Origin of the sequence: Nonomuraea sp. NBC_00507, assembly GCF_036013525.1 — a bacterium.
Classification (GTDB): Bacteria; Actinomycetota; Actinomycetes; order Streptosporangiales; family Streptosporangiaceae; genus Nonomuraea.
Map to the genome: position 1 here is coordinate 1,736,964 of NZ_CP107853.1, position 109,817 is coordinate 1,846,780.

The window sequence follows — 109,817 nt, forward strand, 5'->3', positions numbered from 1 at the left end:
CCCCCACGAACGATCCCACGAGTCCGACGATGTTGAGCGAACGTTGCGGCGTGGTCGCGGAGAGGTATTGAGAGTAGAGACCCACGCCGAAGCCGAATGTGCCGAACCAGGCCGAGATGGCGTGCGCGGAGGTCCAGAACGTCGAGACGAACGCTACGACGCCGCACACGAATGTGACGACGGCCAGAACGTTCTCGACGGGGTGTGAACGTCCGTCCGTGTTGAGCGTGAGCCTGAACCGCTCCCTCTCGGAGGGTTGAAGCACATGTGGCACAGCCACCACCCCCTTAGGTTTCCTAGAGGCCTTCCCACGTACTCGCGGCTGGTAACCTGGGCAAGCTGCGTTGTGATGGGTGACCCGTCGCCCCGAGGCACCGAAGTGGGTGCCCCGGTCCAAACGTCAGCGTCCTCCTGTCACGGCAGAGCGTCGTGACCGCAACAGTCCAGAGGAGGTTGGAGTCCGCATGCGTCGTTACGAAGTAATGGTCATCCTGGACCCTTCGCTCGATGAGCGCACCGTCGCGCCGTCCCTCGACCAGTTCCTCACCGTGGTCCGCAATGACGGCGGCACCGTGGAGAAGGTTGACGTCTGGGGCCGTCGCCGGCTCGCCTACGACATCAACAAGAAGTCCGAGGGCATCTACGCCGTCATCGACCTTTCGGCGGAGCCCGCGACGGTCAAGGAGCTCGACCGCCAGATGAACCTCAACGAGGGCATCCTGCGGACCAAGGTCCTGCGTCCGGACGTGCACTAACCCCGGCTTTTTGTCGGGGAACACCCGTAGTCTGAGCCGTAACCCAAGCGAAGGCGTGCAGGAAGGCGAGCGCTAGCCATGGCAGCAGGCGACACCGTAATCACCATCGTCGGCAACCTCGTCGACGACCCGGAGCTGCGCTTTACCCCGACGGGGCAAGCGGTGGCTCGATTCCGCATCGCATCCACTCCGCGGTTCATGGATCGCCAGACCAACGAGTGGAAGGATGGCGAGAGCCTCTTTCTGACCTGCAACGTGTGGCGGCAGGCGGCGGAGAACGCCGCCGAGAGCCTCCAGCGCGGCATGCGGGTCATCGTGCAGGGGCGGCTCAAGCAGCGGTCTTACGAGACCAAGGAAGGCGAGAAGCGCACGGTCTATGAGGTCGAGGTCGACGAGGTCGGCCCGTCCTTGCGCAACGCCACCGCCAAGGTCAACCGCACCTCCCGTCAGGGCGGTGGCGGCGGCTTCGGCGGCGGCCCGGCCGACGACCCGTGGGCCTCCGCGACCCCCGCCCCGCCCCAGGGGGGCGGCGGCTACCAGGGTGGTGGCGGCGGCAACTACGGCGGCGGTGGCCAGCAGGCCGGCGGCGGCGGCTTCGGCGGCAGCGGCGGCGGCGGCGGCGGCGGCAACGACTTCAGCGACGAGCCTCCCTTCTAGTCCACATCCACAAGTCCGAGTCCATTCCCGCCCCAAAGGCGGGGCTCTGAAAGGAGCACCACGATGGCTAAGCCGGCACTGCGCAAGCCCAAGAAGAAGGTTTGCCTGTTCTGCCACGACAAGATCTCCTACGTCGACTACAAGGACACGGCGCTGCTGCGGAAGTTCATCTCCGACCGCGGCAAGATCCGTGCGCGCCGGGTGACGGGCAACTGCACCCAGCACCAGCGTGACGTGGCGACCGCGATCAAGAACGCCCGTGAGGTGGCCCTGCTGCCCTACACGAGCACCGCGCGCTAAGGAGGACTTGTCGATATGAAGCTCATCCTCACCAACGAGGTCTCCGGCCTCGGCGCCCCTGGCGACGTCGTCGAGGTCAAGGACGGCTACGGCCGTAACTACCTCATTCCGCGTGGCTTCGCCATGCGCTGGACCCGCGGGGCCGAGAAGCAGATCGAGACCCTCAAGAAGGCTCGTGACGCCCGCGAGATCCGCGACCTGGGCACCGCCAAGGAGGTCGCCGGTCAGCTCGGCGCCCTGCGGGTGCGCCTGACCACCCGCGCGGGTGAGTCCGGCCGCCTGTTCGGCTCGATCACGACGGGCGACATCGCCGACGCGGTCAAGGCCGCAGGCGGGCCCCAGCTCGACCGCCGCCGCATCGAGATCCCCAACCCGATCAAGAGCGTCGGCGCCCACCGCGTCACCGTCAAGCTCCACCCCGAGGTTTCCGCCTCTGTGGATGTTGAGGTCGTCGCGGGCTGACCCGCTGTGTGATCAGGGCCCCCTCCGTCAGGAGCGGGGCCCTTTTCATGTGCGGCCGTGGTCTGTTGTGCCCCCGTGACCTGTTGCGCCCCCGTGGTCTGTAGCGCCCCCGTGGTCTGTTGCGGCGCCGTGGTCGCCCGCCCTTTTCTTTGTTACGCGGTGCCGTGGCTCGCCACTCGCCGGACTTCGGCTGATGGCCCTCCAGGGAACGGCCTCTGACCCTTCACCGGCTGAGCGCCGTTACGCGAGCCCAGTCTGGGCCGATTGCCGTGGCAGATGCAGCATAGAATGCCTTAGTTCTTAGCACGTTTCCCCCTGGAGGCAAGGCCATGGCCCGTTCCTTCATGCTGCTTGCGTTGGCCGTGGCGGTCGTCGGTTGTGCACCTGTGGACAACACGGCGAGCACGACGTCAGCCAGTCCGGCGACGTCCACTGCCTGCACCAAGGAGCAGCTCGCACTCATCAATCCCGGAAAGCTGACGATCGGGACGGACAAACCGGCGTTCGAGCCGTGGTTCAAGGACGACGACCCGAGCAACGGGCAGGGCTTCGAGGGTGCTGTGGCCTTTGCCGTGGCGGGGGAGCTCGGCTTCGATCGGAGCGAGGTGCAGTGGAGCACCGTCAAGTTCGATTCCGCGTTCGCGCCCGGTGAGAAGCAGTTCGACTTCGACATCAACCAGGTGTCGATCACTCCTGAGCGGGCTCAGGCAGTCGACTTCAGCAAGGGCTACTACACGGTCAAGCAGGCTGTCGTGGCCATCGAGGGCGGTAAGTACGCCGGGGCCAAGAGCCTGGCCGAGCTGAAGGACGCGAAGATCGGCGTGCAGGTGGGCACGACCTCGCTGTCCGCCGTCAAGGAGATCATCCAGCCCGCGGACGACCCCAACGTGTACAACGAGCAGATCGACGCCGTGAACGCGCTGAAGAACAAGCAAGTGGACGCCCTGGTCGTGGACCTGCCGACGGCGTTCTACGTGACGGCCGCGCAGGTGGAAAACTCCAAGATCGTGGGCCAGTTCAGCTCAACGGGCGGCACGCCCGAGGAGTTCGGGCTGGTCATGGAGAAGGGCAGCGCACTCAAGCCGTGCGTGGACAAGGCCGTGGACGCGCTGAAGTCCAAGGGTGAGCTGGCCAAGATCGAACAGCAGTGGCTCGGCTCGGCCGTGGGCGCTCCCGAGCTGAAATGAGCGATTTGGTCAAATCCGAGCGGCAGCTCCAGCGTGAGCAAGTACGCAGGTCGTACGCCCGCCGCTCGACCTCCATCGCGACGGCCTCGACGCTCGTGTTCATCGTCCTGGTCGTGTGGGCGGTCACGAGCTCGCCGGGCTGGCCGCGGGTGCGGGAGACGTTCTTCAACGCCGAGCGGTTCGTTTCGGCGTGGCCGGACGTGCTGAGCGGGTTCCTGCTCAACGTCAAGATCTTCCTGATCGCCGAGGTGCTGATCCTGGTGGTCGGGCTGCTGGTGGCGCTGGCCAGAGGGATCAAGACGCCCGCGTTCTTCCCCGTCAGAGCGCTGGCCACGCTCTACACCGACGTCTTCCGCGGCGTGCCGACCATCCTGGTGATCTACCTGATCGGGTTCGGGCTGCCGGCGCTCCGGCTGCAAGGCATTCCGTCCGATTTGGCGACGCTGGGCATCATCGCGCTGACATTGTCGTACGGCGCGTACGTGGCCGAGGTGTTCCGCTCCGGCATCGAGTCCATCCACCCGAGCCAGGTCGCGGCGGCCCGCTCGCTCGGGCTGAGCCATGCGAAGACCATGCGGTTCGTGGTGTTGCCGCAGGCCACCCGCAGGGTCGTGCCGCCGCTGCTGAACGACTTCGTCTCGCTGCAGAAGGACACGGCGCTGGTGGCCACCATCGGCCCGCTGGAGGCGCTCAGGCAGGCGCAGATCCACGCCGCCAGCACGTTCAACTACACGCCTTATCTGGCGGCGGCGCTGCTGTTCATCTTGCTCACCATCCCCATGGCCAGGCTCACCGACCACCTGGCCGCCCGCACCCGCAGGAGGCGGGGCGCATGAGTCTTCTGACGATCGACGGGGTGTGGAAGAACTTCCACGGCCACCACGTGCTGCGTGGTATCGACCTCGAGGTGCATCCGCACGAGGTCGTGAGCCTGATCGGGGCCTCCGGCTCGGGCAAGTCCACATTGCTGCGCTGCGTCAACCTGCTGGAGACGGTGGACGACGGCATGATCTTCCTGGATGGTGAGGAGATCACCGACCCCCGGGTGAACGTCGACGACGTGCGTAAGCGGCTCGGCATCGTGTTCCAGGCGTTCAACCTGTTCCCGCACATGACCGTGCTGGACAACATCACGCTCGCGCCCCGCCAGGTGCACCGCGTGGCCAAGGAGCAGGCCGAGGAGCAGGCGCACGAGCTGCTGGCCAGGTTCGGGCTGGCGGACAAGGCGCGGGCGTACCCCGACCGGTTGTCGGGCGGGCAGCAGCAGCGGGTGGCCATCATCCGGGCGCTGGCCACGCAGCCCAAGCTGATGTTGCTCGACGAGGTGACCTCGGCACTCGACCCCGAGCTGGTGGTCGAGGTGCTGGGGATCATCAGGGAGCTCAAGGAGTCGGGCATGACGATGATCCTGACGACGCACGAGATGGGTTTCTGCCGCGAGATCTCGGACACGGTGTGCTTTCTCGACGGTGGCGTGCTGCTGGAGAAGGGGCCCGCGGACAAGATCTTCACGGACCCGGAGAACGCCAGGACCAGGGAGTTCCTGCGGAGCGTGCTGGAGACCAGGCGGTTCTAGCGGCGATGGCGGCCGCGTATCGGCTCGACCGGGTGGGCCAGGAGGCTGTGCCGGCGGCCGTACACGAGGTAGACCAGCAGGCCGAAGGCCATCCACAGGACGAAGTACGCCCAGGTCAGCACCCGCAGGTTCACCATGAGCCAGAGCGTGGCCACCAGGGACAGCGCCGGCACCAGCGGCGAGAACGGCACCCGGAACCCCCGCTCCAGATGCGGCATGCGACGCCGCATCACGATCACCCCGGCGGCCACGAACGCGAACGCGAACAGGGTCCCGATCACCACGAGCTCCTGCAGCGTGAGCACCGGCACGAACTCGGCCAGCACGATCGCGATCAGCCCGATCACCAGCGTCACCCGCGACGGCGTGTGGTAGCGGCGGCTGACCATGGCCAGGCCCCGGGGGATCAGCCCGTCGCGGGCCATGGAGAACAAGACCCGCGTCTGCCCCACGATCAGTACGATGATCACCGTCGTCAGGCCGAGCACCGCGCCCACGTCGATGACGTGCGCCATCCAGCCCACGCCGGCCGCGCGGAACGCGCTGGCCAGCGGCGCCTCCACCGAGATCTTCGTGTACGAGACCATGCCCATCATGACCAGCGCCACCGCGATGTAGATGACGGTGGCGATCACCAGGCTGCGGATCATGCCTCTGGGCACCGCGCGCGGCGCGTTGACGGTCTCCTCGGCGGCGGTGGCCACGACGTCGAAGCCGATGTATGCGAACGCGATGGCCGAGGCCGCCGAGAAGATCCCGAGCCAGCCGAAGGCGCTGCTCTCGCCGACAAGGACCTCCAGCACGGTGGCCGGCGCGGTCGTCAACGTCTTGGGCGGCACGTAGAACTCGCCGAAGTTGGCGGCGTCGAGGTGCGGCAGGCCCACGACGATGACCGCGCCGATGGCCAGGAGCTTGGCCGACACCATGACCCACAGCGCGCGCAACCCGACCCGGGCGCTCAGCGCCACGATGCCGGTGAGCAGTACCAGGATCACGAGCACGAGGATGTCGGCGACGAGGTCGGGATCCGGCACGCGGACGCCGAGGTTGGCGATCGCGCCGACCGTGATCAGGCCCCATGCTCTGGCCACGACGGCGACGGCGAACTGCAGCTCCAGGATCAGCGCCCAGCCGATGATCCAGGCCCAGACCTCGCCGAAGATGACGTAGGTGAAGGTGTAGGCGCTGCCCGAGGTCGGCATCGTGGACGACAGCTCGGCGTAGCACAGGCAGGCCAGCAGGCAGGCGATCCCCGCGATCATGAAGGAGAGGATCACGCCGGGGCCGGCCGTGGTGGCCGCCTGCTGGCCGGCGATGGAGAAGATGCCCGCGCCGATCATCACACCGAGCCCGAGCACCACCAGGTCCGCCGGGCGGTAGAGCTCGGCCAGGCTGTGCCGGGCGCCGGTGCGTAAGCCGGTCGCTTCGGAAGGCGGCAGTCGTCGCAGAATCGTGGACAAGGAACACCCCGCTCAGGGACATCGCCCACAATGTCTCACCACTTGGACAACAGCAAGCACGAGACGATTACGCCCCGGTTACTAGCAGGCCGTACGGCGCCTACGCCCCGGTTACCAGCCAGGCGTCATCGGCGGCGCGGCGTACGAGGGTGATCAGCCGCGCGATCATCCACACCCCCAGCGCGCACCACAGGACGACGACGCCCAGGCCGGAGGCGAGGAAGGCGGCCGGCAGGTACGCCAGCGTCGTCCACACCCCTGCCCAGGCCAGGTAACGCTGGTCGCCGGCGCCGATCAGCACGCCGTCGAGCACGAATACGACCCCGCACACCGGCTGGAACAGCGCCACCGGCCACAACAGGGCCAGCAGCAGCTCGGCGACCCGCGGCTCGGCGTCGAACAACCCCGGCAACACCGGCCCGGCGGCGAGCACGAGCAGGCCGAACACGATCCCCGACCAGACGCCCCACTGCACCATGCGCTTGGTCGCGGCCCTGGTGGCGGCGACGTCTCCCGCCCCGAGCGCACGTCCTGTGATGGCCTGGCCGGCGATGGCGATGGCGTCCAGCGCAAAGGCGAGCAACGTCCACACCTGGGTGGCGAGGGCGTACGCGGCCAGTTCGGCCTCGCCCATCCTCGTGGCGATCATCGTGCCGACGGTCACCACAATCCGCAGGCAGAGGGTGCGGACGAACAATGCGAACCCCGCCGTACCTGCCTGCTTGAGCCCGGCCAGGCCGGGCGTGAGGGGCGTGCCGAGCCGCAGCGCCCCCTTGACCACCACGACCAGGTAGACGGCCCCACCGAGCGTCTGCGCCAGCACGGTGCCCCACGCCGACCCGGCGATACCCCACCCCAGCCCCAGCACGAACCAGGCGTTGAGCGCCGCGTTGAGCGCGAATGAGCCGATGGCCACGACCAGCGGCGTGACCGTGTCCTGCAGTCCGCGCAGCACGCCCGTGCCCGCCAGCACGACCAGCATGCCGGGCGCGCCCAGCAAACTGATGCGCAGGTACGTCACGGCCTGCGCGCTCTGCCCCGCGCTCGCCCCGAACAACTCCACGACCGCGGGGGCGAGCGGCCAGAACACCGCGATCAGCGCGACCCCGATGCCCAGCGCCAGCCAGATGCCGTCCACACCGCTGCGCATCGCCCGCGTATGCTCCCCCGCGCCGGTCTGCCGGGCCACGGCAGCCGTCGTGCCGTAGGCGAGGAAGACGCACAGGTTCATCAGCGCTGCCAGGACCGTGCCCGCCACACCCAGAGCGCCTACCGCCGTGGTGCCGAGCGCGTGCCCGACGATGGCGTAGTCGGCGAGAAGGAAAAGCGGCTCGGCCACCAGCGCGCCGAACGCCGGTACGGCCAGCCGCAGAATCTCCCGGTCTCTGGGTGTAATGAGCATTTGCCTATTATGACCCTTACGAGCCGTGTCGGCGAAACTTTCTTTTCTCCACAGCCGGTGGACACTGTTCTCCCAGCTCAGCGGCACTTTGGTGAATATCGGAAAGAGTTATCCCCAGCCCCGTCCACAGGCCGTTCACACCCTGGGGCCGGTAGTGCACAGCTTGACCACAGGGTTGTCCACAGGCCACGTTGCCGACGGACCCCGACTCCGCGAAACTGTCACACCGGTCGACTACAAGTGGGGGTGGTGCGACCGCCTGCAAGGTTGTTCGAGGGGGCGCGGTGAGCATTGACGAAGAGACCGACGCGGGTCCGGGTTTCGAGCGCACGCCGCCGCACAACATCGAGGCGGAGCAGTCGGTGCTGGGCGGCATGCTGCTGTCGAAGGACGCGATCGCCGACGTCGTGGAGATCATCCGGGCCGACGACTTCTACCGTCCCGCCCATCAGATGATCTATGACGTCGTCACCGACCTCTACGGCAGGGGCGAGCCCGCCGACGCTGTCACCGTCTTCGACGAGCTGCAAAAGCGCGGCGAGATGGCCCGAGTGGGCGGCGCCGCCTACCTCCACACGCTCACGGCCGTCGTCCCCACCGCCGCCAACGCCGGCTACTACGCGAAGATCGTCCGCGAGCAGGCCATCCTCCGCCGCCTCATCGAGGCCGGCACCCGCATCGTCTCCTACGGCTACGGCGGCCAGAACGAAGAGGTCGACGACCTCGTGGACCGCGCCCAGGCGGAGATCTACAAGGTCACCGAGCGCCGCACCTCCGAGGACTACGCGCCCCTGGCCGACATCATGCCGGGCGCCCTGGACGAGCTGGAGGCCATCGGCAGCCGGGGCGGCCAGATGGTCGGCGTGCCAACCGGCTTCCAGGACCTCGACCAGCTCACCAACGGCCTCCACCCAGGCCAGATGATCGTCGTGGCCGCCCGGCCGGCCATCGGAAAGGCGCTGGCGCTTGACACACCGCTGCCCACGCCGACCGGTTGGACCACGATGGGGGAGGTTCAGGCCGGTGACCAGCTGATCGGTGCCGACGGACGGCCGACCCGGGTGGTCGCCGCAACGGAGGTCATGCACGACCGACCCTGCTATGAGGTGGAGTTCAGCGATGGCACGATGATCGTCGCCGACGCCCAGCACCAGTGGCGTACCACCACGCGCGCAGCCAGGAAAGCAGGTGGAAAACGGCCCTCGTATCACTGGCCAGCAGAGGCGATCGAGAGAGTCAGAGACGCCTACGAGGCCGCGCTGGCGGAGCCTGACCGGCTGGTCACACGCAGGGAGGCGATCGAGGCCGTTGGGGAGGAATTCCGCCATGTCCTTCAGGCCCTCCAGAAGGAAGTGGGCACCATCGGCAAGGTCCTCGCCGATGTCGGTGGCCGGAGCCGCACCTATTCATGGCACACCCCGGCGTACCGGGCGGTAGAACTCTATGGCGCTTTGCACGCGCGGGTCACCACGCCAAAGAACGCCACGACCACATCCGTGCATCGGAGCATGGTCACTACCGAAGAGATCGCCGCCAGCCTGCGCACAGCTGACGGACGGCCGAACCACGCCGTGGCGGTGGCCGCTCCATTCGTCCTCGACGAGCAGGATCTACCGTTTTCGCCATACACCCTAGGGGTATGGTTGGGCGACGGCCACACAGGAAGCGGGCGTTTCAGCTCCGCAGACCCCGAGATCGTCGCCAACGTTGAGGCCGAGGGGTTGTTCGTGCGGCGAGTGGGATCTTCACTCACCCACCAGATGACTCTGCCTGAGCCGACAGCGGTGTCTCCCTTGATGTGTCCCGACTGCGGAGCCCCCGCAGGAGCTCGCGTGCGTTGTGAGGCGTGCCATCGGGAGCATGGCACCGTCAAAGGCATGCTGCGTACGCTCGCCGTGCTCGACGACAAGCACATCCCCGCGAGTTATCTGCGCGCCTCAGAGCGGCAGCGGCGCGACCTGCTCGCAGGCCTCCTCGACACCGACGGATATGTCAACCGCCACGGGCAGGTGCAGTTCGCGGTGACGAACCGGCGGCTCGCGCATGACGTCCATGAGCTCATCCTGAGCCTCGGTTACAAGGCGACCATGCGCACTAAGCCGGTCAAAGGCAGGACGAAGGAGTCTTCGACCTGCTACATGATCAACTTCACGCCGTCCGAACCGGTGTTCCGGCTGTCCCGTAAGGCGGAACGCCAGGTTAAAACTGCGAGTCCGGTCACACGCGTCCGCTACATCGTCGATGTGCGTCCTATACCGTCTCGGCCCGTCCGGTGCGTGGAAGTGGACAATGCTCACCATATGTATCTGGCGGGCAGGACGTGTGTCCCCACGCACAACAGCACTCTAGGTCTGGATTTCGCCCGTTCTGCGGCGATCAAGCATGGGATGACCACGGTCATCTTCTCGCTGGAGATGTCCCGCAATGAGATCACCATGCGCTTGTTGTCCGCCGAGGCCCGGGTCGCGCTGCATGCCATGCGGTCGGGGATGATGGGCGACGACGACTGGACGCGCCTGGCCCGGCGGATGAGCGAGGTGGCCGAGGCGCCGCTGTTCATCGACGACTCGCCCAACATGTCGATGATGGAGATCAGGGCCAAGTGCCGGCGGCTCAAGCAGCGCAACGACCTCAAATTTGTCGTCATCGACTATCTCCAGCTGATGAGCTCGCCGAAGAAGACCGAGAGCCGCCAGAACGAGGTCTCCGAGATCTCTCGTGCGATCAAGCTGCTGGCCAAGGAGCTCGAGGTCCCCGTCATCGCGATCTCCCAGCTCAACCGTGGCCCCGAGCAGCGAACGGACAAGCGCCCCCAAGTGAGCGATCTTCGTGAATCTGGATCTATTGAGCAGGACGCGGACATGGTCATCCTGCTGCATCGCGAGGACGCGTACGAGCGGGAGTCGCCGCGGGCCGGCGAGGCGGACCTGATCGTTGCCAAGCACCGTAACGGACCCACGGCCACGGTGACGGTGGCCTTCCAGGGCCACTACAGCCGCTTCGTGGACATGGCCCAGCACTGAGGGAGCGCAATAGCGGCATGAAGCAGTCCAACGGCCGAAACGGCTTCTGGATTCGCTGCCATCAAGCCGCCTCGTCCGTGGAATCGGGAGTGGGAGCCAGTCGCACGCTGCGGGACTGGGCCTTCTCGTCGGGGAAGACCCACTTCCGGAGCGCCCAGAAGCGGAAGACCATGGCGATCAGCGTGCCGATGACCTGCGCGCTCATGAAGTCGGCGATCTCCTGGGTCACCAGGCTCACATCCGGGGTCTCCAGGCGAAATACGTACCGGGAGATCCATAGCGGCGCGGAGCTGAGCACTAGACCGACGCCACTGACCAGGAAGAACAGCGCCGCCTCGTGACGGCGCTCGCGGCCGCCCCTGGTCCGGAACGACCATTCGCGGTTCAACACGTAGGACACGATCGTCGCCACGAGCACCGCGATGATCTTCGCGGTCACCGGCTTCGGTTCCAAAATGGTCAGCTTCAGCCCGTAGAACACCGTGTTGTCCACTAAGAACGCTGTTCCACCCACCACCGCGAACTTCAGCAGTTCACGGTGCCTGAGCGCAAGTGTGTGCAGCGGTTCCGGCAATCTTGCGAGTACGGCGTTTGCTATTCGGAGCACCCCCGATCTTCTCACCGGTCGAACACCCTGGTAGCAAGATTTGCGGACACGGCTTGTCCGGCTTCGCCATCATCAACCGCGCTCAACCCTTGGCGCCTACCGAGTTCGCGCTCCATGACGCTCACCAGCTCAGCACCTTCGGACGTCCAGCCGGAACCGGCAGCCGGTCCCGCAGCATCCGCACGCCCAGCGGGACCAGGGCCACGCAGAGCAGGCCGGTGACCAGTACGTCGGGGATGGAGGCGCCCTTCAGCACGCCCATCCAGGTGCCTCCTGCCAGCAGCAGCATCACGGCGCGGGCGGTGCCGAAGAGGCCAGAGCGCCAGGCGGCGATGGCCAAGAGGAGCGAGCCCGCGTATTGACCTACCGAGGCCCATGACTTCACCCGCCACGGGCCGTAGGAAATGTCCACATACTCCTTCATGATCGCGTTCGTCGCCTGGTCCAGTCCGATGACCTCGGTGAGCTGGAAGGCGGTCTGGTCGGCGCCGGCGGAATACAGGCGCGAGAAGAGCCCGGCGACCAGCAGGGTGGCGCCCCAGAAGGCGAGGCTGCCACCAATGCGCTGAGCCAGGGCGACGAAAGCGGGGAAGAGCAGCAGCGCCCCCAGTGCGAAGACCGCGTAGGAGAGGGTGAGCAGGGCGGGGTCCGAGGTGTAGGCGAGGAGCTGGCCGTAGGCGGCGAACGGCTGAGCCTCGGCCCACGCCTGCTGCTGTGGGGTGAGGGCGGTGATCGTGCTCAGGTAGCGCAGCAGGTATCCGGCGCACAGGACGACCGGGCCCAGGACGAGCGTCGCGCCGCCGATCCATCGTCCGGGAAAGTAGGTATGCACGGCGGCGAGCCTGTCAGGGGCGAGCCGGATGGATCATCCTCCGATCGTCAACCGGCACCCCCTACGAACGTCACCTCTTGAGCACCTCGGTCAGCCGACCAGCCAAGCCACGCCATCAACTGGACGACCAGCCGACGCCCTGTTCAGAGGACCGGCCTATGCCACAAGGCGCCGGACCCTACAGGTGTCACGTTTGCCGGGTCGGCTACGTCAAGGACGTAGGAGAGCCCTGACGAAGGATGTGACCGTGGACACTGACGACTTTCTGGCCGGCCAGTTCGAGGAATACCGCCCGCATCTCAAGGCGGTGGCGTACCGGATGCTGGGTTCGCTGGCCGAGGCCGAGGACGCCGTGCAGGAGGCGTGGCTGAAGCTGAGCCGTACGGACAGCGGCGCGATCGGCAATCTGGGCGGCTGGCTCACCACGGTCGTCGGCCGGGTGTGCCTGGACATGCTCCGTGCCCGTACGGCACGGCGCGAGGCGCCCTTCGAGCAGCACTTGCCGGACCCGGTCGTCAGCCGCGAGGACGGCGGCGACCCCGAGCAGCAGGTGTTGATCGCCGACGCCGTCGGGTTGGCGCTGCTGGTGGTGCTGGAGTCGCTCAGCCCGGCCGAGCGGCTGGCGTTCGTGTTGCACGACATGTTCGCGGTGCCGTTCGAGCAGATCGCCGCGATCGTGGACCGCTCGCCGGACGCGGCGAAAAAGCTGGCCAGCCGCGCACGCCAGCGCGTACGCGGCACGGTCCCGCCGCCGGAGCCCGACCTGGGCCGCCAGCGGCAGGTCGTCGACGCCTTCCTGACCGCCGCGCGCGATGGCGACTTCCAGGCGCTGCTCGAGATCCTCGACCCCGACGTCGTGATGCGCGTTGACGCCGAAGGCGGGCTGTGGACGATCCGCGGCGCCGAGGCCGTGGCCGGACAGGCAGTCAACTTCCAGCGCTACACGACCGCACGTCGCGTGGAGCCGGTGCTGGTGAACGGCGCCGTGGGGCTCGTCAGCCTGGAGAACGGACAGCCGAAGGGCGTCCTGAGCTTCACCATCAGCAACGGCAGAATCGTCGCCTTCGACATCCTGTCCGACCCGGACCGCCTCGAAAGGCTCGACCTGGTCTTCGGAACGATGTGACAAACCAGACAAGGTCCTGCGGAATTGGCGTGATCACTCCGGTGCTTTAGCGGATGACTGAAGCGAAGGGGAGCACGCCATGACCATCCTTGTCGCCTACGACGGCTCGGCCGACGCGCGGACCGCGATCGAGTTCGCCGCCAAACATCTCTCGGCCGAGCCGACCGTCGTTCTCACGGTGTGGGAACCGCTGCTCGTGCAGCTGCGCAGATATCCACTGGCAGCGGCCGCGCTCGACCCGGGCACCGGGGACGAGGCGCAGGCCCAGGCCGAGCAGCACGCGAAGGACGGCGCCGAGCTGGCGATCGCGTCGGGGCTCGCCGACGTGACCTACCGGGCGGTCGCCGACAATGAGTCGATCTGGAAGACGATTGTGGACGTCGCCGACGAGCTCGACGCCTCGCTGATCGTGACGGGCTCGCGTGGCCTGGCCGGGGTCAGGTCGGTGCTGCTCGGCAGCGTCTCCAACCACGTGCTGCATCACGCGCACCGGCCCACCTTGATCGTCCCGCCGGCCAAGACTCCCCGCTAGGCCCGCCCGATCAAGGCTCGACGGGTCATTGTGCGGCCGCGGCGGCCGGCTCGACCGAGCAGCACGCCTGGGGCGGGCACAGCTTGGTGTCGATGCGCCGCGCGCCCGGCCCCTCGTCGCCCAGCCGGTCGTGCGGGTTGGCCACGGGGCATCGGTCGAGGGAGAGGCAGCCGCATCCGATGCACTCTGTCAGGTCGTCTCGCAGCCGCTGCAACTGCAGGATCCGATCGTCCAGCTCGCTCCGCCACGCGGCCGACAGCCTCGCCCAGTCGTCACGTGTGGGCGTGCGCTCGTCCGGCAGCTCGGCCAGCGCGTCCTTGATGGTCTTGAGCGGGATCCCGATGCGCTGCGCCAGCCTGATGAACGCGACTCTGCGCAGGCTGTCGCGGCCGTAACGGCGTTGGTTGCCGGCCGTGCGGCGGCTCTTGACGAGCCCCTTGGCCTCGTAGAAGTGCAGGGCGGAGACGGCGACGCCGCTGCGCTCGGCCAGCTGGCCGACGGTCAGCTCCTTGGTGTTCCAGGCGACCTTGGTCATACCTGGAGCTTACTTGAGGATTCGTTCGAAGAACGTCTCCAGGACGACGACCGTCTGCGTCCCCGTCACGCCGTCCACCTCGAACACCCGCCGCAGCACGTCCTGTAGCTCCCGCGTGCCTGCCGTACGGACCTTGAGCAGCACCGACGCGGGCCCGGCGATGACGTGCGCCTCCTCGATCTCGCCGATCGCCGCCAGCCGGTCGGCGCTGTCGCCCATCCATGTGCTGCCCTCGACCAGCACGTACGCCGTCACGCTCCGCCCGAGTGCGGCCTGGTCGACCTCGATCGTGGTCCGCCTGATCACGCCCCGCTCGCGCAGCTTGCGCACCCGCTCGTGGGCCGCGCCGCTGGACAGCCCCACCGCCCGGCCGAGCACGGCGTACGACTGCGTCGCGTCTTCCTGGAGCAGCTCGATCAGCATCCTGTCGATATCGTCCACCACAGGATGATATCTCGTCATTTTCCCGGCAAGCCGAACGGCGTATGGTGAGAACCATGACGAAGACGATTCCCACCGAGTTCGAGGTGCTCGACGAGCGGTTCGCCGCGGTCGGCGGAGACGACGTGATCGAGGTGCTCTACACCGGCACCCGCTGGGCGGAGGGCCCGGTCTACTTCCCGGCAGGCCGGTTCCTGGTGTGGAGCGACATCCCCAACGAGCGGATGTTGCGCTGGGACGAGATGACGGGTGCGGTCGGGCCGTTCCGCCGGCCGTCCGGCTACGTCAACGGCAACACGCTCGACCGCGAGGGCCGGTTGATCTCCTGCGAGCACGGCAACCGCCGCGTGACCCGCACCGAGCATGACGGCTCGATCACGGTGATCGCCGACCGGTGGGAGGGCAAGCGGCTCAACAGCCCCAATGACGTGGTCGTCCGCTCCGACGGGTCCGTCTGGTTCACCGACCCGCCGTACGGGATCCTCAGCGACTACGAGGGCCACGCCGCGGAGCAGGAGATCGACGGCTGCCACGTCTACCGGGCCGACCCGGTGACGGGCGAGGTGCGCATCGTGGCCGACGACTTCAACCGGCCCAACGGCCTGGCGTTCTCGCGGGACGAGAGCCTGCTCTACGTGGCCGACACCAAAGAGCGGCACCTGCGCGTGTTCGATGTACGGGAGGACGGCACTCTGGCGGGCGGCAAGGTCTTCGCCGAGGGCGGCGCCGACGACATCTTCGACGGGATGCGGCTGGACGACACCGGCCGGATCTGGGCCGCGGCCGGCAAGGCGGTGCTCTGCTACGACCCGGACGGCACCCTGATCGGCCGGCTGAAACTGCCGGAGTCCACCGCCAACCTGGTGTTCGGCGGGCTCAAGCGCAACCGCATGTTCATCACCGCCTCGACCTCGCTCTACTCGCTGATGACCAACGTCACCGGCGCGCGCCCGGTCTGGGCCGGGCGCTAGCCTCACTCCCACCGGAAGAAGCGCACGGCCAGGCCCCCGAAGACCACCAGCCCGCCGACCATCACCGCCAGGTGCAGTGGCTGCGGGGCCTGGCCGGCCCAGGCGTCCTTGATCGCCTGGGTGACCGGTCCGGCCACGGAGAAGTCGCTGATCCTCCGCAGCGTGTCCGGCATGACCTCGTGCGGTATCCACACACCGCCCAGGAGCATCAGCGGCTGCATCACCACTGCGCCGATTCCGGGCGCCGTTTTCCCGTTGGGCGCCAGTGCGGCGATCACCAGCCCGATCGCCAGCAGCGCGGCGGTGCCGAGCAGGAACACCAGCACGAACCACCCCCAATGCCGCGGCAGCGCAGCGCCGAACACCAGCCGGGCCGACACGATGAGGACGGCCGTGGCGACGGTGCCCGTGCCCAGGTTGATCAGGAGCTGCACCACCAGCAGCCGTGCGGGATGCACGGGCGTCGTCGACATCCGCTTGAGCACCCCTTGCTCCCGGTACGACGTCAGCACGGCCGGCACCACGCTGCAGGCCAGCACGAGCAGCGACAGCAACGTCATCATGGCGGGCAGCAGCGCGTCCACGCCCCGTAGTCCGGACGCGCCGGTCTTGGACAGCGCCGGGATGCTGAGCCCCAGCACCACCAGCAGCATGACCGGCAGGCCGATGGTGAACAACATGGTCGGCCAGTCACGCAAGTGGAGCTTGGTCTCCACGAAGAGGATCTTCCTCATGACAACTTCCTTCCGGTGAGCGCGAGAAACGCGTCGTCGAGCGTGGCCTGTTCGGTGCGCAGATTTCCGGGAACGATCTGGTGCCGGGCGAGGGCGAGGGTGACCGCGGGCGCGAGGTCGCCCGAGCCGCTGACCGTGATCTGCTCGCCGCTCCTGCTGACCTCGCGTACCTCGGGCAGGGCCAGCAGCACGGCGTCGTCGACCGGCGCCGAGGGCCGGAACAGCACCCGCCGATCCCCGCCCACTTGCGCGATCAGCCCGGCCGGCGTGTCGGTGGCGACCACCTTGCCGGCGTCGATCAGCGCGAGCCGGTCGCAGAGCCGCTCGGCCTCCTCCATGAAGTGGGTGACCAGCACGATCGTCACCCCCGACTCGCGTATCTGCTCGACCAGCTCCCACGTGTCCCTGCGGGCCTGCGGGTCGAGCCCGGTCGTCAGCTCGTCGAGCACCGCGACGTGCGGCCTGCCGACCAGCGCCAACGCCACGGACAACCGCTGCCGCTGCCCTCCGGACAGTTTCTTGAAGGTGGTGTCGCGCTTGTCGCCGAGCCCGACCCGCTCCATCAGCTCGGTCCAGTTGGCCGGGTCGGGGTAGAAGGAGGCGTAGAGGTCCAGAGCCTCCCACACCTTGATCTTCTCCGGCAGGGCCGCGCTCTGCAGCTGCATGCCGAGCACCCGGCGCAGCTCGTCCCGGTCCCGCTGCGGGTCCAGCCCGGCCACCCGTACGGTGCCGCCGTCCGGCGCCCGCAGGCCGGCGACGCATTCCACGGTGGTGGTCTTGCCTGCGCCGTTCGGGCCGAGGACGCCGAAGATCTCGCCCTCGGCGACCTCGAACGACACGTCGTCGACCGCCAGATGGTTCGGATACTGCTTGCGCAGGTTCCTGACCTCGATGATTTTCATGGCATCGACGCTAGGAACGCGGGAGGTGTCGCGGAATCTCGTTAGCTGCCCAGCAAGGGTGTAGCTAGGTGCAGTGACCGAGGCGCCCTCGCTGTCGCAGACTGAAGGCATGCTTTTGCGGAGGTTAGGTCAGGTCACGGTGCTGCTCGCGCTGCTCGTCGTCGAGGTGCCGCTGATCCTCCTGTCCGTGGTCATGCTGGTCCTGGCGGTGGCGATGGGCATGGTCTTCCTGTTCCAGCCGCAGGTTCGGATGGTCAGGAGGCTGGCCGAGCTCAACAGGCGGCTCCTGCGCGCGTGGACGGGCATCCCGGTCGAGGCCCCGTACCTGCCCAAGCCCCCGCCTCCCGTGCCGGGACTGGACGGGATGTACCGCTCAGATCGCACCCTCTACCGGACGCCGCGCATCCCCGCCTGGAACGATCGCTGGAAGTGGATGATCACTGACCCGGCGACCTGGCGCGACGACCTCTGGCTGCTGCTGGACCCGCTGGCCAAGGCGGCGTTGCTGCCGCTGCTCGTCCTGGCCCCGGAGCTGGGCCTGCGGCTCTACGCGCTCTGGAGCAACCTGCTGCTCGGCGCGACGGCCGCGAGCCGCCTGGCCAGCCAGGTGAGCCATCTCAAGCGCACCCGCAACCTGGCGACCGACTCGCAGGCGGCCGAGATGCGCAGGATCGAACGCGACCTGCATGACGGCACGCAGGCCAGGCTGGTGGCGATCGGCATGACGCTCGGCGCCGCCGAGGAGCTGATGGACAAGGACCCGTCGGCGGCCAAGGCGCTGCTGGCCAAGGCCAGGGACGCCTCCTCCGACACGCTGACCGAGCTGCGCAGGGTCATCCGTGGCATCCACCCTCCAGTACTGGCCGAACGCGGACTGGGCGACGCCGTCCGCGCCCTGGCCATGGACAGTCCGATGCGGGTCACCGTGGACGTCGACCTGCCGCACCGGCCGGAGGCGCCGGTCGAGGCGGCGGCGTACTTCGCCGTCAGCGAGCTGCTCTCCAACGCCGCCCGGCACGGCGACGCCAAGACGGCGACCGTGGACCTCAGCTCCAACGGCCCTGACCTGCGCATCACGGTCACCGACGACGGCATGGGCGGCGCCGATCCGGCCAAGGGCAGCGGCCTGGCAGGCATCGAGCGGAGGCTGGCGGCGTTCGACGGTGTGCTCGCGCTGAACAGCCCGCCCGGCGGCCCCACCACGGTGACGATGGAGCTGCCCCGGGCGCTGCCCGAGCACTGGTCGGGCGATCTGGGCAGGCTTCCACGCCGAAAGGCGATCCTGCTCGGCTTCCTGTGGGCGACGGCCTGGTGCCCGACGTTCCCGCAGGGGTTCGTGCCGGCCATCTTCAAGATCATCGACTTTGACGAGAAGTCCTGGTTCCTGGCGCTGCACCTCCCCGAGGTCTGGCAGTGGCCGACGATCATCGGCATGATCGTGCTCGGCCTTAGCATGCACGTCATGGCCATTCGTATCCCCGCGACCCACAACAGGGAGCGCTGGATGGTGGAAGCGACCCCGACCAAGCCCTGGCGCCCATGCCTATGAACCGCGTGCTCATCGCCGAGGACCTCTACCTGCTCAGAGACGGCCTGGTGCACCTGCTGCAGGCCCACGGCTTCGACGTCGTCGCCGCGGTGGAATCCGGCCCCGAACTGCTGAAGGGCCTGCTCGAGCTGCGCCCGGACGTCTCGATCGTCGACGTGCGGCTGCCGCCCACGTTCACCGACGAGGGCCTGCAGGCGGCGCTCGAGGCCAGGAAGTCCGTGCCGGGCCTGCCGATCCTCGTGCTGTCCCAGCACGTCGAGCAGCTGTATGCCCGCGAGCTGCTGGCCGACGGCACAGGCGGGATCGGCTACCTGCTCAAGGATCGGGTCTTCAACGCCGAGCAGTTCATCGACGCGGTACGCAGGGTCGCCAAAGGCGGCACCGCCATGGACCCGGAGGTCATCGCCAAGCTGCTGGCCAGCAACGCCAGGCACGAGCCGCTGGCCGCGCTCACGCCGAGGGAGCGGGAGGTGCTCGAGGCCATGGCGGAAGGGCGCTCCAACGCGGCGATCTCCCAGCGGCTCTACCTCAGCGAGAGCGCCGTCGCCAAGCACACCGCCAACATCTTCGCCAAGCTGGGCCTCGCGCCGTCGGACGACGACAACCGGCGGGTGCTGGCCGTGCTCGCGTACCTCAACAGCCGCAGCTGACAACGTGGCCCTGAGTTGTCGGTCCTCTCGGATATTTTCATAGAGGCACGGCGCGACGAAGGGGTGTAACAGGTGAAAATCCGGGTTAACCGCGATGTACTCGCAGAGGCGGTGGCGTGGGCTGCCCGAGTCCTGCCCAGCCGCCCTGTAGTGCCCGTCCTGTCCGGGCTCCTGCTGGAGGCAGGCGAGGATCTGAGCCTGTCCGCGTTCGACTACGACGTCTCCGCCCGGGCCGTGATCAACGCCGACGTGGCCGAGGAAGGCAGCGTGCTGATCCCCGGCCGGCTCTTGGCCGAGATCAGCCGGAGCCTCCCCGCGGACGACGTGGAGATCGTCACCGAAGGCCCTGAGGCGGTGCTGACCTGTGGCAGTGCCGAGTTCGGGCTCGTCACGATGCCGGTCGAGGACTTTCCGAGCCTGCCCACGATGCCGCCGGCCATCGGCGCCGTCGGCGGCGGCGTGTTCGCCTCGGCCGTCGGCCAGGTCGCGCCCGCCGCCAGCCGCGACGACACGCTGCCGATGCTCACCGGCATCAGGGTCGACATCGACGGCGAGTCCGTGGCGATGGCGGCGACCGACCGCTACCGCATCGGGGCCCGCGACTTCACCTGGCGTCCGGCCAGTCCTGACGTGGCCGTCTCCGCGATGGTGCCGGCCCGGGTGCTGGTCGAGGTGGCCAAGTCGCTGCGCGGCGGCGAGGTATGGATCGCGATGGGCGACGGGGTGGCCGGGTTCGAGAGCGTGGGGCGCAGCACGACGGTGCGGCTGCTCGACGAGCAGTTCATCGACTACCGTGCCAGGCTGACCAACGACTGGTCGATCAGGGCCGACGTGCCGGTGACGCCGTTCGTCAACGCGATCAAGCGGGTGGCGCTGGTGGCCGAGCGCAACACCGCCATCCGGCTGTCGTTCACGCAGGGGCAGGTGCTGATCCAGGCGGGTGGCGGCGACATCGGGCGCGGCACCGAGGTGGTCGAGTGCGAGCTGCGGGGTGAGGACATCCAGATCGCCTTCCAGTCACAGTTCCTGCTGGACGGGCTGGTGGGGATCGAGAGCGACCTGGCCCGCATCAACATGGAGTCGCCGACCAGGCCCGCCCTCATCCAGGACGTTCCGGGCGACGCCGCCCCGTCCTTCCGCTACCTGGTCATGTCTCTCCGCCAGCAGTAAGGACCCTGCGGCTTCGCGATCGTGCGGGAGACGCATTCTGCCCCGGGGGCCGGCGCCTCCCTGCAAACGCCGAGCGGCCGCTTCGGCCGGGGGAGGGCGGGGCGCCGGGGCGGGGTCAGTTCCGGGGTGGCACGTCGGTGCGGTCCTTTCCGGTTTGGCGGTCGGCCACTGCCTTGAAGACCCGCTTGAAGTCCGCATACGCCTGCTCACCCACCGCCTGCGCATGCTCCGCCTCCATCGCGGCGAGGATCGCGTCCGACTTGGCCATGTGATCGCGGCCCTTCTCGGTAGGCACGATCAGCTTGGCACGGCGGTCGGCCGGGTCCGGCCGGCGTTCCACATACCCGAGCTCCACCAGCTCGTCCACCAGGGTGCCGATCACCTGCTTGTGCTGCCCGGACTGCGCCGCCAGGTCGGTGGCCCTGCTGCCTTCCTCGTCCAGGTAGGCGATCACCGCACCGTGCCGTGGCCGCACCTGCGGATGCCCCTGCTCGCTCAGCCGGGTGAACAGCTCCCGCTGCAGGCTGAAAAGGGTCCGGCTGGACAGAATGCCGAGATCGGGCTCCTCCTGCTTGCGCTGGCTCCTGCGCACCTCACAGCCTCCATTTAGTCACCAACCTTGACAGTCATTAATCATTACTATATTGTCGTGGCATGACGACAACGGTGGAACTCACCAGGTTCCGTGTCGCACCCGAGCAGGCCGACCTGCTTTTGGCGGCACGCCCGCGGATGGTCGCGGACTTCCAGGCCGATCGGGCGGGATTCCTGAGCGCCAAGCTGGTCCGCGTGTCCGACGGCGAGTGGCTGGACATCGTGGAGTGGCGCACGCCAGAGGACTTCGCCGCCTCCCGCGCCAAAGGCGCGAACCTGCCTGGCATCCAGGCCTTTTTCGATCTGATCGACGAGCTCGTGTCCATGGAAGAGGGGACAATACGATGACCATTTTGATCACCGGTGCCACCGGCACCGTTTCCAGCGCGGTGCTGCGGTCCTTGGCGGGCACGGAGGATGTGCGGGTCCTGGTGCGGGACGCGGCGAAGGCGCCGTCCGGTGTGGAGGTAGCGGTCGGCGACTTGCACAAACCTGAGACGCTCGGCCAGGCGTTCAAGGGCGTGGACACGTTGTGGTTGCTGACCGCGATGGGCCCGCAGGCTCCCCATGCCAGCATGAACGCCGTCTGGGCGGCCAGAAAGGCCGGGGTGGACCACATCGTGCGCATGTCGGCCATCGGTGCCGCCCACGACGCGCCGACCCGCAACGGCCGGCTGCACGCCCTGTCCGACGTCGAGCTCGCGGCCTCGGGTCTCGGCTGGACCGTCATCCGCCCGGCCTTCTTCATGCAGAACCTTTTCGGCTCGGTGAACGGCGACACCCTCTACGGCGCGACGGGCGAGGGCCGGGTGAGCATGATCGACGTACGCGACATCGGCGACTTCGCCGCCGCGGTCCTGCGTGATCCGGCGCCGCACAAGGGCAAGACTTACACTCTCACGGGCCCGGCCAGCATCTCACTGGGGGACGCGGCCGCCGCACTGAGCAAGGTGTACGGCACGCCGATCGACTACCAGCCGGTCACCGTGGACGACGCGGAGCGTGCGATGCGAGCGGCCGGGCTGCCGGAGTGGGATGCGGCGGTCACCAAGGAATACCTCACGGCGTACGCCCAGGGCTGGGGCGACTACACCACGCCGGCGTTCACGGACGTGACGGGCCGCCCCGGCAGGTCATTCACCGACTTCGCGAAAGATCACGCCGACCGGCTCAGGAGTCGGTGAGCGCGATGAGGATGTGCTCCATGCAGGCGTGCCCGGCCCGCTCGGCCGCCGCCGCGTCTCCGGCCGCGATGGCGCGGGCGATCGCGTCGTGCGGGATGTAGCTCTTGTTGAGGGATGTGCCCGCCGCCGTGATGCTGGCGCGCAGGGCCGCGGAGAAGTCCTCATACAGGTCGATCAGCACGAGGTTGTGCGTGGCGTGCGCGACCGCCATGTGGAAGGCCAGGTCGGCCTCGACGAAGGAGTCAGGGTCGTCCAGCTCCCACGCACGGTCGCGCTCGGCCAGCGCCGCCTCGATGTGGACGATGTCCTCGTCGGTGCGCCGGGTGGCGGCCAGGCGCGCCGACTCGACCTCGAGCGCGCGGCGTACCTCGAGGATCTCCAACTGCTCGGCCTGCTTCAGCCGCCGCAGCATGGCGCCGGACAGCTCGCTGGTCGCGCGGACGTAAGTGCCGTCCCCCTGACGGCACTCGAGCAGCCCGGCGTGCGTGAGCGCGCGTACGGCCTCACGAACGGTGTTACGACCTACTCCGAGCTGCTCGGCGAGCACGGTCTCGGTCGGGATCTTGCCGTTCATCTGCCACGACCCTGAGGTGATCTGCTCTTTGAGCTGGTCGATCACCTGGTCGACAAGCGAAGCCCGCTGCGCCGTACGCAGACTCACAGTCCGCCTCCTCCGGGGAAACCAATCATCCTATGAGTCAATGACTGGTAGACCCTAATTATTCCAGACTCAAAAGCCAAATCTGGAGCTCTCCGGAGGCTCAGCGGGAAACTATGGCGTCGACCGTGACTCCCGCCATGGCAGAGCGGACTCCGGCGGCTTCGAGGGCCTTACGATATGCCGCCGTCTGCTGCGCCACGGACCCGACCCTGCCGTAGAGGTCGCCCAGCTCGCGCCAGCAGCGAGCGACCTGCCGGTCGGTGCCGAACACCGGCCGGTCCAGCGCGCTCAGCATCCGGGAAGCCGCGGCGAGATCCGCCGTGGCGTCCTGGCCCTGGTCGAGCGCCACGGTGGCGAGCACGAGGCACGCCTCGACAGGCGTGATGCCCGCCTGGTCGGACGACGGCTCCAGCGCCGCATGAGCCAGCTCGGCGGCCCGCACGGGGTCGCCGGCCCGCAGCCTCACCCGCGCGTGCACGATGAGGCTCTCGCCGTGTTCGCGGGTGGCGCTGGGGAAGCCGGCGAAGACCTGGGAGGCGGCCGTGATGAGCGGCTCGGCCTCGTCGATCGGCGCGGTGGCCATCCTGGACCAGTGCATGGCGGCTCGGGCCAGCTGCAGCGCGAGCCGGGACGCGCGACCAGCCATGATCGCGTCGTCGGCCAGGCGCACGGCCAGCGCGGAGTCCTCGCCTGCCGCGGCTGCGGCACTCGCGTGCCACAACGTGCGGATCTCTCCGGAACGGTCCATAACTTGTGGTACGCCTGCCGTGTCCAGCACCCGCTTGACGTATGCCAGCTCGGGGGAGCCGCTCTCCCGCTCGCCGCGTGCCTCGATGAGCGCGGTGGCCAGGTCGACGGCGATCTCGCCTTCGGTGATGGACAGCCGCTCGGCCTGCTCCAGCGCGTATGTGGCCAGGTCGCGAGCGCGCAGCCGGTCGCCGGCCCGCTGGTAGCAGCGGCTCAGCGCGATGGTGAGTGGGAGGTCGGCCAGCCGCTCGGGGTGAGCCGCGGCCTCTCTGCGCAGGCGCTCGAAGGCCTCCACCGCCTGGCCGAGGCGACCCTGGGCCTCGAGGGCACGGGCCCGGCCGAAGCGGGCCTGTGCGGTCAGCATGGCGTTTTCCTCGTCGGCCGCCTTCACGATCTCCGTGAAGCGGTCCGCGGCGACGGTGGCATCGCCGTGGTGCAGCTCAAGCTCGGCATGGCGCAACCCGAGCTCGGTGTCGATGCGCTGCCGGGGCTCGATCCCGTGAAGGAGGAACTCGGTCGTGCATCCAAGCCGCTCGGCCAGCAGCCGAGCCACGACAGGAGTCGGCGTGCGCTTGCCCGACTCAATGAGCGAGACATAACTGTCAGACAGGTCGGGTCCGGCCAGCTGGGCCTGTGACATCCGCCTGTTCAGCCGCAGTCCACGGACGCGGTCACCGATGGTTCCCTGACTCGGCATCTCATCTCTCAAGGCGGGGAAGGGTCAACAACACGCAATGATTGCATGAAGTAGCCGAATCTGGTATCCCCGCGTGAAGAATTCTCCACCCGGGGATTAATCGTCGCTGTCGTCCTTGCTGGGGAAAAGCATCTGGCAGACCTCGAGGTAGAGGGTCTCCGGATACGGAATGTACTCAACCGTTGACAGAGCTTGGTCTTGTCCGGCCGATTCCAGGATGAACTCACCGTAACCGAGCATGCGCCCTAGGAGAGTTCTCTGGAAGCTCATGTCGGTGACCTTGCTCAAGGGCATCATCGCGACCTTGCGAGTAATGAGGCCTGTGGTGAGCAACATCCGTTTCGAGGTCACCACAAAGTAATCGACCGACCACTCCGCGACTTTCCATACGAAACGGATCAACAGCAGGAGCCACAACCACCACACGACGACCAGCGCCGTGCCGCCTCCTTGGTTGTCGCCGAAGAACTTGCTGAGCAGGCCGGCGACGATCAAGCCGGCGAACACCTCGGCCACCGGGCGGAGCAGGACGGCGGGATGCCGCCGCACCATGAGGTGTTGTTGTTCGGTGGGGAGAAGGTAACGACTGACCGACGCCGGGGCGGAGTCCCCGTGGGTCACAAGTCTCATGTGAGACCGTTCACGAATTGGGCCAGCGAGTCGGCCGCGTTGACCACCGTGTCGAACGCCCCCTTCACCGCGTTGGCGGCGTCAGTTGGTCGGGCCAAGAGGTAGTACGCCACAAATGCGATACCACCGTATGTAAGGACTTTTTTGACCTGCACCGTCGCCTCCGTGCCACTTACCCACTCCACCCGCCGTATACATTACCCACCCCGATGCCGGGGTAAAGGTGACTTGGCGGGTTGGTTCTGATCTTGTTAGCCACGTTCGCTCGCCACCAGGGCCAGGACGTGGAGGTGCTTGCGCGCGATGCGTTCGACAAGGCTCGGATGGGCGTAGCCGGTGACCTCCAGCGCGCCGTAGTGCGCCGCCTCGACGCAGCGCGTTACCGTGGTCGTGGAGTGAACGCCGGCGAACTCCTCGCGGAGCATCGCCTCGACCTCCGCGTACGGAGTCGGATCCGCCTCGATGTGCTCGTTCACGAGGACACCTCGGCACCGGGCATGTAGCTCATCGTGCTCCCCCACGCGCATGCGGAAGTTGCCTTCCCGTCTCTTCGTACCCACTCAACCACATTATGTAACGAAGTGACGACGGAGAGTGATGAATTAGGGATGCCTCAGACGACGCCGTAGAGGCGGTCACCCGCGTCGCCGAGTCCGGGCACGATGTAGCCGTTCTCGTTGAGCCGCTCGTCAAGGGCGGCGGTCACCACGCGGATCGGCTTGCCGGAGTTGGCGAACACCTTGTCCATGTGCGCGAGCCCCTCGGGGGCGGCCAGCAGGCAGATGGCGGTGACGTCCACGGCTCCCCGGTCGAACAGGAACTGCACGGCCGCCGCCAGCGTCCCGCCGGTGGCCAGCATGGGGTCGACCACGAAGCACTGCCGCCCGGACAGATCGTCGGGCAGGCGCGTGGCGTAGGTCTCCGCCTGCAGCGTGGACTCGTTGCGGATCATGCCGAGGAACCCCACCTCGGCCGTGGGGAGCAGCCTCGTCATGCCGTCGAGCATGCCGAGCCCGGCCCGCAGGATCGGCACGACCAGCGGGTAGGGCCTGGCCAGGTGCACGCCCTTGGCGGGCGCGACGGGCGTCTGGACGGTGATGTCGGTGACCCGCACGTCGCGGGTGGCCTCGTACGCCAGCAGCGTCACCAGCTCGTCCGCCAGCCTCCGAAAAGTGGGCGAGTCGGTGCGGACATCGCGCAGCGTGGTGAGCTTGTGCGCCACGAGCGGATGATCAACAACGAGGGTCTCCATAGAGGACAACGCTATCTTGTGGGGCAAGTGACAGCACCTCGCGGTATTGGTTTTGATCACAATTTGGTCGGAGAGGCACACGCCTAGTGGCCGGTTCTGGAACGATTGGGTCCTGGTGATATCTGTCGGGTCAGAGATCGGGTGGGCATGGCGATGACAGACGAAGACGCGCTCGACTTCGCCATCGTGGTCTATCGAGAGGATGATCGCTGGGAGGCCGAGCTGCTGCCTGTCACGCTCACGTCGGATCTGAAGGGACTGATCCACGCACTGCGGCAGCAGCCCAGCGAGAGCGGCACGATCGGGCTGGTCGCCGTGGGGGACGAGTTCTTCGTGGCGCTGCGGGTGCTGGGTGATCGGGTCAGCGTCTTCCTGTCCGACATCGCCGCCTCATGGGATTTCCCGCTGGCGCGTCAGGCGCTCGACTACCTGGACGTGCCCGTACCGGATGAGGAGGAGCTCGACGAGATCCTCCAGGACGAGGAGACCGTGCTCCCCGCCGGAGATCTGTCGATCTTCGCAGATCTCGGGTTGGACGAGATGGAGCTGGGCATCCTCTCCGGCGACATCGATCTGCTTCCCGAAGATGTGTTGTCCAGCATCGCCGCGCGGCTCGGCTTCTCTGAGCCGTTCGAGCGTGCCATCGAATCGGTCTTCGGCTGACCCCCTGGAGCGCGGACATGGCGTCCAACACCTTCTCTGCTGCCTTCGTCAGGACCTCAGACGGCTGGAGCGGTGCCGAGGTCGATCTGAGTGATGCTGAGATCGTCGACGACTTCGGCGACGCCGTCACCGAGGCGCTGGGGCTGACCGGTGACGAGCTGGCCCTGCTGTGCGTCGAGGTCGAGGACGAGTGGTTCGCCATCGCCCGCTACCTGGGCGAGGAGGAGCCGCGCGTGTTCCTGTCCGACGTGCACGCCGTGGTCTCCGACAGCCTGGGCGAGTTGTTCGCCGAGTTCGCCGGGGTGGCGCCGGACAAGGAGGGCAACGGGCTCGGCATCCGCCCGGCCGGCGACTTCGAGCTGCTCAGCGACCTGGGCGTGAGCTCGGAAGAGCTGCTGGAGCTCAGTATGGAAGAGGGCCTGTTGCCTGCCGACGTCCTGTCGGTGATCGCCGAGCGACTGTCGTTCGCCGACGAGCTCGACCGGCTGCGGTGACCCCGCCGGACCGGTGACCCACGAAGAGGCCATGCGCCTGGCCCTGGAGGAGGCCGTCGCGGCGGCCGCCAGGGAGGAGATCCCCGTGGGCGCTGTGGTGCTCGGGCCGGGCGGCGAGGTCCTGTCCGCGGCGGGCAACGACCGCGAGTCCACCGCCGACCCCACGGCCCACGCTGAGGTCCTCGCGCTCAGGCAGGCCGCCGCGGCGCGCGGCCAGTGGCGGCTGAGCGGCTGCACGCTGGTGGTCACGCTGGAGCCGTGCACGATGTGCGCCGGGGCCGCGGTGCAGGCCAGGGTCGATCGGATCGTGTACGGGGCCGTCGACGAGAAGGGCGGGGCCGTGGGCTCGCTCTGGGACGTCGTACGCGATCGCCGGCTCAACCATCGGCCCGAGGTCGTCATGGGGGTGCTGGCAGGGGAGTGCTCGGCTCTCCTAAAGCAGTTCTTTGCCACTCGGCGGATCCGGTAAGCTCGTTCGCGGTGGTGTCGCCTAGTGGCCGAGGGCGCACGCCTCGAAAGCGTGTGATGGGGCAACTCATCCGTGGGTTCAAATCCCACCACCACCGCCGCTAAGTTGGGCCTCCGACCTGCACTAACAGGTCGGAGGCCCTTCGTCTGCCAAGATCATGGGGGCATTTTGGGGGCATCGGCCCTCAGCCAAGATCACGCAGACGGGTTCCCGGTGGCGGTGGTCGCTCACCTTCCGACCCGGAAGGAACGCCAGAGAATGGCATCGATCGAACCGCGCAAGGGCGCGAAGGGGCGCGTGAGCTACCGCGTCGTCTGGTACATCGATGGCAAGCGTGAGAACGGACGCGACACCGAAACGTGCGACTCACACGCGATTGCCAAGCACTTCAAGAACCTCGTCGAGCTGGCCGGTGAGAACCGCCCGGTGGGCTACCCCAAGCGCTGTAGGGGGATCGGCATCGACCAGCGGCTTGAGCCCGAGCCCGTCCCGGCTGCTGCGGCCGGTGGCAGCAGCCCGCCGACCGCAGCCGACGTACCCACGTTGGGCGAGATCCTCGACCGGTACCTGAACCAGCCGAACCACCCGGCCGAGGAAGTGCAGCGCATCGGCTACCGGCGCCAGTTCGACCGGCACGTCCGCCTCGCCGTCGTGACGCTGGAGGACGGCACCCGCGTCGGCCCGCTCGGTGGGCTGCCCGTCACCGAGTACACCGCTGACGTCGACCAGGCATGGGTCATCTGGATGCAGGGGCGCACGCACCAGGTCAAGGGTGAGCTGGTCCCGTACTCGGCGAAGACCATCCACAACATCCACGGCGGGATCATCTCCCCGACCCTGGCCTACGCCAGCGTCAAGGGGCTCATCGACGCCAACCCCTGCGACAGCGCTCGGCTTCCGGAAAAGTCGGTGCGCACCGTGACGCGCGATGAGGTGCCGACCGCCGAGGAGATCGCGTTCTGGATCGCGCTCGCCTACCAGGTGAGCGAGTTCGCCGGCGACCTTGTCACGCTGGCCATCGCCACGGGCTTGCGCTTCGGGGAGCTGACCGCGCTGCGGCGCTGCGACGTCGACCTCAAGCGGCGCCTGCTTACCGTGGCCGGGGCGATCAAGGAGCGGCGCGAACCGCGTGAGCTGTACCGAGCCAACTACGGCAAGACCGACACGGCCTAGCGGACCATCCGTATCCCCAAGAGCGCGCTGTTCATGCTGCAGCGCCGGATGGAGAACCTACCGCCACAGGGGCTGCTGTTCACCGCGCCCAGGGGCATCCTGCACTCCAACGGCTGGTCACGCACCTGGACCAAGGTTGTCGACCTGGCGCAAGAGTCGGGCATCCTCACCGCGGCCACGCTGCACAAGATGCGCCACTTCCACGCCACCGAACTCTTGGCGGCCAACGTCTCCATGGACACCGTCAGCCGCCGCCTCGGCCACGCCTCAGTACTCGTCACCAGCGCCATCTACGGGCACCTGACGCCGAAGGCAGACCAGCGTGCGGCCAACATCCTGGACGCCGTGATGGGCGGTGGCAAGCCGAAGAAGCGGAGGAAGAAGTCCAAGAAGGAGAAGAAGGCCGTGGCCAGCCTCCTGCAGTCCATCCCGGCCTAGCGCCTGGTCGCACCGAACGCGCTCAGTCGCATGGAGTGGCAGGGCGCGTTCCGCCGGGTCAGTCTCGCCCATGCAGGCTCATCGAGGTTAAACGGGGTTAGGGACCTCTGTGCGTGTGCTGAGTCAGAGAAATCAGCGAAACCGCTGACGAGCTTCCTCGATCTCGCTGCGCCCGGCGTCTACCGTGTCGCTTGCCCCCTTAGGTCACTCCGGTGACCTTGGACAGCAGTCCCGTGGATCACCCCCTTACACGGGATTTCCCGTACATCCCATACACGCGGACACCGTAGCCGAGCACGTAAGGGGGCAGGCGATGAAGAGACAGACCATGGCTGCGACACGGATCGCCGTCGAGCAGGTGGCGGGCGCACAGAAACCGGGGGCATCGCAACGGGGGCCGTCGGCCGGGCGGTGATGGCCGTGATCACGGCTGCCATGACGGTCGTGACGACCATGGGCATGGCCGCGGTGCCAGCGGGGGCGGTGGTCCCGGGCGACAACGGCAAGATCGCTTTTTCCAGCTTCCGGGACGGCAAATTCGAGATCTATGTGATGAACGCCGACGGCAGCGGGCAGATCAACCTCACCAAGGACCCCGCAGGTGACTCTGCCCCGGCGTGGTCACCGGACGGCACCAAGATCGCCTTAACTAGCAACCGGGACGGCAAATTCGAGATCTATGTGATGAACGCCGACGGCAGCGGGCAGATCAACCTCACCAAGGACCCCGCAGGTGACTCTGCCCCGGCGTGGTCACCGGATGGCACCAAGATCGCTTTTGCCGACTTCCGCGGCGACGTCGAGATCTTCGTGATGAACGCCGACGGCAGCGGGCAGACCAATCTCACCAACAACCCCACGTCGTTCGACGGTGAACCGGCGTGGTCACCGGACGGCACCAAGATCGCCTTCACCAGCACTCGGGACGGCAGCAACGAGATCTATGTGATGAACGCCGACGGCAGCACGCAGACCCGTCTCACCAACAACCTCGCGAATAACCTCCAGCCCGGCTGGGCCATCGCCGTTACCGCCCCCACGATCAAGAGTCGCGTGACTCAGACTCACGGCCGCATTCAGAGCCGCAGGCACAGCGAGAGCCGCAGCCACAATGTGCAGCAGAGCCAGGGCCACACCCAGAGCCACGGCCAGAGGCACACCCAGAGCCACGGCCAAAGCCAGGGACAGCACCAGGGACAGCGCCAGGAGCAGAAGATCCATATCAAATGCCACGATCGCACGGGTGGCCGCTGCCGGGTCCCGATTGATTAATCGTCTTGGCGCCCCAGTGCACGCGGGCCGACGGCCGCTCGTCAGGGCCATGCGCGCGGTCGCGGGCAGGTAGGCGGCCAACCACCTCCCGCAAGCAGAGGACCCCGGTGCCCTCTCAAGCCCGCTGTGCCCGACGGAACCCCCAAACCCCGCAGATTCGCAACGGCACCTCTCCGAGGAGAGGTGCCGTTGCTATGACGCCCTACCTTCTCGCTGAATGGCCGCTTCTAAAGCCCGGCGAGCTGCTTCGACTGGTTGTAACGGGTCAGATAATCCCAGTGAGCGCCGGATCTCGGGATACTCATGCGCGGGACGCTCCCGCTACCGCAGGACCGCCAAGACCCACCTCCAGCACCTGCTCATCGCCGCGGCAATGAACCTCACCAGACTCGACGCTTGGCTCACCGGAACGCCGCTGGCCCCGACCCGCACCTCGCTTTTCGCCGCTCTGCGTCCAGCAGCATGACGAGTGGGCGTTTCGTTTTGTCTGCTCCCGGGTCAGGTGCCGCGCCAGGTGGGGTGTTCGCTGGTGAGGCGGCGGGTCATGAGGTCGATCATGGCGATGTGGACCACGGGTTCGGAGCGGTCGGGGAGTGCTTCCTACAGTTCCCCACGGAACTGGAGGCCGCACGGCAGGCGCAGGGAGGACGGTTTCACTCAGCTGGCGGGCTTGTGGACAGCGGTGGCGTCTGCGGAGCAGGAACCTGTTTGAAGGCGTTCGAGACCCCGGGCATGCTTTTCGCCCTTGCAATCACTGGACTGTAGTCCGTGTCGGGTTCCATGATGACAAGAAACGACTCGTGCATGTCCTTGGTCTCTACGTCCGTCATTTGAGGAACGGCTTTGCGGAATCTGGCGAGTGCGCCGGCCTGGTCCTCGAACGTGACGCTCTCGACACCCGGTAGTTCGTTCAGCATCCGGTCGATGTCCGCCTTTTGCTGTTCGGTGGCCGCCGTACCGCCGCCTGCCGGGGTGTCCCTGCTGCCCGTGCCGCCTCCGCACGCGGCCTCGATGTCGTCGTGCTTGCACAGAAAGACCCTGATTCCCAGCTCTTTCGTGCTCATCAGAGCGAACTGCTGCAGGCTCGACGCTCTGACGTCGTGATCCGTTGCGGCACGGTGATCCGGCGACGGGGCAGCCCTGGGCGCCAGTGCGACCGCGGCCACGATGCCGGCGAGGGCGACAGGTGCGGCCACGGCCACAAGCCGCAGCCGGAGGGAGAAGCCGCGACGGCGACGGGTGGCGAAGGCGCGCGCGAGGTCGGTTTCGCGGCGGCGCTGGTAGGCGTCGTCGGTGTTGGGGCGCAAGGAGGTGATCAGGCCGTTGAGGTCGTTCATGACTGCTCCAGGAACGTGGGCTGGGTGAGGTTGAGCGCGTAGGTGAGACGGCGTCGGGCGCGGTGCAGCCGTACGTTGAAGGTGCGAGCCGAGCAACCGGCGATCTTCGCGGCCTCGGCCGGGGTGAGCCCGTACCAGCTGGCTAGCAGCACGGCCTCGGCATCGAGCTCGGATAGCTCCGCGAGCGCTGTCAGCGCCGCCTGCCTCTCGGCCACCTGCTCGGCCACGTCGTCAGCAGGGGCAAGTTCGGCGAGCCGCGCGACCAGGTTGTGCCTGCGCGCAGTGGTGCGGCGTTGCGTCCGTACCAAGTTGCGAGCCACGCCGAGCAGCCACGGCAGCGGCGGCTCCGGTAGGCGGCCGAGTTTTCGCCACGCGATCACAAAGGTCTCGCTGGCAATGTCCTCGGCCGTCTCCTGATCGGCTCGCAGCAGCACGTAGCTGAGCACGCTGCGGTAGTGCTCCTCATACAGCGCGGTGAGTCGCGCTTGTGAATCGTCCACGCCTGGTAATGACCTCAACAGCCCCTTGATTACCTGTCCAGGGAGAAATGATCTCTAGGATCCCCTTCCACCGTTCTTGGTATGTGTGATCTCAGCGGTGAAACTGGCCAGACACACGTCCTCCGACACGTGATACGCCCCGAGATCACAGTGGTGATCCCGGGGGCTTCCGTCTTATCTACTTCGCCAACAGGGTCTCTTTCGGAAGGGCGGGGGCACTTCGTCGTGCTCTACGCCTACCTGGTGGTCGCGTGGTGTACTGCCGTGTGGCTGACGATGATTGGTCGAGGCGGCAGCGACGGCTTCGCCTTTACGATCACCTTTCCATTCAGCAGGACTTGGGCAGGATCCGCCTCGCCTTGGGTGTCTAATCCCGCATCCTGTATCGCGCGAACCGCCTTGTCGGCCGCGGTCTCGCCCTTCTCGGTGCTGGTCCCCTCGAGGAGGTAGAGGTTTACCGCGTCGTGCTGGATGTAGGCGATGGCGTCCCCAGGGAATGGGGCGTGCTGCTGGATGCTGTCGTCATTTTCGTGGACGACGAATCCCGTGCTGGTGAGAGCAGCGTTGAGTTGCAAGAGCGTATGTTCGGTACTCACTATTAGCTTTCTTTCTAGAGACACCAGTGATGCCAGATCGGCAAAGGCCAACTAGAGGGTACCGACAGATCACGATCGGGTTACATTTCGCGGCAGCCGAGCCAGCGGCCGGAGTGACCGCGAGGAAGACGAGCAGGCCGCCCACCAACACGAGTACCAGCGCGGCGGCCCCGCCGCCAGACTCGATGATGGCGAACGCCAGACCCATCGGCGCGACGGTGGTGCCGATGGTGACGAGATTCTCGCCATCGCATAGCGGCGATAGCGGCTGTTGGTACGGAGGAGCTCCACGGCCGGGGCAAGACGTTGAAACGTCATGACGTGGGGATCTCCCCTCCTCCAGGGGGCGCGCTGCTGCGCTGTGGGAGTGTGCCTGTGACCGATAGATGGCCCCTGTGAACGATAGGTGGCCCTGCTCGACGACCAAGCGATCAGATGGGTGTGCCCGCGGCACGCTCGGACGTCGGCACGGCCCGTCTTCGGCGTGTGCCGGTTGAATGCAGGCATGAACAATCCGCTTTGGGAGGCCTTGCCCGCGCAGGTGCGCTCCCAGGTCGATGATCTCGTGACGAAGGGCAACAATCTCCAGGCCGTCAAGGTGATCCGGGAAGCCCTGGAGGAGCCGCGGCCAGGGCTCTACGAGTGCATGGATCTGGTCGCCGAGCGCTTCGAAGACCTCGGGCAGCGGTTCACCCGCTCACCAACCGTCCCGTTGGATCTCGACGAACTCATGGCCAAGGTCCGGGCCCTGCCCCACGCACCCGCAGCAATTGAAGCTCTTTGGGACGGCGATAGCGAAGGATGGATGGTCTACCTTCTGGCCGTCACGATTGAGCCGAGGGCCGAGTATCAGCTCGCGATCATTCAGCATGGGACCGACCTCCGTCTATTCAACGGCGAGGTCCCTCCGTGGCCGGAGGCTCAGGAAGCCAGCACCATCGGGCGAAGGCTGGCAGAACGGTTCGGTATCCCGTTTCATTTTGCGAGCCCAGAGGAACCAGACTTCGCTCCGCGCTGGTGGGGTTCGGACTGACCAGGCAAGCTCGTCGAGCCCCAGCTCGATCTTGTGGAGTTGATCTCATTTCGGGATCGGCTATGAGGAAGCGTCGGCTGGGTTCGACGCGACATGGTGTGCTTTGTTCGTGACTTTGAGTAAACTCGGTCGGGTCCGGTCTGATCGATGTGGGCTGGAGGAACTGTTTCCCGCCTACGTAATCGACCAGGCGGTATGGGAGCGGCTTCGGTTGGGTCCGGACTGGCCGCGACGGTGGATGGGCGCGTGGCGGACGCCGAATGGCGAGGTGGGGTGCGCGGTTCGAGATCTGGGGTCGATGTCAGCGGCTGGGTGCGAGCCGGTCCGTCGCTTCTCTTGCCGGGCGCAGCAGCGGCACCGGCCGGGATTGGAGTTCCTGGTGTCCACGGGTCGTCTGCACGGGTTCGAGTCGCTGGCCCTCATGAGAGACGCCCGGCAACGTCTCCGGCGGCTGGCGAGCCCTGTCTCGATCACGCCCTGGACGGAGTGTGGGCACCTGCTGTGTCTGTTCGGCGTGGCATGCGCGCACCGGTCGCGCCCCACCTGTAAGGTGCGAACCTCCTTCCTCATAGGCCACGCGCTTTCCTTAGGAGCTGACTGTGTCAGTGCTCGTCGCTCACATCCGAGGAATCGGTTACGGAGAGCTTTGCTGTCGGGCTGGTGTGGGGGTGCCCCGTGGCGATCGGTGACTCGGACATCGCGAGCGCGCTTTCCGCATACCTTGAGCGCTACCCGGACGAGGCCGCGCTGCTGTCTGAGCCGGTGCAGCTGCTGTCTCAGGGAGGGGATTTCGCGTCGCGGCGGAACTTCCGGATGCACGCGACCGTCGGCGCGTTGCTTGTCCGCGGTGGCGTCGAGGTCCTGCTTGTCGAGCACCTCGCGTACGGGATCCCGTTGCAGCCCGGAGGTCACCTCGAACCGACCGACGTCTCCTTGATCGACGCGGCAGTGCGGGAGTTGACCGAGGAGACCGGTGTCGACCCCGGCAGGGTCGTCCCAGCGTCGCAGACCCCCGTCTACATCGAGTACGGGAGGGTGCCGGCACGACCGGCGAAGGACGAGCCGGAGCACCACCACCTCGACATCGGGTATGCGTTCGTGACAGATGCGGACGTGGGGCACATCCAGGAGTCCGAGGTGAGGGGTGCCGCCTGGTACCCGCTCGCCGAGGCCGAGCGCCTTGTTGGGCACCGCATTGCGCGTGCGGTACCGGCCCGGATTGGTTGACCGGACCCGTCGAACGCTTCCGGTCGGCAGAGGCGCCAGGTCGCGGTGTGCACCGGTCGAGGCTCCGCGGTCGCTGCTCGCTCCTTGTCGAACCGAACGCGGAAGCCTCGACGGTCGCAGCCTCAGCCGGGCATCGGCCGAGCTGTGGCGTCCACTCACTCGAAGCACGGTTTGACGGTCCGGTCCCGGCTCCGTTTGAGCTCGAAGAAGCCGTCCGTCCCGGCGACCAACACCAGGCCGTCCCAAAGTCGGCCGGCAGCTTCACCACGGGGGGCCTGCCTGATCACGGGGCCGAACAGGGCCGTACCCGCGATGCGGAGAACGGGCGTCCCGACATCCAGGCCGACCTCCGTGAACGCCTCGTCGTGCGAGTCTCTGATGAGCTGATCGAACTCCGTGCTTGTGGCGGCAGCCGCCAGCGAACCAGGCAGGCCCACCTCCGCGAGCGCTTCGGTGATAACGGTGGGATCGTTGCGACGCCCTTGGTTGTGGAGCCGGGTGCCGATCGCGGTGTACATCGGTCCGAGGACGCCGCGGCCACCGTGCTCAGCGGCTGCCGCGCAGACCCGCACCAGGCCCCATGCCTTCGTCATCAGGTCCCGGTAGTCCTCGCTGAGTCCCTTGCCCTCGCGCTGGACGAGGTTCAGGTAGGCCAGCGACATGATCCGCCAATCGGCGCGCACCGGCCGCACCTGCTCGACCTCCAGGAGCCAGCGCGAGGTGATCCACGCCCAGGGGCACAGCGGATCGAACCAGAACGGGACCTCGTCGCAGTCCGAGTGTTCCTTGATCATCAGAAGAGCACCGTCCTCTCTCAGACCGGATCTGTATGTGCCCTCTCCCGCCGGAAGGTTAGGTATCGAACAATTCTTCTTGGGCGGGCATGTTGCACTTGGCCGTGCGCCCCGCGATCTTCACCAGAGCCGCGAGATCGCTGAGCTGATCGTCCGCGGCGCTGACGAGCCGGACGAACACCTGCGCGGTGACATCGACGTCGGCATAGGCCCTGTGGCGATCCGCCGGCAGTTTGATGGCGAAATGCGCCAGCAACGTGTCGAGTTTGTGGTTCGGCAGACCTGGGGCGACGTATTTGGCCAGCGGGATGGTGTCAAGAAGGTCAATGCGGGCCAGCGCCGGGCAGTGCTCGCGCTGGTTGTGGATGATGTTGGCCTCGGTGGCGGCGTGTTGAGCCACCAGCAAGTACTGCTTGTCCGGAGCGAATCGCCGATCCAGTGCGCCCAGCGCTTCGGCCGCAGTCGGGGCCTGCCCGACCTGCTTGGGGGTTAGGCCGGTTTGAGCCGTAACGGCTGGCGTCACCGGAGCAAACGCGGGCGGTCGGATGAGAGAAGCGCTTCTGCCGACCTCCGTCCACGTGCCGTCGTCGTAGCGGAGTGCGAGAGCGGCGACCTCGATGGGCTGGGCCGGGTACCCCTTGGGAGTCGTCGCCTCGAAGTCGATGACCACGAACGTCGTGGCCAAAAAGGCGGGGTCTTCCGTCAATCCGCCCATGTATCCACCGCTCTCGCAGGTTCCGTGGCGTTGCCGCCCCACGCCCGCCACATCGAGAAGAGCATGCCCGAGTGCCAGCCGTCCTGTGCCGTCATTTACTGATGAGGCGCGCAACGGCCTGCGTGGCGGCCTTCAGGTCCGGCGCGTTCCAGAGTCGCTCGCCCGTCCAGGTCTCGCTCAGGGACCGGTACAGATCCGACATCACCGGCAGGAACTCGGGCGGGAGTGGTGCCGGCTGCGGCCACCGACCCCTGGGCACGCCCTCGGCGATCAGCCTTCTGACGGGCACCTCGAGCCCGTTGTCCACGTACCAGTTCCGCAGGACCTGCTTGCCGCAGTGCACGCCGTTGAACATCAGGCGGCTCTCGTCAGGTGTACCGGGACTGTCGGCAAGCACGATGCCCGCATCGCTCGACACCAGGAACTCGACCTTGCCGTCGGAGTGGCTCAGCCCGAGCTTGCGTGCGTGCCCGGTCAGCACCTCGTTGACCTTGACGGTGGTGTCGCGCATCGCCTGGAACTGCTCGTCGCTCAGGCCGGCGAGGCGCTGGGCCTCGGGCCCGCTCCCCATTTGGCCGCCAGGTTGTCGCAACGTATGGCCTGCCGCGGGAAGCTCAGAATGCCCGACGAACGACCTTTCATCTAGTTTCATGGCGGCCGAGCAGGTCAGGGGCGGTGGCCTAACTCGCTTCCTTGACGTGGTACCGACCCTTTCGTACGGTTCACGCACCCGAATGGAAAGCGTTTTCCCGACGGAGGTCGTCATGCAACGTCTTAGCGCCGCCACCGCCGTACTGGCTCTGGTGGTCAGCGTCCTGGTGAGCGCGGAACCGGCCCTCGCCGCCGAGTCCAGCCCCGTCGGATTCGCCAGCATGAACGGCGGTACGACCGGTGGCGCCGGTGGCTCGACCGTCACGGTCTCCACAGCCTCGGCGCTGGCCAGCGCGCTCAGCTCCGGCAGCACCCAGACGATCCGCATCTCCGGCATGATCTCCATCTCCGGGATGTACCGGGTGGCCTCCAACAAGAGCATCCTCGGCGTCGGATCCGGCTCCGGTCTCAACGGTGGCGGGCTGACCATGAACGGCGTCAGCAATATCATCATCCGCAACCTGACCATCCAGAATTCCAGCGACGACGCCATCAACGTTCAGGACGGCTCGCACCACATCTGGATCGACCACAACAACTTCACCCGCGCCTCGGACGGTCTCGTGGACATCCGCCTGGCCTCCGACTTCGTCACCGTCTCGTGGAACCGTTTCTACGGCCACGACAAGACTGCGCTCCTGGGATCGTCCGACAGCAACACCGGCGACATCGGCCACCTGCGCGTGACCTACGTCCACAACTGGTTCGACGGTACCAACCAACGCCATCCCCGGGTCCGCTTCGGCAATCCGGTGCACGTGCTCAACAACTACTACTCCAACATCGGCAGCTACGGCGTTGCCTCCACCACCAACGCCGGCGTCTACGTCGAGCGCAACTACTTCGAGAACGTCAGCCGCCCCACGTCCCTCCAAGAGGGCTCCTCGCCACAGGGCAACATCAAGCTGCTCAACAACTACCTGGTCAACTCAGGCACGCCCCAGTCGCGCAACGCGAGCAGCGTGGCCACGATCCCGTACTCCTACACCCCGGAGTGCAACTGCTCGGTGAAGTCGACGGTCACCGCGGGCGCTGGCGTGGGCAAGATCGGCCTCTGAGATCCAGTGCTGGCGGGCCTTCCGAATGGCCCGTGCGCCCGCCGGCCCTGCCGCGTCAACTGTTACAGACCTCTCCCGCGGGGGATCATGCTCCCTCGTGGGAGAGAGGGCTCGGCGCCGTCGCCGGCCTGCTGCCGGTGCCCCGTAGGGCCCGTAGGCCGAGATCGCCGAGAGCCACCCCCGGCTTGAACGTCGCCCTGATCACCACGAGCCCGCCACGATAATGGGCGGCAAGGCCCGCGCCGCTCGTCCTCAGGTCTACTGCCTGGGTGACCTGAGCGCGGGAGAGCATCTCCCGAGCCAGCTTGGCCCTCATCTCGTCATCGCGCACCAGGCTTCGGCGCTTCCGTCCTCCACCGGCCACTCTCCTGCACTGGCTGGGTTGACTGAGTGGCCGGCGGCAACAACGACGACACGGTCTGTGCTCAGTCGGCGTCCCAGAAGGCGTCCTCGTCCTGCTGAATGGCGGAGAACAGCCACACCTCAGCGATTTTGCCGTCTTCGACCCTCAGCACGTCGACACCGTCCATCGACATCTCAGCGCCGTTGCGCTTGGCGGAGAAGTGGACGGGAAACGCGGCAAGTGCGTCGTTGATCATGGGCTCGCCGGTGATGGCGATGTCGAGCGTCCCCTCGGTGGCGGCCATCTGGGCGCCGATCGCCTCGTTGACCGCGTCGCGGCCACGGTAAGTGCCGGAGAAGCGGTGATTGCCGGGCTGGTGCCACACGATGTCATCGGCGAACAGGCCCGCGACGGCGGCGAAGTCCTTGGCGGCCATCGCGTCGGCGTACTGGCGGGCGACGGTGAGCGTAATGGTGGACCCCATGGTGGATCTTCTCCCTTGTGTTTCAGGTTCGTCCTGGTGCGGCCCTATACTCACCATCGGTAACCATTTACCTCAACGTAACTAATTAGGGAATGTGGCGCATGTCACAGCATCCGGACTTTAATGTGCTCACGGCGACCTGCCCGTCGCGCACGTCGCTGGCCCGCATCGCCAACAAGTGGACGGCGATGGTGGTGATCGCGCTCAGCGCCGGCAGGATGCGCTTCGGCGACTTGCGGACCACGGTCGACGGGATCAGCGGGAAGGTCCTCACCGACACGTTGCGGGACCTGGAACGCGACGGGCTTGTCGCGCGGTACGTGTACGCCGAGATGCCGCCCAGAGTCGAGTACGAACTGACCGCGCTGGGACGCACGCTGCACGAGCCCCTGCAGGCGCTGGGCCGCTGGGCCGAGGAACACATCAAAGAGGTGCTCGCGGCCCGCGAGACCTACGACACCCGCCACTGACTCCTCGAAGCCGCGACGCTGAAGATCCTTTGTGAGCCCCATTTGGGGGAACGAGCCGTCCGGACCAGTCCGCATCCGTCCGGGAGAGTCTGGATACGTCCGCCCCTACGGGGTAGTCTGCGCATGATCACAGGCCCGAAGGGGTGGGCGGACGGGTTCAAATCCCACCACCACCGCCGCTAAGTTGGGCCTCCGACCTGCACCAACAGGTCGGAGGCCCTTCGCATAACAAGATCATGGTGGAACCGTGGTGATGGCCAGGCGCTGTAGTCGTTCTCGACCGCGGCCAGTTGTACCCGCAAGTCCTCGGCCTGCCGTGTGCAGCCGTCTCGCCCTGGGGCCACGCGTTCCAACAGTGACGTCACCATCGCCTCCTACAGGAGAAGCGGCCGTACCCGCCTGCCGCATTCACGCCATGCAGCCCAACAACTCCACACTGTAACGGCGAACCACTGACAGTCACTACCGCACTCAAGTCTGTCCGCGGCAGTCAACGTTGACGCTTATCTGAGCCGAGCTCAACCCCGCGGGAATGTCGGCCGCCTCTGGCAAGGGGGCCTGACCACCACAGTCGATCACCCTCAGCACGAGACAAGCGGGGAAACTCTCGCAGTAGCTGCCTACCGATCAGCGGCCGGCGAGGCACAGTTGCCGATGATCAGAGACAGTCCCGCCTCGAAGACAGCGTCGCCGGACAGCCCAGCGCGGCGGCCAGCGCCTGCCCGCGCCAGAGCCCGAGCGCCTGGCGGATCCCGTGGCTGTCGCCCGCGGCCAGCCGCCTGAACTCGTGGACGTCCACCTGGCCCGGCTCGGTCACCGCGGCATAGCCGCCGGGACGTGTCTGCACGATGTTCTCGGCCTGCGCCGCGCGCAGCATCCGGCGTATCGCCATCACCGACGCCTGGACCTGTGCCTTGGCCGTCTCTGGTGGGGTCGGCCCCCACATCGCCTGGATCAGCCGGTCCGTGCTCATTCCAATGGCCTGACATGTCATACTGCGCCACCAGTGAACGATCTCGACGAGGGATCGATGGGGAGCCGCGTGGAGCTACGGGACATCGAGATCTTTCTGACCCTCGCCGAGGAGCTGCACTTCGGCCGCGCGGCGGAGCGGCTGCACGTCTCCGTGGCGGCGGTCAGCAAGGCAATCAAGAAGCAGGAACGGTCCATCGGCGTCGAGCTCTTCGCCCGCGACAGCCGCAATGTACGGCTCACGCCGGTGGGTGAGCAGCTCCGCGACGACCTGCGCCAGCTGCATCAGGGGTTGACGCAGAGCCTGGAGCGGGCCCGGCTGGCGGCCCGGGGCAAGACGGGCACCCTCCGGGTGAGCCTGTTCCCGGCCAACATCCAGGAACTGCGCCGCTACTGGGAGACCTTCCGCGCCCGCCACCCGCAGTGGGAGCTGCGCCTACGGGTGTCGGCCTACCAGGATCCGTTCGCCCAGCTACGCAACGGGGAGGTCGACATCCTGATCACCTGGCTGCCCGTCGAGGAGCCCGACCTCACGGTGGGTCCGCTGCTTTTCGCCGAGCCGAGGGTGCTTGCCGTGGCCGGCGACCATGCGCTCACCCGATGGTCCTCGGTCTCCCTGGAGGCGGTCAGCGATTTCCAGCACATCACCGTCGAGTCTGCGCCCGGCTACTGGTTCGACCACTTCGTCCCGAAGCTCACCCCCAAGGGCCGGTTGATCGACCGCACCGCCAACGTGAACAACCTCGAGGAAGTCTTCATGCACACGGTCCTGGGCGAGGCCGTCACCCTCTTCCCGGTCCACGTGAGTTGGTACTTTCCTCGCCCCGACATCGCCTATCTGCCTGTCACGGACATGGAGGCGCTGCCGTACGGGCTGGTGTGGCGCAACGATGCGGAGAACGACATGATCCGCGCCTTCGCCCGCGTGGTGCGTGATCTGGGACCACTGCCCGGCTGAGACCGTCAACCATGGGTTAACGACCGTTGCGATAGTCGCCGTTGATCCACAGCACTGCCCGGCGTGATGCTTGATCCATCCAAAGAACACGCCCGTCGGGAGGTAAATCGGGATATGCCCTTCTCTGGCGCTATGGCATGAACATCGTCACTTCCGCTGTATCCCTGACCGTCGCAGACCCCGCCGCTTCCAGCCGGTTCTTCACCAGTCATCTCGGCTTCCGAGAAGTCCTGGTCGGCGAGGAGTTCATCGCGCTTGGCCGTGACGACGCGGCCGTTGACCTGGTCCTGGTGGAGCGCGACCTCGAGCGGTGGCAACCGGGACAGGGGCTGGCGGAGGTGATCGTGGTGTTCACGGTCACCGGCCTGGCCGCCGAGTACGAGCGGCTACGCAGCGAAGGCGCCACCATCACCATCCCGCTCCGGCGGGAGCCGTGGGGCGAGCTGCTGATGCAGCTCACCGACCCCAACGGCGTGAAGATCCAGCTCACCGAGTGGATTCCCCCGATCAGGGGCTGACTCCCGACCGGCCGGCCTGGCCCGTGCCGTTCGCCGTCACCGGCATCAGCGCGGCATGCGCTGCCGCGTCAGTGACCGTGTCAGCGGCCCCGTCAGCACGGCGACGGCCCGGTATCAGAGCGGTCGGCGACGGTAGATGCCGTGACCACGCCGAGTTCACCCCCCCGATCCTCGTGGGTCGCGCATCGAGCCATGAGCGCCCCGCCGGGGCGAGTCTCGCAAGATCGAACACTGTATGCAAGGAGGTTCATGATGGAAAAAAGCAACAACGGCTTCTCCGAAGCAGGGCTGCGCAGGCTGCGCGGGGTGCTGACACGGCATGTCGAGTCCGGGAAGATCCCCGGGCTGGTCGCTCTGGTCAGCCGGGGCGGACAGACACACGTCGAGGCGATCGGCACGATGCGCCATGACGGTGGCGCGCCGATGCGCCGGGACACGATCTTTCGGATGGCCTCGACATCCAAGCCGGTTTCGATGGCGGCGGCGATGGTGCTGTTGGATGAGTGCAGGCTGCGGCTGGACGACCCGGTACAGGAGTGGCTGCCCGAACTGGCCGACCGGCAGGTGCTGAAGCGGATCGACGGCCCGCTGGACGACACCGTGCCGGCACGGCGGCCGATCACCGTACGGGACCTGCTGACCTCCACGTTCGGACTCGGCATGGACATGACGGCACTGGGCACCCCGATCATGAACGCGGTCTTCGAGCAGGGGCTCACGCCCAATCTTCCGGAGCCGATGCCCGAGCCGGATGAGTGGATGCGCCGCCTGGGCGAGCTTCCGCTGATGCACCAGCCCGGAGAGCGCTGGCAGTACCACATCAGCAACGATCTCCTCGGCGTGCTGGTGGCCAGGGTCAATGGCCAGTCGTTCGAGGAGTTCCTGCGTGAGCGCATCTTCGAGCCGCTGGGCATGACCGACACCGGTTTCCACGTGCCCGCCGACCAGATCGACCGGCTGCCGACCCTGTATGCCCCCGACCCGCAGACCGGAGAGTTCCTCGTGTGGGACGAGGCCAAGGGCGGACGCTGGAGCGAGCCTCCGGCGTTCCAGGGCGGCGGTGGCGGACTGGTCTCCACCGCCGACGACTACCACGCCTACTTCCGGATGTTGCTGAATGGCGGGGTGCACGGGGGGAAGCGGATCCTGTCGCGGGCTGCGGTTGAGCTGATGACGACCAACCGGCTCACGCCCGAGCAGCAGGCCGCCCGGCACGCCATGGCCGTCGACAACGTCCATGTGTCGTTCGGTCAGGGCCAGCAGGGCGGCTGGGGCATGGGGATGGCGGTGCGCACCTACCGGGGCGACTACGCGCCTATCGGCCAGTTCGGCTGGGACGGCGGCACCGGCACCTCGACGTTCGCCGACCCGGCCAACCAGCTCACCGGAATCGTGCTCACCCAGGCCGGGTTCTCCGTGCCGAATCCGGCACATCTGATCAACGACTTCTGGACCACGCTCTACCAGGCCATCGACGACTGACACCAAGCCCCCGCCCGGCAGACCCGCCCGGCGAACCCGCCCGCGACACCCGACGGGCGGCCCTGTCTGCCTCATGCCGGACCGGCCGGGGCGTGGCCTACGCCCGCGAGACACCCGGAGCACCAGCAGCACCGCGCTCCTTCTTACGTGTCGTTCCAGCGAATTTCCTCACACCTTAGAAGGGTTCACCACCATGTCCATGACTCTGACCGATCAGGACAAGACCACCCTGCGCACCGCCGCATACGGTGCCGTCACGCTGATGTCCGCCGCCGATGCCGCCGGCAAGCCCCACAAGGCCGCCACCGAGGGCTCCATCGCCCTGTCCTCCGCGACCGGCCTGGTCGGGCACGTGCTCGCCGCAAAAAGCAGGGACATCAACCTGAACGGCAAGTCCACAGCCGCACTCGCCGACCAGGTGCTGCCGGCCCTGACCGCGGCCATGAGCCTGCTCAAGCAGCAGGACCCGGCCGAGGCCGGCAACTTCCGCCGCACCGTCATCGTCGCCATCGAAGCAGCCGCCCGCACCCACCGGGGCGAGCCCAGCCCCACCATCGCCGACATGACCCGCAAGATCACCGAAGCCCTCGACGCGGCTTGAGGACACCTCGACTCGCACAGCTACAGCTTGTTCCGCACAGCTCAATGGGGATGCACATGTCAAACGTCCAAGGGCGAGCGCTCCTCGCCACCGTCGCCCTCGCGACCGCGACCGTGGTCGCGAGTGCTCCCGCCGCATCGGCGGCGGCCAAGCCGGAGATCGAAGTCTCCGGCGGGGTTACGCAGCCGGTCTTCTCCTACAAGGACGCCATCCGCGAGCACGTCCGGGTGCAGTCGCCGCTCGACAGTGACGGTGACGGCAACAAGGACCTGGTCCGGGTGGACATCATCCGGCCGAAGGAGAGCAACGCCGGGCTCAAGGTCCCGGTGATCATGCACGAAAGCCCGTATTACGACCAACCGGGTGTCGGATTCGAGCTGGAACACAAGACCTACGACGCGGACGGGAACCTGACCAAGTTCCCACTGTTTTACGACAACTACTTCGTGCCTCGCGGGTACGCCTTCGTGTCCGTCGACATGGTCGGCACCAGGTTGTCCGGCGGCTGTCCGACCTCCGGCGGTCCGTCGGACGTGTTGGGCGGCAAGGCGGTCATCGACTGGCTGAACGGCCGGGCGACCGCCTACGACGACAAGGGCAACCCGGTCAAAGCCTCCTGGACCACCGGACGCACCGGGATGATCGGCCACTCGTACGAAGGATCCCTCGCCATCGGCGTCGCCGGCACCGGCGTGCGAGGGCTGGAGACGATCGTGCCGCTCGCGGCGCCCAGCAGCTGGTATGAGATGTGGCGCGCGAACGGCACCCTCACGGACTTCAAGGGCGGCCAGGAATGGATGGCCAAATACGTCGACGCCGATCCGGACGAGAAATGCGCGGCGGTGCACCAGCGCATGAGCGAGGGCTCGGACGACGCCACCGGCAACTACAACGCCTACTGGCACGAACGCAACTACCGGACCGGACCGATCTCGAAGGCGCGCAACGTACGCGCCAGCGTCTTCCCGGTAGTGGGCATGCACGATCGGAACGTGATGGCCGACCAGTTCTCCCAGTGGTGGGCCGGGCTGCCCCGCACCGTGCAGCGCAAGGTGTGGGTGACCCAGTACGGGCACCTCGACCCGTTCTGGGCCCGCCGCGACGTATGGGTCAACACCCTGCACCAGTGGTTCGACCACGAACTGATGGGCGTGGCCAACGACATCATGCGCCAGCCACGCGCCGACGTGCAGCTCGGCCCGGACCGCTGGATCACCCAGGCCGACTGGCCGGCACCGACACGGACGACGACCCTGCGCCCGCAGCAAGACGGCTCCCTGGGGCTGAGGCCCTCGACCGGCACCGGCAGCTACCTGGACACCGCCCAGACCGAGATCGCGATGGCCGACAACCCCGCCACCACCAACCCACACCGGATGGCATACCTGACCCCGCCGCTGAAAAACGCGACGCGACTGTCCGGAACGCCGACGGTGAGCCTGCGCCTCAAGCTCGACAAGCCGACCGCCAACCTGGGCGTCCTGCTCGTCGACCACGGCACCGACAGCCGCATCCACGGCGTCGACCCCAACGGGCAAGGCCTCAAGCTCATCGACGGCAAAGACTGCATCGGCCAGAGCACGGCCGATGACGACGGCTGCTACCTCAAAGCCGGCGACAATACGGTGACATCCGGCTTCCAGGTGGTCACCCGAGGAATCATGGACGCGCAGAACCACAAGTCACTGAGCCACCCGGCACCACTGACACCGGGCAAGCCGTACCAGATCACCTGGTCGATGCTGCCGCAGGACTACGAGTTCAAGGCAGGGCACCGGCTGGGCCTGGTGCTGACCGGAACCAACGCCGACCTCGGCAACGTCGAAACCGGCACCGAGACCAGGGTCACCGTCGACCTGGCCGGGACGTCGATTTCGCTGCCGCTGGTCACCGGTACGTCCAGCGGAAGATAGCTTGATCGATCTTCGCGAACGGTCGCGGCCGGGCGCCTTTCTTCAACTCGCACGGGTTGTTGAACGACTTTGACGATACCGATGTAGTGGGCGGAAGGACGTCCGGGTGGATGATGCGTCGCCCCGTTTCTCGCGGGGTGTCGTCAGTGGCAGGTCTTTTGATAGGCCAGTTCTGGGATGTGTTGTTGCCACTCGGCAGGGGACAGGCCGCCGTCCCGGCGACAGATCACGGCGGCGGCCGTGTCAGGATCGACGGTGATCTCACGTAAGGTCCCGTCGGCGGATGAGACGAGCAGAGCGGCCCGGTTGAATGCCACGGCCGGTACGGACTGGGTGTTGAAGCTGATCGGTGAGGCGATCCGCTGATATCCCCGCCAGTCCCATAGCTGGATGCCGTACTCGCCTTGGCCGGAGACGGTGGCGAGTAGTTCGCCCTGCGGGTAAGGGACAAGTGCGTTGATCGATGCCGTGTACGCGGTCTGCGGCGGGGCCAGGGGCCTGCGCAATCCCCTGTCCCAGAACGTCAAACGCCCGTCGAGGTCTCCGGTCGCGGCAATGTTCTCGATGAAGAGAATCTCTCCCTGGGCGCGGGCGTCGGATGAGTGCTGGAGTATTTCTCCGGTGGCCATATTGACCAGGATTCGCCCCTTGCGGGATTTGTCCACGAACAACCGGCGCCCGTCCGGCTCGAAGATCAGAACCCCTGCTCCCGCATCGGAGACGGTGCGGATCCATCTTCTGGCTCTCACGTCCCACAGCTCCAGATCGTCGAAAGCCAGGCCGTCGAGCGCCTCTTCGTTATCTGTGTTCGCGCTGAGGGGCGCGACCGCGACGGTTCTGCCGTCGGGGGAGAAGGCCACGGACAAGACTCCGACGGCTCTTTGTCTCCGGACGCGCAATGCGCCGATGCTGCGGCCGGTCGTGGCGTCCCACAAGGTCACCACGGGGGACGCGGGGTGGGTGAGCGCAAGCGTGCGGCCATCCGGGCTGAATACCGGGGAGTACGCCGTCTCCGTAGGGTCGTTGTCGGGGAGATCGTCGACGGGTAGCGGGCCGCTCACGGGTTGCCGGGCGGCGACATCCCAAATGCGCACCTCCGGCCTGCCTTTTCGGCGATGCGCCGTCACCAGGAAGCGGCCGTCAGGGCTGAACAGCCGCTTGCCGCCTCCCGGAGCGAGCGATACAGGGTGGGTGTAGGGGGAGATGTCCAGGACGTTCACCGTGCCGAACTGGCCGATCAACCGGAGAACCCGGGCATCCGGCGAGATACGGGGCTTGGCTCCCCCAACGCTGGACAGAAGCAAGTTGCTCATCAGCTCTGTGCCGTCGTCCACCCGCCACAGGGTCACCACCCCCCAACCCCGCGTCCCGGCCAGGAATCGACCGTCGAGGCTGAACTCCATACGTTCGGTAGGCGGATACAGCGGGCGTAGGACCTCCTTGCCCGAGGAGATGTCGAACAGCCGGGTACCGTCGGCGGTCGAGACGGCCAGGCGCTTCCCGTCTGGACTGAACACGCCTTCCGTGGCGGTTTCCGGCAACCAGGGGGCACGGAGCGGCTTGCGCTTCTCGAGGTCCCAGAGTTCCACCCTCCGCCCCGAACTCGCCCTGCTGCCGGGGGACACCGGGGTGGTCGTCAATTCATCGGCTTCCGCTGGGATGACCAGGGCCAGCCGGCCATCCGGGCTGATGGCACTGACCGGCTCGTCGAGCACGCGTGTCCGGTCCTCGATGCTCCAGGCTTCGTTCATCTCATCGCGTACCCCGATGAGAAAGCGCCCGTCCGGGCTGAACTCCGTAGGGTCGAGGTGGGGGAATGCCACGCCGAGGTCCGTCAGGCCTCCGGCGCCGACGGTCCACAGCCGTGCGTTGGTTCTGTCCTCCACCGCCAGGGTACGGCCGTCAGGACTCCACACCACTTCCGAGACAGGTTGCCCCGTCCATCTGGCGCTCGCGACCTCCTTCTTCGTGGCCAGGTCAAGCACGCGCAGTGCGGCCGGCTCGGCCGCCGTACGGGGTGTGTAGACGGCCAGCCTGGTGCCATCCACGCTGAGCCCATGCACCAAGTCCGTCGGGCTGTACGGGGCGGTGAAGACGTCGACCAAGGGGAACGCCATCGAGTCGATCAGCTCGCCCTTGGCCTCGGGGACCTGGGCCATCCGCCAGGCCGCAGCGCTCAATCGGCGGGCCAGCTTCGGGTCGCTCAACCGCAGGGCGGCCGCGCGCCTGGCGGCCAGCCGGGCCGTCGCCTCCTCCAGCCGATCGTTGGCCAGGCCGGCCTGCCGGATGGCGACTCCCGCCGCGACCATGGAGGCGATCAGCAAGACCACCAGGGCGGCCGAGACGGTGACCCGCCTCTGGGAGGTGCGCCGCGCCAGCGCCGCGCTTGCGTCAACGAACTTCCGTTCCGGGGGTGTGAGGTCGTCGCGGCCGCCCGGCTCGATGAACAGCTTGTCGACGACGGCCAGGCGGGTACCCCGGTAGAGGAGCTCGGCGTCCCGGCCATGCGCCTCCCATGCTTTGGCCGCCTCGGTCAACTGCCGATGTGCTCGCAGGCGATCCCGTCCTTCGTCCACCCATCCACGTAGTCGTGGCCACGACTCGATCAGGGCCTCGTGCGCAAGCTCCACGGTGTCCTGGTGCAGGGTGAGGAGCCTGGCCCCGGCCAGCTGTTCGATGACCAGCGCGGTGTCCGCCTCCCCGTACGGGTCCAGCTCCGCCCGGGCGGCGGGACGGCGCGTGTCCTGGGCCTGCTCGCCTGGATTGATCAGCCTGAGCAGTATTCGCCGGGCGATCCTCGCCTGTGCCGGCGACAGGCGGGCATAGAGCTCCTCCGCGGTATGGCTGATCGCCCCGTGGACTCTGCCCACGCTCTCGTAGGCGTCCAAGGTCAGCATCTTCCCCGTACGGCGGCGCCAGACCTCCCGCAGCGCGTGCGACATCAGCGGAAGCGCCCCGGGCTCGTCGGCGACGTCGGTGACGATCTCGGTCGTCAGCGCTCGCTCCACGGTCAAGCCCTCGGCCATGGCCGGCCGGACGATCGCGTCTTTGAGCTCTTCCTGGTTCATCGGGCCCACCAGCAGGTTGGCCTCGCGCAGGGCTCCAGTGAGCTCGCGGTGCTCGGCGCATCGCCCGTAGAAGTCGGCGCGCACCGCTATGACCACTTTCATCCGGCTTTGCGGTTGCCGCGCGTTGAGCAGCAGGTCGATGAACTGCCCCCGCTCGCGCTGGTCCCGGCAGAGCGTGAACACCTCCTCGAACTGGTCGACCACGATCAGCGTGTCGGAGTCGCCCTCGCCCGGGAGGAGCCGGTCGGCGTGCAGCATCGGGTGCTCGCCCGGTGTGAGTATCCGGCTCTGCCCGAGGGTTTCGCCCGTGGGCGTCGTCTCTCCGTGTGCGGCAGGCACGAGCCCGGCACGTAACAGGGACGACTTACCGCTGCCCGAAGGGCCGAACACCGCGGCGAAACGATGCCGTCGAAGCAACTCGTGCACTTCCTCGACGAGCCGATCCCGTCCGAAGAAACGACCGGAATCGTGCGTGTCATAGGGGGCCAAACCCAGGTACGGCCCGGCGGCACCTTCATCGTCCGCCCTCTCGCGGGCCAATTCATGAGCGACCTGCTGCCAGCGGCGCTCCCATGCGGAGACGTCTGCGCCGCATGCTTCCACGAAGGCGAGGACGACGGGCAGCGAAGCCAGGCGCTCACCCGCCGCCGCCTGCGACAGCGTGGTGACCGAATAACCCGCACGCTTGGCCATGGCCCGATAGGTGAGGCCGCCCGCTTCCTGGCGCAGCTTGCGTAACTCGGAGGCAAAGCGTTGAACCGGTCCCGCTGCCGGATCCACCGGACTTTCACGACGGCCTGCCACCGTAACGGGACTCCATTCACTGGACGACGAAGACGGTTCAGATGCGCTCGCTGATCACATCACCTGTTGACCCCCGGCTCGCCGATCGCGTGCGTTGCAGACCCGAATGCCTGCGCGCGTGAGCGACACGCACATGGCCAGTGACAAGAGCCCGCCGGAAGGTCGGTCGATGCCAGGAGCCGCTGCCACCGGCTGGGGAGGCGCGGAGCGGAACCGTTCTGCCGGGAAAAGCATTGTTTGCCTGCCGGATGAGGGGTGCCGAACAATCTTGTCGCCACGATCCTGGTGCCACAGGCCTCGGCGGGCAAGCGGTCGCGGGACCGCTTGCCGCTGAGACTGCCGGGAGCCGGCACACGGACGTGTGACCTGTCTCGGTCTGCCCACGGATCGAGATCAGCGACTGCTGATGATCGCGACCAGTCTCGTGATCTCGTCCCCCGTTGATCGACTACCTCTGAAAGGACATCCATGCGCACGAGTTCCAGGAGCGCCGCCGTGGTCGTGACCGCCCTGACCGTGCTGTCCCTGCCGCCCACCGCGTCCGCACAAACCACCGCGTCCGCACAAGCCGCCGTGGCCTCCGCCGGACCCGGCCGGGCATACGTCAACGGCGCGACCGGCATGTGTCTGGCCGTGGGCCGGGGAGAGGTGAAGGCGGCGAAACCGGTGATCCAGTGGCCCTGCACCGGGGGCAAGGAGCAGCGCTGGATCCACCGGCCCGACCGCCGGCTCGTGAACGTCAAGACCGGGCTGTGCCTGGCGATCGGGCGCGGTGAGAAGAAGAAGGGGAAGGTCGCGATCCAGTGGCCGTGCACGGACGGCGGATTGGCGCAGCAGTGGATCTACAACGATGACCATCTGGAGCGGCTCCAGAACAGGGCCACAGGCATGTGCCTCGCCATCGGGAGCGGCGAGAAGCGCAAGGGCAAGAAGGCGATCCAGTGGCCCTGCAAGTTCACCTCCGAGCAGGCATGGCTCGAGCGATGACCGTTCCCGCGCAACTACTCCGTACGGCCTGCTCAGGCGCACTTGACCGGTGACGAGCAAGGGAAGAAGTAGATGATCAACAGCTCACATGGAGAACTCGAAGCAGGCAGCCGCACAGCCTCTCAGGCTTTGGCGGACTACTTGGCGGAATGGTCGCTGCAGACCGGGATCACGGTGGAGATATGGGCTCTGCCGAAACAGCCGCTTCCCCCCGTGATTACCGAGATCGTCCATGGCACGATCCGTGATGTCCTGCAGGAGGTGGAACGGCAGGCACAGGCCGGTACCGTCTCCATCGCCCTCACCACGGTCCCCAGCGGGCTGCGCTTGACCGTCAGCTATGACGACTCCGGGACATCGGCGGACGTGTTCCAGGCCCGTCTACACGGCCGGCGAGCCGAAGTCGCGGGACTAGGAGGCCGCCTCACCGTCAATGGCGTACGGGGAGAAGGCACCACGATGAGCGCCGCCGTTCCCCTGGGAAAGGCGTCTCCACCCCTGAGCTAATTGAGGTTCGATCTTGACCTGAGGTCAGGGTGCACGCTGAACGGGTGACCAACTTCAACGCCTCCTGGACCGGCATGGTGCCGGTCGACGACACCTCGCTGGCCGTGACCGACACCGGTGGGCCAGGTCGTTGCGTGGTCTACCTCAATGGCCAGTTCGCCACTCAGTCGTCCTGGCGGCACGCCGAACTCGGCAGCGACTACCAGCACATCACCTACGAAATGCGGGTCCGCGGCCGATCAAGGCGTTCGGCCGCAGCCGCAGTCACCGATCTTGGCCGTCTGCGGCTGTGTCTGCGCGGGCTGCTGCTAGGCGGTGGTCTGCTAGGGCGCCGCGGTCTGCTCGGGTGCGGTGCTCTGCTCGGGTGCGGTGCTCGCCGGCGGGTCGGTGCCGGGATCGAGCTGCACGTCCGGCGGGTTATCGTCGGCCTCCGTCTCCAGCACATCCCGTACGGCCACGCTGCCCTGGTCGGCGGTGAGCACGACGAAGACCGCGCCGCAGCCGCCGAGCAGCAGCAGCGGCAGGCCGATGACCAGCAGCAGGATCACGCCCAGGTTGCCGCTCTTGTCGGGCGGAGGAGGCGGCGGCGGCTGGTGGCGGTAGCCGGGCTGCGTCGGTGGGCCATAGCCGTATCCGTGTCCCTGCGGTGGCTGCTGCCCAGGCGGTTGCTGCGGGTAGGACACGGCATTCTCCAAAACGATGTTGAAAGGTGCTGCTGTGACGCCCGAGTCCTCCTGATGGTTGACATAACAAAAGGGAGCCGCGAATCGCGGCTCCCTTTTTCCTTTCTCAGTTGGGCAGTTCCAGGACCCTGGCGTGCAGGATCGATCGTTGATGCAGGGCCGCGCGCAACGCGCGGTGCAGACCGTCCTCCAGATAGAGCTCGCCCTGCCACTGGACCACGTGCGGGAAAAGATCCCCGTAGAAGGTGGAGTCGGCGGCGAGCAGCGAATGCAGGTCCAGCATGGCCTTCGTGGTGATCAATGAGTCGAGCCGGACCTGCCGTGGAGGAATCTGCGCCCACTCTCGGTTCGTCAGACCGTGTTCGGGATATGGGCGTCCGTCGCCGACAAGCTTGAAGATCACCCCCCTGATTTTAGGAGAGAATCGGAATCCTTGCGCTATCCGGCCTCGTCAGGCCGGGAGCCGGCCCAGGTCCGCTTGCCCGCAGTCAGCGGGTGCGCCGGTCTTGTAGCCGCGCTGGAAGGCGGCGACGCGTTGCTCAGAGGAGCCGTGGGTGAACGATTCAGGATCGATTCTGCCGAGGGTGCGTCGCTGGATTCTGTCGTCGCCGAGCGCGGTCGCCGCATCGAGGGCCTCGGCGATTTCCGCCTGGGTGAAGGGCTTTTCGTAGAAGCCGGTGGTGACGGCGTTGCGGGCCCAGACTCCGGCGTAGCAGTCGGCCTGGAGCTCGACGGGGACCGAGCTGCCGGACTCGAGTTCGCCGAGGAGGTCCTGGACGTGGTGGCCGTACTCGTGGGCGATCACGTACGCCTGGGCGAAGGGACCGCCCTGGGCGCCGAAGTCGCTCTGGAGCTGGTCGAAGAAGCTCAGGTCGAGGTAGACGCGCTGGTCGCCGGGGCAGTAGACGGGGCCGACGGCCGAGCTGGCGGCGCCGCAGCCGGTGCGTAAGCTGCCCGAGTACAGCACGGTCTTGGACAGGCGATATTCGGAAATTTCACGCTTCCAGTAGTCCTGGATGCTGTTGACCACTCCGACGACGCGGCACCGTTCTGACTGGTCGGCGTTCTTGCCTGTCTGGCACTGGTCGGCCAGGTTCGACGGGGGCTGACGATGCCGGCGCCTCCTATGACCATGCCGCCAGGAAAGCCGCCGCCGGAGCCGCCTGTGCCGGCGTCCTCCACCTGCGAGGGATCGAGGTCGACCTGGTCCCTGAAGTCCATGACTGACGTTCCTTCCGGGGGCGCACGCAGGGGACCACTGCCCCGAAGGGCCGTCTAGATGCGCCCGGAGAAGGTGTCGCAGCGCGTGGGGTCGCCGGTCTCGTACCCGGTGCTGAACCACTTCTCGCGCTGTTGCGAGGTGCCGTGCGTGAAGGCGTCCGGGGTGACGCGACCCTGGGCACGACGCTGGATGCTGTCGTCGCCGACCGCGGCGGCCGCGCTGAGCGCCTGGTCGATGTCGCTCTGGGAGAACGGGTCCCGGTAGAAACCGGTCTTGACCGCGTTGTTCGCCCAGACGCCGGCATAGCAGTCGGCCTGCAGTTCGAGCCGTACGGACGGGCTGTCGGCGCCGGGCCTGCTGTTCCTGCTGACCTTGTTCATGGTGCCGAGGAGGTTCTGCACGTGGTGGCCGTACTCGTGGGCGACCACGTACGCCTGGGCGAACGGGCCGCCCTCGGCGCCGAAGTCGCGTTGGAGCGTGCCGAAGAAGGTCAGGTCGAGGTAGACCTTGCTATCGCCGGGACAGTAGAAAGGCCCAACGGAGGAGTCGGCCGTGCCGCAGCCGGTGTTCACCGCCTGCGAGAACAGCACCGTCTTGGCCGGTGAATACGCTCTCTGACCGCGTTCCTCGAACTCCTGCCGCCAGTACGCCTGGATGCTGTTGACCGTGCCCACGATGCGGCAGTCCTCCGACTGGTCGGCGTCGGCGCCGGTGCGGCAGCGCTCGGCCAGGTTGCCGCTCGGGGTCAGCTGGGGCGGAGCGCTGGGCAGCCGGCCGCCTCCCTGCTGACCGTCCTCGTCGCCGGTGAACGGCGAAGGGACCACCCCGAACACGAACAACGCGGCCACCCCCAGGAGCAGCATCAGGCATCCGCCGCCCCGGCCGCCGATCGGCAGCATGCAGCCGCCCGGCATGCCCCCACCCCCGCGCCGCTGCGGGCCCCCGGCCCGCACGTCCTCGACCTGCGACGGGTCGAGCTGCGCATCGTCATCGAACTGCATGTGTCCCCCCGAGGCACTTCCTCCCCTGTAACGGATCCAATACGCACGGTATGGGACAAAGGGTCGGTCCGGGGACGGCCCTGCCGCGCTTGGCCACCCAGCGCTCGGACCTGGGGCGGGATGCCGGCTACGGGGGGCGGTTCGCCGTCATTCCGTACAAGTCAGCTAATCTGCCGACATGACGGGTGCCTTGATCGGAATTGCGCTGATTTCGCTGGGAATGGTCCTCACCCCCGGCCCGAACATGATCTATCTGATCTCCCGCTCGATCGCCCAAGGCCGCAGGGCGGGCCTGATCTCCCTCACCGGCGTCTTCCTGGGCTTCACCGTCTACCTCGCCGCGACCTGCCTGGGCCTGACAGCCGTCTTCGCCTACGTGCCGGCCGCGTACACGGCGCTCAAACTGGCCGGCGCCGCCTATCTGCTCTGGCTGGCCTGGAACGCCGTCAAGCCCGGCGGCACGTCGGCCTTCCAGCCGCGCGACCTCCCCGTCGAGCGCCCGGCCAAGCTCTTCTCGATGGGCCTGCTGACCTGCCTGCTGAACCCGAAGATCGCCATCCTGTACCTGTCGCTGCTCCCGCAGTTCATCGACCCGGCCATGGGTCACGTGCTGCTGCAGAGCTTGGCGCTCGGATCGGTCCAGATTGTCGTCGCCACTACCGTCAACGGCCTGATCGCGATCTCGGCCGGCAGCCTGGCGGCATTCCTGGCCGCCCGCCCGCTCTGGGTGCGGATCCAGCGGTACGTCATGGGCACCGTGCTCGGCGGCTTTGCGATCAGCATGGCGACCGACCGCTCCAAGGCCGTGGTGAGCGCCTGAGCAGACCCCTGGCCTCCGCGGGGAAGCCAGGGTTCCGGCTCGCTCACCGGTCGAACCACATCGCCGACGAAAGACCGACTGCGGCGTCGCCTCGATGCTGTAAGGCTCGGACACGCGAGCCTCCCATTCATGGGCAGCGATTGACGCGCCGAGCATGGGCGACTATGAACCCACCGGTGGAAGGGATGGGATCGTGGTGCTACCCGCGGATGGTCATGTTCACAGCGAGTGGTCCTGGGATGCGCCGGACGGCTCAATGGAGCGGACGTGCGCGCGGGCGGTCGAGATAGGTCTCCCCGCGGTCGCGTTCACCGAGCACGTGGATTTCACGGCCTGGATGGTTCTTGACGGAGACCTCGATGACCATCAGCATCTCCAGGCGTTCCTCACGTCGGAGGGGACGGTGGCTCCGCCCAAGTTCCATCTCGACGGATACCTGGAGTGCGTGCAGCGCTGCCGCGAACAGTTCCCGAGCCTGCGCATCATCACCGGGGTCGAACTGGGCGAACCGCATTGGTACGGCGATGAGGTCGTGAGGCTGCTTGACGCCGGGCAGTTCGACCGGGTGCTCGGTTCGCTGCATTGCCTTCCGGTCGGTCAGCGGTTCTCCGAGCCACCGTACCTTTACCGGCACCGACCAGCGGCCGACGTCGTCCGGGACTACCTGGCCGAGATACCGCGTCTGATCAAGGGCTCGGACACGTTCGGCGTGCTCGCCCACATTGATTACGCGATCCGCTACTGGCCGGCGCAGGCCGGGCCGTTCGATCCGAACGCGTTCGAGGACGAGTTCCGTCACGCCTTGCGCGTGCTCGCCGACAGCGGTCGGGCCTTGGAGGTGAACACGCGCGGGCGACTCGATCCGGAGATCGTCCGCTGGTGGCGCGACGAAGGCGGAGAAGCGGTCACCTTTGGCAGCGATGCTCACAGCCCGGCTGGGCTTGCACACGATTTCGCCGTCGCGGTGGCGATGGTGGAAGCCCAAGGCTTCCGGCCTGGCCGCCATGCGTATGACGTCTGGGCACGTTCGAGCTGAAAGCCGCACGGGACGATGCCCGCTCATCCCAGAGGCGTTGCGCCGCACGTTGGGTCGTGGCAGCGGCGGCGGACGTCCTCGCAGGGGTTGGCGGAGCGATCTGCCGATCACTTCTCAAGGGGCTCTGCGCCGAGGAACCGCTGGTTCAGCATGTCCGGGGAGAAAGGGAGACCGGTGATCCCGCTTGCCAGGGCGAACGATCTCTCAATCGGGTAGTCGATTCCCGGTCCATCGATGTCGTAGTTGGGGTCCAGTCCGACGTCGCGCATCTTTTCGATGAAGCGGTCCGGATCACTGCCCGATCGCGCGTCCGGAAGCCTTGGGTCGAACCAGACGACCGGCGTTCCGTCGACAATGTAGGCGAAGGTGTCCGAGGCGTAATCGTGGCGGCAAACCGACACGACCTCGGTCCCCCGCGAGACCGGGGCGTATATCTCGGAGTCGACGGCGATCTGCCATCCCCCTGGTTCGATGACCACGGTCCAGTCGCCGACCTTGGCGGCGCCGATGTAACCGGCCGCGTCGTCTCTCATACTCTCCATCGAGCGCTCGTCCAGCTCGTCGAATGCCACCTCCTCCATCGTGTCCTCGTCCACGCCGAACCGGCGGAGGACTTCCTCTGGGGAGAGATCGCGGACGAAGGACACGCAGTAGATGTCACCGAGTGTTTCGTAGCCGGGGAAGCAGGGGAAGTCTTCGGGGATCTCCGTCATGGTCACTCCTTTGATCGCGTGAGCGGCATGATCGCAGCAGTCGCCGACAAAACGGGTTCAGAGGCTCAGCCGGTGACAGCCCTTAATGGGGCCGGAACGGGACGACCTGCAAGGCTTGATCGACTTTGTGTCGCTGCACGGTTAGAACCTCACTTGGCGACGTCGACCTGTGCGCTCACGATCATGGAATGGAGGTCGAACGCCTCCTCCGGCAACCGCACTCGCTCCGATTGGCCGGTACGGACGTTGACCAGGTAGAGCCGGCGTTCATGCTCCTGTGTCTCGAGGTGAATGAGCACCCTGTTGGCGTCGTACCAGTAGACGAAGCTTTCGATCTTCCATAGACCGTCAATGTCGAGCGTGACGCGGCTAACGATCTGGCCGATCTTCGCGTCCAAGGTGCCGACGGTTCGGGATGGCACCCCAAGCCCTTGGCCGTCCAATGCCACTAGGCGGCCGTCAAAGCTTCGTCGGCCGAACCTGTCCACGGCGACCTCCCATTGACCATGATCACCATAGAGTAGATGGAAGGTCATCTGCCGTGCCGGATATCGTCCGTTTCGCAGTAGGCCGAAGCGTTCGGCACGTGAGATCATCTGGGGTTAGTCCCACGTTCGGCGAGTCAAACGCCTCCCCTCAATGGAGAGGCACATGGCCGAGACTGCAGCATCGAGGCGATGCCGCAGTCGGTGTCCGTCGACCGGACCTGCATGTGGGGCCAGGCAGGCCTGCGGCTGATCGGTCTGCTCGTGCTCTTCATAGTGCTGGATATGCCGCCGAGCGCCGGTGGAGGCGTCGTGCTGGTTTCCATCCCCATTCCGCTCGCCACGACGGTGCTGGCTGGGCAATGTGCTCGGCGTGCTGCTGCCTGCGGTGGTGTTCGGGCAGTTGTGCAGGTCTTTGTCGAGGGTGTGGTTCGACAGGTGAGTGAGTGGGGCCTTGCCAGGGCAGGCAGCTTCAGGCGGGCGGCGCCAGCCGACCTATCCGGTCAAGAAGAGCATCGTCCAGATTCCCGACAAGCAGCCCGTTTTTCACCGAGGGCCGGCAATGGGGAGTGATCCGTACCCAGGCCGGCGGTCCCTCCTCGTAACCGAAGTGCAGTATGAGCCTCTCCCGTCGTCCACCACCGACTTCGCTGCACGTGTTCCCGCCCGGTTCGGCGTCCAGTGAGTTCAGCTCCCCAGCCAGCGCACGTGCCTGCTGCTCCCCATGCTCCGCCCCGTGAGACGGGCGCGGTGTGGAGCTCCCGCTCTGTTCATTCCTGCAGATCAGCACCTTGATCGCGCCATCGGGCACCATCTGGTCGTTCTGGCCTCGCCGTCCGGTCGCCGGGTCGCAAGGGTTCTTCGGCTGGGGGCGTTGCCAGGTCCCGGTGCGGTAGGCAGCGGTGATGCTGCGCCCAACGTACGAGTTGCTGACGACCGTGCCGTTGGTGGTCGTGACGCAGGAGTTGATCTCTTCGGCGCTGCCCACCCACAGCGCCTGGCCATCGGGGTAGGCGAACCGGATGAGATAGTTCGTCATCGGCCCGCCCATCAACGTGCACGCCTTTCCGACGCGATCGGTGGTGACCGGAAGGTAGCCCAGGTCGTAGGCCATCGACCTGGCCTGATCGGTCAAGGTCCGTGATCCGGCGAGCGGCTCCCTGCCGGGATCCGAGTTCTGCCCGGGATAGGCGCAGATCAACGCGCTTATGGGCGTACCGGGCACGAGCGAGTCCTCAACCCCGTCGAGGTCGGCGGCACCCGGCACCCAGTGGCCGATCTCGTCGCTGTCCCATCGCTGCGGACACGAAGCCGGCACCGGCGGCGCAGGCTCGCCGACCATGCCCGGAGCCAGGACGATCGCGGCGAGCAGCAGGACGGCCGCCGTGACGACGCTGATCCAATGGATGGGCTTCACACCGCTATGACGTTGTCCGCCCCGCCACCGTTCACCGAAGCGAGGCAATGCGCTGACGCCAACTGGGACCAGAACTGAGACTGGAATGCCAGAAGGGGTGCGCCGCGATCCCGGCGCACCCCTTCTGAACTGGCGGAGGATGGGGGATTTGAACCCCCGAAAGGTTGCCCTTTACACGCTTTCCAAGCGTGCGCCCTCGGCCACTAGGCGAATCCTCCGCCGTCGAGCTTACCGGACTTCCGGGCGTGCGCAGACCACGTTTTTCGCGTTCATCGGGTGGCGGGAGCGTGGAGCGAGCACTGCCGTGTCCGGCTAGACTGTCCAGGGACCCCTCGCGCGGCGTCATCCTGTGAACCTCCCCAGGGCCGGAAGGCAGCAAGGATAAGCGGGCTCTGGCGGGTGTGCGGGGGGTCTCTTCGTTGGGAGCCCCCTCGCAGGCGGGATGGTCGCATGAGCCTTGCGCTTTACCGCAAGTACCGACCCGGGACCTTCGCCGAGGTCAAGGGTCAGGAGCACGTCACGGACCCGCTCCGGCAGGCGCTGCGTACGGGCCGGATCAACCACGCCTACTTGTTCAGCGGCCCCCGGGGGTGTGGCAAGACCTCCAGTGCGCGCATCCTGGCGCGTTCTCTCAACTGCGAGCAGGGCCCGACGCCCGATCCGTGTGGCGTCTGCGAGTCGTGTGTCGCGCTCGCCCCGACGGGGCCCGGCCATCTCGATGTCATCGAGATCGACGCCGCTTCGCACGGTGGTGTGGACGACGCGCGTGACCTGCGTGAGCGGGCGTTCTTCGCCCCCGTCTCCGCGCGCTACAAGATCTACATCATCGACGAGGCGCACATGGTGACCCGCGAGGGGTTCAACGCGCTGCTCAAGCTCGTCGAGGAGCCCCCGCCGCACCTGAAGTTCATCTTCGCGACGACCGAGCCGGAAAAGGTCATCGGCACGATCAAGTCGCGTACGCATCACTACCCGTTCAGGCTGATGCCGCCCGCGACCCTCCGCGGGCTGCTGGAGGAGATCCTCACCGCCGAGAACGTGCCCTTCGAGCCGACCGCGCTGCCCCTCGTCGTGCGCGCGGGCGCCGGCTCCGCGCGCGACTCGCTGTCGATCCTGGACCAGCTACTGGCCGGGGCCGAAGAGGACGGCATCACCTACGCCAAGGCCGTCTCCCTGCTCGGTTACACCGACGGCGACCTGCTCGACGAGGTCGTCAACGCGTTCGCCGCCCACGACGGCGGCCAGGTGTTCCACACGGTCAACCGGGTGATCGAGGGTGGTCACGACCCCCGCCGCTTCGCCTCCGACCTGCTCGAGCGCTTCCGCGACCTGGTGATTCTCGCCAACGTCCCCGAGGCGGCCTCCAGCGGCCTGCTCGACCGGCCCGCCGACGAGCTGGAGCGGCTCGTCCAGCAGGCGTCCTCGATGGGGCCCGCCGAGCTGACGCGGGCGGCCGAGGTCTTCAACGCCGGCCTCACCGAGATGCGTGGCGCGACGTCGCCGCGGCTGCTGCTGGAGCTGATGTGCGCCCGGGTTCTGCTCCCCGGCGCCTCGCACGGCGAGGAGGCCCTGCTCGCGCGCCTCGAACGCCTCGAACGAGGCGGCGCCGTCGCCCAGATGGCCGCTCGAGTTTCTGCGGCCACGCCGGCTGTTCCGGCTGCCGGGCCGTCCGCCGCCGCCCACGGCGTCCCAGTGGTGCAGCAGCACACTGGTGCCGTTGGCGGCGCTGCGGCCGGCGAGTCTGCCAGTGGCACTCCATCGCCTACGGGTGCTCAGCCGCCTGCGGGTTCTCAGCCGGCTCAGGCTCAGGCCGCCGCGTCGGCGGGTGCGAACGACTGGCCGGAGCCTGCCCGCCCCGGTGCTCCGGCTGCAGGTGGCGGAGGGCCGGCGTCCCCAGCGGTGGCTGGTGGCGGCATGCAGACGGCCGGCGGTGGCTCGCAGGCTTCCGCCGGGGGTCCGCGGGTGCCTGCTGGTGGTGCCCCGTCTTCCGATAGCGGCGGGCAGGGTGGCACTGGTCTGGGGGGCATGCAGCAGCAGTGGCCTTCCGTGCTGGCCGCGCTCAAGCAGCGCAGCATCGTGGTCTGGGCCAATGTGAGCACCAACGCCCAAGTGGTGGGCGTGGAAGGCAACCTGGTCACGCTCGGCTTCAGCCAGGTCGGCGCGATGAAGAACTTCACGGGCGGCGGCAAGGACGCCGTGGTGGCCAGCGCGCTCGGCGACGTGCTCGGCGGCACCTGGCGCGTCGAGGCCGTCGTCGGCAATGCTCCTGCGCCGCAGTCGTCCCGAGGCCGTCCGCCGCAGCCACCGTCCCACGGTGCTCCCGCGTCGCCAGGCGGACATGGACCGGGCGGTTCCGCGGGCACAGGGCCGGCGACCGGTCCTCAGCACGCGCACGCAGGCTCGCAGGGCGCGCCGGGTCCCCAGAGCCCGCCGGGTCCCCAGGGCATGTCCGGTGCGCCTGGTGTGCCGGGCGCCCAGGGACGCACGGCGTCACACGGCTCCTCTCGCGATAACCAGGGCGGCCAGGGTGAACAGGGCGAACAGGGCGGCTCCGACCAGCCTCCGGCGGCCTCTCCAGGGCGGCAGACCACAGACGAGTCCTGGCCCGACGCTCCCGACGACCTCAGCCCTGGCATCCCCCCGACCCCGGATCCCACCAGGACCGTGCCCGTCGCCGGATCCTCGCCGGGCGCGGGCCTGGCGGCCGCGCGATCGGCGGCGAAGGCGGCGGCCCAGGCCGGTCCCCGGGCCTCGTCGTCCCGTAGTGGTGCCGCGGCCTGGCCAGAGACCGTTCCCGGCCGCACCAAGGGACCGGACTCGGACGAGGTCGACCCTCTGAACGACGCGGACGCCGACGTGGATGCGGTCACGGGCATGGCGCTCCTGGAGCGCGAACTCGGCGCCAGAGTCATCGGCGAAATCGACCACACCTGACCTGACCAGACAACACCTGCCTGACCAGATCACACCTGACCGGACCGCACCTGACCATGCGCCCCGCCGGTCCGGCGTGGCCGCTGGGGTGGGCGTCATCGTGACGTTGCGGTCCGCGCCTTCGCACCCGAAGCGATCAAGGTGCCGGCATGTGGGGGAAATCAGGCAAGCCGGGCGCGGGCGGCGGCGGAGCGGGCGTCGGTGGAGGGAAGGGCCGCGAGGCGTTCCAGGATCTCGTAGTCGTTGCGGCCATTGGAGGTCTGGGCGTACGCCCACAAGTGCTCGGGAGAGCCGTAGCGCAGCAGGCAAGCCCGCACCTGGGCCTCGAGCTCGTCCCGCTCCCGCCGGATCTCCGGCGACTCCGAACGCGGCAACAGCGGCCCCGAGTACGTGCGCGCCAGCGCAGCCGGGTCTTTGGCCGCGAGATGGCGGCGCACGGCGAGGAAGTCGGCCTCGATCGGACAGGCCAGCCGGTAAGGCTTCGCGGCGATCGCGTTGCCCAGTTGCGCGCGCAGCCGGTGAATCTCGGCCCTGATCGTGACCGGGTTGCCGTAGTCGCCGTAGACGTGGAACGAGAGCTGTTCGGCCGTCAGCCCGTGCTGGTGCAGCGTGAGGAGGGCGAGGATCTCGGCGTGCCGCAGCGACAGCGGCTGCTCACGATCTCCCAACGTGACGAAGGGCGGTCGTTCGCCGAGGAACGAGAGGGCGAGCGCCGGCGGCGTGGCCGTGGGAACGGTGCGCAGCAGGTAGCCGTCGGAGAACGACTCCAGCAGCCCGACCGTGCCGTCGCGCAGGATCATGCGCTGCCCGGACACGCGCACGTGCTCGCCGGGACGGATGGGGAGGAGGATGCCATCGCTCGGCGGATCGGGATCGTCCGTGAGACGACTGTCCAGGAGGGGAACCCGCTCGCCGAGCCGGCCCGCCGGGTCACCGGAGATGACGCGGCCGGTCGGGGAGAGCAGGATGCCGGGCCGGCCGCGCAGTGACTCGTAGCGGCGGCGCAGCCGGTCGTCGCGCTCGTGCATGCGCAGGGCGAGCTCGCTCTCGGCGAGCTTGGCCGCGGCCCCGACCAGGGCGACGGTGGAGGGGTGCAGGGTGCGGGCGGTGCCGCTGATGTCGACGCAGCCGATGACCCGGCCGGAGTCCGGGTCGACGATCGGCGCGGCGCTGCACGACCAGACGTGCAGCGCCCGCAGCAGGTGCTCTTCCGAGTAGACGTGCATCGGGCGCCCCATCGCGAGGGCGGTGCCGATGCCGTTGGTGCCGACGTTGCGTTCCTCCCACTGATGGCCGTCGGACAGGCCGATCTCGTCGGCGCGGCGCAGGACCGCAGTGCCACCCTCGCGCCACAGCACGCGGCCGTGGGCGTCAGTGACGATCATGACGTGGCCGATCTCGTCGGCCAGGCCGGCGAGCGTGCGAGACAGGAGGGGCAGTAGCGGGTGAAGGGGATGGGCCTGGCGAACGTCGTCGATGTAGTCCAGGTCGTAGACCAGAGGCGCGCTCGTGATCCCCGGGTCGATCCCCGCCGCGAGCGAGCGATGCCAGGACGCCTCGATCGGGCGGCGGGGGGCCACCGGCCAACGCTGCTTGGTCATCGCGGCTTCGTACGCTCCGCGCAGTAGGCGGGAATACGCGTCGAGATGGGCGTAACTCATTGGTCACTCCAGGTAGTCAATTAGTAGCATCCGCCTTACTGGCAATCTTTGCAACTGGTTCTAGTGATTGCGGAGGGTGGTTGAATGATCGCAACGTGTGTGCAACGTTGCCCTGGCTAACGTGCTTCCCGACGCGTCGGCGTGGTGCGGCCGCTCCGTCGGCGTGATGGCCGGGTCTCGGACACTGGAGGGGGGCCGGGATCCGGCCAGAACACAATGCCAAGACAAGGAACATCAGTCTCACGTGGCGCACCAGGCATCAATGCCGGTGCCGGACGGCGGCCGGTGACGAAACATGGGGACGCCCCCGGTGCATGTCGCGGCCCAAACACCGTAGGCTCGTGGCAGTCAAGAACGCGGAGCCACGAGGAGCGCACGACGGTGAACCCAGGGGATGTCAACCTGCAGCAGCTGCTGGAGCAGGCACAGCTCATGCAGCAGCAGCTTGTGAGCGCCCAGCAGGAGCTCAACGACGCGCAGATCGAGGGCTCATCAGGCGGTGGCCTGGTCACGGCCGTCGTCAACGGCTCTGGCGAGCTGCTCGAGCTCAAGATCGACCCAAGTGTGATCGACGCCGGCGACCCGCAGGACACCGCCGACACGATCGCCGACCTGGTGATCGCGGCCGTCCGCGACGCCGTACGCGCGGCCGCCGACCTGCAGCAGGAGAAACTCGGCCCGCTTGCTCAGGGGCTGGGTGGCGGCGGCCTCGGACAGTTGCCAGGGTTTTAGGCATGTACGAGGGGGTCGTCCAGAATCTGATCGACGAGCTGGGGCTGCTGCCCGGCGTCGGTCCCAAGAGCGCGCAGCGGATCGCGTTCCACCTGCTGGCGGCCGATCCGGCCGACGTCAAACGGCTGGCCCACGCGTTGCTGGAGGTCAAGGAGAAGGTCCGCTTCTGCCGGGTGTGCGGGAACGTGGCCTCCGAGGAGCAGTGCCGCATCTGCCGCGACACCCGCCGCGACACGCATGTGATCTGCGTGGTCGAGGAGCCGAAGGACGTCGTGGCGATCGAGAAGACCCGCGAGTTCCGCGGCACCTACCACGTGCTCGGCGGCGCGATCAGCCCGATCGACGGCATCGGCCCCGACGACCTGCGCATTCGCGAGCTCATGACGCGCCTGGCCGACGGCCGGATCACCGAGCTCATCCTCGCCACGGACCCCAATCTCGAGGGTGAGGCGACGGCTACCTACCTCGCCCGTCTGGTCAAGCCGATGGGCATCAAAGTGACACGATTGGCCAGCGGTCTGCCTGTTGGCGGTGACCTCGAATACGCTGACGAGGTGACCTTGGGCCGTGCGTTCGAAGGACGGAGGCTGCTGGATGTCTGACCAGTGGAGCGCGCTGGCGGAAGAGATCTCCGTGCACGCGCAGGACTACGTGGACGGCCTGACCAGGGTCGCCGGCGGCGAGGGCGGCGACGCCATCTGGTCGTTGCTGCTGGTGGAGGTCGCGCAGGTGAGCCTGGCCGGCGCCAAGCTCGGCGCGAACAGGGACGTGATCCTCGCCGGCAACTACGAGCCGGCGATGAGCGATGACCCCGACATCGACGGCGTGCGCACCGCGCTGGCCGAGCGGCTCGGGCCCGTCGACGACTACGCCGAGGTGTTCGACCCGTACAAGGACACCGGCGTCACGCCGTACCGGCTGTCCGACGATCTGACCGCGGTCGCCGCCGACCTCATCCATGGCCTGCGCCACTATCATGCCGGCCGTCCCCACGAGGCGCTGTGGTGGTGGCAATACTCCTACTTCAACACCTGGGGCAACCACGCGGGCGCCGCGATGCGCGCGCTGCAGGCGCTTGCCGCGCACTCGCGCCTCGACGTGGCGGAGGAAACCACCACGGTCTGATGATCGTCCACATGGTGGTATGAACCATCAGGCGCATGAGAGGGCCCCAGTAGACTGGCAGCTCACAGTCCAAACCGGGAGACTCTCGTGGCGCTCGTTGTGCAAAAGTACGGTGGTTCGTCCGTCGCCGACGCGTCCTGCATCAAGCGGGTCGCGCAGCGGATCGTCGCGACGAAAAAAGCCGGCAACGACGTGGTCGTGATCGTCTCCGCCATGGGCGACACGACGGACGAGCTACTGGACCTGGCCGAGCAGGTGTCGCCGCTGCCGCCCGCACGCGAGCTCGACATGCTGCTGACCTCGGGCGAGCGCATCTCGATGGCCCTGCTGGCGATGGCGATCGCCAACCTCGGCCATGAGGCCCGCTCGTTCACCGGCTCGCAGGCCGGTGTGATCACCGACTCCACGCACGGCAAGGCGCGCATCATCGACGTGACGCCCAGCCGGATCCAGGAGGCGATCGACCAGGGCCACATCGCGATCGTGGCCGGCTTCCAGGGTGTCTCGCAGGACACCAAGGACATCACCACCCTGGGCCGCGGCGGCTCCGACACCACAGCGGTGGCGCTGGCGGCGGCCCTCGAGGCCGACGTGTGCGAGATCTACACCGACGTGGACGGCATCTTCACCGCCGACCCGCGCATCGTGCCGCCGGCCCGCAAGATCCCCAGGATCTCTTACGACGAGATGATGGAGATGGCCGCCTGCGGCGCCAAGATCCTGCATCTCCGCTGTGTTGAATACGCGCGCCGGTTCGACCTGCCGATTCACGTGCGCAGCTCGTTCAGCACCAAGGAAGGCACCTGGGTCGTCTCCGACCCTTACACCGAAAACACCGAAGGAACCGAGATGGAGCAGCCGATCATCTCCGGCGTCGCGCACGACCGGAGCGAGGCCAAGATCACTGTTGTCGGGGTCCCCGACAAGGTCGGCGAGGCTGCCTCGATCTTCAAAACGCTGGCCGACGCCGAGATCAACATCGACATGATCGTGCAGAACGTCTCGGCCGCGGCCACCGGCCGCACGGACATCTCCTTCACGCTGCCCACGGCCGACGCGCAGACGGCCCTGGCGGCGCTGAAGAAGATCCAGGCCCAGGTCGGTTACGAGTCGCTGCTCTTCGACGACCAGATCGGGAAGGTGTCGCTGATCGGCGCGGGCATGCGCTCGCACCCCGGCGTCACGGCGACGTTCTTCGCGGCCCTCGCCGACGCGGGGGTCAACATCGAGATGATCTCCACTTCGGAGATCCGCATCTCTGTGATCGTCGAGCAGGACGCGATCGACGCGGCCGTGGCGGCCGCGCACCGCGCCTTCGATCTCGACGCCGACCAGGTCGAAGCCGTGGTGTATGGAGGGACTGGACGATGACTAGGCCTAATCTGGCTCTTATCGGCGCCACCGGTGCCGTGGGCACCGTCATGCGGGACATCGTCTCGACGCGTGAGGACATCTGGGGCGAGATCCGCCTCGTCGCCTCGCCCCGCTCGGCGGGCAAGGTGCTGCGGGTGCGCGGCGAGGACGTCGTCGTGCAGGCGCTGGCGCCCGAGGTGTTCGACGGCATCGACATCGCCATCTTCGACGTGCCGGACGAGGTGTCGGCCGTGTGGGTGCCGATCGCGGCCGAGCGCGGCGCGATCGCGATCGACAAGTCCGGCACGTTCCGGATGGACCCGGACGTCCCACTGGTGGTGCCCGAGGTCAACCCGCTCGACGCGCGCAACCGCCCACGTAACATCGTCTCCACGCCCAACTGCACGACGCTGTCGATGATGGCGGCCATGGGCGCGCTGCACGCCGAGTTCACGCTCACGGAGCTGGTCGTCGCGTCCTACCAGGCGGTGTCGGGCGCCGGCGTGGCCGGCTCGGCCCGGCTCTACGACGAGGTCGAGGCGCTGGCGGGCGACCGCACGGTCGGTCAGGCGGCCGGCGACGTCCGCAAGGTGCTGGCCAACAAGCTGCCTGCGGACTCGCCGTTCCCCGCGCCGATCGCCTTCAACGTGGTGCCGTGGGCCGGCTCGCTCAAGGACGACGGCTGGGCGTCCGAGGAGCTCAAGCTCCGCAACGAGTCACGCAAGATCCTCGGCATCCCCGACCTGAAGGTCTCCGCGACCTGCGTACGCGTGCCGGTGGTGACGACGCACTCGCTGGCCGTGCACGCTCGTTTCGAGCGCGAGATCACGGTCGCGGACGCCCATCGGGTTCTCGAGGCGGCGCCGACGGTGGTCCTCATGGACGACCCGGCGAACGGTGTTTACCCGACGCCTCTCGACGTGGTGGGCACCGACCCGACCTATGTGGGACGGATTCGCCAGGCGATCGACTTCCCTAACACGCTCGACCTGTTCGTGTGTGGTGACAACCTGCGCAAGGGCGCGGCGCTCAACGCGGCGGAGATCGCCGAGCTGGTCGCGACCGAGCTGTAAGACCCCAGGTGGTGGTGGGCGCCGTGCGTTTCGTGCGGCGTCCATGTTCTTTTTGACGGCGCCCGGACCACGAGGCGTCACCAAAGGCGTCACCACAGCTGTTTGTCACATGACGACGTCCGTCACTTGAAGAGGATGTCCCAGTGGTCGCTCTCGTCGGCGAACGTCGTGCCCGAGGCGGAGCGGTAGAGCGGGGCGCCGTCGCTGCGGGTGCCGACCCTCTCATGGTTCGCGGTGATGTAGCGGTCGATGCAGGCGTTGTGGCTGATGTCCAGCTTGTAGCCGTTGCCGTGGCTGAAGTAGCCCGGCGCGTGGCCTGCCTCCGTGCCGCCCGTGACCATGATGGGGCAGCCGCTCTGCTGCTTCAGCTCGATGACCTGGACGATCGTGCCGGTCCGCACCTCGTCGAGCGACGTGCAGTTGTGCCCGTGCTTGCTCGTGCAGTTGCCGGTGGACGTCGTCCGCAGTCCCGCGCTCTTCAGCCAGCCGGTGGCGGTGGTGTGGGACATGCGCACGGCCGCCTGCCTGGGCATGACGCGGTTCAGGTCGATGCGCAGGTTCTTGCGACCCAGCGGGATGCGCAGCACACCGTTACGCACGGAACCGGGCCGGGCCTTGGCCGCCGCGCGGCCCTTGCCTGCGGGCGTCCGGCCTCGGGGCTCGTCCCTCTTTGCCCGCGTCTGAGCGGCCTTCTTCGTGTGCGCCGCCGTAATCGCCGGAGAGCGCGGCTGCGTCTCCTCCTGGGGCGCGTAGGCCTCAACGCCCTCCTGGGCCGCAAGAGGCCGTTCCTGGCTCTCCTGAGGCCCTCTCATGTCCTGCGCGGGCGAGGCGGGGCCGGCGTCGTACGCCGGCGGCCCTTCATGGAGATCCTGAACGTGTCCCTTGGCCAGCATGAGGCGCTGGAGCGTCCAGTTCGAGGCCGTCTGCGGGCCGAGCGCGTCCGAGAGCGCCGCCATCACGGCCGGATGCTCGGACTGCGGCGGCCCGTTGCGTAGCTCGGCCTCGTACGGGCTGCTCACCGCCGGGCCCCCATCCGGGTGGGTGGCCGCGGAGGCGGCCGAGGCGAGCGCGATTATGGTGGTTTCTATGCCGAGGAGCGCGACTACGGTGAGACGCACTGTTCCACGTATCCACATGTCGATGCCTTTTCGCGGAAATAGCCCTTCCGCCACAATCGACAATCCCACCATTCACAGGAGATAACTCCTGTCGCGGATGCAACTTTGCCCTGTGGCGGTGATCACCGTGCGCCTTCATGACCAACGAGCAGGAAGCCTGCGAAATCGGACGGCCGCCGCGGTCCTGACCGGCGCGATGATGGGACGGCAGTGTGATGAGCAGGTTTCCTGCTCGAAGGCTCATACGGACGTAAAGTGACGGACGTGTCCCAAACCCGAAACCGCGGATCGGAGAGCACCCGCGAGGTCATCGTCGAGACGGCATTGCGACTGTTCAGGGAACGCGGCTTCGACGCGACCACGATGCGCGCCATCGCCGCCGAGGCCGGGGTCTCCGTGGGCAACGCCTATTACTACTTCGACAGCAAGGAGGCGTTGATCCAGGCGTACTACGACCGCGCCCAGGCCGAGCACGAGGAGGCCTGCAGGGAGTTCCTGGCCACCGAGACGTTGTTCGCGGCCCGGCTGAGCGGCGTGTTGCGCGAGTGGGTACGCGTGTCCGAGCCCTACCACGAGTTCGCCGTGAAATTCTTCAAGCACGCGGCCGAGCCCACCAACCCGCTGAGCCCGTTCAGCGCGCAGTCGTCCCCGGCCCGCGAGGCCTCCATCGCCCTTTACCGTGAGGTCGTCGAGGGATCGCGTGACCGCATGAACGCCGAGCTGCGGGAGGAGCTGCCCGAGCTGCTCTGGCTGCTCTTCATGGGCATGGTCCTGTTCTGGGTGCACGACACCTCGCCGGGCTGCGCGCGTACGTACCGGCTGATCGAGGTCACGGTGCCGCTGGTGGACCGGCTGGTCGGGCTGTCGCACCTGCCCGGGCTGCGAGGCATCACGAAGGACTTCATCGCGGCGGTCCACGAGTTGCGCGCCTAGGGGGTCATACCGAGCGGTTGGTATGGTCGGCCTTAAAGATCTGGAGGCCGTGAATGACGCAGAACTGGGGCATGACGATCCCCTTCTACGACCGCTCCCTGCCGAGGTCCCAGGAACTCATCGCGGAACTGCCGGGGCTCGGCTACACCGACGCGTGGTCGGCCGAGGTCAATGGGGCCGACGGGTTCACCCCGCTGGCCCTGGCCGCCCAGTGGGCGCCGGGGATCAGGCTGGGCAGCGCCATCGTGCCCGTCTCCACCCGCGGCCCGGGGCTGCTGGCCATGTCCGCGGCCACGCTGGCCGACCTGGCGCCCGGGCGGTTCGTGCTGGGCATCGGCGCGTCCTCGCCGGCGATCGTCGAGCGCTGGAACGCGGGCGAGTTCACCAAGCCGTACGCGCGTACCCGCGACACGTTGCGTTTCCTGAAGAAGGCGCTGGCCGGGGAGAAGGTCTCGGAGGCGTACGAGACGTTCGAGATCAAGGGGTTCAAGCTGGAGCGGGCGCCCAAGGTCCCGCCGAAGATCGTGCTGGCCGCGTTGCGGCCCCGGATGCTCCATCTGGCCGCTGAGGAGGCCGACGGCGCGATCTCGAACTGGCTCTCCCCCGAGGACGTGCGCCGGGTACGCGCCGAGATCGGCCCGGACACCGAGCTGATCGCCCGCCTGTTCGTGTGCGTGAGCGAGGACACCGACAAAGTACGCGAAATGGCCAGGTGGATGCTGGCCAGTTACCTGACCGTCCCCGTGTACGCCGCGTTCCACGACTGGCTCGGCCGGGGCGAGGTGCTGCGGCCCATGCACGAGGCGTGGGCGGCCGGCGACCGCCAGGCGGCGCTCAAGGCCATCCCCGACGACGTGGTGGACGCGCTGATCGTGCACGGCGACGCGGCCACCTGCCGGGCCAGGATCCAGCAGTACGTGGACAACGGGCTCGACACCCCCGTCCTCGCCCCTATCCCGGGCGGGGAGATCCCCATCGAGCAGGCTGTACGGGACCTGGCGCCTAAGGAGTAGCGGATGCGTGACGTACTGAGGCTGGACGCGGTCGGGCAGGCGCTGGCGATCAAGAACGGCCAGGTGTCACCACGAGAGCTGGCCGAGGCCGCGATCGCCGCCATCGAGGCCCGCGACGGCGAGCTCAACGCCGTCGTCCACCGCCGCTTCGAGCGTGCGCTGGCCGAGCTCGACTCCGTACCGGCGAGCGGGCCGTTCGCAGGCGTGCCGATCCTGCTGAAGGACCTCGGGTGGCGGCAGGTGGGTGAGCCGTACGCCGCGGGCTCCGCGGTGCGGGACGGTGTCGAGGTGGCCGAGGACGGCTATGGGGTCACGCGGCTGCGCGAGGCCGGGTTCGTGGTGCTCGGGCGGACGAACACGCCCGAGTTCGGCAGCACGATCACCACGGAGCCGGTGGCGTTCGGGCCGACGCGGAACCCGTACGATCCGGCGTATTCGGCCGGCGGGTCCAGCGGCGGCTCGGCCGCGGCGGTGGCGGCGGGGATGGTCGCGCTGGCCACCGCCAGCGACGGCGGCGGGTCGATCCGCATCCCCGCGTCCCTGTGCGGGCTGGTGGGGCTCAAGCCGTCGCGCGGGCGGGTGAGCCTGGGGCCGGCCCTGGGGGAGGGCTGGAGCGGCTTCTCGTGCCCGGGGTTCGTCACCAGGACAGTCCGCGACACGGCCGCGGCGCTCGATGTCGTCTCGGGCTTCCACCCCGGCGACCCGTACGACGCGCCCGCCCTGCCGGGGCCGCTGGCCGCCGAGGTCGGCAGGGACCCCGGGCGGCTGCGGATCGGGTACGTCACCACGCACCCGAGAGGCGACGTGCCCGACGTGCCCGAGCTGACCGAGGCCGTCGCCAGGGCGGCGGCGCTGCTGGAGGCGCTCGGCCATGACGTGGCGCCGGGCGGCCCCGAAGCGCTCGGTGACCGCGACTTCTCCGGGCACTTCGGCGCGATCGTTGCCAACAACCTCGCCGCGCAGGTCGCGAGCCTGGGCGAGCTCCGCGGCAAGCCGGTCGAGCTGGAGGAACTGGAGCCGCGCAACGCCGCCATGGTCAGCGTCGCGCGCACGCACAGCGCGGTCGACCACATCCGGGCCACGCAGTGGATGGACGTCTTCCGCCGCCGCATGGCCACGTGGTGGCGAGCCGGCCACGACCTGCTGCTGATGCCGTCGCTCGGTGTCGCACCGTTCCCGCTCGGCTGGATCACGCCGGACGACCTCAGCCTCGCCTTCGGCAGGACGGGGCACGCCGTGTCGTACACCTCGCCGGTCAACGCGACCGGGCAGCCGGCCATTTCGTTGCCGCTGCACAGGACCGCGGCCGGCCTGCCGGTGGGCGTGCAGCTCGTCGCGGCTACCGGCAGGGAGGACCTGCTGATCAGAGTGGCGGCACAGATCGAACAGGTCAGGCCGTTCGATCATCCCGCGATGGAACCTCTCGCCTGAGCGACACGTTATGTCGTGAAAAGGCGGGGGTAGGGGGTTCGACATGATGGCGAAGGCAGCACGGGCGGCGGCGGCGTGGCGGACGTACCGCGAGGTGACCAAGCCTGGTTCGCCCGGCGTGATGACCCGGATGCGGGCGATACCGCGCATGATCGGCGCGGTGATGCGCGGCCGGTACGCGGGGATGGGCAAGAGCAGGCTCGCGCTGATGGCGATGGGTGTGGTCTACATCCTGTCCCCGATCGACGTCCTGCCCGAATTCCTCATGGTGATCGGCGTCGCCGACGACTTCGGCGTGTTCCTGTGGCTGATGGCCTCGCTGCTCGGCGAGAGCGGGCGCTACGTCGAGCACGAGCGCCGCATCATCCAGGGCAGGCTCGCCGAGCAGGAAGGTTAGATCTCCTCCATCCGCAACCAGGCGCGGGACGGCAGCGGGTGCCCGAACAGGCGGGCCGCGTTGCCGTAGGCGACCCTGGCGATGTCGGCGGGCGGGAGCGAGCCGAGGTTGCGGGCCACGGACTTCTGCGTGTCGGGCCAGGTCGAGTCGGAGTGCGGGTAACCGCTCTCTTGCAGCACGTGGTCGAGCCCGACGGCGAGGCGCACCCCCGACAGCGCGTGGTCGTCGAGCGTGCCGAAGAAGAAGTTGCGGCGCAGCACCTCGCTGGGCTTGAGCCCGCCGTCCCAGGACGCCTCGCCGGCCACCGGGTGGTCCAGGGCGTAGTCGGCGCGCTCGGCCAGCATCGGCAACCAGCCCACGCCGCCCTCCACGATGAGGATGCGCAGGGAGGGGAAACGCAGCGGCACGCCCGACCAGAGCCAGTCGGCGCAGGCGAACATGGCGCTGGTGGGCATCAGCGTGGTGATCGCCTCGATGGGCGTGTCCGGCGAAGGCACGGGAGACCAGGACGAGTCGCCGGTGTGCAGGCACACGACGGTGCCGGTCTCCTCACAGGCGGCGAAGAACGGGTCCCAGTGGCCGGTGTGGATGGACGGCAACCGCAGACGGGTCGGGAACTCGGGGAAGACGACGGCCTTGAAACCCCGCGCCGCGTTGGCCCTGATCTCCTTGGCCGCCACGTCGGGATCCGGCAGCCACGGCAGTTGCAGGCCGATGATCCGCTCCGGGTAGGTGCCCGCCCAGACGTCGATGTGCCAGTCGTTCCACGCCCTGACGAGGGCCAGGCCGAGCTCCTGGTCGCGGGTCCTGGCGAACGGCATGCCCGACTGCCCGGCCAGCATGCCGGGGAAGCACAGCGCCGCCCAGATGCCCGCCACGTCCATGTCGTTGATGCGGGCCTCGATGTCGTGGCAGCCCGGACGCATGTGCTCGAACCGCACCGGGTCCAGCGTCCACTGCTCGCGGGGCAGCCCGGCGCCGACGTCGATGCCGGCGCACGGGTAGGTGGCCCCGCCGTAGCGCCAGACCTGGTGACCCGCCTCCGTCTCCACGACCTTGGGCGCGACCTCGGCATATTTCTCCGGCAGCCGGTCTTCGAAGAGGTCGGGAGGCTCGATCAGGTGATCGTCGGCGGAGATGATCACATAGTCGCGCCGCCTCGGGTCAGGGTCGGGAAGCAGCGGCGTAGTCACGCACGTAACCGTACGACGAGGGGATAACGTCGAACAAGCTGCGACGTATCCGTTGGATATCCGAGTCGCCGGCGCCCGGGACCGCCGGGAGGGGGATTGCGGGCGATCCCGGGCGTTGAGGGGTCCGCTGAATGAGGGTGCTGCTCATGCGAACCCCGGCCATCCGCTACCCCTCCAATGTCCTTTCAGTCAGGAGATGCTCGCGCAGGTCGACGATCGTGGCGGGGGAGACCTGGAGGACCTGGGTGACGTACGCCTCCACGGAGCCGTGCCGGCTCGCCAGGTCGGCCAAGAACAAGCGCATGGTCTCGGCGGGCGCAAGCCCGAATCCCGGCCACAGGGGCGTGCCGGGATGCCGCCTGCGCCAGTCGGCGATGAAACGCTCGGTGGCCAGGCCGGTGAGCGCGTAATCCGCCACGATGTCGTCCTCGCCCACGCCGGCCAGCGACAGGACCAGCGCGGCCAGCACGCCGGTGCGGTCTTTGCCCGCCGCACAATGAATCACCACGGGCGCGTTGTCCGACTTCGCGATCGTCTCCAGGGCCGTTCTGAGGTTCTCAACGCGGTCCTCGGTCATCTCGAGGTAACGATCGGCCAGGTAGCGGGCGACGCCGACCTCCTCGCTGTAAACGGCGCTCTCCCAGCGGCGGCCCTCGATGGGCAGGTTGTGGTAGCTCTGCCCCTCGGTCTCGGGCACCCGCCCGGCCTTCTCGGCCTCGAACGCGTGCCGCAGGTCGATGACGGTACGCACGCGCAGTGCGCGGAAGGCCGTGAGGTCGTCTCCGGCCAGCCAGCCGAGGGAGTCGGCACGATAAAGCCGCTGCCACTGGACGGTGCGGCCGTCATCGGTGGCATATCCACCCACGTCACGGAAATTGCAGAGATTGCTGAATTCAATGTGGCGGATCACCCCCACCACCTTACGGGGCAGGCGTTCCCGCCTCCTGGGCCGGTGACGCCTCGCCGGAGCGCTCCTTGGCCTGGCGTTCGGCGAGCTCTCGCCGGATGAGCAGGATCCATCCGCCGATCGCGATCGCGATGAACAACCACCACTGGACCCCGTACGCCAGGTTCAGCCCGCCTCCGGAGCCCACGTCGGGCTCGGGCACCGGTGCGGGCGCCGGGGAGGTCGCGGGCTGCTGGGCGGTCAATTCCACGTATCCGTCCACCAGCCGGTACGGCAGCCCCTGTCCGATCTTGTCGGCGTTGATCAGCAGCACCTGGCCGGTCGGCAGTCCGGGCAGATCGCGGACCCCGCTGGACTCCTCGGTCTCGCTGAGCCGTAGCCGCCCGGTGACAGTCACCTGACCGGTGGGCGGAGGGGGCACGTCGGGCGGGGTGTCGGCGGTGGCGCCCGCCTGGACCCAGCCTCTGTTCACGAGGACGGCCGTGCCGTTGCCGGTGACGAGCGGGGTCAGGACGTAAAAGCCGTTGCGGCCCTCCTGGGGGCGGCGGCGTACGACGAGGGCGTGGGACGGGTCGTAGGTGCCGGCGGCGGTCACGGACCTGAACCGGTCGCTCTCCTTGACCTGCTGCCCCGGGGTCGCCAACCGCTCCAGCGGCACCGGCGCGGCCTCGATGTTGGCGGTGACTCGCTCGCTGTTGGCCGACCGCTCCTCGAAACGCCCGAACTGCCACCGCCCGAGGAACACGAAGGCGGGAATGACCAGCAGCACCACCAGGTGCAGCGCCAGCCATCGGGGCGTCAGAAGGAACCGGTACACGCTTTCAAGGGTAGGCACCGGCATCGGTGCCTCTTAACGCGCCTCAGGCGCTCTCCGCCCCAAGCTCGCTCTGGAGTTCCGCGCCGGGCCCGGGCAGGGAGGTCACCTCGCGTGGCCCGGCGACCTCATGGCCCTCGGCGCAGCGGAAATGCTGCTCGATGGGGGCGCCGCAGCCGCGGTGTGTGAGGAGCACGGGCGGGCCCTCCTCGTCGGCCAGATATTTGTCGCCCCAGTGCATGAGCGCGACCAGCAGCGGATAGAGATCGCGGCCCTTCTCGGTGAGCCGGTATTCGTCGCGCTGCCGCTGTCCGGGCTCGCGGTAGGGCTCCTTGCGGAGCAGGCCCTCGTCGACCAGGCGAGCCAGGCGCGCGCTGAGCACCTGGCGGGGGGCTCCGGTGATCGCCTGCATGTCGGCGAACCTTCGCACGCCGCTGAACGCCTCGCGCAGCACCAGGAAGGTCCACTTCTCCCCGACGATGTCCAGGGTGCGCTCGATCGAGCAGTTGTTCACCCGGAAGGCAACGTTCATCTTTGTATTATACCTGAGTTCAATTGACAGACTCAGGCCTCGCGGGGCACGCTGGGTCTATGCATGGAACTCAGATCCGGCCTGCCCGTCCAGACGACGAGGAACGGATCAGACGCTTCCTGACCGGGTTGTCGCTGCACACCCAGACGCTGCGGTTCTTCACCGGCAACACCACGCCGGCCACCGGTCTCGTGCGCAAGCTGATCGCGGTGGACGAGCGCAGGGACGCGCTCGTGGCGACCATCGACGGGGGTGAGATCATCGGCCACGCCATGAGCTACAAGGGCGAATGCGCCGACGTGGAGATCGCGGTGGTGGTGACCGACCAGTGGCAGGGGTTCGGGCTCGGGCCGCGACTGATCCAGACGCTGCTGCTCAGGGCCGCCGTACGGGGTGCGAGGACCGTGGGCATGGACGTGATGGGGGAGAACCGGCGAGTGCTCAGGCTCATCCGCCGCCTGTGGCCGGACGCTGAGATGAAGGTCATTTCCGGGTCGGTTGAGGTTACCGCTATCATCGATCAAGCCGCCTTATTTGCGGAACAAGGTTCTGGTGCCACACCATTGACAGTGTGAAGAGTGTCAAGAACGGACGCGACGGCCGGACCCGCATCATCGAGGGCGCCCTCCGACGCTTCAGCCAGGACGGGGTGTCGGCCACGACGCTGGCCAGCCTCCGCGAGGAGAGCGGCGTAAGCGTCGGCAGCTTCTACCACCACTTCGCCAGCAAAGAACACGTCTTCGGTGTGCTGTACGGCGAGATCCTCGCCGCCTATCAGGACGCCTTCCTCGCCGAGCTGGTCAGCCATCAGGAGGCGCGCGACGGCATCGAGGCCGTCGTGGCCTTCCACATGCGGTGGGCGGGAGAGCATCCGGAGCGGGCCCGGCTGCTGATCAGCGAGCGGCCGCCACGCAAGCAGGAGCCGGGCGGGGCCGAGGTGGCCGAGCAGCGGCGGGCGTTCTTCCGCCAGGTCTCTGACTGGTGGCGCCCGCACATGAAGAACGGCCTGCTCCAGCCCGTCCACCCGACCATGTGCTACGTGCTGTGGCTGGGACCCGCGCAGGAGATGTGCCGGCTGTGGTTCGCCGGTGCGCACACGCCGACGGAGGAGGAGATCAAGGGCCTGGGCGAGGCCGCCTGGCACAGCCTCCGCCAGCGCCCGGAGTGACACCCGGCCCAGATCGTGCGAAGCGAGCGCCCCACCTGCCAGGGACGGCTGGGCCAATGCGGGGAGCGATGATCCGAGTACGCTCTGTGGTGTTATTGTCCTAAATGTGAGACGACCCCGGGCGCTGGTATTGCCCGCTTTGCCGGAGCGTGCGCTCGCCCGCCTGGGCGAGGTGACCGATCTGATCGAGACTCCAGCACGCCCGAGCCTCGGTTTCACCGACGAGCAGCTGGCCGACCTGGTCGTCGAGACCGGCGCGACCGTGCTCGTCACCGACGGGGACCAGGTTCGCGCGTCGGTGCTCAGCCTGCAGTTGGACGTCGTGGCCGTCATGGGCCCGCCCACGAGCGTCGACCTGGCCCTGGCCGCCGAATACGGCGTCAGCGTGTTGCACGCCCGCGACCGCGACCCCGACGCGATCGCCGAGCTGACGCTGGCGCTGATGTTCGCCGTCAGCCGGCACATCGTGACGGCCGACAGAGAGGTGCGCCGCGGGCACGTCTACCGGAGCAAGGTGCCGCCGGCGCAGCGTCATCGCGGCCGCCGGCTCACCGGCAGGACGCTCGGCATCGTCGGGCTCGGACGCGTCGGCAGGGCGATGCGCTGGCGCTGCGAGGGCCTCGGGATGCGGGTGATCGCGTGTGATCCGCAGGAGCCTGAGGCCACCCACACGCTGCCCGCGCTCCTGGCGGAGGCGGACGTGGTGTCGCTGCACGTGCCGCTCACCGCCGAGACCAGGGGCATGTTCGGGTATGCCGAGTTCGGCGCGATGCGGCCGGGGGCGATCTACCTCAACACCTCGCGTGGCGCCCTGCACGACCTGACGGCACTGGTCGACGCGCTGCGCCGGGGTCAGGTGGGCGGTGCGGGTCTCGACCACTTCGAAGGCGAGTGGCTCGACCCGTCACATCCCCTGATCGGCCTGCCGAACGTGGTGCTGACGCCCCGCCTGAGCGAGGCGACGGGGGAGACCAGGGAGGAGCTGGCGGAGGCCTTGGTAGCGGACATCACCCGGCTGCTGGGCGGAGAGGACCCCGAGTTCGCCGCCACGCGTGCGTAGCCCCCGTCCGGTCAAGCCGGTTGCCGGATGCGTGTGGGCACGCGCCAGCTCGCCCGGTCGAGTGAGATGTCCAGGCGCAGATCGCCGCGCTGCCTGCGCAGGCCCGGCACGCGGACCCGGTCGTGCACGTTGAACCTGCCGCGGTGCGGATAGCCGAACCCCAGCTCCCCCGGCAACACGCGCAGGTCGTCGCGGTTCCCGCAGCGGGGGCATGTCCACGAGACCAGGTCCAAGCCGCGGTTGTAGTCGGAGCAGGCGCTGAAATATTCGTCCGGCCCGAAGCGGGACTCGCAAGCCAAGCAAGGGATCAGCATGGGGTCCACTCCTCGGGATGACGTGCTGGCATCCATAGAGATACCGCGCCCCACTTGTTTCCCGCTTGCAGATTGCTTGGCTATTTAAGTAACAGTATGGGCACTCAGCGGAGCGGCGAGCCTGGGGCGGAGAGCGGCAGCTTGCGTGACCAGCGGAGCTCCGTGCGAGCGCGACCATGGGCACGTGCAGCCAGTCTGGGGACCATCGCATCGGTATCAGATCATGTGTGGGCGTCTGCGGTGAAAGGATGGACCTGTGGAACGACTGCGCCATCATTTCCTGGAGACCGGTTACACCATCGACGGCGTACGCGATCGACTAGGGAGCATGGCCGCGTCGGCCCTGGCCCGCGAGGAGGTGGTCCCGGCCCTGCGCGCGACCGCGGACGGCGACCCGCTGGCGACGTTGATCAGGTTGTGGTGGCTGGGCGTTCCTGTCCCCGCCGCTGACGTGCCGCCGGAGATCCTCGAGTCCGGGCTGGTCACGGCCGACGGCGACCAGGTCCGCGCCAACGTCCACCTCCAGCCCTGGGAGACCGGCGGTTACCTGGTCTCCGACCGTAAGGTGCGGCCGGGAGACCCCACCCTCCGCCCCGACCACGTCGTGGGGGCAGGCGGCGCCTCGGCGAACCTGGCGCAGCTGGTCACCCGCCGCCCGGTCCAGCGCGCGCTCGATCTGGGCACCGGCTGCGGCGTGCAGGTGCTGCACCTGGCCGCGAGGGCGGAGGAGATCGTGGCCACCGATCTCAATCCGCGGGCCCTGGAGCTGGCCAGGCTGAGCTGGGAGCTGTCCGGCGTCGAGGGTGTCCGGGCGCGGGTGGGCTCGATGTACGAGCCGGTCGGGGACGAGGGGTTCGACCTGATCGTGAGCAACCCGCCGTTCGTCATCGCTCCGGCTCGGGAGCGGATGCTGACCTATCGCGAGTCGGGCGCCGAGGGCGACGGCTTCTGCCGCGACCTCGTACGCCGGACGCCCCGCCACCTCAATCCCGGCGGCCAGGCCCATTTCCTGGCCAACTGGCTGCACGTCGAGGGCGAGGACTGGCACGACCGGGTGGGCGGCTGGTTGCGTGAGACGGGCTGCGACGCCTGGGTCGTCCAACGGGACGTGCAGGACCCGGCCGAATACGTCGAGCTGTGGCTCAGGGACGCGGCCGAGCAGGGCACGGCCCGCTACGCGGAGCTCTACGACCGCTGGCTGGCCTGGTTCGACGAGCACAAGGTCGAGGGCATCGGCTTCGGCTGGATCACCATGCGCAATTCCGGCACGCTCGACCCGGTCGTCCGCGTCGAGCATCTCGCCCACCAGGTCGTGCTCCCGGTCGGCGACTACGTGGACTCCGTGCTCGACTCGATCGCCACCGCGCACCGGGCCCAGGGGCTCGACGCCGCGCGGTTGCGTACCGTCGACGGCCTGCTCGACGAGCGGATCGGGCTGCCGGGCGCGGAGGACCCGATCCGCATCGTGCTGCGTCAGACGCAGGGGTTGCGGCGCAGCCGGGAGGTCGGCACGGTGGAGGCCGCGCTGGCCGGCGTGTGCGACGGCGAGCTGGCGCTCGGCCCGCTGCTCAACGTCATCGCCGAGCTGGTGGGCGACGGCGAGATCGCCGACTCCGACGCGGTCCGGCCCCTCATCGCCGAGGGTTACTTCGTGCTTTAATCCGCCGTTGATTGGACGTTGACCCCTCGGGTGGAGTCTCTAGTCAGGACACGGACCTGGGGGGTTCGAGGGCCGTGTCAGGTCCGGCCGGTCGTCTGTGTGAGGCGGCTAGCCACCACGCGGAGCATCCGGATAACCGGGCCCCCTAGCGACGCGTGGTGGTGAAGATGACCGGCCGGGCTGAATCGTTTGATGCCGATCACGAGCACCCTCGTGACTCCCTAAGGACAGCCTTGATCAACCATGTGTGGATGACACGTCTGGACGACGAGCTGTACTCAGGACTCGACGACCTTCCCGGCGGGGTCGGGGAGGCTGTCGAGCAGGATCTTGAGATCGCCGGCCTCCGGAGCGCCGAGCCTGGAGAAGATCTCGAAGGCCTGCCGTAGACAGTCCGAGCTCCTCGTCACGCTGCCGAGGCCGCGTAGCGCCCTGCCCAGCACGGTCAGCGAGAGCGCCTCGCCGTAGGGGTGGCCGATCTCGCGGGAGACCACCAGAGCCTGCTCGGCGTGGCGTACGGCGTCGGAGTGACGCTCGGCCGCGATGAACGTCTCGGCCAGCCGGGAGCACACGCGCTGCTCCCAGACGCGCTGCTTGCTGGCTCGGAAGAAGGCCAGGCACTCGGCGTGGTGGTGCACGGCCTCGGTGAGCCGGCCGACCCGGGACAGGACGATGCCGAGGTGGTAACGCGCCCTGGCGGTGCCGGCGCCGCTGCCGATCTCGGTGAAGATGGCCAGGCCCTTCTCCGCGGCCGCGATGGCGTCCTCGGGCCGCCCCAGGCCCAGGTGGTCGCGGGCCGAATAGCTGAGGACCAGGGCCTCGCCGGCCGGCACGCCGTTCTCGCGGTAGAAGTCCATCGCCGCGTCGAACAGCGCCAGCGCCTCGGTGTGGCGGCGCTGCCTGCCGACGACGACGGCCAGGGCGTTGAGCACCTCGCCCATGACGATCTTCTCGCCGCGTTCGGCCGACAACTCGTGCACGCGCCTGAACTGCTCTTCGGCCTCGCGCAGCCGGTTGCCGGCGAACAGAACCCTGCCCAGCACGTAGCGGGCGCGCAGCTCGCTCGCCTGATCGTCGATGTTCTGCGCGCCGGCCAGCACGGCGCGGGTGCCCTGGTCGAACTCGCGCGTGTGGGTGCCGGACTCGAGCAGCGGCTCCATCGCGACCAGCAGGTCGGCGGCGGGCAGCAGCTGCTCTCCGGTACGCGCGGCCGCGGCGGCCTGGTTGATGGCCGCGAACAACGAGTCGCCCTCAGAGATCAGCCACGCCACCGCCTCGTCCGCGGAGCCGAACGCCCGCCCGCTGCCGACCACCACCAGATTGGCCGGGATCATGCTGCCCTCGTAGGCCAGCCGGTGCGCGGACTGGGCCGAGGCCAGGTAGAAGCCGAGCAGCCGGCGCAGCGCCAGGGCACGGGCCTGCGGCCGCTCGCTCTTGGCCAGCTCGCGGCGGGCGAACAGCTTGAGCAGGTCGTGGAAGCGGTAGCGGCCGGGCGCGGGCGCCTCCAGCAGGCTCGCGTCCACGAGCGACTCCAGCACCTCCTCGGCCTCGAACGCGCTCATCCCCAACACGGCCGCCGCGGCACCGGCGGAGATGCCGGGTCCGCTGGGCAGCGACAGCAGCCGGAACGCCCGCGCCTGGGCGGGGTCCAGCTGGCCGTAGCCGAGCGCGAAGGTGGCCTCCACGGCCAGGTTGCCCACCCGCATCTCATCCAGGCGGCGCTGCTCGTCGGCCAGCCTGGGCACCAGCGAGGCCACCGTCCACGACGGGCGCGCGGCCAGCCTGGCGGCCACGATCCGCACCGCCAGCGGCAAGAAGCCGCACGCGGCCACCACGTCCATGGCCGCGCCGTGCTCGGCCGCCACCCGCTCGGGCCCGGCCACCGCCGCGAACAGCGACAACGCCTCGTCCGGCTCCAACACGTCCAGGTCGATGAGCCTGGCCGACGGCAGGTCGGCCAGCTTGCCCCGGCTGGTCACGATGGCCGCGCATCCGGGCGAGCCCGGCAGCAGCGGGGCGACCTGCCGGGCGTCGCGGGCGTTGTCCAGCAGCACGAGGATGCGGCGGTCGGCCAGGATCGACCGGAACAGCGCCGACCGCTCCGCGAGCCCGTCGGGGATCACGTCCGGCGGGATGCCGAGCGCGCGCAGGAACCCGCCGAGCGCCGACTCGGGCGCGGTCGCCTCGTCGGTGTAGCCCTGCAGGTCGGCATAGAGCTGGCCGTCGGGGAACAGGTCGTCCGCCGCGTGCGCCACGTGCACGGCCAGCGTGGTCTTGCCGACGCCGCCGATGCCGGAGATCGCCGCGACCGGCACGCCCTCGGCCGAGGACGGCTGGACCGACAGCAGCGAGCGCAGGCGTCCGGCCAGCTCCTTGCGGCCGGTGAAGTCGTTGACGGCGGCGGGCAACTGGGCGGGCCGGGGCAGCTCGTGCGGGTGCGGCGGCTCCTCCTCGCCGGCGGGCTCATCGGCGTGCGCCTCGGCGGCGAGGGGCGCGGCGGCGAGCGCCGGGTCGGCGGCCAGGATGCGCTGGTGCAGCGCGGCCAGCTCGGGCCCCGGCTCGATGCCGAGCTCGTCGATCAGCGCCTCGCGGGTCTCGGTGAAGACGTTGAGCGCGTCGCCCTGCCGCCCGCACCGGTAGAGGGCCAGCATGAGCTGGGCACGCAGCCGCTCGCGCAGCGGGTGGTCCGCGGTCAGCGCGATCAGCTCGGAGACGATCTTCGCGTGGTTGCCCAGCTCCAGGTCCACGTCCATGAGCGTCTCGACCACGCTGATGCGCCGCTCGATCAGCCGGTCGCGCTGGTGCTCGGCGTACGGTCCCACGGCGCCGGCCAGCGGCTCGCCCTCGAACAACGCGAGCGCGGCCCGCAGCCCCTCGGCGGCCTCGCGGGGCCGGCCGCCCTTACGCGCGGTCTCGGCGGCGGCGATGCCGCGCTCGAACCTGGTCAGGTCCAGCCCGTCCTCGGGCAGGCGCAGCGCGTAGCCCCGGCCTATGGAGGTCAGCAGCTCCGGACGGGAGCGGGCCGGTCGTTCCGGCTCGAGCACCGTACGCAGCCTGGAGACGTAGGTGCGCAGTGCTCCCAGGGCGCGGGGCGGGGCCTCCTCGCCCCAAACCGCGTCGATCATCTCGTTGGGTGTGACCGCGCGGCCTTCCCGTAGGAGCAGCATGCCGAGAATGGAACGCTGCAGCGGGGTGCCCAGGTCGAGTTCCTGGCCATCACGCCACGCGCGGACAGGACCGAGCACGGCGAACCGCAGCCCGCCCTCAATGCTCTGACCAGCCATGCCGTCTGTCTCCAAGCCAATGGAACGATTTGTTACCAAATGATAGGTCTATCCTTGCCTGTCACCTAGATCCAGGTTGATCGTTAACTGAGCTGTTGATCCGCCTTTAATTAGGTGTTGAGCACGCCACCGGATGCTGATGGGTGTCGGCTAGGGCATGACGCATAGCTCGGGCACCCGAGCACCGCGGGGGCGTGTCATGCAGAGCGAAGACAGGCAGGAAAAAATACCGGCCCCGCCCAGGAAACTGGGGCGGGGCCGTGGTGGACGGGTTCTCAGGCTGCCTCGACCAGTCCCAGCCGCATGGCCAGGCGCTCCCGCACGAGCGGCCATTCGGAGTTCAGGATCGAGTAGAACGCGGTATCTCGGACCGTGTTGTCGGCGCCTCGGCTATCCGCTCGCCGCACCCCGTCGAAGTGTGCGCCGAGGGCCTCGATGGCGGCCCGGGATCTGGTGTTGCGTACGTCTGCTTTCAGGGTGATGCGGTGGACGTTCCATGTCTCGAAGGCGAGCGAGAGCATGAGGAACTTGCTCTCCCGGTTGACCCCCGTGCCCTGGGCGCAGGCGCCCAGCCAGGTGTAACCGATGTCGGCCACGGACGGGACATCGCCCACCGCACCGCGTGCACCTGGAGGCCAGGGCATGGGGCCCTGCCAATACTCCAGGTGCATGAGACGGGTGGCACCGACCACGCGGTCGGTGTTCAGCCACCGGATGGCGAAGGGCAACGTGCGGCCCTCCGCCTGCTCAGCCATAGCGGCCTCCACGTAGGAGACCATCTCGTCCCGGCCATGCGGGACACGAGTGAAGGCGTATGTGGAACGGTCTTCACCCGCCGCCGCGACAAGGTCATCGACCGCCGCGAGGCTGAGAGGTTCCAGGCGCACGGAGCGCCCGGACAGGGTGACAAGAGCGGGCATGTGCACATGATGGAGGGTGCGCACCGTGCACGTAACCATGCAGTTAGGAAGATCTTTTGCAGGTTTCTGCAGACAGGGTGTTTCCGCAGGTCAGAGCCCCCTTTTGAGGGATAGTAAACCTGTTCTTGGGGAAAGATTCGCCTAACTGTGACATGGCGCCCGGGCGACGGTCAGTGCCGTACCAGTGCGAGCTCCTTCAGACCCGTCGACAGATGGTTGAGGCTGTTCGCGATCCACGGCAGCTGGAGCGGGTCTTGGCTGGTCAGAGCGGCCATGCGTTGCTCGGTCGTCTCGCCGTAGAGGAGGCTGACCGCCACCCGCATCCTGGCCGCGGCCGGGTCGTCGCCGAACGCGTGGCCGGGCAGGACGCCGATGCCGTGCTCCTCCAGCAGGATCTTGGTGATCTCGGCGGAGCCGCCGAGTCGCAGGTGGCTCAGATCGGGATAGAGGTAGAAACCGCCCTGCGGCACCGGCACGGCGGCGCCGATCTCGGTGAACCTCTCATAAACCGCCCGCGCCACCGTGCTGTGCAGCCGGCGGCTGAGCGCGATGCGCCGGGTCAGCTCCGCGGGCTCGTCGAAGGCGTAGGCCGCGGCCTCTTGGACGGGTGCGGCGGGCGCCGACCAGATCTCGCTGGCCACCGCCAGCAGTTGCCTGTGCAGCGCGTGTGCGCCCGCGGGCAGCCTGGCCACGCCGATCCGCCAGCCGCCCAGCGCCAGGCTCTTGCTCAGCCCGGTGGTGATGATCGTGCGCTCGGGCGCGAGATCGGCAGGCGAGGTGTACGGCAGGACCGGGTCGTGCATCAGGTCCCGGTAGATCTCGTCCGAGATGATCATCAAGTCGAGCTCGCGGGCGAGGTCCACCAGGCGGCGGATGCTCTCCGGCGTGGCCAGCCGTCCCGTCGGGTTGTCGGGCAGCGTGACCAGCACGGATCTCACGGTCCTGCCCTGGGCCCTGGCCAGATGCACTTCGGCGGCGACGAGATCGGGGTCCGGAACTCCGCCCTCTCCTGGTGGTGCGGGCACCAGGATGGGGCGCGAGCCCACGAGGTCGGCCTGTGCGGCGTAGCTGACCCAGCTGGGCATGGGCAGGACGATGTCTCCGCCGATCGCCAGGAGCAGGCCGTACAGCAGCGACTTGCTGCCCGGTCCGCAGACGACCAGCCCGGGGTCGGTGATGAGCCCCCGTCGTTCCCAGTAGCCCGCTGCCGCGGCCCGCAACTCGGGCGCCCCCGCGACCGGCCCGTAGCCGTTGCGTTCTGATGCGGCGGCCAGCTTGTCGCGCAGCGCCGGGTGGACGGGCAGCCCCGCCTCACCGAAGGCCAAGTGCAGCACACGTTCCCCGGCGCGTCGTCTTCGCTCGATGTCCTCATTTGCCGCCAAAGTGGCGGAGAGGGTCACGCTCATAGTTGTCACGTTCCCAGGGTGGTTGGATGAAGGCATCACCACAAGCGAGGCTTTTAGTGGGTAGGCATAAGGAAGTCCGATGCTCGAATTGCGACGTTTGGTGCTGATCTGCGAATTCGCCCGTCGGGGCAGCATCGCCGCGACCGCCGCGTCGCTCGGCTACAGCCCATCGGCGGTTTCGCAACAACTCGTGGCGCTCGAACGGGAGACCGGCACGGCCCTGATCGACCGCACCGCGCGCAGCGCCGAGCTCACCGACGCGGGCCGCCGGCTGGTCGCGCACGCCGAGCGGATCCTGTCCATGGTCGAGGAGGCCGAGTCCGACCTGTCGGCGCACGCGGGCACCCCAGCGGGGCGGGTCGTGCTCACCGCGTTCCCTACGGCGGCGGTGGCCTTCGCGCCCGCGCTGGCGCGCACGCTGCGCCGGCACACCGATCTGACGCTGCGGCTGAGGCAGAGCAGGTCAGGGCGCGGCATGCGGGAGGTGCAGTCGGGGGAGGTGGACATCGCGCTGGTCGACGACTGGTACGGGCGCGTCCGCGACAGCGAGAGCCTGCGCGTCTTCCCGCTGCTGCGCGATCCCCTGGTGCTGGTGGTGCCGCGTAAACATCGCCTGGCCGATCCCGACGTGCCGCTCGATCTGCGCGAGCTGCGGGACGAGCCGTGGATGGCCACGCCTGACGGTGAGCCGTCGCGGCTGGCGGTGGACCGGCTGCTGGTGGACGTGGGCGGCACCCGGCCGACGCCGTGGGAGTTCGAGGGGCTGGGGACGATACTCTCGCTCGTCGCCAAGGGCATCGGCATCGCCGCCGTGCCCGCGCTCGCGCTGTCGGCAGGGATACGCGGGCTCGCCGTGCGCCATTTCCCCGGCAATCCGGTCGGGCGCGACGTGCACGCCGTGGCCCGGGGCTCCAGCGTGCATCGGCCCTCGGTGTCGGTCACGCTGCGGGCGATCCACGTGGCCGCCCGGTACATCGCCGCCGACCTGGAGCCGTTGCGGCTGGCGGATCGGCACAGGACCGACGACGACTAGGTTTCGGCACCCGGGGAGAACGCCACTGGCGGTAGCGTCTGCTGTCATGGCGCCGACGTACGAGATCGAGCAGTTGCTGCTCTCCCAGCCGAGCGTCCGCACGGTCGCGGGCGTCGACGAGGTGGGCCGGGGCGCCTGGGCCGGTCCTGTCACGGTGTGCGCGGTCGTCACCGACCTGTCCGAGCCGCCGCCGGGACTGACGGACTCCAAGCAGCTCACCGCCGCCAAACGCGGGCCGCTGGCGACCGAGCTGGCCGCGTGGGCAGCCGGCATCGGGTACGGCGAGGCCACGCACACGGAGATCGACACGCTCGGCATGACGGAGGCCCTGCGCCGGGCGGCCAGGCGCGCCCTGGAGGCGCTTCCCACCCGTCCGGACGCGGTGATCCTGGACGGCAAGCACGACTACATCGGCAGCCCCTGGCCGGTGCGCCTGGAGGTCAAGGGGGACGCGGCCAGCGTCTCGGTCGCCGCCGCGTCCGTGCTGGCCAAGGTCCGGCGGGACGCCTACATGGGCACGATCGGGCACGAGGAATATGCCTTCGCCGACAACGCCGGCTACCCCTCACCGGTCCACCAGGAGGCCCTGGCCCGGCTGGGGCCCACACCGCATCACCGGCTCTCGTGGTCCTACCTGGACGATCTTCCGCAGTGGCGGCACCTGAAGCTCCACCGGGACCCGCTCGCCTGCGAGGGCCAGGTCACGCTGTTCAGCTGACGGGCCTGGCATCATCGGGTGGGTGCGCATCGGGGTCTTTCTCATCGCGGCGCAGTTCCCCGGCCAGGAGGCCGGGCGGGTGCTGGCCGACACCGTGGAGCTGATCGCGGCGGCGGAGGAGGCGGGATTCGACGACGCGTGGATCGCCGAGCACCACTTCATGTCCTACGGCGTCTGCCCGTCCGCGATCACGCTGGCGGCCGTCGCCGCCGGCCGGACGACGCGGATCGGCCTCGGCACCGCCGTCAGCGTGTTGTCCACGCACCATCCTGTGGCGCTGGCCGAGCAGGCGGCCATGCTGCACCACCTGTCGGGAGGGCGGTTCACCCTCGGCGTCGGCAGGGGAGGGCCGTGGGTGGATCTGGAGGTGTTCGGGACCGGTCTCGAGCGGTTCGAGCGGGGGTTCGGGGAGTCTCTCGACCTCTTGCTCGACGCGCTTTCCCGGGATCGGGTCGCCGCCGACGGCGAGTTCTTCCGCTTCCGTGAGGTGCGGATGGTGCCGGAGGCCCGTATGCGGCCGGTGGTCGCGTGCACCTCGGAGCCGACCGTGGCCATGGCGGCCGAGCGCGGGCTGCCGATGTTGCTGGGCATGCACATCGGCGACGCGGAGAAGGCGTCCATGGTGGCGCGCCACGGAAGCGCCGGCGGGCACATCGCGGCGGCCGTCGGCTACGTGGCCGACTCCACGGCGCAGGCGGTGCGCGAGCTCAAGGAGTCGATGCCGAAGTGGCTGGGGCCGGGGCTGGCGGGATACACGCCGGTGGACGGCCGGCCGTCGCCCTCGCGCGACGTCGGCGCATACGTGGACCTGCTGACCCGCATCCACCCGGTCGGATCGGCCGAGCACTGTGCCGAGGCCATCCTGCGTACCGCGGCGAACACCGGGATCGAGCACGTCATCCTGATGGTCGAGGGCCTCGGAGAGCACCGGCGCACGGTGGAGAACGTGCGCCGGCTCGGGCACGAAGTGCTGCCGATGGTCCGGCGAGCCGGCCAGGCCGGCTCGCCGGAAGAGCTCAGCAGTCCACGAGCTCCGGTTTCTGGTTGAGGATCTGGGCTCGCGGGGTGACGAAGTCGGCCAGGGCCTTGGCCGCCGCCGGGTCGAAGACCGCGACCCGATGGCAGTTCTGGAAGGCCAGCCGTACGCGGAAGTGACGCTCCAGCGCGCCGCGCATCGAGTCGCTCGCCAGGCAGCGCAGGAGCTCGCCGCGGGCCTCCTCGGACGGCGGCGGCACCTGGTTGTCGGCGAACTCGGCCCCGGTGTGCTCACGCTGCTTGACCAGCTCGCTGATCAGCGACCACGCGTAGGGCAGAGAGTCGCGTACGCAGGCGAGGAACGCCGTGTCGTCCACGTCACCGGCTCTGGCCTGGTCGAGCAGATCGTTCGGAACGGTCAGCGACATGCTGTCTCCTCTCGAAAGGGTCAAAACTGACGTTAGGTGAGCGCAGGAAGGCACTCCAGAAGCCCGGTGGGCACAGTCGTGTGATCAGGGGCCGTAGACGAAGTCCGGGTCCACCTGCTCGGCGAGGTCGGTCCCGGTCCGCTCGTTGGCCCATGCGCGGGCGTTGCGCAGGTGGAACTCGACGGTCTGCCGGCCGAAGCGCTCCCAGTCCTTCTCCTGCTCGTCGAGGGTCTTGCGGAGCAGAGACAGCGCGTCGGCGTTGACCGGCTCCAGGTCGTCGAGCGTGAAGTGGCGGCCCTGCTCCATGGCGCGCACGGCGGCCGAGTGCTCCATCCAGGTGAGCAGGTCGTCGCCCACGTGCTCGCGCAGGAAGTCGACGTCGGACCGGTCGTGGACCTTGTTGCCGATGACGGCGAGCGCGACGTCGTACTTGGCGGCGTAGTCGCGATATTGCCGGTAGACGCTCACGCCCTGCCGCGTGGGCTCGGCGACGAGGAATGTCAGGTCGAAGCGGGTGAACAGGCCTGAGGCGAAGGAGTCGGCCCCCGCCGTCATGTCCACCACGACGTATTCGCCCGGGCCGTCGATCAGGTGGTTGAGCAGCAGCTCCACCGCGCCGACCTTGGAGTGGTAGCAGGCCACGCCGAGGTCTTCCTCGGTGAACGGGCCGGTGGCCAGCAGGCGCAGACCCTCGGGCGTGGTCAGGCCGTAGGGGTCTGCGGCCAGGTCCTTGAAGCTCAGCAACGTGGACCCACGCCCCGGCGGGGTGGTCTTGACCATGGCCGCGGCAGAGGAAATGCGGGGGTTGGCGCCGCGGAGGCGGTCCTTGATCTCGGTGAGATGGGCGCCGAGCGGCTCGGGCTGCCGGTCGAGGCCGAGGACCAGGGCCAGGTGCTGGTTGATGTCGGCGTCCATGGCGACCACCGGCGCGCCCTGGCTCGCCACGTGCCGTGCGAACAGGGCCGACATCGTGGTCTTGCCGCTGCCGCCCTTGCCGACGAAGGCCACTCTCACGGGAACTCCATAGTGAGGATGAAAATCGTTTCCGAATCGGTCAGGCACCATCATGCCACACTCGGATCATGCATAACGAGGAATTGGCGCAGGCGGCGCGGCTACGAGAAGAGGGCAAAAAGGAAGAAGCCCGGCAATTGTTGCTTGAATTGGCGCGGCGGCATCCCAACGACGTCGACGTGGCCTATCAGACCGCGTGGGTGCACGACTCGCTCGGGCTGGAGGCCGAGGCGGTGCCGCACTACGAGCGGGCGCTGGCGGGAGAAGGGCTGAGCGAGGAGGACCGGCTCGGAGCCCACACGGGGTACGGGAGCACGTTGCGGGTGCTCGGGCGGTTCGAGGAGGCGCTGGAGGCGTTCGAGCGCGGGCTGGCGGAGTTTCCCGGGGATCCGGCGTTGCGCACGTTCATGGCGATGGCGCTGCACAACGCCGGACGGTCGGGCGAGGCGGTCTCGACGCTGCTCAAGGTCGTCGCCGAGTCGGACAAGACCGGCGGTTACCAGCGAGCCATCGCGTACTACGCGGACAACCTGGACGAGACGGTCTAGCCGCAGGTGGCGTCCAAATTGACCGGGTCGTCCGTGTGTGGCTCGGGGGTCCGGGCCGAGGCGGCCGCCTTGGCTGAGCGGCGGTCGTCCAGCGCCTCGGAGACCTTGCGCCGGATGAAGGACCAGTCGGGGTAGGCGGTGTTGATCAGTGGCGGCACGAAGTTGAGGCTGCGCATCCTGGTGCCCTTCACCTTCTGAGCCAGGTCCACGATGGCCGGAAGCAGGTCCTGGGGAATGTCGGTGGAGATGGCGCGCTTGGTGGCGGCGGCCAGGCTCTCGAAGCTGTTGAGCACGGTCATCGGGTCGGCCTGCTTGGCCACGGCGTTGAGCAGGCACTTCTGGCGGCCCATGCGGACGTAGTCGTCGCTGTCGGTCCGTGAGCGGCCGAACCACAACGCCTGCTCGCCGGAGAGCTTGCGGGTGCCGGCGGGGATGAGGCCCTCGCGGTGGCGGCCGTACACGATGGGGTCCTTGATCGTGACCTGCACGCCGCCCATGGCGTCGACGATCTCCGCGAAGCCCTTCATGTCGATCATGGCGTAGTAGTTCACGGGGATGCCGAGGATGTCGCCGATCGTCTGCTTGAGCAGGGTCGGTCCCGGCTTACCGCGTCCAGCGCGGGACACCATGTCCGGATTTTCCTCGGCGTACTGGAAGACCTCGTTGAGCAGGCCGGGAGTGTCGGTGCCGCTGCCGGTGAAGCCCCAGGGAAAGCGGTCCCTGGCCGGGCCGCGGGGGAACCGTACCTGCTGGAGGTTGCGTGGCAGGCCGAACAGGGTGGTCGCGCCGGTCTCGACGTTGACACTGGCCACGGTCATGCTGTCGGTACGCACGCCGGGCCTGCTCGGCGCCGAGTCCGCGCCGAGAAGCAGGAAGTTGACGCGCTGCGCGCCGTTCCACGGGTCGTCGGCCATGACGGGGGAGGCGCCCGTAGCGGTGAAGAGGCTGGTCACGACGTCGCGCGAGAGGTAGGCCACCCGGGCGGCGTAGACGGTGGGCGCCAGCACGAGCGCGCAGAGCGCGATGGTCAGCGCGGTGGTCAGGAAACGGCCGATCTTGTCCGGGCGCGGCGGGCGCACCAGCACGAAGGACCAGACGATCACACCGGTCCAGGCCAGGGCGATCGCCACCAGTCCTACGGTGAGCCAGGCGAGCCAGCGGGGCTGGACCGCGAGCGACAGGAGGTTCGTGCTGAACGCGGTGAACACGGTGAGGATCCCGGCCAGCATCACGACATGAGCCGCCATGAGCGCCAGGCCGGCCTTGCGGCGCTCGACGGCCAGATGCGCCACCCCCCACAGCACCGCCGACGCCAGTGTCAGCGCGATGCTCGCCCCCAGGCCGATACCGCGCTCTTTCTCCGTCATGCCTGGTCAAACCCCCATTACGTGGCTATCCACGCAACCTTAGGAATGGGATGTGCGTGATTGACGGTGCGAAGGGGAAGGTGTCGGTCAAGTCACCGTCAAGACCTCCTTGAGATATAACGTGAATGTGCGTAAACGACACGGTAGCTATGGGTTGGACGCTCCGTGGGCCATGGTGGGTTTGCTTTTCGGCGCGATCGTGCTGGTCGCCCTGGCCGTGATCTCGTTCGCCGTGGACATCCTGGCGGCGGGCGTCGTGTTCCTGTTCGGCGGGCTCTACACCGTGGCCAGTGCGGTCAGTTACCTCTACACGACGCGGCGCGGCAAGTTCGCCGTCTGGGCCGAGGAGCTCCAGCGGCTGGGCGGCGATGAGCGGCTGCTCGATCTCGGCTGCGGGCGGGGCGCGGTGCTGCTCCTGGCGGCCGAGCGACTGGACACGGGCCGGGCGACGGGTGTCGATCTGTGGCCGGGCTCCGGTGGACGGGGCCAGTCCGCCAACGGGCAGTCGGCGACCAGGTCGAACGCCGTGGCCGAAGGCGTCGAGGACCGCGTCGAACTGGTCACGGGCGACCTGCGTGACCTGCCGTTCGGCGACGACGCCTTCGACGTGGTCGTGTCCAGCCTGGCCATCCACAAGATCCACGACGCGGAGGGGCGCGAGCGGATCATCCGCGAGGCGCACCGCGTGTTGCGGCCCGGCGGGCTGATGCTGATCGCCGACTCCCGGCACGCGCCCGCGTACGAGAGCGCGTTACGCGGGCTCGGCGTCGTGGACGTCCGTCACCGCGACGCCGGCTGGCGCTTCTGGCACGGCGGCCCGTGGTTCCGCACGGACATTCTCGAAGCTCGCAAACCTTCCTGAGAGAAACGTTTGCCGCCGGTCCGCTGGGTCTCGGCACTCTACGTGGCGAGGGCCTGCTCAGGTACCTGGCGGCGACGCTGATGACGGCGTTCTCGTTCAGCGCGTGGTGGTTCTTCCTGTTCAGGTTCATGACGGGCGCGGCGGGTGGCGCGCTGCTGACCGTGCCGCTGCTGAACGACCTGCCCGTGAACATCGGCTGGCGGGTCGCGTTCGGGCTCGGTGTGGTGCTGGGGCTGGGGCTGGCGATCCTGCCCGAGCCCGATCAGTCGCGCAGATCCTGTCCACGTTCTACAAGATCGACACGAACACCGGCTACTACTTCGCGGTCATCGCGATGGCCGGACCCCGAGCGTTGCTCGGCAATTAGACGCTGCCCGCTGCTGCTCGGCACCGCCTGGCTGTTCAACGAGGGCGCGTTCACCGCGGTCACGTTGACCGCATGCTGGTCGGCGGTGCTGTTCGTGGCCTCGGCGGGGGCGAGTTCGGCGACACCGCGCTCGCATTCACCATCGGCGCGCTGGTGATGATCGCCGGGGTGACGCGGGCCGCATGACCTCGGCCCCGGCGAGGGCCCCTCTCAGTACGCTGGCCACCGTGACCGAATCGCGGGAAAAGGAGCTGTACGTCATCGTGTGCGCGGCAGAGCCGGCCGCGGAGGTCGGCCGCCTCGTCGCCATGGCGCAGGACGAGGGATGGATCGTCCAGATCGTCGCCACTCCGTCGGCCCTGGACTTCATCGACGTGCCGGCACTGGAACTGCAGACCGGCCGCCCGGTCCGCAGCCGCTACCGCAAGCCGTCCGAGCCCAAGCCGCCCCGGGCCGACGCCATCATCGTGGCCCCGGCCACGTACAACACGATCAACAAGTTCGCCCAGGGCATCGCGGACACCTACGCGCTGGGTGTCCTGGCCGAGGCGCCCGGCCTCGGCATCCCGGTTGTCGTGGTGCCCGTCGTCAACAGCGCCCTGGCCGCCCGGATCCCGTACCGGCGCAGTGTTGAGGAGCTGCGGGCGGACGGCGTGCGTGTGCTGTCCGGGTTGGACTGGAAACGAGCGCTGACCGAGCTCAGCTCGTCGGACTAGCCCATACGGCGAGGAGGTCTTCGGGGTCCAGACCTGGTAGCGAGGGAGGCCGGACTCCTACTTTGGCGGCTTGAGCCTGACACTGTGTGAGGCGGTATGCCAGATGTACGTACTTCGAGGAGGAACATCGTGGAGATGGCGGAGCGAGTTGATGAGGTACTGCAGGCGGGTGCGGCGCCTGGCTTCCACGGGCTCGTGGTGATGCGGGGTGGGGAGGTCGTTCTCGAGCGTTACGGGGCGGGGGTCGATTACCGGCTGGGTGATTCACTGGGGCATGTCGTGTTCGATCGAGACACGTTGCACGACATGCGGTCGGTCTCCAAGAGCATCGTGGCGCTGCTGTACGGCATCGCGCTGGGCGATGGGCTGGTACCGGAGCCGGGGGCGGGGCTGGTGGCGCAGTTTCCGGAATATCGGGATTTGGTGGAGGATCCGGAGAAGGCTCGTCTCACCGTCGAGCATGCGATCACCATGACGCTCGGACTCGAATGGAACGAGGACGCCCCCTACACGAGCACCGCCAACAGCGAGATCGCGATGGAGTTCGCGCCCGACCGCTACCGCTATGTGCTGGAGCGGCCGGTCGTCGAGGAGGCGGGAAAGTTCTGGCACTATTGCGGGGGCGCGACCGCGCTGCTCGGTGGGATCATCGCGCGCGGGACGGGGCAGCCCTTGGAGGACTACGCCGCCACGGCGCTCTTCCGGCCGCTAGGGATCACCGACTTCGACTGGTCCAAGGGGATGCACGGGGTGGTGTCGGCTGCGGCCGGGATACGGCTGCGGCCGGTCGACCTGGCCGCCATCGGGCAGCTCGTGCTCGACGGCGGCCGCGGGATCGTGCCGGGCGAATGGCTCCAGGAGATGCTCCGGCCGCGGGTGAACATCGCCGAGGGGTTCGAGTACGGCTATCAGTGGTATCTGGTCACCGGCGACCGTCCCCACGTCAAGGGCATCGGGAACGGCGGGCAGGAGCTGCTCGTCCTCCCCGGGGAAGACCTGGTCGTGGCCGTGACGGCGGGCGAGTACGACGGTGACTCGGCCAGTTCCAGGGCCGTGCTCAAGGCCGTGCTCACGGAATGAGCAGGATCCGGCCTGTGGCCGCGCGGCTCTCCAGGAGGCGGTGGGCCTGCGTGGCCTCCTCCAGCGGCAGCGTGCGGTCGATGAAGGCCTGGCTGCGTCCCGACGCCAGCCGGGCCAGCATCTCCGGATAGTGGGTGCCGAACGCCGCAGCGGCCCAGGCCGGACCGCTGCAGCCGGTGAGCGTCACGCCGCGTTCCATGAGGTCGGCGGCCGTGATGGCGGGAGGTTCGCCGCTCAGCAGCCCGTAGTAGAGCATGCGGCCCGAACCCGGGGTGAGGCGGTCGAGCACTTGTCTGGCCGTCGTCCCGGCGATGGACTCGAAGACCACGTCCACGTCCGGCAGCTCCGCGGGCCAGCCGGCTGTGCTGTGGTCGATGGCGATGTCGGCGCCCAGCGTGACGGCTCGTTCCCGCTTGGCGGACGAGCCGGCCGTGGCGATCACCCGCCCGGCACCGAACTCCTTCGCATGCTGCACCAGATAGCCGCCCACCGCGCTGGTGCCCGCCTCCACCAACACGGTCTCCGTGCCGTCGAGGCGCGCCCGGTGGAGGAGGGCGAGGGCGATCGAGCCGGGCGCCGCCACGGCCACCGCTTCGACGGGTGACACACCGTCCGGTACCGGGCACGCCATGGCGGCAGGCAGGACCACGTACTCCGCGTAGGCCCCGACGCCGCCGGTCACGCCCACCAGCGTGGTCCCGAGCAACTTCCCGTCGACGCCCGGGCCTACCTCGACCACCTCGCCGACCGCCTCCGCGCCGATCACTTCGGGCAGCGCGAGCGGGAACGGCAGCGTGCCGGCCCTGATCTGGGTCTCGGCGTAGCTCACGCCGACGGCATGGGCGCGGACGAGCACCTGGCCTTCCCCTGGTCGGGGACGCGGCAGGTCGGTCATCTGGAGATGCTCCGGACCGCCTGTCTCGGACAGGACGACAGCACGCATGGCTTCTCTCCTAAACTGAACCAGTGGTCCAGTTAATATATGGACCGCTGGTCAAGTTTGTCCATACGAAAGAATGACCGGATGGAACGTCGGGAGCGGGCCGATGCCGCGCGCAACAGGCAGGCGATCCTGCGGGCGGCCGAGGAACTGCTGCGGCGGCACCCGCCCGAGCAGGTCTCCGTCGAGCGTGTGGCGGCCGCCGCCGGTGTCGGCAAGGGGACGGTTTTCCACCGGTTCGGGAGCCGTACGGGACTCATGCGGGAGCTCATGGGTGAGCGGGCCCGCGAGCTGGAGCAGGCCGTCACTGACGGGCCGCCGCCGCTCGGCCCGGGGGCGCCGCCGGCGGTGCGGCTGGTGGCGTTTTTCGAGGCGGTGGCCGTGCTGGCGGCCCGCAACGGGAACCTCATGGCGGCGCACGAGCACGCCCAGGTCACCGGTAAGACGGCCAGGGAGGACAACCCGATCTACGTGTTCTGGCACCGGCACGTGTCGGAGTTGATCGCGGCGGGGCGGCCCGACGTGGACGCCGAGCAGATCGCGCACATGTTGCTCGGTGTGCTGCACATGGAGCCGATCGCGAGCCGGCTGCGGGCGGGAGAGCACGAGAGGCTCGCCGCCAGCTACGCCGACCTCGTCAAAGGGCTGATGGGCGGCGGCTCGTCAGAGGGCTGACTGGCGGAGAGCGGCCACCGCCGCTCTGATCGCGGGGTGCTCGCCGTACCCCCTCCGGAAGGCCGCCAGCGTGCGGCGGCTCAGCGGCAGGCGGGTGAGCGTGACCCCGGGCGGGGGCGAGGTCGCGGCCAGGCGCGGTACGAGCGCCACCCCCTGTCCCGCCGCCGCGAAGGCGAGGATGGTGTCGAAGTCGTCGACGTGGTGCCGGACGCGCGGCTCGAAGCCGGCCGCCTGGCATGCCCTGATCGCCATGGTGTGGCAGAGGGTGCCGGGCTTGTTCATGATCCACGAGTCGTCGCGGGCGTCGGCGATCGAGGCTCGGTCGGTCAGGTACATCGGCTCGCTGAACAGCGGCTCGGTCTCGATGGCGGCGTCGGTGACCGGCGGGACGAAGTCATAGTCGTGCACGAGCGCCACGTCCAGCTCCCCCGCCCGCAGCGCGGCAGAGACGTCGGCGGGGTCGATCTCGGAGACCATCGGCTCCAGCCCCGGGTGCGCCGCCGTGAGGGCGGCGAGGGCGCCGGGCAGGAGCACGCGGGCCGCCGTCGGGAACGCGCCGATCCGCAGCGGACCCGACGGCCCGCCACGCACGGCGGCGAGTGCGGCCGAGGCGCGCTCGAGCTGTTCGAGCACTGCCTGCGCGTGCTCGACGAGCAGGTGTCCCGCGGGGGTCAGCGTCACGGTGCGTCCTGTGCGTTCGAGCAGCGGCACGCCGGCCTCCCGCTCCAGCGCGCTGAGCTGCTGGGAGACGGCCGACGGCGTAAAGGTGACCGCCTCCGCGACCGCGGCGATCGTGCCGCGCCTGGCCAGTTCGCGAAGCAGGAGGAGCTTACGTGGGTCGAGCATAAGCTCAGCTTACGCTTGAACTTAGGAATCCGAACTGGACCTAACGGGTTGCGCTGGGTCAAGCTCAAAGCATGTTGAGAGGAATCCATGTGCCGCTGGTCACCCCGTTCAACGCGGCGGGTGAGGTGGCTGTAGACGCGATCGAGAAGCTCGCTCACCAGGTGCTCGACGACGGCGCGGCCGGGCTGGTCGCGCTGGGCACCACCGGTGAGGTGGCCGCGCTCGACCCCGAGGAGCGGGCCCGGGTGATCGAGGTGTGCGTCCGGGTCTGCGGGCAGCGGCAGGCGCTGCTGACGGTCGGGGTGACGGGAAACGACGTGCGATCGACGGCGCGGGCGTTGCGGAGCCTGCCGGAGGGGGTCGGGGCCGCCCTGGTGACCGTCCCGTACTTCCTGCGTCCCGGCGAACGCGGCGTGGTCGCGTACTTCGAGGCGCTGGCCGAGGAGACGCCCGTGCCGCTGGTGATCTACCACATCCCCTACCGGACCGGGCAGGCCGTGAGCGCCGCGACGCTGCGCCGGCTGGGGACGCATCCGATGGTCGCCGGCGTGAAGTACGCGGCGGGCGGGATCGATCAGGATGCGGTCGACCTGCTGGGGGACCTCCCCGACGGGTTCGAGGTGGTCGGCGGCGACGACGCGTTCATCTCGCCGCTGCTCGCCCTGGGCGCTTCGGGTGGGATCCTGGCCTCGGCGCAGCTGCGTACCAGGGACTTCGTCGAGCTGGCCGGCGCCTGGCAGGCGGGGTACGCGGGCCGGGCGCGGGCGCTCGGGCACCGGCTGGCCCGGCTGTCGGCGGCGCTCTTCGCCGAGCCCAACCCGACCGTGATCAAGGGCGTGCTGCACGCCCAGGGCCTGATCCCGACCCCGGACGTGCGGTTGCCGCTCCTGCCCGCCGGCGAGGCGGCGGTGTCACAGGCTCGCCTGGTAGCGGTACATCCATGCGAGTGATTCCTGGCTCGCGCTCTTCTTGAGGAAGATCGGCAGCATCAGGTCGCGGAAGACCCGGGCGACCGGGCCCGCGGCCTTGCTGTTGCTGATCGTCCTGGAGTACGCCACGACCTGTTCCACCCGAGGCCGCCGCTCGGCCTCGTAGCGCTCGAACGCCTCGCGGTGATCCCGGCTGTCGCGCAGGCACCTGGCCAGGACGATCGCGTCCTCGATGGCCAGCGAGGCGCCCTGGCCCGCGCTGGGCGAGGTGGCGTGGGCGGCGTCCCCGAGGAGCAGGACACGGCTGCGGTGCCAGACGGGCACCGGCGGCAAGTCGTGGATCGGCAGGCCCAACTCGACCTCGCTGCGCCCGATGAGCTCGGCGGAGGCGTTCGCGTCGTCCTCGAACGCCTTAACCAGCTCCGCCCGCCAGCTCTCGGGGACATCGCCAAGGCGCCTGGGCAGGTTCGCGAACCACCAGGTCTCACCGGACTCGGCCACCGAATAGCCGAAGAACGCCCGCTTGCCGAACACCATGTTGTACACGCCCGGCTCGCCGTCGAGGCCACCGTCCTTCACGATCCCGCCGAGGCTGTACAGGCCGCTGTAGCGGGGTGCCGGGGCCTGCGGGTCGAGCATCGCGCGGGTGCGCGAATGCACGCCGTCGCAGGCGATCAGCAGGTCGCCGGTGACCTCCGAACCGTCCTCGAACCTGGCCGTGACCTCGTCGCCACGGTCTTCGTAGGAGCTCAGGCGCTTGCCGTAGGTGATGCGGATGCCGCGCTGCTCGGCCTCGTCGCGGATGGCGCGGTAGAGGTCGGAACGCTGGACGGTGTGGCTCACGGTGCCGTCGTCGAGCCGCAGGCCGTTGGCCACCTCGCCGAGCCGCTTGCCCGAGCCGCTCCACATGACCATGCGCGGGGTGGGGATGGCCGTTTTCAACACCTGGCGGTGCGCGCCCAGCACCCGCAGGGCGGCCAGGCCGTTCGAGGCGATGTTGAGGAAGGAGCCCACGTTCTCCGCGCCCTGCCCGTACGCCTCGAAGATCTCGGCGTCGATGCCCACCTCGCGCAGCGCCATGGCGGTGACCGGGCCTGCGATGCCACAACCTATGACCAAAGCCTTCATTATGGTAACCTTTCGTTCGGTCGAACGAAATATATGACGAAGGCGGGGCCTGTGTCGAGAGGTATTTCGGAGCATCGAAAGAAATTGTTCGAGGAGCTCGCCATGGCAGGGCGGGACAGCAGCAACGCCGCCGTGATGTACCACACTGCGATGGGCGAACGCATGGGCCTCGGCATGACTGAGGAGAAGACCCTCGACCTGCTGCAACGTCTCGGCCCGATGACGGCGGGCGAGATCGCGCAGCACACCGGGCTGGCGCCGGCGTCGGTCAGCGGCCTGATCGACCGGCTGGAGGGCAAGTGGCTGGTGCGGCGGATCCGTGACACCAAGGACCGGCGCCGGGTCATCGTCGAGATCAACCATGAGCGGCTGGCCGGCTTCGGGGAGCTGTTCGAGCCGTTCGTGGCCGCGCTCGCCGAGCTGTACGACCGCTACACGGACGACCAGCTCGAAGTCATCCTCGACTACGTCACCCGGTCGACCGCCCTGCAGCGCGAGGCCACCGCAGGGCTGGTCGATGGTGATTAGCGGTCGGCGTCCCTGATGGCCGTGCCGACCTCGCTCACCCGGTCGGCGAGCAGGCCGATCGCGCCCACCGCCCGGGCCATCGGGTCGTCGTCCGCGCCGCCGAGCGCCTTGGACCTGAGGTAGGCCCGCTTGATCTCCGCCCAGCGCTCGGCCTGGTCAGGGGTCAGGCGGCCGCGCAGCTCGGCCAGCTTCAGCAGGTTGGCCTCGGCGTCCGTGGTCAGCGTCTGCGCCTCGCCGACGTAGTGGTCGTCGATCACCGCTTCCAGCTCGGCGTCGTTCATCGCGGGCACGATGCGCTCGGCCAGCTTGTTCATGTTCCGGTACGAGCCCTGCAGCCGGTACGGCGGCTCGGTGCGGGCCGCGTCCGACTGGGCGGCCGAGGCGATGTACGCCTGGTTGTTGGCCAGCACGACCTCCTGTACGCGGACCAGCTTCGCCAGGACGCTGAGGATCTGGTCCAGCTCCGGCTTCGTGTACGGGTGCTTGAGCTGGTCCGGCTGGACCGTCGTGTCACCCTTCGCGAGGCGGACGAGCAGCTCCACATCCGCGCGGTCGCGGCCCGACAGCGGGGCCAGCACCGGGTTGGAGGTGAGGGCGTTATCCACGTAGCTCAGCGCGAACAGCTCGTCCTTGCCCGACAGGACGTCGCCCAGGTTCCACACGTCGGCCCGGTTGGCGAGCATGTCGGGGATGCGGAAGCGCCGTCCGGACTCGGTGTACGGGTTGCCCGCCATGCACACCGCGAACCGCTTTCCACGCAGGTCGTAGGTGCGGGTGCGGCCGTTCCACACACCCTCGATGCGGCGCTGGGCGTCGCAGAGCGAGATGAACTTCTGCAGGAGCTCGGGGGAGGTGTGCTGGATGTCGTCCAGGTAGAGCAGGGTGTTGTTGCCCGTTTCGAGGGCGAATGAGATCTTCTCCACCTCCTGCCTGGCCGTCGCGTCGGGGGCGTCCGCCGGGTCGAGCGAGGTCACCTCGTGGCCCAGCGCCGGGCCGTTCACCTTGACGAAGACCAGGCCGAGGCGGCTGGCCACGTACTCCATCAACGTCGTCTTGCCGTAGCCGGGGGGTGAGATGAGCAGCAGGAGGCCCATCTGGTCGGTGCGTTTGCCTGCGCCGGCCGCGCCCAGTTGCTTGGCCAGGTTGTCGCCGATCAGCGGCAGGTACACCTCATCGAGCAGGCGGTTGCGGACGAAGGCGCTCATGACCTTGGGCTTGTACTCGTCCAGGCGCAGGCGGTTTCTTTCCGCCTCGACCAGTTCGCTCCTGCTGCGCTGATAGGCGCGATAGGCGGGGACCCGGTCCTGTCGGAACTGGCGGGTCCTGGTGAGGATCTCGTCCAGCTGGATGTGGAGTTTGCGGTCCTTGATCCGGGGGTGGGTGCCCAGGAGGCCGTCCACGGTCTCGGCGGTGGCGGCGCTGGAGTCGTGGCGGGGGAGGTCGCCGCACAACTGCACGGCGATGGCCTCGGCGGTCTCCGGGCCCTGGTGGTAGGCGCTCAGCCAGGCGTGGGCCAGTTGCAGGCGTTCGGGGAGGGCAAGTGCTTTGAGGTCCTCCTCGAACTCGCGCAACTTGACCGGGCCGAGGGCGTGGCGGAAACCGTCGAGGAGGTCGCGCGCCGCCTTGCTGGTCACAAAGCCCACGGGGCTGCCGGCCAGCTCCTCGACAAGATACTCACCCGCCACCGCGACGCCGGCCGGGCTCGGTGCGTGTGGGTGGAGGCCCGCCATGAAGTCGGCGATCAACGTCCCGAGCTCGGTGGCGAGGGAGCCGAGGGTGGGGGTGATGCCGAAGACCGTGCGCGCACGGACCAGCGACACGGCCCGGGTGGTGAATGTTTTACGTGAAACCTCGTCCGCCCCGAAGGCCCAGAACAGCTGGGCCATGGCTCGCACCTCAGCCGGGTACCGCAGCAGCCCGGCCCCTTCCCGCAGCCGCATCAGCGTGTCGAGGATGGCCGTGGCGTCGTGATCGTGGACCCCGCGCTCGTATCCCTCGTCATATCGGGACTCGGCGGCCTGACGCACCAGGTCGGCCAGGGGTGCGCCCGGCGTGACGGAGTCCAGGAGCGAGGCGGCCAGGTGCTCGGCACGGTAGACGTCGGGCGTCTCCGACACCAGGAGCTGGTCCCAGAAGGGCCGGGTGTGCTCGAAGGAGGGCGGGACGGGGGAGCGGTAGTCGGTGCCCGTGATCGCGAAGTACATGGCGTTGTCGTGCGGCACCAGCGTCAGGTCGATGGGCTGGGTGTTGACGGCGAAGCGGTGACGCCCGAGCCGCAGGGTCTCGCCGCCGTCGGAGAAGAGGTCCAGGCGGTCCCGGAGGGCCCGCGCCGCCTCCTGCTGCGCCGACTTGACCCGGCCGTCCAGCTCCTCGGCCCGTACGGCATCCCCGAGTGACCGCAGCTCCCCGGCGGCCGAGCGGACCTTGGCCACCATCGGGTCGGTCGCGAAATACGTGTTGACCTCGTCCAGCGAGCCCAGCGAGCCGAGCCGGCGGGTGATGCTGCCGAGGACGCGCTCGGCCGAGGCGAAGAGCCGGTCCGCGCGCCGGGCCAGCTCGTCCAGCTGAGTCTGCTTGCGGGCAGAGAACGCCTCGTAGACGTCGTCCCGCTTGGCCGACAGCTGCGCGGCGAAGTCGTCGAACTCGCCGAAGCGGGACTCCAGGTTCTCCAGCTGGAGCATGAGCCGCCCGAGCTGCTCGTCGCACTTGTCGGGGGTGTCGGCCACCGCGAGCGCGCCGGTGATGGCCTGCCCGAGCAGGGCGAACTCGGCGGCGAACGCGGCCCGGCCCTCCGTGCCGAGCAGCTCGCGCCGCCGCCCGTCGAGCAGGGCGCGGGCCCGGTTCACGCCGCCGAGGACCTCCGCGATCCGGCCCAGGATGGACGTGCGCACGGTGGCGTCGGCGATGTCCAGCGAGCCGACGACCTCCGTGACCACCTCCAGGCCTTCCGCCTGCTCCGCCAGCCGCTCGGCGACGGGTGCGGCCTCGGCGACCGTGGCGATGGCGGCGGCATCGGCGGCGAGCTGCTCGACGGCCGCGTGGTAGGAGGTGAACGCGTCCTGCCCGGAGAGGAACGCGACCGCCCGGCGGCCGGTCGCGGTCACCTCCTCGGTCACGGAGGTGGACAGCGTGTCCAGCGCGGCGAGGTCGATGTAGCGGGTCTCGCGCAGCGTCACCAGGCGGCCCTGGGCGCGGCGGAGCGTGGCCAGCATGGTCACCCAGGCGTCGGCGGTGACCGGGCTGTCGGCCCGCGCCTGACGTACCAGCTGGGTGGTCTCCTCTGTGGCCTTGGCGAGCGTGTCGGCGGCCAGCCGCGTGAGGTGCTCGACGTTCTCGTACTCGTCGAGGACCTGTTCGGCGGTGGCGCGGACGTCGGCGAGCGGCCCGCGCAGGCCGTGCTCGCCGAGCCAGTGGTAGGAGTCGAAGGCCCGCGTGCAGGCGGCGATCAGCCCTTCGAACGTGCCGGCCGACGGCGCCATCTCCTCGACCATGCGGGTGACCGACAGGCAGTCGGAGATGCCGCGCACCAACTCGGCGTTGCCGATGCGCTCCAGCGGGCCGGTCCCGGGGGGCTGGGCGGCGGCGTAGGTGTCGGAGACGTACGGGGTCTGCCAGACCTGCATCGGGTGGACCCGGGTGGGCTCCTCGGAGGTGGCGCGGAAGACCACCATCGTGCCGTCGTCGAAGAGCGAGTACCCGTGGCAGACGATGGGGTTGGCCACCTCCTTCCTGATCACGTTGTACGGCAGCAGCAGCGAGCGCCCGTCGCCCCGGGAGTGGAAGACGTACAGCACGTCCTCGCCGTTGGGCGAGCGGACCACCCGCTCGAACTCCAGGTCCGTCACGTCCGTGTCGAACGTCTTGCTGACCCCGGTCGTCAGGTAGTAGCCGCCAGGGAAGATCAGGCCCTGGTCCTCGGGGAGTCGCTGGCAGGCCTGGCCGATGCCGTCCAGCCTGATCACGGCCTTGGTGCGGGTGTTGAAGACCAGGTGCCGCCACTCGGGCTCCTTGTACGGCCGGATCCGCATGAGGATCAGCGGCCCCACCCTGGCGTACTCGACGTCCGCGTCTGCCAGGCTCTGCAGCGCCTCGGTGACCGGCTCGGCGTAGATGCCGGCGCCGGACTCCGTGTTGTCCTCGATCTTGATGGTGAGGTCGCCGCCGACGGTCTCGACGAACACCTCCCCTTGGATCGAGACGTGGGGGTGGCGGCCGAGCACGTGGTCGTCGCGGGTGGTGACGGTCCACTCGAAGTCGTGCGATGCCGGGAAGACATGGTCCCGCTCACCCCGGTTATCCAGATATTTCGGGATCCCGTCGTTCCCGACCGTCCAGCGCAGCACCCGCAGGTCGGCCGGACCGGTCTGGAACACCGCGAGCAGCTTGCCCTCCACCCGCCTGAGCTGCTGGAGCCTGGTCTCCTTGTAGTAGCGGTAGAGCTCGGCGAAGTCCTTCTTGAACGCCGGGTCGTCCAGCGTCTCCAGCTTGTCGGCGTCGAACCTGAAGGCGTCGCCGTCCCTGGAAAACCGGTGCACCGCGAACACGTCGGCCACCGCCGTCTCGGGCTTGAGCCCGATGAAGACGTTGTAGCCGAACAACATCACGTCACCCAGGGAGACGATGTCCCTGGGGACGCAGTTGTTCTCGGTGCGGATCCGCTCCGTGCCCAGCAGGCGCAGCTCCGCGCCGCCGAAGACCTTCAGCCGCTCCGCGTTGAGCGCCTCGGCCGCCGCCGCGAGGCTCTTGGCCTGGGCCTGGAGGCGGTTCCTGAGGACCTCGTAGGTTCCCGCCTCCAGTCGAGCTTCGACCACCGTGCTCATTTCGCCCCGGCCAGCGCGGCAACCGGCGAGTCGGCCACGCCGAGGCGGCGGGCCGTCTCGAGCAGCTCGCCGAGCGCCGACGACTGCGGGCCGCCGTCCTGGATGAGCCTCATGAGCAGGGCGGACACGGTCAGGTTCTTGATGTCCTCGGTACGGACGCCGCCGATCACGTTCGCGAGGTCGGCCGCCAGGCTGGCCTGCCCGTTGACGTACGGCCCGACGAGCGCCCCGGCGACGTGCGAGTGGTCCACGAAACCGTCGACCACCTTGCCCGCGGTGATCGAGCCGACCACCTTGTCGAAGAACATCGTGTCGCCGCCGACGATGTCGATGTTGGCCTTGGCGAGCCCGGCGGCCAGCACGCTCGCCTGCGACTCGGCCACCTGCCGCGACACGTCGATGTGCTTGAGCCGGATCTCCTTGTCGGCCTCCAGGCGCAGGCGGTACTCCTCGTGGCCCCTGCCGGCGTCGTCCAGCGCCGCGATCGCGGCCGCCTTCTCGGTGAGACCCTCGGCCTCGGCCTTGAGCTTCTCGCCCACCGCGGCCGCCGCGGCCAGCGCCATCGCCTGCTCGCCCTCGGCCTGCGCCTTGAGCCGTGCGCCCTCGACCACCGCCATGGCCTTGGCGCCCTCGGCCTCGGCGGAGAGCTTCTCCTTCAGCGCCACGGCCTCGGCGCGGCCGACCTTCTCGATGGCCTCGGCGTCGCGCTCCTTGACCTGGACCTGCGCCAGGCCGGCCGCGGCGGACTCGGCCTGGACGCCCTCGGCCAGCCGGATCTTGGCCCGGGTGTCCAACTCGGCGGCCTGCTGCCTGGCCTCGGCGAGCACGAGCTCCTCGCGGGCCTTGAACTTCGAGGCCGCCTCGGCGGCCTCGGCCGCCTTGATGTCCTTGACCAGGTTCTCCTGGGCCTCGGCCTCGGCGGCGATGATGACCTGCTGGCGGGTGCGCTCGGCCTCCTCGACCACGCGCAGCCGCTTGATGGACTCCTCCTGCTCGGCCACGGTCTTGTCGACCGCGATGCGCTCGCGGATGACCTCGGCGATCGCCCGCTTCTCGGTCTCGACTTCCTTGTCCTTGGCGATGCGCGACAGCTCGGTCTCGCGCTCGCGGGCGATGACCTCCAGGACGCGGTCCTTCTCGATGCGCTCGCTCTCGATGGCGATCACGCGCTCGCGGTTCTTCTCGGCGACGGCGATCTCGCGGGCCCGGTTCTCGTTCTGGACGCCGAGCTGCTCGTCGGTCTTGATGTGCGCGGTCTGGGCACGCAGCCGCTCCTCGGCCTGCACGCGGGCGACCTCCGCCTCCTCGCGGGCCTTGACGGTCTCGATCTCGCGCTTCTGCTTCATCTCGGCGTCGGCCTGGCGGCGCTGCAGCTCGAGGATGGCCTCGCGGGCGTCCACGTTCTGCCGGGTGATCTCTTTTTCCTCGTGGCGCTGGAACTCGTTCGTCCGGACGTGCTCGATGGCCGTCAGCTCGACGATCTTGCGGATGCCCTGCGCGTCGAGGATGTTGTTCTTGTCGAGCTGGAGCAGCGCGGTCTGCTCCAAGTAGTCGATGGCGGCGTCCTCCAGGCTGTAGCCGTTGAGGTCGGTGCCGATGAGCCGGACGATCTCGTCACGGAACTCGTCGCGCTTGGTGTAGAGGTCGACGAAGTCGAGGTGCTTGCCCGCGGTCTTGAGCGCCTCGGAGAACTTGGCGTTGAACAGCGCCTGCAGCGTGCCCTCGTCACTGGCCCTGGCGGTGCCGATGGCCTGGGCGACCTTGATGACGTCCTCGGCGGTCTTGTTCACGCGGACGAAGAACGTGATCTTGATGTCGGCCCTGATGTTGTCCCGGCAGATCAGGCCCTCGCGGCCGGTGCGCTCGATCTCGATGGTCTTCACCGAGATGTCCATGATCTCGGCCTTGTGGACGACGGGCAGCACCACGGCGCCGGTGAACGTCACGTCGACCTTGTTGACCTTCGACACGATCAGCGCCTTGCCCTGTTCGACCTTGCGGAAAAGGCGGGCGATGAGGACTAGGAGGCCGATCACGATGATCAGGATGACGGCGAGGAAAACGCCGAAGCCGGTTGAGATGACGTCCATCAGAGCTCGCTTTCGTAGGGCATGACCCAGAAGAATTCGCCGTCTGCGTCGTATTCGAAGATGAGTGCTTTGTCGCCGCGGCTGAGGCGGTCCTGTCCGGTCGTGCGCACCTGCACGACCGCGGACGAGCCGTCGGCGGCGGTGACCTCGGCCTGGCCGAAGTCGTGTGTGGCCGAGCCGGTGCGGATGACGCACATCTGGCCGACGAAGTCGCCGCGCGAGTGCTTGTCCCCATCGGGGAAGAGCCTGCGCAGCGGAACCACCAGGCCACGGGTGGCGAGCCAGGCTCCACCCGCGGCGGCGAAGGGGACGGCGATCAGCAGGCCGCCGGTGACGAACTGGCTGCCGATCAGGCACAGCAGCCAGGCCAGGGCGATCAGCAGCGAGAGCGTGACGCCGGCCGGGACTCCCCCGAGGCCCAGCCAGGCGGCGTCGTCGTCCAGCTCGAAGAGGCCGGTGATGACGACCAGCCAATAACCGGCGACCACCACGAGCAGAAAACTGAAAATGACCGTCGGAAAGCTCAGCGCGGTGCTTAAGAACTCGCCCATCCCGCCTCGGTGCCCATCCCCCGTGTGATGTCCGTGTCGGACTATATCGAGATAAAGAGCGGGTAAAGGTAAAAGTTCCCGAACGGTCTGAGCACTTGACCTCAAGCATGGTTGAGGAAGCAGGCTGGGGCGCATGAGCGAAGTGATGAGGGCGGCGGCCTTCGCCGAGCCCGGTGGTCCCGAGGTACTGAAGGTGATGGAGCTCCCGGCGCCCCAGGCGGGTCCGGGGCAGGTACGCGTGCGGGTGCGCGCGGCCGGAGTGCAGCCGTTCGACGCGGCCGTACGGGCGGGCTGGTTGCCGCCTTACCTGGACGAGGTCCCCTACCCGCGCATTCCTGGCAACGAGTTCGCGGGTGTGGTCGACCAGGTGGGCGAAGGCGTGACCGGGGTGTCGGCCGGGGACGAGGTGCTGGGGTTCTCGGCGCTGTACGCCTACGCCGAGTACATCGTGGTGAACGGGGCGAACGTGGCGCCCAAGCCCGCGGGGATTCCGTGGGAGGTGGCCGGCGGGCTGACCGCGGGCGTGCAGACGGCCGAGCTGGCCCTGGACGGGCTCGGCGTCAAGGAGGGAGAGACGCTGCTCGTGCACGGCGCGGCCGGGTCCGTGGGGACGGCCGCCGTGCAGATCGCCAGGATGCGGGGCGTGCGCGTGATCGGCACCGCCCGTGAGGTGAACCACGACTACCTGCGCGACCTCGGCGCCATCCCGGTCCGGTACGGGGAGGGTCTGGCCGACCGGGTGCGGGCGCTCGCGCCGGGCGGGGTCGACGCCGCCCTGGACGGGGCGGGAGGCCATGCTTTGGAGGTCTCGTTGGAGCTGGTGTCCGACCGCGGGCGGATCGTCACCCTGGTCGAGCATGGCAAGGCGGCCGAGCTGGGGGTCAAGCTCGTTCGGGGCGAGCGTTCGGCCGAGCGGCTCGGGCGCTACGCCGCTTTGTACGCCGAGGGCCGCTTCAGGTTCCCGGTGCGGCGGGCGTACCGGCTGGAGGAGGCCGCGGACGCGCACCGGGAGATCGAGACCGGCCACGGCCAGGGGAAGGTCGTCATCACGACCTGACGCGTACGGCCTCGGCGACGGCGAGGCCGATCTCGTTGAGCTCACGCTCGCCGTCCTCGACGTCCCACAGGGCGTTCTGCAGCATCCGGCCGAGCGTCCAGCCGGCCGCCCGCTGGGGATCGAGGCCGAGCCCGTCCACCATCAGGTCGAAGCGGCGCAGCACCGCCCGGGTCACGTCGCCGGTGGCGACCACGTCGTCCCACCGGTTCCACAGGGCGGGCGCGAGGTCGAACCCCGGGTCGCCGGCCAGCGGCTTCGGGTCGATGGCCAGCCACGGCTCCCGGTCGGCCGCCAGCACGTTGTCGTAGTGCAGGTCCCAGTGCAGCAGCCGGTCGCCGGGCTCGGAGACGAGCCCGGCGACCGCGTCGGCGCACCAGCGCAACCAGCGGCGGTCCCGGTCACGGGGCAGCTTCGTGAGCGCCTCGTCCACGTCGTCGAGCATCGCCTGCGCGATGTCGCCGAGGCGGCGCATGCCCTCGGGCGCGGGGTGGGCGACGAGCCGGGCGAGCAGCTCGGTCAGGATCGTCAGCGCCTCGATGTCGTCGGGCAGGGCCGAAAGAGGGCGGTCGGCGTGCAG

At 68.4% G+C, this 109,817-nt stretch carries 112 protein-coding genes, 2 tRNA genes and 1 other RNA gene (2 of these 115 cut by a window edge); 63 read left to right on the plus strand and 52 right to left on the minus strand.

The genetic code is table 11. From position 1 onward, the window contains the following. Positions 1 to 274, minus strand: partial view of a hypothetical protein gene (locus OHA25_RS08945; protein ID WP_305917554.1) — the 5' portion only. The gene continues 41 nt to the left of window position 1, outside the view; 274 of the gene's 315 nt are visible here — the first part of the coding sequence; its start codon is at positions 272 to 274; the stop codon falls past the left edge of the window. A 190-nt stretch (positions 275 to 464) separates the two neighbouring features. On the opposite strand from OHA25_RS08945, the gene rpsF reads away from it, so the two are divergent. From rpsF to OHA25_RS08980, 7 genes are all read left to right on the plus strand, one after another. Beyond that, positions 465 to 755, plus strand: coding sequence for a 30S ribosomal protein S6 (gene rpsF, locus OHA25_RS08950; protein ID WP_055504125.1), 291 nt, complete (start codon positions 465 to 467; stop codon positions 753 to 755). Positions 756 to 833: 78 nt separating this feature from the next. Beyond that, positions 834 to 1,412, plus strand: a complete 579-nt coding sequence (locus OHA25_RS08955) for a single-stranded DNA-binding protein (protein WP_327587111.1) — start codon at positions 834 to 836, stop codon at positions 1,410 to 1,412. 63 nt (positions 1,413 to 1,475) lie between these two features. After that, positions 1,476 to 1,712: a 30S ribosomal protein S18 gene (gene rpsR, locus OHA25_RS08960; RefSeq protein WP_020543048.1), complete on the plus strand. Its 237-nt coding sequence runs from the start codon at positions 1,476 to 1,478 to the stop codon at positions 1,710 to 1,712. A 15-nt stretch (positions 1,713 to 1,727) separates the two neighbouring features. Next, on the plus strand, positions 1,728 to 2,174 hold the full coding sequence (gene rplI, locus OHA25_RS08965) for a 50S ribosomal protein L9 (protein WP_327587112.1): 447 nt from the start codon (positions 1,728 to 1,730) through the stop codon (positions 2,172 to 2,174). A 329-nt stretch (positions 2,175 to 2,503) separates the two neighbouring features. Continuing rightward, positions 2,504 to 3,361, plus strand: a complete 858-nt coding sequence (locus OHA25_RS08970; RefSeq protein ID WP_327587113.1) for an ABC transporter substrate-binding protein — start codon at positions 2,504 to 2,506, stop codon at positions 3,359 to 3,361. Further along, entirely contained in the window at positions 3,358 to 4,197 is an 840-nt protein-coding gene (locus tag OHA25_RS08975; protein WP_327587114.1) for an amino acid ABC transporter permease, read from the plus strand. Before OHA25_RS08970 ends, OHA25_RS08975 begins: the two co-directional genes overlap by 4 nt. After that, on the plus strand, positions 4,194 to 4,937 hold the full coding sequence (locus OHA25_RS08980) for an amino acid ABC transporter ATP-binding protein (protein ID WP_305917549.1): 744 nt from the start codon (positions 4,194 to 4,196) through the stop codon (positions 4,935 to 4,937). The genes OHA25_RS08975 and OHA25_RS08980 overlap by 4 nt, the downstream gene beginning before the upstream one ends. Here OHA25_RS08980 and OHA25_RS08985 read toward each other — a convergent pair. Next, entirely contained in the window at positions 4,934 to 6,397 is a 1,464-nt protein-coding gene (locus OHA25_RS08985; RefSeq protein WP_327587115.1) for an APC family permease, read from the minus strand. The genes OHA25_RS08980 and OHA25_RS08985 overlap by 4 nt on opposite strands. A 100-nt stretch (positions 6,398 to 6,497) precedes the next feature. Continuing rightward, positions 6,498 to 7,799, minus strand: coding sequence for an MATE family efflux transporter (locus OHA25_RS08990; RefSeq protein ID WP_327587116.1), 1,302 nt, complete (start codon positions 7,797 to 7,799; stop codon positions 6,498 to 6,500). A gap of 284 nt (positions 7,800 to 8,083) precedes the next feature. Between OHA25_RS08990 and dnaB the strand changes: the two genes are divergently transcribed. Further along, positions 8,084 to 10,822: a replicative DNA helicase gene (dnaB, locus tag OHA25_RS08995; RefSeq protein ID WP_327587117.1), complete on the plus strand. Its 2,739-nt coding sequence runs from the start codon at positions 8,084 to 8,086 to the stop codon at positions 10,820 to 10,822. Between the two features lie 61 nt (positions 10,823 to 10,883). Here the strand turns inward: dnaB and OHA25_RS09000 are convergent, their stop codons facing one another. Beyond that, positions 10,884 to 11,444 (minus strand): GtrA family protein, encoded by a 561-nt coding sequence (locus OHA25_RS09000; protein WP_327587118.1) that lies wholly within the window; start codon positions 11,442 to 11,444, stop codon positions 10,884 to 10,886. 106 nt (positions 11,445 to 11,550) lie between these two features. Then, positions 11,551 to 12,261, minus strand: coding sequence for a hypothetical protein (locus tag OHA25_RS09005; protein WP_327587119.1), 711 nt, complete (start codon positions 12,259 to 12,261; stop codon positions 11,551 to 11,553). A 247-nt stretch (positions 12,262 to 12,508) separates the two neighbouring features. Between OHA25_RS09005 and OHA25_RS09010 the strand changes: the two genes are divergently transcribed. Both OHA25_RS09010 and OHA25_RS09015 read left to right on the plus strand, forming a co-directional pair. Beyond that, the gene (locus tag OHA25_RS09010) at positions 12,509 to 13,387 is read left to right on the plus strand and encodes a sigma-70 family RNA polymerase sigma factor (RefSeq protein WP_327587120.1); all 879 of its coding nucleotides are present in this window, start codon (positions 12,509 to 12,511) and stop codon (positions 13,385 to 13,387) included. A 79-nt stretch (positions 13,388 to 13,466) separates the two neighbouring features. Beyond that, positions 13,467 to 13,919 (plus strand): universal stress protein, encoded by a 453-nt coding sequence (locus tag OHA25_RS09015; RefSeq protein WP_305917542.1) that lies wholly within the window; start codon positions 13,467 to 13,469, stop codon positions 13,917 to 13,919. A 25-nt stretch (positions 13,920 to 13,944) separates the two neighbouring features. On the opposite strand, the gene soxR is transcribed toward OHA25_RS09015, so the two are convergent. Together soxR and OHA25_RS09025 are read right to left on the minus strand one after the other, a co-directional pair. After that, the gene (gene soxR, locus OHA25_RS09020; protein ID WP_327587121.1) at positions 13,945 to 14,454 is read right to left on the minus strand and encodes a redox-sensitive transcriptional activator SoxR; all 510 of its coding nucleotides are present in this window, start codon (positions 14,452 to 14,454) and stop codon (positions 13,945 to 13,947) included. Between the two features lie 9 nt (positions 14,455 to 14,463). Then, positions 14,464 to 14,895, minus strand: a complete 432-nt coding sequence (locus OHA25_RS09025) for an Lrp/AsnC family transcriptional regulator (RefSeq protein ID WP_327587122.1) — start codon at positions 14,893 to 14,895, stop codon at positions 14,464 to 14,466. Positions 14,896 to 14,951: 56 nt separating this feature from the next. Between OHA25_RS09025 and OHA25_RS09030 the strand changes: the two genes are divergently transcribed. Next, on the plus strand, positions 14,952 to 15,866 hold the full coding sequence (locus OHA25_RS09030; RefSeq protein WP_327587123.1) for an SMP-30/gluconolactonase/LRE family protein: 915 nt from the start codon (positions 14,952 to 14,954) through the stop codon (positions 15,864 to 15,866). Between the two features lie 2 nt (positions 15,867 to 15,868). Here the strand turns inward: OHA25_RS09030 and OHA25_RS09035 are convergent, their stop codons facing one another. Together OHA25_RS09035 and OHA25_RS09040 are read right to left on the minus strand one after the other, a co-directional pair. After that, on the minus strand, positions 15,869 to 16,600 hold the full coding sequence (locus OHA25_RS09035; protein ID WP_327587124.1) for an ABC transporter permease: 732 nt from the start codon (positions 16,598 to 16,600) through the stop codon (positions 15,869 to 15,871). Continuing rightward, on the minus strand, positions 16,597 to 17,502 hold the full coding sequence (locus OHA25_RS09040) for an ABC transporter ATP-binding protein (protein WP_327587125.1): 906 nt from the start codon (positions 17,500 to 17,502) through the stop codon (positions 16,597 to 16,599). Before OHA25_RS09040 ends, OHA25_RS09035 begins: the two co-directional genes overlap by 4 nt. A 109-nt stretch (positions 17,503 to 17,611) precedes the next feature. On the opposite strand from OHA25_RS09040, the gene OHA25_RS09045 reads away from it, so the two are divergent. The 3 genes from OHA25_RS09045 (at position 17,612) to dnaN (ending at position 20,871) form a co-directional block, all read left to right on the plus strand. Further along, complete coding sequence (locus tag OHA25_RS09045; protein WP_327587126.1) at positions 17,612 to 19,051, plus strand: sensor histidine kinase; 1,440 nt, start codon at positions 17,612 to 17,614, stop codon at positions 19,049 to 19,051. Continuing rightward, positions 19,042 to 19,701 carry a LuxR C-terminal-related transcriptional regulator gene (locus tag OHA25_RS09050; protein WP_442942085.1) on the plus strand — a complete coding sequence of 220 codons (660 nt, stop codon included), beginning with the start codon at positions 19,042 to 19,044 and terminating at the stop codon, positions 19,699 to 19,701. The genes OHA25_RS09045 and OHA25_RS09050 overlap by 10 nt, the downstream gene beginning before the upstream one ends. 72 nt (positions 19,702 to 19,773) lie before the next feature. Next, entirely contained in the window at positions 19,774 to 20,871 is a 1,098-nt protein-coding gene (gene dnaN / locus OHA25_RS09055; protein ID WP_327587127.1) for a DNA polymerase III subunit beta, read from the plus strand. Between the two features lie 115 nt (positions 20,872 to 20,986). Here the strand turns inward: dnaN and OHA25_RS09060 are convergent, their stop codons facing one another. Beyond that, entirely contained in the window at positions 20,987 to 21,463 is a 477-nt protein-coding gene (locus tag OHA25_RS09060; protein ID WP_327587128.1) for a MarR family winged helix-turn-helix transcriptional regulator, read from the minus strand. Between the two features lie 62 nt (positions 21,464 to 21,525). Here OHA25_RS09060 and OHA25_RS09065 point away from each other — a divergent pair, with 62 nt between their 5' ends. Together OHA25_RS09065 and OHA25_RS09070 are read left to right on the plus strand one after the other, a co-directional pair. Then, positions 21,526 to 21,813, plus strand: a complete 288-nt coding sequence (locus OHA25_RS09065; RefSeq protein WP_327587129.1) for an antibiotic biosynthesis monooxygenase family protein — start codon at positions 21,526 to 21,528, stop codon at positions 21,811 to 21,813. Further along, a complete protein-coding gene (locus OHA25_RS09070; RefSeq protein ID WP_327587130.1) occupies positions 21,810 to 22,649 on the plus strand; it encodes an SDR family oxidoreductase in 840 nt (279 codons plus the stop codon). The genes OHA25_RS09065 and OHA25_RS09070 overlap by 4 nt, the downstream gene beginning before the upstream one ends. On the opposite strand, the gene OHA25_RS09075 is transcribed toward OHA25_RS09070, so the two are convergent. From OHA25_RS09075 to upp, 5 genes are all read right to left on the minus strand, one after another. Beyond that, positions 22,636 to 23,310 (minus strand): FadR/GntR family transcriptional regulator, encoded by a 675-nt coding sequence (locus OHA25_RS09075; protein ID WP_327587131.1) that lies wholly within the window; start codon positions 23,308 to 23,310, stop codon positions 22,636 to 22,638. The two genes, OHA25_RS09070 and OHA25_RS09075, sit on opposite strands and share 14 nt — an antisense overlap. 100 nt (positions 23,311 to 23,410) lie before the next feature. Continuing rightward, on the minus strand, positions 23,411 to 24,754 hold the full coding sequence (locus OHA25_RS09080) for a helix-turn-helix transcriptional regulator (RefSeq protein WP_327587132.1): 1,344 nt from the start codon (positions 24,752 to 24,754) through the stop codon (positions 23,411 to 23,413). 96 nt (positions 24,755 to 24,850) lie between these two features. Next, positions 24,851 to 25,384, minus strand: a complete 534-nt coding sequence (locus OHA25_RS09085; protein WP_327587133.1) for a PH domain-containing protein — start codon at positions 25,382 to 25,384, stop codon at positions 24,851 to 24,853. Between the two features lie 251 nt (positions 25,385 to 25,635). Continuing rightward, positions 25,636 to 25,860 (minus strand): hypothetical protein, encoded by a 225-nt coding sequence (locus OHA25_RS09090; RefSeq protein WP_305917528.1) that lies wholly within the window; start codon positions 25,858 to 25,860, stop codon positions 25,636 to 25,638. Between the two features lie 137 nt (positions 25,861 to 25,997). Further along, complete coding sequence (gene upp / locus OHA25_RS09095) at positions 25,998 to 26,636, minus strand: uracil phosphoribosyltransferase (RefSeq protein ID WP_327587134.1); 639 nt, start codon at positions 26,634 to 26,636, stop codon at positions 25,998 to 26,000. A 147-nt stretch (positions 26,637 to 26,783) separates the two neighbouring features. Between upp and OHA25_RS09100 the strand changes: the two genes are divergently transcribed. The 7 genes from OHA25_RS09100 to OHA25_RS09130 all read left to right on the plus strand — a co-directional run bounded on the left by OHA25_RS09100 (position 26,784) and on the right by OHA25_RS09130 (position 31,145). After that, positions 26,784 to 27,299, plus strand: a complete 516-nt coding sequence (locus OHA25_RS09100) for a tRNA adenosine deaminase-associated protein (protein WP_442942086.1) — start codon at positions 26,784 to 26,786, stop codon at positions 27,297 to 27,299. A gap of 17 nt (positions 27,300 to 27,316) precedes the next feature. After that, the gene (locus OHA25_RS09105) at positions 27,317 to 27,793 is read left to right on the plus strand and encodes a tRNA adenosine deaminase-associated protein (protein ID WP_327587136.1); all 477 of its coding nucleotides are present in this window, start codon (positions 27,317 to 27,319) and stop codon (positions 27,791 to 27,793) included. 13 nt (positions 27,794 to 27,806) lie between these two features. Continuing rightward, entirely contained in the window at positions 27,807 to 28,262 is a 456-nt protein-coding gene (gene tadA, locus OHA25_RS09110; RefSeq protein ID WP_327587137.1) for a tRNA adenosine(34) deaminase TadA, read from the plus strand. A 10-nt stretch (positions 28,263 to 28,272) separates the two neighbouring features. After that, positions 28,273 to 28,359, plus strand: a tRNA-Ser gene (locus OHA25_RS09115). Positions 28,360 to 28,520: 161 nt separating this feature from the next. Beyond that, complete coding sequence (locus OHA25_RS09120; RefSeq protein ID WP_327587138.1) at positions 28,521 to 29,435, plus strand: hypothetical protein; 915 nt, start codon at positions 28,521 to 28,523, stop codon at positions 29,433 to 29,435. 33 nt (positions 29,436 to 29,468) lie between these two features. Then, the gene (locus tag OHA25_RS09125; protein WP_327587139.1) at positions 29,469 to 29,873 is read left to right on the plus strand and encodes a tyrosine-type recombinase/integrase; all 405 of its coding nucleotides are present in this window, start codon (positions 29,469 to 29,471) and stop codon (positions 29,871 to 29,873) included. Positions 29,874 to 30,308: 435 nt separating this feature from the next. Further along, positions 30,309 to 31,145, plus strand: a complete 837-nt coding sequence (locus OHA25_RS09130; RefSeq protein WP_327587140.1) for a TolB family protein — start codon at positions 30,309 to 30,311, stop codon at positions 31,143 to 31,145. Between the two features lie 653 nt (positions 31,146 to 31,798). On the opposite strand, the gene OHA25_RS09135 is transcribed toward OHA25_RS09130, so the two are convergent. The 3 genes from OHA25_RS09135 to OHA25_RS09145 form a co-directional block, all read right to left on the minus strand. Then, positions 31,799 to 32,482, minus strand: a complete 684-nt coding sequence (locus tag OHA25_RS09135) for a permease-like cell division protein FtsX (RefSeq protein WP_327587141.1) — start codon at positions 32,480 to 32,482, stop codon at positions 31,799 to 31,801. Continuing rightward, the gene (locus OHA25_RS09140) at positions 32,479 to 32,982 is read right to left on the minus strand and encodes an RNA polymerase sigma factor (RefSeq protein ID WP_327587142.1); all 504 of its coding nucleotides are present in this window, start codon (positions 32,980 to 32,982) and stop codon (positions 32,479 to 32,481) included. Before OHA25_RS09140 ends, OHA25_RS09135 begins: the two co-directional genes overlap by 4 nt. Before the next feature lie 236 nt (positions 32,983 to 33,218). After that, complete coding sequence (locus OHA25_RS09145; RefSeq protein WP_327587143.1) at positions 33,219 to 33,578, minus strand: hypothetical protein; 360 nt, start codon at positions 33,576 to 33,578, stop codon at positions 33,219 to 33,221. A 505-nt stretch (positions 33,579 to 34,083) separates the two neighbouring features. Between OHA25_RS09145 and OHA25_RS09150 the strand changes: the two genes are divergently transcribed. After that, on the plus strand, positions 34,084 to 34,611 hold the full coding sequence (locus OHA25_RS09150; RefSeq protein ID WP_327587144.1) for a hypothetical protein: 528 nt from the start codon (positions 34,084 to 34,086) through the stop codon (positions 34,609 to 34,611). 675 nt (positions 34,612 to 35,286) lie between these two features. Further along, positions 35,287 to 35,838: an NUDIX hydrolase gene (locus OHA25_RS09155; protein WP_327587145.1), complete on the plus strand. Its 552-nt coding sequence runs from the start codon at positions 35,287 to 35,289 to the stop codon at positions 35,836 to 35,838. 155 nt (positions 35,839 to 35,993) lie between these two features. On the opposite strand, the gene OHA25_RS09160 is transcribed toward OHA25_RS09155, so the two are convergent. The 3 genes from OHA25_RS09160 to OHA25_RS09170 all read right to left on the minus strand — a co-directional run bounded on the left by OHA25_RS09160 (position 35,994) and on the right by OHA25_RS09170 (position 37,918). After that, positions 35,994 to 36,632, minus strand: coding sequence for a mycothiol-dependent nitroreductase Rv2466c family protein (locus OHA25_RS09160; protein ID WP_327587146.1), 639 nt, complete (start codon positions 36,630 to 36,632; stop codon positions 35,994 to 35,996). Positions 36,633 to 36,690: 58 nt separating this feature from the next. Beyond that, positions 36,691 to 37,347, minus strand: a complete 657-nt coding sequence (locus tag OHA25_RS09165) for a 3'-5' exonuclease (protein ID WP_327587147.1) — start codon at positions 37,345 to 37,347, stop codon at positions 36,691 to 36,693. 91 nt (positions 37,348 to 37,438) lie between these two features. Next, positions 37,439 to 37,918, minus strand: a complete 480-nt coding sequence (locus OHA25_RS09170; protein ID WP_327587148.1) for a phosphoribosylaminoimidazolesuccinocarboxamide synthase — start codon at positions 37,916 to 37,918, stop codon at positions 37,439 to 37,441. 193 nt (positions 37,919 to 38,111) lie between these two features. On the opposite strand from OHA25_RS09170, the gene OHA25_RS09175 reads away from it, so the two are divergent. Beyond that, positions 38,112 to 39,056, plus strand: coding sequence for a pectate lyase family protein (locus tag OHA25_RS09175; RefSeq protein ID WP_327587149.1), 945 nt, complete (start codon positions 38,112 to 38,114; stop codon positions 39,054 to 39,056). 425 nt (positions 39,057 to 39,481) lie between these two features. Here OHA25_RS09175 and OHA25_RS09180 read toward each other — a convergent pair whose 3' ends face one another. After that, on the minus strand, positions 39,482 to 39,883 hold the full coding sequence (locus OHA25_RS09180) for a nuclear transport factor 2 family protein (RefSeq protein WP_327587150.1): 402 nt from the start codon (positions 39,881 to 39,883) through the stop codon (positions 39,482 to 39,484). Positions 39,884 to 39,984: 101 nt separating this feature from the next. Here OHA25_RS09180 and OHA25_RS09185 point away from each other — a divergent pair, with 101 nt between their 5' ends. After that, entirely contained in the window at positions 39,985 to 40,353 is a 369-nt protein-coding gene (locus OHA25_RS09185; RefSeq protein ID WP_327587151.1) for a winged helix-turn-helix transcriptional regulator, read from the plus strand. A 658-nt stretch (positions 40,354 to 41,011) separates the two neighbouring features. Here the strand turns inward: OHA25_RS09185 and OHA25_RS09190 are convergent. Further along, positions 41,012 to 41,326: an AfsR/SARP family transcriptional regulator gene (locus tag OHA25_RS09190; RefSeq protein ID WP_327587152.1), complete on the minus strand. Its 315-nt coding sequence runs from the start codon at positions 41,324 to 41,326 to the stop codon at positions 41,012 to 41,014. A 33-nt stretch (positions 41,327 to 41,359) separates the two neighbouring features. Between OHA25_RS09190 and OHA25_RS09195 the strand changes: the two genes are divergently transcribed. The 5 genes from OHA25_RS09195 (at position 41,360) to OHA25_RS09215 (ending at position 46,797) form a co-directional block, all read left to right on the plus strand. Then, positions 41,360 to 42,283 (plus strand): LysR family transcriptional regulator, encoded by a 924-nt coding sequence (locus OHA25_RS09195; protein WP_327587153.1) that lies wholly within the window; start codon positions 41,360 to 41,362, stop codon positions 42,281 to 42,283. A 137-nt stretch (positions 42,284 to 42,420) separates the two neighbouring features. Continuing rightward, a complete protein-coding gene (locus tag OHA25_RS09200; RefSeq protein ID WP_327587154.1) occupies positions 42,421 to 42,801 on the plus strand; it encodes a VOC family protein in 381 nt (126 codons plus the stop codon). A gap of 252 nt (positions 42,802 to 43,053) precedes the next feature. Further along, positions 43,054 to 44,283: a serine hydrolase domain-containing protein gene (locus OHA25_RS09205; protein ID WP_327590950.1), complete on the plus strand. Its 1,230-nt coding sequence runs from the start codon at positions 43,054 to 43,056 to the stop codon at positions 44,281 to 44,283. Positions 44,284 to 44,482: 199 nt separating this feature from the next. Continuing rightward, the gene (locus OHA25_RS09210; protein ID WP_327587155.1) at positions 44,483 to 44,884 is read left to right on the plus strand and encodes a hypothetical protein; all 402 of its coding nucleotides are present in this window, start codon (positions 44,483 to 44,485) and stop codon (positions 44,882 to 44,884) included. Positions 44,885 to 44,940: 56 nt separating this feature from the next. After that, positions 44,941 to 46,797: a CocE/NonD family hydrolase gene (locus OHA25_RS09215; RefSeq protein WP_327587156.1), complete on the plus strand. Its 1,857-nt coding sequence runs from the start codon at positions 44,941 to 44,943 to the stop codon at positions 46,795 to 46,797. 143 nt (positions 46,798 to 46,940) lie between these two features. On the opposite strand, the gene OHA25_RS09220 is transcribed toward OHA25_RS09215, so the two are convergent. Next, positions 46,941 to 50,669, minus strand: coding sequence for an nSTAND1 domain-containing NTPase (locus OHA25_RS09220; RefSeq protein ID WP_327587157.1), 3,729 nt, complete (start codon positions 50,667 to 50,669; stop codon positions 46,941 to 46,943). Between the two features lie 468 nt (positions 50,670 to 51,137). Here OHA25_RS09220 and OHA25_RS09225 point away from each other — a divergent pair, with 468 nt between their 5' ends. Beyond that, positions 51,138 to 51,656: an RICIN domain-containing protein gene (locus OHA25_RS09225; RefSeq protein WP_327587158.1), complete on the plus strand. Its 519-nt coding sequence runs from the start codon at positions 51,138 to 51,140 to the stop codon at positions 51,654 to 51,656. 72 nt (positions 51,657 to 51,728) lie between these two features. Then, positions 51,729 to 52,163, plus strand: coding sequence for a hypothetical protein (locus OHA25_RS09230; RefSeq protein ID WP_327587159.1), 435 nt, complete (start codon positions 51,729 to 51,731; stop codon positions 52,161 to 52,163). Between the two features lie 323 nt (positions 52,164 to 52,486). Here OHA25_RS09230 and OHA25_RS09235 read toward each other — a convergent pair whose 3' ends face one another. The 4 genes from OHA25_RS09235 to ypfJ (OHA25_RS09250) all read right to left on the minus strand — a co-directional run bounded on the left by OHA25_RS09235 (position 52,487) and on the right by ypfJ (OHA25_RS09250) (position 55,069). Further along, positions 52,487 to 52,846 (minus strand): hypothetical protein, encoded by a 360-nt coding sequence (locus OHA25_RS09235; RefSeq protein ID WP_327587160.1) that lies wholly within the window; start codon positions 52,844 to 52,846, stop codon positions 52,487 to 52,489. A gap of 106 nt (positions 52,847 to 52,952) precedes the next feature. Then, entirely contained in the window at positions 52,953 to 53,249 is a 297-nt protein-coding gene (locus OHA25_RS09240) for a type II toxin-antitoxin system VapB family antitoxin (RefSeq protein WP_127937745.1), read from the minus strand. Positions 53,250 to 53,297: 48 nt separating this feature from the next. Continuing rightward, a complete protein-coding gene (ypfJ, locus tag OHA25_RS09245) occupies positions 53,298 to 53,876 on the minus strand; it encodes a KPN_02809 family neutral zinc metallopeptidase (protein ID WP_327587161.1) in 579 nt (192 codons plus the stop codon). A gap of 245 nt (positions 53,877 to 54,121) precedes the next feature. Continuing rightward, positions 54,122 to 55,069 carry a KPN_02809 family neutral zinc metallopeptidase gene (ypfJ, locus tag OHA25_RS09250; protein WP_327587162.1) on the minus strand — a complete coding sequence of 316 codons (948 nt, stop codon included), beginning with the start codon at positions 55,067 to 55,069 and terminating at the stop codon, positions 54,122 to 54,124. Positions 55,070 to 55,247: 178 nt separating this feature from the next. Between ypfJ (OHA25_RS09250) and OHA25_RS09255 the strand changes: the two genes are divergently transcribed. Further along, positions 55,248 to 55,889 carry a LysE family translocator gene (locus OHA25_RS09255; protein ID WP_327587163.1) on the plus strand — a complete coding sequence of 214 codons (642 nt, stop codon included), beginning with the start codon at positions 55,248 to 55,250 and terminating at the stop codon, positions 55,887 to 55,889. A gap of 154 nt (positions 55,890 to 56,043) precedes the next feature. Continuing rightward, the gene (locus OHA25_RS09260) at positions 56,044 to 56,925 is read left to right on the plus strand and encodes a PHP domain-containing protein (protein WP_327587164.1); all 882 of its coding nucleotides are present in this window, start codon (positions 56,044 to 56,046) and stop codon (positions 56,923 to 56,925) included. A gap of 107 nt (positions 56,926 to 57,032) precedes the next feature. On the opposite strand, the gene OHA25_RS09265 is transcribed toward OHA25_RS09260, so the two are convergent. The 4 genes from OHA25_RS09265 to OHA25_RS09280 form a co-directional block, all read right to left on the minus strand. Beyond that, complete coding sequence (locus OHA25_RS09265) at positions 57,033 to 57,638, minus strand: DUF6461 domain-containing protein (protein WP_327587165.1); 606 nt, start codon at positions 57,636 to 57,638, stop codon at positions 57,033 to 57,035. A gap of 149 nt (positions 57,639 to 57,787) precedes the next feature. After that, positions 57,788 to 58,126 (minus strand): hypothetical protein, encoded by a 339-nt coding sequence (locus OHA25_RS09270; RefSeq protein ID WP_327587166.1) that lies wholly within the window; start codon positions 58,124 to 58,126, stop codon positions 57,788 to 57,790. Between the two features lie 469 nt (positions 58,127 to 58,595). Continuing rightward, positions 58,596 to 59,540, minus strand: coding sequence for a hypothetical protein (locus OHA25_RS09275; protein ID WP_327587167.1), 945 nt, complete (start codon positions 59,538 to 59,540; stop codon positions 58,596 to 58,598). Between the two features lie 130 nt (positions 59,541 to 59,670). Beyond that, positions 59,671 to 59,758, minus strand: a tRNA-Ser gene (locus OHA25_RS09280). Between the two features lie 105 nt (positions 59,759 to 59,863). On the opposite strand from OHA25_RS09280, the gene ffs reads away from it, so the two are divergent. Continuing rightward, positions 59,864 to 59,959, plus strand: an RNA gene (ffs, locus tag OHA25_RS09285) — signal recognition particle sRNA small type. A gap of 31 nt (positions 59,960 to 59,990) precedes the next feature. Continuing rightward, positions 59,991 to 62,474 (plus strand): DNA polymerase III subunit gamma and tau, encoded by a 2,484-nt coding sequence (locus tag OHA25_RS09290; RefSeq protein WP_327587168.1) that lies wholly within the window; start codon positions 59,991 to 59,993, stop codon positions 62,472 to 62,474. Positions 62,475 to 62,635: 161 nt separating this feature from the next. Here the strand turns inward: OHA25_RS09290 and OHA25_RS09295 are convergent, their stop codons facing one another. Then, entirely contained in the window at positions 62,636 to 64,075 is a 1,440-nt protein-coding gene (locus OHA25_RS09295; protein ID WP_327587169.1) for a helix-turn-helix domain-containing protein, read from the minus strand. A gap of 441 nt (positions 64,076 to 64,516) precedes the next feature. Between OHA25_RS09295 and OHA25_RS09300 the strand changes: the two genes are divergently transcribed. The 5 genes from OHA25_RS09300 (at position 64,517) to OHA25_RS09320 (ending at position 68,418) form a co-directional block, all read left to right on the plus strand. Continuing rightward, positions 64,517 to 64,867, plus strand: coding sequence for a YbaB/EbfC family nucleoid-associated protein (locus OHA25_RS09300; RefSeq protein ID WP_127937722.1), 351 nt, complete (start codon positions 64,517 to 64,519; stop codon positions 64,865 to 64,867). A gap of 2 nt (positions 64,868 to 64,869) precedes the next feature. Beyond that, positions 64,870 to 65,469 (plus strand): recombination mediator RecR, encoded by a 600-nt coding sequence (gene recR / locus OHA25_RS09305; RefSeq protein ID WP_327587170.1) that lies wholly within the window; start codon positions 64,870 to 64,872, stop codon positions 65,467 to 65,469. Then, complete coding sequence (locus OHA25_RS09310) at positions 65,462 to 65,992, plus strand: DUF5063 domain-containing protein (RefSeq protein ID WP_327587171.1); 531 nt, start codon at positions 65,462 to 65,464, stop codon at positions 65,990 to 65,992. Before recR ends, OHA25_RS09310 begins: the two co-directional genes overlap by 8 nt. Before the next feature lie 87 nt (positions 65,993 to 66,079). Continuing rightward, positions 66,080 to 67,363 (plus strand): aspartate kinase, encoded by a 1,284-nt coding sequence (locus tag OHA25_RS09315; RefSeq protein WP_327587172.1) that lies wholly within the window; start codon positions 66,080 to 66,082, stop codon positions 67,361 to 67,363. After that, the gene (locus OHA25_RS09320) at positions 67,360 to 68,418 is read left to right on the plus strand and encodes an aspartate-semialdehyde dehydrogenase (RefSeq protein WP_327587173.1); all 1,059 of its coding nucleotides are present in this window, start codon (positions 67,360 to 67,362) and stop codon (positions 68,416 to 68,418) included. The genes OHA25_RS09315 and OHA25_RS09320 overlap by 4 nt, the downstream gene beginning before the upstream one ends. A gap of 122 nt (positions 68,419 to 68,540) precedes the next feature. Here OHA25_RS09320 and OHA25_RS09325 read toward each other — a convergent pair whose 3' ends face one another. Next, a complete protein-coding gene (locus tag OHA25_RS09325) occupies positions 68,541 to 69,536 on the minus strand; it encodes a hypothetical protein (protein WP_327587174.1) in 996 nt (331 codons plus the stop codon). A 264-nt stretch (positions 69,537 to 69,800) separates the two neighbouring features. On the opposite strand from OHA25_RS09325, the gene OHA25_RS09330 reads away from it, so the two are divergent. The 4 genes from OHA25_RS09330 to OHA25_RS09345 are packed head-to-tail and all read left to right on the plus strand — an operon-like array spanning position 69,801 to position 73,310. Then, positions 69,801 to 70,469 (plus strand): TetR/AcrR family transcriptional regulator, encoded by a 669-nt coding sequence (locus OHA25_RS09330; protein WP_305917509.1) that lies wholly within the window; start codon positions 69,801 to 69,803, stop codon positions 70,467 to 70,469. Positions 70,470 to 70,522: 53 nt separating this feature from the next. Next, positions 70,523 to 71,482 (plus strand): LLM class F420-dependent oxidoreductase, encoded by a 960-nt coding sequence (locus tag OHA25_RS09335; RefSeq protein WP_327587175.1) that lies wholly within the window; start codon positions 70,523 to 70,525, stop codon positions 71,480 to 71,482. A 3-nt stretch (positions 71,483 to 71,485) separates the two neighbouring features. Beyond that, positions 71,486 to 72,913 (plus strand): amidase, encoded by a 1,428-nt coding sequence (locus tag OHA25_RS09340; RefSeq protein ID WP_327587176.1) that lies wholly within the window; start codon positions 71,486 to 71,488, stop codon positions 72,911 to 72,913. 43 nt (positions 72,914 to 72,956) lie between these two features. Continuing rightward, on the plus strand, positions 72,957 to 73,310 hold the full coding sequence (locus tag OHA25_RS09345; RefSeq protein ID WP_327587177.1) for a YkvA family protein: 354 nt from the start codon (positions 72,957 to 72,959) through the stop codon (positions 73,308 to 73,310). Here the strand turns inward: OHA25_RS09345 and OHA25_RS09350 are convergent. The 4 genes from OHA25_RS09350 to OHA25_RS09365 all read right to left on the minus strand — a co-directional run bounded on the left by OHA25_RS09350 (position 73,307) and on the right by OHA25_RS09365 (position 76,756). Then, positions 73,307 to 74,503 (minus strand): amidohydrolase family protein, encoded by a 1,197-nt coding sequence (locus OHA25_RS09350; RefSeq protein ID WP_327587178.1) that lies wholly within the window; start codon positions 74,501 to 74,503, stop codon positions 73,307 to 73,309. The genes OHA25_RS09345 and OHA25_RS09350 overlap by 4 nt on opposite strands. A gap of 166 nt (positions 74,504 to 74,669) precedes the next feature. After that, positions 74,670 to 75,413, minus strand: coding sequence for a tyrosine-protein phosphatase (locus tag OHA25_RS09355; RefSeq protein ID WP_327587179.1), 744 nt, complete (start codon positions 75,411 to 75,413; stop codon positions 74,670 to 74,672). Between the two features lie 10 nt (positions 75,414 to 75,423). Continuing rightward, positions 75,424 to 76,227 carry an SURF1 family cytochrome oxidase biogenesis protein gene (locus OHA25_RS09360; RefSeq protein ID WP_327587180.1) on the minus strand — a complete coding sequence of 268 codons (804 nt, stop codon included), beginning with the start codon at positions 76,225 to 76,227 and terminating at the stop codon, positions 75,424 to 75,426. A gap of 43 nt (positions 76,228 to 76,270) precedes the next feature. After that, positions 76,271 to 76,756, minus strand: a complete 486-nt coding sequence (locus tag OHA25_RS09365) for a winged helix-turn-helix transcriptional regulator (RefSeq protein WP_327587181.1) — start codon at positions 76,754 to 76,756, stop codon at positions 76,271 to 76,273. 59 nt (positions 76,757 to 76,815) lie between these two features. On the opposite strand from OHA25_RS09365, the gene OHA25_RS09370 reads away from it, so the two are divergent. The 3 genes from OHA25_RS09370 (at position 76,816) to OHA25_RS09380 (ending at position 78,984) form a co-directional block, all read left to right on the plus strand. Continuing rightward, entirely contained in the window at positions 76,816 to 77,331 is a 516-nt protein-coding gene (locus OHA25_RS09370; RefSeq protein ID WP_327587182.1) for a GNAT family N-acetyltransferase, read from the plus strand. Continuing rightward, positions 77,328 to 77,924 carry a TetR/AcrR family transcriptional regulator gene (locus OHA25_RS09375; protein ID WP_327587183.1) on the plus strand — a complete coding sequence of 199 codons (597 nt, stop codon included), beginning with the start codon at positions 77,328 to 77,330 and terminating at the stop codon, positions 77,922 to 77,924. The genes OHA25_RS09370 and OHA25_RS09375 overlap by 4 nt, the downstream gene beginning before the upstream one ends. Before the next feature lie 106 nt (positions 77,925 to 78,030). After that, positions 78,031 to 78,984, plus strand: coding sequence for a 2-hydroxyacid dehydrogenase (locus tag OHA25_RS09380; RefSeq protein WP_327587184.1), 954 nt, complete (start codon positions 78,031 to 78,033; stop codon positions 78,982 to 78,984). 11 nt (positions 78,985 to 78,995) lie between these two features. Here the strand turns inward: OHA25_RS09380 and OHA25_RS09385 are convergent, their stop codons facing one another. Next, positions 78,996 to 79,298, minus strand: coding sequence for a hypothetical protein (locus tag OHA25_RS09385; protein ID WP_327587185.1), 303 nt, complete (start codon positions 79,296 to 79,298; stop codon positions 78,996 to 78,998). Positions 79,299 to 79,554: 256 nt separating this feature from the next. On the opposite strand from OHA25_RS09385, the gene OHA25_RS09390 reads away from it, so the two are divergent. Next, positions 79,555 to 80,958 carry a DUF7059 domain-containing protein gene (locus OHA25_RS09390; RefSeq protein ID WP_327587186.1) on the plus strand — a complete coding sequence of 468 codons (1,404 nt, stop codon included), beginning with the start codon at positions 79,555 to 79,557 and terminating at the stop codon, positions 80,956 to 80,958. A 278-nt stretch (positions 80,959 to 81,236) separates the two neighbouring features. Here the strand turns inward: OHA25_RS09390 and OHA25_RS09400 are convergent, their stop codons facing one another. The 3 genes from OHA25_RS09400 to OHA25_RS09410 all read right to left on the minus strand — a co-directional run bounded on the left by OHA25_RS09400 (position 81,237) and on the right by OHA25_RS09410 (position 86,568). After that, a complete protein-coding gene (locus OHA25_RS09400; RefSeq protein ID WP_442942088.1) occupies positions 81,237 to 84,242 on the minus strand; it encodes an AfsR/SARP family transcriptional regulator in 3,006 nt (1,001 codons plus the stop codon). A 275-nt stretch (positions 84,243 to 84,517) separates the two neighbouring features. Then, positions 84,518 to 85,162: a GNAT family N-acetyltransferase gene (locus tag OHA25_RS09405; RefSeq protein ID WP_305917495.1), complete on the minus strand. Its 645-nt coding sequence runs from the start codon at positions 85,160 to 85,162 to the stop codon at positions 84,518 to 84,520. Between the two features lie 170 nt (positions 85,163 to 85,332). Next, positions 85,333 to 86,568: a pyridoxal phosphate-dependent aminotransferase gene (locus OHA25_RS09410; protein WP_327587187.1), complete on the minus strand. Its 1,236-nt coding sequence runs from the start codon at positions 86,566 to 86,568 to the stop codon at positions 85,333 to 85,335. Positions 86,569 to 86,647: 79 nt separating this feature from the next. Here OHA25_RS09410 and OHA25_RS09415 point away from each other — a divergent pair, with 79 nt between their 5' ends. The 3 genes from OHA25_RS09415 to OHA25_RS09425 are packed head-to-tail and all read left to right on the plus strand — an operon-like array spanning position 86,648 to position 89,367. Next, on the plus strand, positions 86,648 to 87,601 hold the full coding sequence (locus OHA25_RS09415; RefSeq protein WP_305917493.1) for a LysR family transcriptional regulator: 954 nt from the start codon (positions 86,648 to 86,650) through the stop codon (positions 87,599 to 87,601). Between the two features lie 25 nt (positions 87,602 to 87,626). After that, positions 87,627 to 88,319, plus strand: a complete 693-nt coding sequence (locus tag OHA25_RS09420; protein ID WP_327590951.1) for a ribonuclease HII — start codon at positions 87,627 to 87,629, stop codon at positions 88,317 to 88,319. Positions 88,320 to 88,341: 22 nt separating this feature from the next. Continuing rightward, a complete protein-coding gene (locus tag OHA25_RS09425) occupies positions 88,342 to 89,367 on the plus strand; it encodes an LLM class flavin-dependent oxidoreductase (RefSeq protein WP_327587188.1) in 1,026 nt (341 codons plus the stop codon). Here the strand turns inward: OHA25_RS09425 and OHA25_RS09430 are convergent. Together OHA25_RS09430 and OHA25_RS09435 are read right to left on the minus strand one after the other, a co-directional pair. Next, positions 89,336 to 89,722 (minus strand): SCO5389 family protein, encoded by a 387-nt coding sequence (locus OHA25_RS09430; RefSeq protein ID WP_327587189.1) that lies wholly within the window; start codon positions 89,720 to 89,722, stop codon positions 89,336 to 89,338. The two genes, OHA25_RS09425 and OHA25_RS09430, sit on opposite strands and share 32 nt — an antisense overlap. An 84-nt stretch (positions 89,723 to 89,806) precedes the next feature. Then, the gene (locus OHA25_RS09435; RefSeq protein ID WP_327587190.1) at positions 89,807 to 90,736 is read right to left on the minus strand and encodes an ATP-binding protein; all 930 of its coding nucleotides are present in this window, start codon (positions 90,734 to 90,736) and stop codon (positions 89,807 to 89,809) included. Positions 90,737 to 90,804: 68 nt separating this feature from the next. Here OHA25_RS09435 and OHA25_RS09440 point away from each other — a divergent pair, with 68 nt between their 5' ends. Next, entirely contained in the window at positions 90,805 to 91,284 is a 480-nt protein-coding gene (locus tag OHA25_RS09440; RefSeq protein WP_327587191.1) for a tetratricopeptide repeat protein, read from the plus strand. Here the strand turns inward: OHA25_RS09440 and OHA25_RS09445 are convergent. Next, positions 91,281 to 92,651 (minus strand): LCP family protein, encoded by a 1,371-nt coding sequence (locus OHA25_RS09445; RefSeq protein WP_327587192.1) that lies wholly within the window; start codon positions 92,649 to 92,651, stop codon positions 91,281 to 91,283. The genes OHA25_RS09440 and OHA25_RS09445 overlap by 4 nt on opposite strands. Before the next feature lie 172 nt (positions 92,652 to 92,823). On the opposite strand from OHA25_RS09445, the gene OHA25_RS09450 reads away from it, so the two are divergent. The 4 genes from OHA25_RS09450 to OHA25_RS09465 all read left to right on the plus strand — a co-directional run bounded on the left by OHA25_RS09450 (position 92,824) and on the right by OHA25_RS09465 (position 95,676). Next, positions 92,824 to 93,513 (plus strand): class I SAM-dependent methyltransferase, encoded by a 690-nt coding sequence (locus OHA25_RS09450; protein ID WP_327587193.1) that lies wholly within the window; start codon positions 92,824 to 92,826, stop codon positions 93,511 to 93,513. A gap of 80 nt (positions 93,514 to 93,593) precedes the next feature. Continuing rightward, positions 93,594 to 94,037 carry a hypothetical protein gene (locus OHA25_RS09455; protein WP_327587194.1) on the plus strand — a complete coding sequence of 148 codons (444 nt, stop codon included), beginning with the start codon at positions 93,594 to 93,596 and terminating at the stop codon, positions 94,035 to 94,037. Between the two features lie 70 nt (positions 94,038 to 94,107). Then, a complete protein-coding gene (locus OHA25_RS09460; protein ID WP_327587195.1) occupies positions 94,108 to 94,596 on the plus strand; it encodes a flavoprotein in 489 nt (162 codons plus the stop codon). A 135-nt stretch (positions 94,597 to 94,731) separates the two neighbouring features. Then, positions 94,732 to 95,676 (plus strand): serine hydrolase domain-containing protein, encoded by a 945-nt coding sequence (locus tag OHA25_RS09465; protein WP_327587196.1) that lies wholly within the window; start codon positions 94,732 to 94,734, stop codon positions 95,674 to 95,676. On the opposite strand, the gene OHA25_RS09470 is transcribed toward OHA25_RS09465, so the two are convergent. Continuing rightward, positions 95,666 to 96,619: a quinone oxidoreductase family protein gene (locus tag OHA25_RS09470; protein ID WP_327587197.1), complete on the minus strand. Its 954-nt coding sequence runs from the start codon at positions 96,617 to 96,619 to the stop codon at positions 95,666 to 95,668. The two genes, OHA25_RS09465 and OHA25_RS09470, sit on opposite strands and share 11 nt — an antisense overlap. Positions 96,620 to 96,700: 81 nt before the next feature. Here OHA25_RS09470 and OHA25_RS09475 point away from each other — a divergent pair, with 81 nt between their 5' ends. Then, positions 96,701 to 97,291, plus strand: coding sequence for a TetR/AcrR family transcriptional regulator (locus OHA25_RS09475; RefSeq protein WP_327587198.1), 591 nt, complete (start codon positions 96,701 to 96,703; stop codon positions 97,289 to 97,291). On the opposite strand, the gene OHA25_RS09480 is transcribed toward OHA25_RS09475, so the two are convergent. Continuing rightward, positions 97,280 to 98,137, minus strand: a complete 858-nt coding sequence (locus OHA25_RS09480; protein WP_327587199.1) for a LysR substrate-binding domain-containing protein — start codon at positions 98,135 to 98,137, stop codon at positions 97,280 to 97,282. The two genes, OHA25_RS09475 and OHA25_RS09480, sit on opposite strands and share 12 nt — an antisense overlap. Before the next feature lie 71 nt (positions 98,138 to 98,208). Between OHA25_RS09480 and OHA25_RS09485 the strand changes: the two genes are divergently transcribed. After that, a complete protein-coding gene (locus OHA25_RS09485; protein ID WP_327587200.1) occupies positions 98,209 to 99,087 on the plus strand; it encodes a dihydrodipicolinate synthase family protein in 879 nt (292 codons plus the stop codon). Here OHA25_RS09485 and OHA25_RS09490 read toward each other — a convergent pair. Next, a complete protein-coding gene (locus tag OHA25_RS09490) occupies positions 99,049 to 100,194 on the minus strand; it encodes an FAD-dependent oxidoreductase (protein WP_327587201.1) in 1,146 nt (381 codons plus the stop codon). The two genes, OHA25_RS09485 and OHA25_RS09490, sit on opposite strands and share 39 nt — an antisense overlap. Positions 100,195 to 100,296: 102 nt before the next feature. Between OHA25_RS09490 and OHA25_RS09495 the strand changes: the two genes are divergently transcribed. Continuing rightward, positions 100,297 to 100,722: a MarR family winged helix-turn-helix transcriptional regulator gene (locus OHA25_RS09495; RefSeq protein WP_305917479.1), complete on the plus strand. Its 426-nt coding sequence runs from the start codon at positions 100,297 to 100,299 to the stop codon at positions 100,720 to 100,722. Here the strand turns inward: OHA25_RS09495 and OHA25_RS09500 are convergent. The 3 genes from OHA25_RS09500 to OHA25_RS09510 are packed head-to-tail and all read right to left on the minus strand — an operon-like array spanning position 100,719 to position 108,183. After that, positions 100,719 to 105,542, minus strand: coding sequence for a DNA repair ATPase (locus OHA25_RS09500; protein ID WP_442942089.1), 4,824 nt, complete (start codon positions 105,540 to 105,542; stop codon positions 100,719 to 100,721). The two genes, OHA25_RS09495 and OHA25_RS09500, sit on opposite strands and share 4 nt — an antisense overlap. After that, complete coding sequence (locus tag OHA25_RS09505) at positions 105,539 to 107,632, minus strand: flotillin family protein (RefSeq protein WP_327587203.1); 2,094 nt, start codon at positions 107,630 to 107,632, stop codon at positions 105,539 to 105,541. Before OHA25_RS09505 ends, OHA25_RS09500 begins: the two co-directional genes overlap by 4 nt. Then, on the minus strand, positions 107,632 to 108,183 hold the full coding sequence (locus OHA25_RS09510) for a hypothetical protein (RefSeq protein ID WP_327587204.1): 552 nt from the start codon (positions 108,181 to 108,183) through the stop codon (positions 107,632 to 107,634). The genes OHA25_RS09505 and OHA25_RS09510 overlap by 1 nt, the downstream gene beginning before the upstream one ends. A gap of 145 nt (positions 108,184 to 108,328) precedes the next feature. Here OHA25_RS09510 and OHA25_RS09515 point away from each other — a divergent pair, with 145 nt between their 5' ends. Further along, positions 108,329 to 109,240, plus strand: a complete 912-nt coding sequence (locus OHA25_RS09515) for an NADP-dependent oxidoreductase (protein ID WP_327590952.1) — start codon at positions 108,329 to 108,331, stop codon at positions 109,238 to 109,240. Here OHA25_RS09515 and OHA25_RS09520 read toward each other — a convergent pair. Then, positions 109,230 to 109,817: the 3' portion of an aminoglycoside phosphotransferase family protein gene (locus OHA25_RS09520; RefSeq protein ID WP_327587205.1), read on the minus strand. The gene runs 327 nt beyond the window's last position; only the last 588 of its 915 coding nucleotides appear in the window; its start codon lies off the right edge, out of view — the gene reads right to left on this strand; the stop codon is at positions 109,230 to 109,232. The genes OHA25_RS09515 and OHA25_RS09520 overlap by 11 nt on opposite strands.

Bases quoted from the DNA above. Each gene is read 5' to 3' on its own strand.
- rpsF (WP_055504125.1), top strand. From the start codon at position 465: ATGCGTCGTTACGAAGTAATGGTCATCCTGGACCCTTCGCTCGATGAG.
- OHA25_RS08955 (WP_327587111.1), top strand. From the start codon at position 834: ATGGCAGCAGGCGACACCGTAATCACCATCGTCGGCAACCTCGTCGAC.
- rpsR (WP_020543048.1), top strand. From the start codon at position 1,476: ATGGCTAAGCCGGCACTGCGCAAGCCCAAGAAGAAGGTTTGCCTGTTC.
- rplI (WP_327587112.1), top strand. From the start codon at position 1,728: ATGAAGCTCATCCTCACCAACGAGGTCTCCGGCCTCGGCGCCCCTGGC.
- OHA25_RS08970 (WP_327587113.1), top strand. From the start codon at position 2,504: ATGGCCCGTTCCTTCATGCTGCTTGCGTTGGCCGTGGCGGTCGTCGGT.
- OHA25_RS08975 (WP_327587114.1), top strand. From the start codon at position 3,358: ATGAGCGATTTGGTCAAATCCGAGCGGCAGCTCCAGCGTGAGCAAGTA.
- OHA25_RS08980 (WP_305917549.1), top strand. From the start codon at position 4,194: ATGAGTCTTCTGACGATCGACGGGGTGTGGAAGAACTTCCACGGCCAC.
- OHA25_RS08990 (WP_327587116.1), bottom strand. From the start codon at position 7,799: ATGCTCATTACACCCAGAGACCGGGAGATTCTGCGGCTGGCCGTACCG.
- OHA25_RS09015 (WP_305917542.1), top strand. From the start codon at position 13,467: ATGACCATCCTTGTCGCCTACGACGGCTCGGCCGACGCGCGGACCGCG.
- soxR (WP_327587121.1), bottom strand. From the start codon at position 14,454: ATGACCAAGGTCGCCTGGAACACCAAGGAGCTGACCGTCGGCCAGCTG.
- OHA25_RS09030 (WP_327587123.1), top strand. From the start codon at position 14,952: ATGACGAAGACGATTCCCACCGAGTTCGAGGTGCTCGACGAGCGGTTC.
- OHA25_RS09035 (WP_327587124.1), bottom strand. From the start codon at position 16,600: ATGAGGAAGATCCTCTTCGTGGAGACCAAGCTCCACTTGCGTGACTGG.
- OHA25_RS09040 (WP_327587125.1), bottom strand. From the start codon at position 17,502: ATGAAAATCATCGAGGTCAGGAACCTGCGCAAGCAGTATCCGAACCAT.
- OHA25_RS09045 (WP_327587126.1), top strand. From the start codon at position 17,612: ATGCTTTTGCGGAGGTTAGGTCAGGTCACGGTGCTGCTCGCGCTGCTC.
- OHA25_RS09050 (WP_442942085.1), top strand. From the start codon at position 19,042: ATGCCTATGAACCGCGTGCTCATCGCCGAGGACCTCTACCTGCTCAGA.
- OHA25_RS09065 (WP_327587129.1), top strand. From the start codon at position 21,526: ATGACGACAACGGTGGAACTCACCAGGTTCCGTGTCGCACCCGAGCAG.
- OHA25_RS09070 (WP_327587130.1), top strand. From the start codon at position 21,810: ATGACCATTTTGATCACCGGTGCCACCGGCACCGTTTCCAGCGCGGTG.
- OHA25_RS09080 (WP_327587132.1), bottom strand. From the start codon at position 24,754: ATGCCGAGTCAGGGAACCATCGGTGACCGCGTCCGTGGACTGCGGCTG.
- OHA25_RS09085 (WP_327587133.1), bottom strand. From the start codon at position 25,384: ATGAGACTTGTGACCCACGGGGACTCCGCCCCGGCGTCGGTCAGTCGT.
- upp (WP_327587134.1), bottom strand. From the start codon at position 26,636: ATGGAGACCCTCGTTGTTGATCATCCGCTCGTGGCGCACAAGCTCACC.
- OHA25_RS09100 (WP_442942086.1), top strand. From the start codon at position 26,784: ATGGCGATGACAGACGAAGACGCGCTCGACTTCGCCATCGTGGTCTAT.
- OHA25_RS09105 (WP_327587136.1), top strand. From the start codon at position 27,317: ATGGCGTCCAACACCTTCTCTGCTGCCTTCGTCAGGACCTCAGACGGC.
- OHA25_RS09120 (WP_327587138.1), top strand. From the start codon at position 28,521: ATGGCATCGATCGAACCGCGCAAGGGCGCGAAGGGGCGCGTGAGCTAC.
- OHA25_RS09125 (WP_327587139.1), top strand. From the start codon at position 29,469: ATGCTGCAGCGCCGGATGGAGAACCTACCGCCACAGGGGCTGCTGTTC.
- OHA25_RS09130 (WP_327587140.1), top strand. From the start codon at position 30,309: ATGACGGTCGTGACGACCATGGGCATGGCCGCGGTGCCAGCGGGGGCG.
- OHA25_RS09135 (WP_327587141.1), bottom strand. From the start codon at position 32,482: ATGAACGACCTCAACGGCCTGATCACCTCCTTGCGCCCCAACACCGAC.
- OHA25_RS09150 (WP_327587144.1), top strand. From the start codon at position 34,084: ATGAACAATCCGCTTTGGGAGGCCTTGCCCGCGCAGGTGCGCTCCCAG.
- OHA25_RS09160 (WP_327587146.1), bottom strand. From the start codon at position 36,632: ATGATCAAGGAACACTCGGACTGCGACGAGGTCCCGTTCTGGTTCGAT.
- OHA25_RS09165 (WP_327587147.1), bottom strand. From the start codon at position 37,347: ATGGGCGGATTGACGGAAGACCCCGCCTTTTTGGCCACGACGTTCGTG.
- OHA25_RS09170 (WP_327587148.1), bottom strand. From the start codon at position 37,918: ATGGGGAGCGGGCCCGAGGCCCAGCGCCTCGCCGGCCTGAGCGACGAG.
- OHA25_RS09175 (WP_327587149.1), top strand. From the start codon at position 38,112: ATGCAACGTCTTAGCGCCGCCACCGCCGTACTGGCTCTGGTGGTCAGC.
- OHA25_RS09180 (WP_327587150.1), bottom strand. From the start codon at position 39,883: ATGGGGTCCACCATTACGCTCACCGTCGCCCGCCAGTACGCCGACGCG.
- OHA25_RS09185 (WP_327587151.1), top strand. From the start codon at position 39,985: ATGTCACAGCATCCGGACTTTAATGTGCTCACGGCGACCTGCCCGTCG.
- OHA25_RS09190 (WP_327587152.1), bottom strand. From the start codon at position 41,326: ATGAGCACGGACCGGCTGATCCAGGCGATGTGGGGGCCGACCCCACCA.
- OHA25_RS09200 (WP_327587154.1), top strand. From the start codon at position 42,421: ATGAACATCGTCACTTCCGCTGTATCCCTGACCGTCGCAGACCCCGCC.
- OHA25_RS09205 (WP_327590950.1), top strand. From the start codon at position 43,054: ATGGAAAAAAGCAACAACGGCTTCTCCGAAGCAGGGCTGCGCAGGCTG.
- OHA25_RS09210 (WP_327587155.1), top strand. From the start codon at position 44,483: ATGACTCTGACCGATCAGGACAAGACCACCCTGCGCACCGCCGCATAC.
- OHA25_RS09215 (WP_327587156.1), top strand. From the start codon at position 44,941: ATGTCAAACGTCCAAGGGCGAGCGCTCCTCGCCACCGTCGCCCTCGCG.
- OHA25_RS09225 (WP_327587158.1), top strand. From the start codon at position 51,138: ATGCGCACGAGTTCCAGGAGCGCCGCCGTGGTCGTGACCGCCCTGACC.
- OHA25_RS09230 (WP_327587159.1), top strand. From the start codon at position 51,729: ATGATCAACAGCTCACATGGAGAACTCGAAGCAGGCAGCCGCACAGCC.
- ypfJ (WP_327587162.1), bottom strand. From the start codon at position 55,069: ATGCAGTTCGATGACGATGCGCAGCTCGACCCGTCGCAGGTCGAGGAC.
- OHA25_RS09255 (WP_327587163.1), top strand. From the start codon at position 55,248: ATGACGGGTGCCTTGATCGGAATTGCGCTGATTTCGCTGGGAATGGTC.
- OHA25_RS09260 (WP_327587164.1), top strand. From the start codon at position 56,044: ATGGGCGACTATGAACCCACCGGTGGAAGGGATGGGATCGTGGTGCTA.
- OHA25_RS09265 (WP_327587165.1), bottom strand. From the start codon at position 57,638: ATGACGGAGATCCCCGAAGACTTCCCCTGCTTCCCCGGCTACGAAACA.
- OHA25_RS09290 (WP_327587168.1), top strand. From the start codon at position 59,991: ATGAGCCTTGCGCTTTACCGCAAGTACCGACCCGGGACCTTCGCCGAG.
- OHA25_RS09295 (WP_327587169.1), bottom strand. From the start codon at position 64,075: ATGACCAAGCAGCGTTGGCCGGTGGCCCCCCGCCGCCCGATCGAGGCG.
- recR (WP_327587170.1), top strand. From the start codon at position 64,870: ATGTACGAGGGGGTCGTCCAGAATCTGATCGACGAGCTGGGGCTGCTG.
- OHA25_RS09310 (WP_327587171.1), top strand. From the start codon at position 65,462: ATGTCTGACCAGTGGAGCGCGCTGGCGGAAGAGATCTCCGTGCACGCG.
- OHA25_RS09320 (WP_327587173.1), top strand. From the start codon at position 67,360: ATGACTAGGCCTAATCTGGCTCTTATCGGCGCCACCGGTGCCGTGGGC.
- OHA25_RS09335 (WP_327587175.1), top strand. From the start codon at position 70,523: ATGACGCAGAACTGGGGCATGACGATCCCCTTCTACGACCGCTCCCTG.
- OHA25_RS09340 (WP_327587176.1), top strand. From the start codon at position 71,486: ATGCGTGACGTACTGAGGCTGGACGCGGTCGGGCAGGCGCTGGCGATC.
- OHA25_RS09345 (WP_327587177.1), top strand. From the start codon at position 72,957: ATGATGGCGAAGGCAGCACGGGCGGCGGCGGCGTGGCGGACGTACCGC.
- OHA25_RS09365 (WP_327587181.1), bottom strand. From the start codon at position 76,756: ATGAACGTTGCCTTCCGGGTGAACAACTGCTCGATCGAGCGCACCCTG.
- OHA25_RS09370 (WP_327587182.1), top strand. From the start codon at position 76,816: ATGCATGGAACTCAGATCCGGCCTGCCCGTCCAGACGACGAGGAACGG.
- OHA25_RS09385 (WP_327587185.1), bottom strand. From the start codon at position 79,298: ATGCTGATCCCTTGCTTGGCTTGCGAGTCCCGCTTCGGGCCGGACGAA.
- OHA25_RS09400 (WP_442942088.1), bottom strand. From the start codon at position 84,242: ATGGCTGGTCAGAGCATTGAGGGCGGGCTGCGGTTCGCCGTGCTCGGT.
- OHA25_RS09405 (WP_305917495.1), bottom strand. From the start codon at position 85,162: ATGCCCGCTCTTGTCACCCTGTCCGGGCGCTCCGTGCGCCTGGAACCT.
- OHA25_RS09410 (WP_327587187.1), bottom strand. From the start codon at position 86,568: ATGAGCGTGACCCTCTCCGCCACTTTGGCGGCAAATGAGGACATCGAG.
- OHA25_RS09415 (WP_305917493.1), top strand. From the start codon at position 86,648: ATGCTCGAATTGCGACGTTTGGTGCTGATCTGCGAATTCGCCCGTCGG.
- OHA25_RS09430 (WP_327587189.1), bottom strand. From the start codon at position 89,722: ATGTCGCTGACCGTTCCGAACGATCTGCTCGACCAGGCCAGAGCCGGT.
- OHA25_RS09440 (WP_327587191.1), top strand. From the start codon at position 90,805: ATGCATAACGAGGAATTGGCGCAGGCGGCGCGGCTACGAGAAGAGGGC.
- OHA25_RS09445 (WP_327587192.1), bottom strand. From the start codon at position 92,651: ATGACGGAGAAAGAGCGCGGTATCGGCCTGGGGGCGAGCATCGCGCTG.
- OHA25_RS09450 (WP_327587193.1), top strand. From the start codon at position 92,824: ATGGTGGGTTTGCTTTTCGGCGCGATCGTGCTGGTCGCCCTGGCCGTG.
- OHA25_RS09455 (WP_327587194.1), top strand. From the start codon at position 93,594: ATGACGGCGTTCTCGTTCAGCGCGTGGTGGTTCTTCCTGTTCAGGTTC.
- OHA25_RS09465 (WP_327587196.1), top strand. From the start codon at position 94,732: ATGGCGGAGCGAGTTGATGAGGTACTGCAGGCGGGTGCGGCGCCTGGC.
- OHA25_RS09470 (WP_327587197.1), bottom strand. From the start codon at position 96,619: ATGCGTGCTGTCGTCCTGTCCGAGACAGGCGGTCCGGAGCATCTCCAG.
- OHA25_RS09475 (WP_327587198.1), top strand. From the start codon at position 96,701: ATGGAACGTCGGGAGCGGGCCGATGCCGCGCGCAACAGGCAGGCGATC.
- OHA25_RS09480 (WP_327587199.1), bottom strand. From the start codon at position 98,137: ATGCTCGACCCACGTAAGCTCCTCCTGCTTCGCGAACTGGCCAGGCGC.
- OHA25_RS09485 (WP_327587200.1), top strand. From the start codon at position 98,209: ATGTTGAGAGGAATCCATGTGCCGCTGGTCACCCCGTTCAACGCGGCG.
- OHA25_RS09490 (WP_327587201.1), bottom strand. From the start codon at position 100,194: ATGAAGGCTTTGGTCATAGGTTGTGGCATCGCAGGCCCGGTCACCGCC.
- OHA25_RS09495 (WP_305917479.1), top strand. From the start codon at position 100,297: ATGGCAGGGCGGGACAGCAGCAACGCCGCCGTGATGTACCACACTGCG.
- OHA25_RS09500 (WP_442942089.1), bottom strand. From the start codon at position 105,542: ATGAGCACGGTGGTCGAAGCTCGACTGGAGGCGGGAACCTACGAGGTC.
- OHA25_RS09505 (WP_327587203.1), bottom strand. From the start codon at position 107,632: ATGGACGTCATCTCAACCGGCTTCGGCGTTTTCCTCGCCGTCATCCTG.
- OHA25_RS09510 (WP_327587204.1), bottom strand. From the start codon at position 108,183: ATGGGCGAGTTCTTAAGCACCGCGCTGAGCTTTCCGACGGTCATTTTC.
- OHA25_RS09515 (WP_327590952.1), top strand. From the start codon at position 108,329: ATGAGGGCGGCGGCCTTCGCCGAGCCCGGTGGTCCCGAGGTACTGAAG.